Origin of the sequence: Psychrobacter piscatorii (genome assembly GCF_043641605.1) — a bacterium.
Taxonomy (GTDB): domain Bacteria; phylum Pseudomonadota; class Gammaproteobacteria; order Pseudomonadales; family Moraxellaceae; genus Psychrobacter; species Psychrobacter piscatorii_C.
The window spans coordinates 115,344-230,686 of sequence record NZ_JBHZRK010000005.1 but is presented as its reverse complement, the minus strand read 5'-3'; the positions used below and the strand labels follow the sequence as shown (position 1 = coordinate 230,686).

The 115,343-nt window shown below is 43.7% G+C and carries 88 protein-coding genes and 1 tRNA gene (2 of these 89 cut by a window edge); 46 read left to right on the top strand and 43 right to left on the bottom strand.

Going from position 1 to position 115,343, the window contains the following annotated elements; translation table 11 throughout:
• From ACHUET_RS06985 to ACHUET_RS06975, 3 genes are all read right to left on the bottom strand, one after another.
• Positions 1–205 carry the start of a protein tyrosine phosphatase family protein gene (locus ACHUET_RS06985; RefSeq protein WP_394211704.1) on the bottom strand. It extends 368 nt beyond the left edge of the window, so the window shows 205 of its 573 coding nt (coding positions 1–205); it begins with the start codon at positions 203–205; the stop codon falls past the left edge of the window.
• Between the two features lie 102 nt (positions 206–307).
• Positions 308–1,219 carry a MaoC family dehydratase gene (locus tag ACHUET_RS06980; RefSeq protein WP_371531287.1) on the bottom strand — a complete coding sequence of 304 codons (912 nt, stop codon included), beginning with the start codon at positions 1,217–1,219 and terminating at the stop codon, positions 308–310.
• Between the two features lie 307 nt (positions 1,220–1,526).
• Positions 1,527–2,927 (bottom strand): 3-oxoacyl-ACP reductase, encoded by a 1,401-nt coding sequence (locus ACHUET_RS06975; RefSeq protein WP_394211702.1) that lies wholly within the window; start codon positions 2,925–2,927, stop codon positions 1,527–1,529.
• 567 nt (positions 2,928–3,494) lie between these two features.
• Between ACHUET_RS06975 and ACHUET_RS06970 the strand changes: the two genes are divergently transcribed.
• A complete protein-coding gene (locus tag ACHUET_RS06970; RefSeq protein ID WP_394211700.1) occupies positions 3,495–5,123 on the top strand; it encodes an acetyl-CoA C-acetyltransferase in 1,629 nt (542 codons plus the stop codon).
• A gap of 184 nt (positions 5,124–5,307) precedes the next feature.
• Positions 5,308–6,405 (top strand): polyphosphate kinase 2, encoded by a 1,098-nt coding sequence (gene ppk2 / locus ACHUET_RS06965; RefSeq protein WP_394211698.1) that lies wholly within the window; start codon positions 5,308–5,310, stop codon positions 6,403–6,405.
• Between the two features lie 129 nt (positions 6,406–6,534).
• Here ppk2 and ACHUET_RS06960 read toward each other — a convergent pair whose 3' ends face one another.
• The 10 genes from ACHUET_RS06960 to rsmG form a co-directional block, all read right to left on the bottom strand.
• Positions 6,535–6,882, bottom strand: a complete 348-nt coding sequence (locus tag ACHUET_RS06960) for a PilZ domain-containing protein (protein WP_394211696.1) — start codon at positions 6,880–6,882, stop codon at positions 6,535–6,537.
• Between the two features lie 112 nt (positions 6,883–6,994).
• Positions 6,995–8,125, bottom strand: a complete 1,131-nt coding sequence (locus ACHUET_RS06955; RefSeq protein WP_394211694.1) for a DNA polymerase III subunit delta' — start codon at positions 8,123–8,125, stop codon at positions 6,995–6,997.
• 95 nt (positions 8,126–8,220) lie between these two features.
• Positions 8,221–9,033: a 3-deoxy-manno-octulosonate cytidylyltransferase gene (kdsB, locus tag ACHUET_RS06950; protein WP_394211692.1), complete on the bottom strand. Its 813-nt coding sequence runs from the start codon at positions 9,031–9,033 to the stop codon at positions 8,221–8,223.
• A 46-nt stretch (positions 9,034–9,079) separates the two neighbouring features.
• Positions 9,080–10,201: a tetraacyldisaccharide 4'-kinase gene (lpxK, locus tag ACHUET_RS06945; protein ID WP_394211690.1), complete on the bottom strand. Its 1,122-nt coding sequence runs from the start codon at positions 10,199–10,201 to the stop codon at positions 9,080–9,082.
• Positions 10,202–10,267: 66 nt separating this feature from the next.
• Positions 10,268–12,055, bottom strand: coding sequence for a lipid A export permease/ATP-binding protein MsbA (gene msbA, locus ACHUET_RS06940; protein WP_394211688.1), 1,788 nt, complete (start codon positions 12,053–12,055; stop codon positions 10,268–10,270).
• A 76-nt stretch (positions 12,056–12,131) separates the two neighbouring features.
• A complete protein-coding gene (locus ACHUET_RS06935) occupies positions 12,132–12,563 on the bottom strand; it encodes an ExbD/TolR family protein (protein WP_058024949.1) in 432 nt (143 codons plus the stop codon).
• A gap of 70 nt (positions 12,564–12,633) precedes the next feature.
• Entirely contained in the window at positions 12,634–13,347 is a 714-nt protein-coding gene (locus ACHUET_RS06930) for a MotA/TolQ/ExbB proton channel family protein (protein ID WP_394211686.1), read from the bottom strand.
• Between the two features lie 101 nt (positions 13,348–13,448).
• Positions 13,449–14,582 (bottom strand): ParB/RepB/Spo0J family partition protein, encoded by a 1,134-nt coding sequence (locus ACHUET_RS06925; protein ID WP_394211684.1) that lies wholly within the window; start codon positions 14,580–14,582, stop codon positions 13,449–13,451.
• Positions 14,583–14,686: 104 nt separating this feature from the next.
• Positions 14,687–15,466 (bottom strand): ParA family protein, encoded by a 780-nt coding sequence (locus tag ACHUET_RS06920; protein WP_394211683.1) that lies wholly within the window; start codon positions 15,464–15,466, stop codon positions 14,687–14,689.
• Positions 15,467–15,737: 271 nt separating this feature from the next.
• Positions 15,738–16,454 carry a 16S rRNA (guanine(527)-N(7))-methyltransferase RsmG gene (rsmG, locus tag ACHUET_RS06915; RefSeq protein WP_394211681.1) on the bottom strand — a complete coding sequence of 239 codons (717 nt, stop codon included), beginning with the start codon at positions 16,452–16,454 and terminating at the stop codon, positions 15,738–15,740.
• Positions 16,455–16,864: 410 nt separating this feature from the next.
• Here rsmG and ACHUET_RS06910 point away from each other — a divergent pair, with 410 nt between their 5' ends.
• The 3 genes from ACHUET_RS06910 (at position 16,865) to ACHUET_RS06900 (ending at position 21,619) form a co-directional block, all read left to right on the top strand.
• Entirely contained in the window at positions 16,865–19,600 is a 2,736-nt protein-coding gene (locus tag ACHUET_RS06910; protein ID WP_394211679.1) for an AAA family ATPase, read from the top strand.
• 193 nt (positions 19,601–19,793) lie between these two features.
• Positions 19,794–20,921, top strand: coding sequence for a helix-turn-helix transcriptional regulator (locus tag ACHUET_RS06905; RefSeq protein WP_394211678.1), 1,128 nt, complete (start codon positions 19,794–19,796; stop codon positions 20,919–20,921).
• Positions 20,922–20,971: 50 nt separating this feature from the next.
• Positions 20,972–21,619, top strand: a complete 648-nt coding sequence (locus ACHUET_RS06900; protein WP_238037504.1) for a TerD family protein — start codon at positions 20,972–20,974, stop codon at positions 21,617–21,619.
• Between the two features lie 133 nt (positions 21,620–21,752).
• Here the strand turns inward: ACHUET_RS06900 and ACHUET_RS06895 are convergent, their stop codons facing one another.
• Positions 21,753–22,736, bottom strand: a complete 984-nt coding sequence (locus tag ACHUET_RS06895; protein ID WP_238037503.1) for an ion transporter — start codon at positions 22,734–22,736, stop codon at positions 21,753–21,755.
• 782 nt (positions 22,737–23,518) lie between these two features.
• Between ACHUET_RS06895 and ACHUET_RS06890 the strand changes: the two genes are divergently transcribed.
• Positions 23,519–24,145, top strand: a complete 627-nt coding sequence (locus tag ACHUET_RS06890) for an OmpW/AlkL family protein (protein WP_201599697.1) — start codon at positions 23,519–23,521, stop codon at positions 24,143–24,145.
• A gap of 162 nt (positions 24,146–24,307) precedes the next feature.
• Here the strand turns inward: ACHUET_RS06890 and ACHUET_RS06885 are convergent, their stop codons facing one another.
• Positions 24,308–26,005, bottom strand: coding sequence for a 2-oxo acid dehydrogenase subunit E2 (locus ACHUET_RS06885; RefSeq protein WP_394211675.1), 1,698 nt, complete (start codon positions 26,003–26,005; stop codon positions 24,308–24,310).
• Positions 26,006–26,030: 25 nt separating this feature from the next.
• Positions 26,031–28,844, bottom strand: coding sequence for a pyruvate dehydrogenase (acetyl-transferring), homodimeric type (aceE, locus tag ACHUET_RS06880; protein WP_371531271.1), 2,814 nt, complete (start codon positions 28,842–28,844; stop codon positions 26,031–26,033).
• 590 nt (positions 28,845–29,434) lie between these two features.
• On the opposite strand from aceE, the gene ACHUET_RS06875 reads away from it, so the two are divergent.
• The 5 genes from ACHUET_RS06875 to ACHUET_RS06855 all read left to right on the top strand — a co-directional run bounded on the left by ACHUET_RS06875 (position 29,435) and on the right by ACHUET_RS06855 (position 40,741).
• Positions 29,435–31,489: a hypothetical protein gene (locus tag ACHUET_RS06875; protein WP_394211674.1), complete on the top strand. Its 2,055-nt coding sequence runs from the start codon at positions 29,435–29,437 to the stop codon at positions 31,487–31,489.
• Positions 31,490–31,738: 249 nt separating this feature from the next.
• Positions 31,739–32,206 (top strand): hypothetical protein, encoded by a 468-nt coding sequence (locus ACHUET_RS06870; RefSeq protein ID WP_394211672.1) that lies wholly within the window; start codon positions 31,739–31,741, stop codon positions 32,204–32,206.
• A gap of 41 nt (positions 32,207–32,247) precedes the next feature.
• Complete coding sequence (locus tag ACHUET_RS06865; RefSeq protein ID WP_394211671.1) at positions 32,248–34,356, top strand: beta strand repeat-containing protein; 2,109 nt, start codon at positions 32,248–32,250, stop codon at positions 34,354–34,356.
• 139 nt (positions 34,357–34,495) lie between these two features.
• Positions 34,496–39,832 (top strand): hypothetical protein, encoded by a 5,337-nt coding sequence (locus tag ACHUET_RS06860; RefSeq protein ID WP_394211669.1) that lies wholly within the window; start codon positions 34,496–34,498, stop codon positions 39,830–39,832.
• Positions 39,833–39,955: 123 nt separating this feature from the next.
• The gene (locus ACHUET_RS06855; protein WP_394211668.1) at positions 39,956–40,741 is read left to right on the top strand and encodes a hypothetical protein; all 786 of its coding nucleotides are present in this window, start codon (positions 39,956–39,958) and stop codon (positions 40,739–40,741) included.
• Between the two features lie 73 nt (positions 40,742–40,814).
• On the opposite strand, the gene ACHUET_RS06850 is transcribed toward ACHUET_RS06855, so the two are convergent.
• From ACHUET_RS06850 to glpK, 4 genes are all read right to left on the bottom strand, one after another.
• On the bottom strand, positions 40,815–41,507 hold the full coding sequence (locus tag ACHUET_RS06850; protein ID WP_058025302.1) for a TetR/AcrR family transcriptional regulator: 693 nt from the start codon (positions 41,505–41,507) through the stop codon (positions 40,815–40,817).
• A 237-nt stretch (positions 41,508–41,744) separates the two neighbouring features.
• Positions 41,745–42,764, bottom strand: coding sequence for an endonuclease/exonuclease/phosphatase family protein (locus ACHUET_RS06845; protein ID WP_394211666.1), 1,020 nt, complete (start codon positions 42,762–42,764; stop codon positions 41,745–41,747).
• A 313-nt stretch (positions 42,765–43,077) separates the two neighbouring features.
• On the bottom strand, positions 43,078–43,590 hold the full coding sequence (locus ACHUET_RS06840; RefSeq protein ID WP_201599679.1) for a hypothetical protein: 513 nt from the start codon (positions 43,588–43,590) through the stop codon (positions 43,078–43,080).
• Positions 43,591–43,838: 248 nt separating this feature from the next.
• Positions 43,839–45,461, bottom strand: a complete 1,623-nt coding sequence (gene glpK, locus ACHUET_RS06835; protein ID WP_394211665.1) for a glycerol kinase GlpK — start codon at positions 45,459–45,461, stop codon at positions 43,839–43,841.
• Between the two features lie 498 nt (positions 45,462–45,959).
• On the opposite strand from glpK, the gene ACHUET_RS06830 reads away from it, so the two are divergent.
• The 5 genes from ACHUET_RS06830 to ACHUET_RS06810 all read left to right on the top strand — a co-directional run bounded on the left by ACHUET_RS06830 (position 45,960) and on the right by ACHUET_RS06810 (position 52,412).
• On the top strand, positions 45,960–47,627 hold the full coding sequence (locus tag ACHUET_RS06830; RefSeq protein ID WP_394211663.1) for a TolC family protein: 1,668 nt from the start codon (positions 45,960–45,962) through the stop codon (positions 47,625–47,627).
• A gap of 166 nt (positions 47,628–47,793) precedes the next feature.
• Complete coding sequence (locus ACHUET_RS06825) at positions 47,794–48,660, top strand: YihY/virulence factor BrkB family protein (RefSeq protein WP_238037472.1); 867 nt, start codon at positions 47,794–47,796, stop codon at positions 48,658–48,660.
• 48 nt (positions 48,661–48,708) lie between these two features.
• On the top strand, positions 48,709–49,908 hold the full coding sequence (locus ACHUET_RS06820) for an HlyD family secretion protein (protein WP_394211661.1): 1,200 nt from the start codon (positions 48,709–48,711) through the stop codon (positions 49,906–49,908).
• A 3-nt stretch (positions 49,909–49,911) separates the two neighbouring features.
• Positions 49,912–51,222, top strand: a complete 1,311-nt coding sequence (locus ACHUET_RS06815; protein WP_394211660.1) for an ABC transporter permease — start codon at positions 49,912–49,914, stop codon at positions 51,220–51,222.
• Positions 51,222–52,412 (top strand): ABC transporter permease, encoded by a 1,191-nt coding sequence (locus ACHUET_RS06810; protein WP_394211658.1) that lies wholly within the window; start codon positions 51,222–51,224, stop codon positions 52,410–52,412. Before ACHUET_RS06815 ends, ACHUET_RS06810 begins: the two co-directional genes overlap by 1 nt.
• A gap of 91 nt (positions 52,413–52,503) precedes the next feature.
• Here ACHUET_RS06810 and sthA read toward each other — a convergent pair whose 3' ends face one another.
• From sthA to ppsR, 3 genes are all read right to left on the bottom strand, one after another.
• Positions 52,504–54,153, bottom strand: coding sequence for a Si-specific NAD(P)(+) transhydrogenase (gene sthA, locus ACHUET_RS06805; protein ID WP_394211725.1), 1,650 nt, complete (start codon positions 54,151–54,153; stop codon positions 52,504–52,506).
• A 79-nt stretch (positions 54,154–54,232) separates the two neighbouring features.
• Positions 54,233–54,634 (bottom strand): DUF4377 domain-containing protein, encoded by a 402-nt coding sequence (locus tag ACHUET_RS06800; protein ID WP_394211657.1) that lies wholly within the window; start codon positions 54,632–54,634, stop codon positions 54,233–54,235.
• A 108-nt stretch (positions 54,635–54,742) separates the two neighbouring features.
• Positions 54,743–55,639, bottom strand: coding sequence for a posphoenolpyruvate synthetase regulatory kinase/phosphorylase PpsR (ppsR, locus tag ACHUET_RS06795; protein WP_071001320.1), 897 nt, complete (start codon positions 55,637–55,639; stop codon positions 54,743–54,745).
• A gap of 585 nt (positions 55,640–56,224) precedes the next feature.
• Between ppsR and ppsA the strand changes: the two genes are divergently transcribed.
• From ppsA to ACHUET_RS06755, 8 genes are all read left to right on the top strand, one after another.
• Entirely contained in the window at positions 56,225–58,609 is a 2,385-nt protein-coding gene (ppsA, locus tag ACHUET_RS06790) for a phosphoenolpyruvate synthase (protein ID WP_394211655.1), read from the top strand.
• A gap of 114 nt (positions 58,610–58,723) precedes the next feature.
• Entirely contained in the window at positions 58,724–59,707 is a 984-nt protein-coding gene (locus ACHUET_RS06785) for an RDD family protein (protein ID WP_394211653.1), read from the top strand.
• Between the two features lie 273 nt (positions 59,708–59,980).
• Entirely contained in the window at positions 59,981–60,385 is a 405-nt protein-coding gene (gene rpsF / locus ACHUET_RS06780; protein ID WP_101205443.1) for a 30S ribosomal protein S6, read from the top strand.
• Positions 60,386–60,401: 16 nt separating this feature from the next.
• Entirely contained in the window at positions 60,402–60,632 is a 231-nt protein-coding gene (gene rpsR / locus ACHUET_RS06775; protein ID WP_010198808.1) for a 30S ribosomal protein S18, read from the top strand.
• A 20-nt stretch (positions 60,633–60,652) separates the two neighbouring features.
• Positions 60,653–61,159 carry a 50S ribosomal protein L9 gene (gene rplI / locus ACHUET_RS06770; RefSeq protein WP_201599665.1) on the top strand — a complete coding sequence of 169 codons (507 nt, stop codon included), beginning with the start codon at positions 60,653–60,655 and terminating at the stop codon, positions 61,157–61,159.
• 321 nt (positions 61,160–61,480) lie between these two features.
• Positions 61,481–61,720 (top strand): hypothetical protein, encoded by a 240-nt coding sequence (locus ACHUET_RS06765; RefSeq protein WP_394211651.1) that lies wholly within the window; start codon positions 61,481–61,483, stop codon positions 61,718–61,720.
• 333 nt (positions 61,721–62,053) lie between these two features.
• Complete coding sequence (locus ACHUET_RS06760) at positions 62,054–63,409, top strand: GntP family permease (RefSeq protein WP_394211649.1); 1,356 nt, start codon at positions 62,054–62,056, stop codon at positions 63,407–63,409.
• Between the two features lie 112 nt (positions 63,410–63,521).
• Positions 63,522–64,658 (top strand): glycerate kinase, encoded by a 1,137-nt coding sequence (locus tag ACHUET_RS06755; protein ID WP_394211647.1) that lies wholly within the window; start codon positions 63,522–63,524, stop codon positions 64,656–64,658.
• A 111-nt stretch (positions 64,659–64,769) separates the two neighbouring features.
• Here the strand turns inward: ACHUET_RS06755 and ACHUET_RS06750 are convergent, their stop codons facing one another.
• Positions 64,770–65,639, bottom strand: coding sequence for a LysR family transcriptional regulator (locus ACHUET_RS06750; protein WP_394211646.1), 870 nt, complete (start codon positions 65,637–65,639; stop codon positions 64,770–64,772).
• 107 nt (positions 65,640–65,746) lie between these two features.
• On the opposite strand from ACHUET_RS06750, the gene ACHUET_RS06745 reads away from it, so the two are divergent.
• Together ACHUET_RS06745 and ACHUET_RS06740 are read left to right on the top strand one after the other, a co-directional pair.
• Complete coding sequence (locus ACHUET_RS06745; protein WP_101205448.1) at positions 65,747–66,247, top strand: lactoylglutathione lyase family protein; 501 nt, start codon at positions 65,747–65,749, stop codon at positions 66,245–66,247.
• A gap of 217 nt (positions 66,248–66,464) precedes the next feature.
• Positions 66,465–67,277: an enoyl-CoA hydratase gene (locus ACHUET_RS06740; protein WP_394211645.1), complete on the top strand. Its 813-nt coding sequence runs from the start codon at positions 66,465–66,467 to the stop codon at positions 67,275–67,277.
• A gap of 184 nt (positions 67,278–67,461) precedes the next feature.
• Here ACHUET_RS06740 and ACHUET_RS06735 read toward each other — a convergent pair whose 3' ends face one another.
• The 3 genes from ACHUET_RS06735 to ACHUET_RS06725 form a co-directional block, all read right to left on the bottom strand.
• The gene (locus ACHUET_RS06735) at positions 67,462–67,800 is read right to left on the bottom strand and encodes a RidA family protein (protein ID WP_055124581.1); all 339 of its coding nucleotides are present in this window, start codon (positions 67,798–67,800) and stop codon (positions 67,462–67,464) included.
• A gap of 58 nt (positions 67,801–67,858) precedes the next feature.
• Positions 67,859–69,106, bottom strand: coding sequence for an NAD(P)/FAD-dependent oxidoreductase (locus ACHUET_RS06730; RefSeq protein ID WP_394211643.1), 1,248 nt, complete (start codon positions 69,104–69,106; stop codon positions 67,859–67,861).
• A 263-nt stretch (positions 69,107–69,369) separates the two neighbouring features.
• Positions 69,370–71,568, bottom strand: a complete 2,199-nt coding sequence (locus ACHUET_RS06725) for an ATP-dependent helicase (RefSeq protein ID WP_394211642.1) — start codon at positions 71,566–71,568, stop codon at positions 69,370–69,372.
• A gap of 455 nt (positions 71,569–72,023) precedes the next feature.
• On the opposite strand from ACHUET_RS06725, the gene ychF reads away from it, so the two are divergent.
• From ychF to ACHUET_RS06705, 4 genes are all read left to right on the top strand, one after another.
• Positions 72,024–73,115, top strand: coding sequence for a redox-regulated ATPase YchF (gene ychF, locus ACHUET_RS06720; protein ID WP_057759361.1), 1,092 nt, complete (start codon positions 72,024–72,026; stop codon positions 73,113–73,115).
• Positions 73,116–73,301: 186 nt separating this feature from the next.
• Positions 73,302–73,838 (top strand): hypothetical protein, encoded by a 537-nt coding sequence (locus tag ACHUET_RS06715; protein ID WP_394211640.1) that lies wholly within the window; start codon positions 73,302–73,304, stop codon positions 73,836–73,838.
• A gap of 62 nt (positions 73,839–73,900) precedes the next feature.
• Positions 73,901–75,319 carry a deoxyguanosinetriphosphate triphosphohydrolase gene (locus ACHUET_RS06710; RefSeq protein WP_394211638.1) on the top strand — a complete coding sequence of 473 codons (1,419 nt, stop codon included), beginning with the start codon at positions 73,901–73,903 and terminating at the stop codon, positions 75,317–75,319.
• Positions 75,320–75,423: 104 nt separating this feature from the next.
• A complete protein-coding gene (locus tag ACHUET_RS06705) occupies positions 75,424–76,104 on the top strand; it encodes a TetR family transcriptional regulator (protein WP_058023818.1) in 681 nt (226 codons plus the stop codon).
• Between the two features lie 21 nt (positions 76,105–76,125).
• Here ACHUET_RS06705 and gspK read toward each other — a convergent pair whose 3' ends face one another.
• From gspK to tsaA, 8 genes are all read right to left on the bottom strand, one after another.
• Positions 76,126–77,172, bottom strand: coding sequence for a type II secretion system minor pseudopilin GspK (gene gspK, locus ACHUET_RS06700; RefSeq protein ID WP_394211635.1), 1,047 nt, complete (start codon positions 77,170–77,172; stop codon positions 76,126–76,128).
• A gap of 48 nt (positions 77,173–77,220) precedes the next feature.
• Positions 77,221–78,042: a type II secretion system minor pseudopilin GspJ gene (gspJ, locus tag ACHUET_RS06695; protein ID WP_394211633.1), complete on the bottom strand. Its 822-nt coding sequence runs from the start codon at positions 78,040–78,042 to the stop codon at positions 77,221–77,223.
• On the bottom strand, positions 78,039–78,542 hold the full coding sequence (gene gspI, locus ACHUET_RS06690) for a type II secretion system minor pseudopilin GspI (RefSeq protein ID WP_394211631.1): 504 nt from the start codon (positions 78,540–78,542) through the stop codon (positions 78,039–78,041). Before gspI ends, gspJ begins: the two co-directional genes overlap by 4 nt.
• Positions 78,542–79,366 carry a prepilin-type N-terminal cleavage/methylation domain-containing protein gene (locus ACHUET_RS06685; RefSeq protein ID WP_394211629.1) on the bottom strand — a complete coding sequence of 275 codons (825 nt, stop codon included), beginning with the start codon at positions 79,364–79,366 and terminating at the stop codon, positions 78,542–78,544. The genes gspI and ACHUET_RS06685 overlap by 1 nt, the downstream gene beginning before the upstream one ends.
• Positions 79,367–79,520: 154 nt before the next feature.
• Positions 79,521–80,204: a TetR/AcrR family transcriptional regulator gene (locus ACHUET_RS06680; RefSeq protein WP_201599651.1), complete on the bottom strand. Its 684-nt coding sequence runs from the start codon at positions 80,202–80,204 to the stop codon at positions 79,521–79,523.
• Positions 80,205–80,438: 234 nt separating this feature from the next.
• Positions 80,439–81,227 (bottom strand): TatD family hydrolase, encoded by a 789-nt coding sequence (locus ACHUET_RS06675; protein WP_394211627.1) that lies wholly within the window; start codon positions 81,225–81,227, stop codon positions 80,439–80,441.
• A gap of 161 nt (positions 81,228–81,388) precedes the next feature.
• Positions 81,389–83,176 carry a type IV pilus assembly ATPase TfpB gene (gene tfpB, locus ACHUET_RS06670; RefSeq protein ID WP_394211625.1) on the bottom strand — a complete coding sequence of 596 codons (1,788 nt, stop codon included), beginning with the start codon at positions 83,174–83,176 and terminating at the stop codon, positions 81,389–81,391.
• A 58-nt stretch (positions 83,177–83,234) separates the two neighbouring features.
• On the bottom strand, positions 83,235–84,092 hold the full coding sequence (gene tsaA / locus ACHUET_RS06665) for a tRNA (N6-threonylcarbamoyladenosine(37)-N6)-methyltransferase TrmO (protein ID WP_394211623.1): 858 nt from the start codon (positions 84,090–84,092) through the stop codon (positions 83,235–83,237).
• Between the two features lie 427 nt (positions 84,093–84,519).
• Here tsaA and ACHUET_RS06660 point away from each other — a divergent pair, with 427 nt between their 5' ends.
• Positions 84,520–85,293, top strand: coding sequence for a ferredoxin--NADP reductase (locus ACHUET_RS06660; RefSeq protein ID WP_371531240.1), 774 nt, complete (start codon positions 84,520–84,522; stop codon positions 85,291–85,293).
• A 132-nt stretch (positions 85,294–85,425) separates the two neighbouring features.
• Positions 85,426–85,512: transfer RNA gene (locus ACHUET_RS06655), tRNA-Leu, on the top strand.
• A 77-nt stretch (positions 85,513–85,589) separates the two neighbouring features.
• On the opposite strand, the gene ACHUET_RS06650 is transcribed toward ACHUET_RS06655, so the two are convergent.
• Positions 85,590–85,835: a hypothetical protein gene (locus ACHUET_RS06650; RefSeq protein WP_238037420.1), complete on the bottom strand. Its 246-nt coding sequence runs from the start codon at positions 85,833–85,835 to the stop codon at positions 85,590–85,592.
• Between the two features lie 508 nt (positions 85,836–86,343).
• Here ACHUET_RS06650 and dinB point away from each other — a divergent pair.
• From dinB to infA, 7 genes are all read left to right on the top strand, one after another.
• A complete protein-coding gene (dinB, locus tag ACHUET_RS06645; protein WP_394211620.1) occupies positions 86,344–87,429 on the top strand; it encodes a DNA polymerase IV in 1,086 nt (361 codons plus the stop codon).
• A gap of 177 nt (positions 87,430–87,606) precedes the next feature.
• A complete protein-coding gene (gene queA, locus ACHUET_RS06640; protein ID WP_394211618.1) occupies positions 87,607–88,809 on the top strand; it encodes a tRNA preQ1(34) S-adenosylmethionine ribosyltransferase-isomerase QueA in 1,203 nt (400 codons plus the stop codon).
• 113 nt (positions 88,810–88,922) lie between these two features.
• On the top strand, positions 88,923–90,713 hold the full coding sequence (locus ACHUET_RS06635) for a FimV/HubP-related protein (RefSeq protein WP_394211616.1): 1,791 nt from the start codon (positions 88,923–88,925) through the stop codon (positions 90,711–90,713).
• Between the two features lie 51 nt (positions 90,714–90,764).
• Positions 90,765–92,417 (top strand): FimV/HubP family polar landmark protein, encoded by a 1,653-nt coding sequence (locus tag ACHUET_RS06630; protein WP_394211615.1) that lies wholly within the window; start codon positions 90,765–90,767, stop codon positions 92,415–92,417.
• A 186-nt stretch (positions 92,418–92,603) separates the two neighbouring features.
• Entirely contained in the window at positions 92,604–93,677 is a 1,074-nt protein-coding gene (locus tag ACHUET_RS06625) for an asparaginase (RefSeq protein WP_394211613.1), read from the top strand.
• Between the two features lie 43 nt (positions 93,678–93,720).
• Positions 93,721–94,560: a tRNA pseudouridine(38-40) synthase TruA gene (gene truA, locus ACHUET_RS06620; RefSeq protein WP_394211611.1), complete on the top strand. Its 840-nt coding sequence runs from the start codon at positions 93,721–93,723 to the stop codon at positions 94,558–94,560.
• Positions 94,561–94,681: 121 nt separating this feature from the next.
• Entirely contained in the window at positions 94,682–94,903 is a 222-nt protein-coding gene (gene infA / locus ACHUET_RS06615) for a translation initiation factor IF-1 (protein ID WP_021814850.1), read from the top strand.
• A gap of 256 nt (positions 94,904–95,159) precedes the next feature.
• On the opposite strand, the gene ACHUET_RS06610 is transcribed toward infA, so the two are convergent.
• The 5 genes from ACHUET_RS06610 to leuC form a co-directional block, all read right to left on the bottom strand.
• The gene (locus ACHUET_RS06610; protein ID WP_394211609.1) at positions 95,160–96,434 is read right to left on the bottom strand and encodes a L,D-transpeptidase family protein; all 1,275 of its coding nucleotides are present in this window, start codon (positions 96,432–96,434) and stop codon (positions 95,160–95,162) included.
• Positions 96,435–96,728: 294 nt separating this feature from the next.
• A complete protein-coding gene (leuB, locus tag ACHUET_RS06605) occupies positions 96,729–97,832 on the bottom strand; it encodes a 3-isopropylmalate dehydrogenase (protein WP_394211608.1) in 1,104 nt (367 codons plus the stop codon).
• A 39-nt stretch (positions 97,833–97,871) separates the two neighbouring features.
• Positions 97,872–98,591 carry a hypothetical protein gene (locus ACHUET_RS06600; RefSeq protein ID WP_394211606.1) on the bottom strand — a complete coding sequence of 240 codons (720 nt, stop codon included), beginning with the start codon at positions 98,589–98,591 and terminating at the stop codon, positions 97,872–97,874.
• 139 nt (positions 98,592–98,730) lie between these two features.
• On the bottom strand, positions 98,731–99,381 hold the full coding sequence (gene leuD / locus ACHUET_RS06595) for a 3-isopropylmalate dehydratase small subunit (protein WP_201599633.1): 651 nt from the start codon (positions 99,379–99,381) through the stop codon (positions 98,731–98,733).
• Positions 99,382–99,522: 141 nt separating this feature from the next.
• Positions 99,523–100,941: a 3-isopropylmalate dehydratase large subunit gene (gene leuC, locus ACHUET_RS06590; RefSeq protein ID WP_186474764.1), complete on the bottom strand. Its 1,419-nt coding sequence runs from the start codon at positions 100,939–100,941 to the stop codon at positions 99,523–99,525.
• 473 nt (positions 100,942–101,414) lie between these two features.
• Between leuC and ACHUET_RS06585 the strand changes: the two genes are divergently transcribed.
• From ACHUET_RS06585 to ACHUET_RS06555, 7 genes are all read left to right on the top strand, one after another.
• Positions 101,415–102,287, top strand: a complete 873-nt coding sequence (locus ACHUET_RS06585; RefSeq protein ID WP_058023799.1) for a LysR family transcriptional regulator — start codon at positions 101,415–101,417, stop codon at positions 102,285–102,287.
• Positions 102,288–102,762: 475 nt separating this feature from the next.
• Positions 102,763–104,262 carry a sodium/proline symporter PutP gene (gene putP, locus ACHUET_RS06580; protein ID WP_394211603.1) on the top strand — a complete coding sequence of 500 codons (1,500 nt, stop codon included), beginning with the start codon at positions 102,763–102,765 and terminating at the stop codon, positions 104,260–104,262.
• A gap of 187 nt (positions 104,263–104,449) precedes the next feature.
• Positions 104,450–105,922, top strand: coding sequence for a gamma-mobile-trio recombinase GmtY (gene gmtY / locus ACHUET_RS06575; RefSeq protein WP_192992284.1), 1,473 nt, complete (start codon positions 104,450–104,452; stop codon positions 105,920–105,922).
• Positions 105,919–108,546, top strand: a complete 2,628-nt coding sequence (gene gmtZ / locus ACHUET_RS06570) for a gamma-mobile-trio integrase GmtZ (RefSeq protein ID WP_394211602.1) — start codon at positions 105,919–105,921, stop codon at positions 108,544–108,546. Before gmtY ends, gmtZ begins: the two co-directional genes overlap by 4 nt.
• Complete coding sequence (gene gmtX / locus ACHUET_RS06565) at positions 108,536–109,204, top strand: gamma-mobile-trio protein GmtX (RefSeq protein ID WP_394211600.1); 669 nt, start codon at positions 108,536–108,538, stop codon at positions 109,202–109,204. Before gmtZ ends, gmtX begins: the two co-directional genes overlap by 11 nt.
• Positions 109,197–109,613 carry a DUF6262 family protein gene (locus ACHUET_RS06560; RefSeq protein ID WP_192992287.1) on the top strand — a complete coding sequence of 139 codons (417 nt, stop codon included), beginning with the start codon at positions 109,197–109,199 and terminating at the stop codon, positions 109,611–109,613. The genes gmtX and ACHUET_RS06560 overlap by 8 nt, the downstream gene beginning before the upstream one ends.
• Positions 109,610–111,799 (top strand): ATP-dependent DNA helicase, encoded by a 2,190-nt coding sequence (locus tag ACHUET_RS06555; RefSeq protein ID WP_192992288.1) that lies wholly within the window; start codon positions 109,610–109,612, stop codon positions 111,797–111,799. Before ACHUET_RS06560 ends, ACHUET_RS06555 begins: the two co-directional genes overlap by 4 nt.
• A gap of 725 nt (positions 111,800–112,524) precedes the next feature.
• Here ACHUET_RS06555 and ACHUET_RS06550 read toward each other — a convergent pair.
• Together ACHUET_RS06550 and ACHUET_RS06545 are read right to left on the bottom strand one after the other, a co-directional pair.
• Entirely contained in the window at positions 112,525–113,961 is a 1,437-nt protein-coding gene (locus ACHUET_RS06550) for an OmpP1/FadL family transporter (RefSeq protein ID WP_394211597.1), read from the bottom strand.
• Positions 113,962–114,335: 374 nt separating this feature from the next.
• Positions 114,336–115,343, bottom strand: partial view of an OmpP1/FadL family transporter gene (locus tag ACHUET_RS06545; protein WP_394211596.1) — the 3' portion only. 492 nt of this gene lie beyond the right edge of the window; 1,008 of the gene's 1,500 nt are visible here — the last part of the coding sequence; its start codon lies beyond the right edge, outside the window; the stop codon is at positions 114,336–114,338.

The window sequence follows — 115,343 nt, the reverse complement described above, 5'->3', positions numbered from 1 at the left end:
CTTCATTTAACGCGCCGCACACAATGGTATTGGCATCCGGACGAAAATAAGGATCAAAGACAGCGGACAAATCAACGCCATTGTCAGAAGCGCTATGGTCATCACTTGAGATATCAGTGACAACGTTGTCATTAGCAGCTGCTGTCTCAATAGTCATTGATCTGTCAGCTTGATCCGTACTTGTCGCGCTATTTTGTGAATTCATGTTTTGTGCAGTCATAATGATAAATGTGTTGGTTAAATATGGCTATTAAGATATAGGTTCTGATACATCCTACAATACTTGCTACTTGCTACTTGCTACTTGCTACTTGCTATTTAATGTCACGACACCTGCCAAATGTGGCTTACTATTTTTAGAGCTATATAGTCCGAAATCACAGGTATCTCCTGCGTTCTCAAGCTTCGCTACTGGTTGAGCGATAAGCTCTACTTCAGCTGGCAAAAAAATAGGCAGTTTAAATGAGACGTCGACTGTATAAGCATCAGGCAGCTCATCCATTAGAGCAAGACATTTAGCTTTTGACCACATACCGTGTGCAATCGCTTTAGGGAAGCCAAACGCACGCGCTGATAGTGGGTGCAAATGAATCAGGTTAAAGTCACCTGAAACAAAAGCATAACGGCGACCAATATCTTCTGGCACTTCAAAAATACTATGTACGTCTTTTTTACCTACTTCTGGCTTCACAGCAACTGGACGCGGCGTGCTTTTTTTATCTTTGCTGCTGGCCGTTTTTTTGCTGCGTGATAGGTAAGTTGACGTCCCTTCCCAAATCACTTTGTCCTCTGCTTTAACCGTGGTGACAAAGTCAAATTGCTGACCTTGAGCATGGTCACGTAAGTTATCAAAAGTGACTGACATAGACACCGTTTCGCGCTCACCGATAGGACGATGCTGCGTGACGCTATTGTCTACATGTACCAGACCCAACATCGCAAATGGAAACGGCTCTTTGACCATCATATTCATCTGTAGAGTCTGTGATAGCACTGAAAAGTACGTCGCTGGAACTTTACCATTATCAGCAAAGCCACAAATTTTACGATAGTCATTTAGATTATCATGATCGATATGCAAATCATCGACGTAATAGGTGGCCTGCGGCAATTGATCTTTACTGACTTTGCCACTGTTACCAATAGGTAGTAAGCTTTTGACGATATTGGCATAGGTAGTGTGCGCTTTTGGCAACGCGTCATAATGGGTGTCTGACATAAGTAAATCCTAAATGTGGCTTGAACAAGATTTTTAACGTATCTAGAGATATTAAGCAGTCATTGACTAGTACCTATTATCTAATAAGCACTATATTCAATCAATTTTACAAGTATCTTTAATAGCAAAAAATAGTTTGGCTGATGGCTCTTGTGTTTTTATCATAAAAAAGCCACCCGTGGGCAGCTTTATTACAATTTATCAGCAAATATTTCGTAAGCATATGTGAGGCAAATCGAAAAAAAGGGATAATACCATCACGCTACCCTCTCCTCATTTGCCACATAGTCTCACTAATAAATCAGTATTATGCGCCAAGTAAGCTTTGACCACAAACACGAACGGTGTTGCCATTTAGGCCACCCGAAGCAGGTGAAGCCAACCATGCGATGGTCTCAGCCACGTCAACTGGTAAGCCGCCTTGGCTCATTGAGTTCATACGACGACCAGCTTCGCGAATAGCAAACGGAATTGCTTCCGTCATTTGTGTTTCGATAAATCCTGGTGCTACTGCATTGATGGTCATGCCTTTGGCATTGTCTTCCAACTGTTTGGCAGTCGCATCAACCAAACCAATAACGCCCGCTTTAGAAGTGGCATAATTGGTCTGACCCATGTTACCAGCGATACCTGAAATAGATGACACACATACGATACGGGCATTTTCTTTTAGCACATCATTATCGAGCAAGTAGCGATTCAGTTTAGCAATGCTGCCCAAGTTGATATCGATGACCATGTCCCACTTTTTCTCATCCATTCTCGCCAATGTCTTATCACGAGTCACGCCAGCATTATGAATGACTGAATCCAGACCACCACGCTTTTGCGCCGCATCTGCAATTTCTGCGCCAGCGTCATCGCTAGTGATGTCTACTGTCAATGCAGAGCCACTGATTTCACTGGCAACTTTTTGTAGGTCAGCTTGCTGCTGTGGTACATCAAGACAGATCACATGTGCGCCCTCGCGAGCCAGAACGCGAGCAATTGCTTCGCCAATACCGCGACTTGCGCCCGTCACTAGCATCGTTTTACCGCCTAAAGGCTGATTCCAATCGACATCAACTGAATCGCCCTTGCTCACGCGTACCACTTGTCCTGAGACATAAGCTGAACGTGCTGAAGTGAAAAAGCGCAAGGTCGAGTCTAGGTTTTGCTCAGCACCTGTTTCTACATAGATAAGCTGGGCTGTAATGCCGCGCTTGAACTCTTTACCTACTGATTTTACAAAGCCCTCAAGTGCACGTTGTGCCATGGCAGTTTCGATATCAGTGATGTCCTCTGGTGTACGACCAATAACGATCACTCGGCCTGATTTTTCTACGCGGCGCGCAACGCTATGAAAAAACTCGTACACTTCTTTTAGCTGATCCGCGTTGCTGATATTACTTGCATCAAAAAGCAACACTTTGAACTGATCGTCACCACCTGTATTGGCTTTTGCTTCAACGCCTGCATCAGCAAGGGCGTCTTTAACATCATCACGGCTGTTTACATATACATCAGCATGCACATCTAACAAAATACGTGCAACAGATTCACTAATGCTTTTGTCCTCACCATTAGCACGGCCAACTAATACACTGCCACGAACCAAACGCTCGCCGCTTTCAAAACGATCAAGCGTCGCTGGCATTGGCAAACCTAAGTTCTTTGCGACTTTTTTACCAATAGAAGATTGAACAAAATCACCATAACGGTCTGACATAATATATTCCCTATAAATAATGAATGGTTGAAATAATAGTAAACACTAAATGTAATACGCCTATTATATAGGCTCATCAACATTGTAATTATTGATATTTGGTAAATCATCTTAAAACTAGCCTAACTATACACTGCCATTAGAAACATGTCCAAAAACAGACAATGTCTACAACAATCTGTAAACAAGTCAGTATACAAGCTGGCGACTTTTTACCGCCTTACTGACCATCATAACATGTTAAAATCCGACCTATAAGTTATGGCAAATATAATTATTGATAACAATATATTATCAAACGTATGGTTATGCAATGCTACTATCTGATACTCGTTGGTACTCGCCAGTCTATTAGCGCCTTAATCAGTACGCTTAAAGCTGTCATTGAACTTATATAAGCGACACATCGTTTGCTAAAGATATACATTAAACGAGCACAAAACGACTTATCATACACAGCGATACTAGGTGATAAATGATAATATTTGATTTTTGCTTAACATGACTTTGCCACTTTTTTATGTTTACCCTTTAATTTTTCTGCCCATACTTTTTAAGGATAATATTATGAGTAATAAAAACAACCACCCTGATAGTCCAGTTGTCGAAAGTACTGTTGTTAAAGCCAGCGATGCAAAACCACAAGAAATCGCTGAAAATCATGAACCTGCTAAAACTGCTGACGTTAAAGCTGATACTAAGGCTAACGATACCAAGGCTGATAGCGCACAAGCTGACAACACAAAAAAAGAAGCGCCAGCTACTAAAAAATCTGATGCTAAAGAAACTGATACCAAAAGCTCAGAGACTAAAGACACCACTAGCAAAAAATCAGATGATGAAAAAGCAGAAACCACAGCAGCTAAAAAACCAGCGACTGCTGCTAAAAAAGCGAGTAAAACCAAACCTGCCTCAAACCAGAATCGTGTGGCAATCCTAGGTGGTAACCGTATTCCATTCGCGCGCTCGAACGGTTCATACGCTGACGTTAGCAATACAGATATGCTGACAGCTGCCCTAGACGGCTTGGTTGAGCGCTATAACTTGCAAGACGAAGTCATCGGTGAAGTAGTTGCTGGTGCCGTTATGAAGCTAAGCCGCGATATCAACCTGACTCGCGAAGCAACATTGAACACCGCACTGAACCCACACACGCCAACTTATGATATCTCACAAGCTTGCGGTACTGGCTTGCAAGCGACCTTTGCTTCTGCCAACAAGATCGCACTTGGACTTATTGATTCAGCCATCACTGGCGGCGTAGATACTACCTCTGACGCGCCTATCGCTATTGGTGACGGCTTGCGTAAAGTATTGATCAAACTTGGTGCTGCAAAAGACAACAAGCAACGTCTAAAAGCATTAATGGGTCTAAATCCAAAAGATTTGATTGATTCACCGCAGAATGGCGAGCCGCGTACAGGTTTATCAATGGGTGAGCATCAAGCCATCACCGCGCTTGAGTGGAACATCACTCGCGAAGCTCAAGATGAGCTTGCCTTTAACAGTCACAAAAACCTAGCACGTGCTTATGATGAAGGTTTCTTTGATGACTTGATTACGCCATACAAAGGCCTGACTCGTGATAACAACTTACGCCCAGATACCACGCTAGAGAAGCTGGGCAAATTAAAGCCAGTGTTTGGCAAAAAGAACGCCAACCCAACCATGACTGCCGCCAACTCGACGCCACTGACTGACGGTGCATCTTGCGTCCTATTGGGTACTGATGAGTGGGCCAAAGAGCATGGCTTAAAACCACTGGCTTATATCGTGCATCAAGAAACAGCAGCGGTAGACTTTATCGGTAAGTCTGGCACGACAGAAGGCCTACTCATGGCACCAGCTTACGCTGTACCACGTATGCTTGAGCGGGCTGGCCTCACGTTACAAGACTTTGACTTCTATGAGATTCATGAAGCGTTTGCCTCACAAGTATTGTCGACACTGGCTGCTTGGGAAGATGAGACATTCTGTGAAGAGCGCCTAGGTCTTGATGCGCCACTAGGATCGATTGATCATAGCAAGTTAAACGTAAATGGTTCATCACTAGCAGCAGGTCATCCATTTGCCGCGACCGGTGGTCGTATCCTAGCCACCGCTGCGAAACTACTGGATCAAAAAGGCTCAGGCCGTGCGCTAATCTCTATTTGCGCCGCTGGTGGTCAAGGCGTAACGTGCATCTTAGAAAAATAAGTTCCATAAATTGTGAATTTAAAATATATGCTGACTAATCATTTTAATTAGCGTATATCTATCCATAAAAAATGCCCTTTAACTATTTAAAGGGCATTTTTTATTGTCTGTACTTTGCTATGATAGAACCGACCTAGATAGTAGCCTCTTAAAAAAGCCGATACGCCAAACAAAGGTAATATTTATGGGTAAGACAGAATTTCTACTTAAAAAAAAGCTTCTATTAAGAAAAATGAGGCAAGTCATTTTTGGCTCTGAAAAATTGGTAATGACAAAACCGCTGACAACCAGTGATTTTCAGTCTCTAACCACTAAGGAGGATTTAGATCGGTACAATCAGGAGCAAGCCATCCTTTCTGAACGTATCGAAAAAGACATTCTTGATGATGAACTGCGTCGAAAAATGCATCAAGATTTAATTGATACCTATGATGAAGAGCTCGAAAATGAAATAGATGATTATGCGCGTGACTTTCGTTTTAACGGACGTGAGATGAGCGAGCAAGAAAAACTGGATAGGCGCACCTACTTCCATGAGTTAGTACGATTGCAGCGAGAACTTATCAAGTTGCAAGACTGGGTGGTTGATCGCGGTGAGCGTATCGTCGTTATCTTTGAAGGGCGAGACTCTGCTGGTAAAGGTGGGGCCATTAAACGTATCACTCAGCGGCTCAATCCGCGAGTTTGCCGTGTTGCCGCCTTACCTGCTCCAACGGAACGCGAGCAGACACAGTGGTATTTTCAGCGCTATGTTGCGCACTTACCAGCCGCAGGTGAGATTGTGTTGTTTGATCGCAGCTGGTACAACCGCGGCGGCGTTGAGCACGTCATGGGTTTTTGTACCGATGCGCAGTATGAGGAGTTTTTTCAATCGGTACCAGAGTTTGAGCGCATGCTCGTGCGATCAGGCATTCGCTTAGTCAAATACTGGTTTTCTATTACCGATGATGAGCAGCATGCACGTTTTATGAGTCGGATATATGATCCGCTAAAACAGTGGAAGCTCTCACCAATGGACTTACAGTCACGCAGGCGCTGGGAAGACTACACCAAAGCAAAAGAGACCATGTTTGAGCGTACTCATATCCCTGAAGCGCCATGGTGGGTCGTTGAAGGTAATAACAAAAAGCGCGCTAGGCTCAACTGTATTGCGCACTTACTCGAGCAAATCCCTTATAAAGAAATACCTCGTGACGAGATTGAATTGCCCAGTCGTAAACGCGATGATGAATACTACCGAGAGCCTATTCCTGATGATATGTATGTACCGCCGCGCTACTAGCACTAACTGATACAAACATATGTCCCAAAAAAAGCCTTATAGAGTTATAAGGCTTTTTTATTGATCACAAAGTATCACCATGATGGCTATCGATAGAGACGCCTAGGTTTTTGAATGAAGTGGTATGAGCTACATGGTATAAGTCGATTGTAAACTGTCAATTTTTCCCGCTAATAATCGCTCGACTTCGTTTTTAATTCTTTGTCCAGCGATATCACTACCAATTTGCACCGCAAAGCCTGCTGGTCGACCACCTTGGGTTTTGGAGTTGATCCAAACAACCTTACCATTCATTGGCAAGCGCTCGCTAGAGTTGGGTAATGTGATAGCGATAAACACCTCGTTACCCAGCTGCTGCGACTGATCAGAAGGCACAAACAATGCGCCGTTATTCACAAAAGATAAATAGCTGGCATACAGCGTGTCGATACTTTCAATGTGACAGGTTAAGATCCCGCCGCGTCCTGGCATTGCCATAGTCAGCTTCCTTTATCAACTGGGTCTAATATATTTTTATGAATTATTGAGAGGTTATAAATAAAAGCGATTGTGAGTTATTAGGCACTGATGAAGCGCTATATCACGACTTTTACAAGTCAGCTAACTCTTGCATTAGCTTATCATAGGCAAATTTTTCTTGCACATTTTGTTGCAAAGCAACTTTGGTCTGCTGCAAGCTGGTCGCGAATGTCTCTAATCCGCTATCGGTAGGTTGATAAGATTCTAGTGCAGCCGATAGTTTGATATCTTTTTGTAGTTCACCAAGCCCCAAACAAACACGGCGCATATCAAGCAGCATCAGCTCAGACAGTTGAATAAACTCTTTTATACTTAACTGACCTTGCCAATAGTCACTTGCTGCCACACTACTACGCTTACCACTACGTAGCGCTTGCCATGTGGTCAGCCATAAGGATCGCTTGCTATACCACGGTGCCTGTGCCAGTGCTATCGCAGCGAGTGGCGCTCCGTTTGCTAGCTGTATCAGCTGCTCAATCGCCGTTTTACCAACGGCTTCACGATTGATGGTGTGACCGAGCGCATGGGTCACATAATCGATAGCAGCAGCAGGCTCAATAGTCTGTAATGCCAACTGTTGTACACGGCTCTTAATCGTTGGAAGTAGCTGAGCAGGCGTATCACTGATTAAAAATAGATGAACTTGTGCTTGCGGCTCTTCTAATGTTTTGAGTAACGCATTGGCAGCGGCGACGGTCATTTGCTCTGCGTGGTCCAACACACAGATGCGCATTCCCTGCCCGCCTTGATAAATAAAAGGCTGCAGGGCACGAATGTCATCCACTTTGATTTTAAGCGCACTGCTGCTTGTGGTCTTGGCACTTTTTTTATCTTTTGCGCTGCTTGGTTTTTCTTGAAGGGTGTCGCTATCCGCATTGATTGGCATACTCACGATTGGCAGTACTTGCAAGCTTGGATGAGTCCCTGACTTAAGCCATTGACAACTTTCGCACGCGCCGCACGCGCCTAGTGGATTCGTATCACGCTCGCGGCATAATAGCCAAGCCACCAGCCGCCATACAAAGGCGCGTTTACCCATACCTTGCATACCAGCAGCAAGCAATGCATGCGGCAAGGACTGCTGCGCCGATACTCGCTGCGTCAATTGTGACCACAACGTCTGCTGCCACGGCAGCAAGGGCGCAAAATAGATACCGTCTGAACGCTCTTGCGCACCTACATTTGCTGTCAGATCATTCATAGTTATAGCTCTATTGGCTCTATCACGTTTTTAGATATTTAGGATGCGGCACGCTAACGATACTCTGGATAATGTGCAAGCGCTTGCTCAAACGATTATTTAGCGGGGTTTTGAAAATCAGCTAAGCTCATGGCATTTAAACGGTCTAGATCTTCTTGTGTATCAACACCAGCCGGCAGTTGACAAGCTGCTTCTGCAATGGCGATATGCTCGCCATTTTCCAGCACACGTAGCTGCTCTAGACTCTCGAGTAACTCAAGCGGAGTCTGTGGCCAATGTACAAACTGCTGTAATAAACTGACGCGATAAGCATATAGACCCAAATGGCGATACGCATTCTTTGGCGGCTGTCTTTGATTGTCACCCGCCAATACGATATCACGATCACAAGGGATGGGCGCGCGACTAAAATAAAGTGCGCGCTGTAGGTTGTTTGCCTGTTGACTGACGACTTTTACCACAGATGGTCGCTGGAACGTATCGTAATCACCGATAGGCTCACAGAGTGTCGCCATGACGCTAGCCTCATCCGCGACCAAAAGCGCCTGTACCTGTTCGAGCAGTAATGGCGGTACAAGTGGCTCATCGCCTTGCATATTGACCACAATATCATGATCAGTCCAGCCTTTGATAGCAGCCACTTCTGCCAAACGGTCAGTGCCTGAAGCATGCTCGCTACTTGTCATCACCACATCAAAACCGGCATCAATACAGACCTTTGCAATTTGCTCATCATCAGTCGCAATACACATATCGTCAGCAAAGGTTGCTGTTTTTGCCTTTTCAGCCACCCAAAGTATCATCGGTTTGCCATGAATGCTCAATAATGGCTTACCAGGTAATCGTGTGCTCTTAAAGCGTGCAGGAATCACAATATGGGTTTTGGCAGGTGTAGTGACAAGCGACATGGTTTATTCCTAAAAAATTGTGTCAGTTTGATGTATTGAATATTATCTATGATGTCGTTTTTGTACCAACATCAGGATCAGCCTCAATACCCAAAGCTTTTAATTGCTGGTTTAGATTATCATAACAGTTATCGGATAATACGGCTGTCACGGGCAAAACCCACAACCTGCTAACGAGCTGTGCATACTCATCACTTGATGCTTGCTCCGCCGTATAGTCTGACAATAATGCTTTTATTTTTACCGCATCTTTACTAGTAACGACGATAGGATAATCGCTGTATTGTAAAAGCTCAGCCAAATTAAAGTCATAGTGATCAGGATAAGGATGCCCTATCACCTCAAAACCAAGAGATTCTAACGTATTAAAAAAACGCTGTGGATAGCCGATACCACTGACTGCATGTACTATACTATTACTGGTAGGTACGACATTATCTATTTGCTTAATAGATGATTGAGGACTCCATATACGTTGCAATTCATCAGCTTGCAGACGCATAGTCAAGCGCTCAGAGCTCTGTGGCTGATTACTACTTTTAGTCGAGTCTGTATTTGGTTTTTCATGATAAATAACATGAGCACCTTCTAATCGTGACATTGGCTCACGCAAAAATCCGGTTGGCAATAATTGCTCATTACCAAACCCTCGCTCGGCATCTACCACAATCCACTCTATATCCCGCTTGAGCGCATAATGTTGCAAACCATCGTCAGCGATAACTAATTGCAAATCAGGTTCAGCATCCAACAAGGTAGTAATCGCTTGCTGACGATTAGGAGATACTGCCATGGCAACGCCTGTCATATGAACAATTAAGCATGGCTCGTCGCCTACCACGTTAGGCGAACTGGTCGTGGTGACCAATGCTGGCATTTGGCTCGTATCACCACCATAGCCGCGGCTGATGACACCGACTTTTATGCCTCGTTTTTGCAAGTAATTGACCAAGGCGATAATTAACGGTGTTTTGCCGCTACCACCCACACTAATATTACCAATGACCATGACGGGTATAGGTGCGCGATAACTTGATAGCAGCCCAACTTTATAAGCGTGACGACGAAGTAATGTGATCAGTCCATAAAGCCAGCTAATAGGTAGCAAAAGCCATAACCAAGCAGCCTTACGTTGCCATGCATTAGTAACTGTCGTTTCAATACTCATGAATAATTGCCATGTATCCTATTGATTCGCTGCCTGGGCGTTGACGCTTTATCAAATAAATCTATTCTACTCAAAGTCTCGAGCATACATTTGCGCGTAATGACCTTGCAGCTGCATCAGCTCATTATGGGTACCAAGCTCAACTATCTGACCACCATCCATCACAGCAATACGATCTGCAGATTCAATAGTCGTTAAGCGGTGCGCAATCACTAGCGTCGTACGGTTTTTCATGACGTTATCGAGCGCTTGCTGAATATAATACTCTGACTCATTATCAAGCGCACTGGTGGCTTCATCCAAAATCAGAATCGGAGCGTCTTTTAACAGCGCACGAGCAATAGATAGTCGTTGACGCTGTCCGCCAGATAGCTGAAGCCCTTCGGCCCCGATTTCGCTTTGGTAGCCGTTTGGCATTTTCATGATAAAGTCATGCGCGAAAGCCGCTTTTGCGGCCTCCTCGACCTCAGCTTGGCTCTTATTAGCCAAGCCGCCATAAGCAATGTTATTAAATACTGTCGTATTAAATAGTACGACTTGCTGATTCACCATCGCAATTTGCGCACGCAGACTTTCTAATTTGATATCTTCAATTGGTATATTGTCTAAAGTAATTTGCCCAGAAGATGTCTCCAGGGTACGCGTTAAAAGATTCACTAAGGAGGACTTGCCCGCTCCGCTTCGTCCCACTAATGCAACTGTCTCGCCTGCTTTTATATTTAACGTAAAATCACGCAGAGCAACCGTCGAGTCTGGATATACCAAACTGATATTATCCAACGACATTTGACCAGATAACGCCTTGCTAATAGTGCCTGTGTCTTCCTCTTCTGGCTCGTCAAGTAATGCAAAAATCGACTCACCAGCAGCAATGCCTTTTTGCAATTTTTGATTGATATCAGTCAATGATCGGACGGGCTTACTGAGCAGACCAGCCGCTGCAATATAAGAGATAAACTCACCTGCTGAGATATTACTAATGACTGAAGGTCTCAATGCAAGCCATACCACCACCGACATGGCTATCGCCATCAGCAGCTGTACTGCTGGGGTATTGATACTATTGGTGACGACCACCTTCATGCCTTGGCGTAAGTTCTTTTTTGAAGTCTTATCAAAGCGCTCGGCTTCATATGCTTGTCCGCCATAATTTTTTACCACCTGATAGCCACCGATGACCTCATTGGTAATATGACTGACACTACCCATCGTTTTTTGAATACCTTTAGAGAGCTTAAGATAGCGCTTGGAGGCGATGCGAATGAGCCACAATATAGGCGGCAATACGACAAACAAAATGAGCGTCAAGCGCCAGTTGCTATAAAGCAAAAAGCCTATCAATGCCACAACCGTCAAACCATCACGCAACAAGGTCTTCATTGAGTCTGTACTGGCAGCGGTGACTTGTTCAACATCAAATATCAACTTGGATGAGATCGTACCAGCAGGATTGGCCAAATAGAATGAACTTGGCAAGCGCAGTAGTTTATTAAAAACCTCAACCCGCAGCTCATAAACCAAGTTACGTGAGACCAAAGCCGAGTAATAGTTACCCAAAAAACTGCCCAAACCGCGTACGAAAAATAGCGCAATGATGAGTAATGGAAATAATGCTTGTTTGCTTCTATCACTTTGATTGATGGCATCAGTAATGTATTGCAACAGCTTGGCAATCCAAATCTCAGTTCCTGCGTTGATAGCAAAGCCCAAAACCGTCAGTAGCAAAGCCCACCAATACGGCTTTAGATATCTTAATAGACGCAGTAAAGTCTTACTTTTTGGCGGACTAGACGGGGCTGCTGAAGGTTTTTTAGCAGAAGGTTTTGTAGAGTCAGGTGTATAAGCTTGGCTCATAAAAGCCTCAATGTAGGTGTCATGACATGAATGGGCTGTGCTTGATACACAGTTTATAGTAATGATGCGGCAAATGTTATTGCGGCAAAGTTTGACCAAGTGGGACAACGGTGCTGATATTTAAGTTCAAAAACCCGAGTTTACCAGCAACATCCATCACCCGTACGACAGATTGATGGGTAGCGTTGGCATCCGCTGCGATGACAAATAGCATATCGCGATTGCTTCCTGCTTCTTGCTGCAACATACTGGTCAGTTCAGCCTCATTGCTACTGGCGAGCGTAATACCATTGACCAAGTAACTGCCATCTTCTTGTACAGCTACTTCTATACTATTTTTTTGCTCTGTCTGCGCCACACCTTCTGCTTCAGGAAGGATAATATTTAAACGACTAAAATGATTAAAGGAGGTAGCCAGTAGCAGAAAGACGATTAAAAACAATAAACAATCAATCATCGGCGTCAGATTAATTTCAAGCGGCTCGACAGTCGGTTTTCTAAAACGCATATGAATCTCTTCTATTTACCTGCTGTTACGAACGTACTTTGAGCATCAAACTTGGTAGCAAATATGACAATTATATTGTTGCCATATTGGTTTTATCTATATTTAACTGGTCAGGAGCACGCTCATCAATAGTAGTCATATTACTAGTAGATACCGCTGCGTGAGCATTGTCGAGCAATTGGTAGTCGTATAGTTCTTGAATCATCAGCCCTGCTTGAGTCTCGAACTGTGCATTGATGTCGATGATACGGCGCTGAAAGTATCGATACGCGACAAGCGCTGGGATAGCGACGATCATACCAGCAGCTGTGGTAATTAGCGCTTGTGACACACCAGCAGCAAGCATCGTTGGATCTTGCATCGCACCATCAGTAATCGCTAAGAATGAAGAAATAATACCTAATACAGTACCCAACAATCCAAGCAATGGCGCAATGGCACCAATTGTTCCCAGCATATTGATATTTTTTTCTAACTGGTGAACTTGTACGCTGGCACGGTTTTGCATGTGCATGGTCATAGATTCTAGACCATACTGACGATAGAGCAAACCTGTCGCCAAGATATCACCAAGCGCCGTCTTATCTTTGACATTCATCAATTGCGTACGGCCGATATCTCCATTTTCGCGTAAACGAGTGATGAGCTGTTCACGCAATCTGCTAGGCACAATCTTGCTAAACTGTAGTGTATGACTACGCTCAATAATGATAACCAACGCCAATATAGAACAGACGACAATAGGTGTCATTAGCCAGCCACCTGCCTTTACTAACTCCCACATATTTGCTCTCTTCCATATTTTAAAAAACAGTTGTTACGTAGATGGATTTATACGTAAATAGTCGTTACTAATAAATCAGTCCTACTAGCTTGCGTATTGTCTTAAGCCTGTGCTTCTATGTGCTTAATCAAAGCAGCTAACTGGTCTTGACTGTGAAAAAAGATCTCAACACTACCCTGCCCGTCTTTTTTGTGCTTAAGTTTTACCTCAGCACCCAGCATATCTGTCAGTCTTTGCGTGAGACGTTCTTCATCACGCGACTGTGCTTGTTCGACACGGTTGGCTTTGGGTGCAGGGTTCAAAATGGATTTGACCAGCTTTTCAGCTTCTCGCACCGTCATACCGCCATCAATGATTTTTTGTGCAATGATCGGCTGCTGCTCAGAAGACAATGCTAAAAGCGTTCGGGCGTGACCCATATCTAGCGCGCTATTTGCCAAATGATCTTTTACCGTATCATGTAATTGATTTAGGCGTAGTAAATTCGACACCGTTGTACGCGCCTTGCCAACTACTTCAGCAATCATCGCATGGCTCATACCAAACTCAGTATGAAAGCGCTGCAACGCCGCTGCTTGCTCGATCACAGATAAGTCTTCACGCTGGATATTTTCAATTAATGCCAGTGCAATGGCAAGCTCATCAGATAGCGCACGCTCAATCGCCGGAATAACCGACTTTCCTGCCATTTTTGCCGCGCGCCAGCGACGTTCGCCAGCGATAATTTCATGAGTGACAAAGGCTTCACTCTTATCTTCATTTGCCAGTAATGGGCGGATAACGATAGGCTGCATCACGCCATGCTGCTCAATAGAAGACGCCAATTCCGCAAGCGCCGTTTCACTCATATCACGGCGCGGTTGATATTTACCTGCTTGTAGACGCGTGACATCAATCTGCACGAGGCTGATTTGATCCTCTGAAGCGTTTACGTCTGTGCTATTACCACGCGTTTTGTTGATAGCTGTCTTGCTCGTCACACGTGATGAACGAGTACTATTACTGACATTGTCAGCGGATTTCGCAGCCGATTTTTTGCTAGCTTTGGACGCAGCCGCATCGACGGGTGCAGTTTTCACAGACATATTGGTATCTAGCGTTTCAGCTGGCACGGCCATATCGCGTGCAGCCATATCATCTTGCAAGGCAGAGGCGGTGATTTGCTTTTCTTTCTTGATTGACCCTAATAAGGCATCTAAGCCTCGATTGGCAGCCAACCCTCTTTTCTTCGCCATGATTACCTATCCTCTAACGCTAAAATAAAAGCCTATTGATTACTGCTGCGGCTTACTAAATACAATGTTAAGTGCTTTATCGTTCGAAAGTTTTTATAGAAAAACTAGCTGCTTTGCTTCATCACTTCAGCGGCCAGTTTTTGATAGGCGCGCGCGCCTTTCGACCATCTCTCATACGCAATAACTGGCAGACCATGGGCAGGTGCTTCTGCTAAGCGAATATTTCTTGGGATATGAGTCTTATACATAATATCGCCAAAATGCGCTTCTAATTCAGCAGACACATCACGGGCAAGCGTGTTACGCGCATCAAACAGCGTTCTCACAACACCGCGAATGTATAATTTAGGGTTTAATTCAGTGAGACGCTCAATCGTCTGCGACAAATCTGCTAGCCCTTCTAGTGCATAATATTCACACTGCATCGGAATAATCACACTATCAGTTGCGACCAACGCATTAATCGTCAGTAGATTCAAACTCGGCGCACAGTCTATAATGACATAATCGTATGACGGCTGTTTTGTATTCGCTTGATCGCTAACCAAATCTGCCATGGCCGTTTTGAACAACTCATGACTGTCCGTTTTACCCATCAACGTGATATCCATGCCAGCCAAGTCACGATTGGCACCGATCACATCAAACCCTGCCGGACTGGTCACAATGGCTTCAGACAACGCTACACCATCCAGTAAAACATCGGCTATAGTAAGCGTCAGATCGTTTTTGTCGACACCAGTACCACTGGTTGCATTGCCCTGTGGGTCTAAGTCAATCAGTAGTACGTGCTTGCGCTTAGCAGCTAAACTGGCGGTCAAGTTTACCGCCGTCGTGGTTTTGCCCACGCCGCCTTTTTGATTCGCAATTGCTATGATTTCCATACACTCACTCAATTTTATTAAGGTCTGTTACTGACTTTTTCTTTTAATTTATTTGACTCAGAATTTGCCGCTCAATCTTATATGCTTATGCAGTGCTACTAACTCAGCGCTTCATGAAGGGCAGCCATTTATAAAAAAACTTCTTTTATAAATTACCCAATTTTCGTTTGTATATTTTTAGTGCTTTTAAATACTATGCCATTTAGGTACAAACGTAAACTGCGTTTCACAAAAAACGACTGCTGTTTCATGACTGAGAAGTATCTACCATTCAGGCATTTTTAGCAGACATTTCAATCAAATGACGACTATCATGCAGACGTGGCACTGTCAGCTTAATCGTCTTAATGTGCCAATCACTATCGAGCGCTTGTAGCTCTTCATCGCTCGGTGCCTTGCCTTTCATAGCACACAAATAACCGCCATCTGCCAATCTCGGCTGCGCTACTTCCACAAAATCTATCAAACTGGCAAACGCTCTAGAAGTCACCACATCATAGCTGGCTTCGTGCGCTTCAATACGCGAAGCGATCGGTTGCATATTACGTAAGCCAAGCTCACTGCTGATCTGCTTAATAAAGCGAATCTTTTTTTGATTACTATCAAGGGCTGTACACGGGCGCTCAGGCTGACAAATCGCAATAATCACTGCAGGCAACCCTGCACCTGTACCGATATCAAGCAGCGACCCTGTCGGCAAATGCGTTATAATAGACAAGCAATCAATCACATGTTTGATCAGCGCTTCTTGTGGATCGGTGATGGCGGTCAGATTATACGCCTTATTCCACAACAAAAGCTGGTCTAAGTACAATAATAACGTGCGCTGCTGTTTCTCACTTAGTGATAGACTTAGCTCACTTACGGCTTGTGCTAAGATACTGGCCAGCTTTGGCAATTGTGAGCCAAGCTTCACAAAGCCAGTCGGATCAATATTGATATTACCCGTGCTAGTAGACGACGAAGAGGTTTTAGCGGAAGCTGACATACAACGAGTTATCCAGTTTTGACATGTGAACCGCCTATTTTATCATGCAGTCTGCTCATTGAATAGTTGCAGATTGCGCCAATGTGGGACATCTTATACTATCTGCACCGTTCATGACGCGTTATTCTGCGTTAATAGCATAAAACGCCTTGCCTAGTTTCTTCATTTTTCGTTTATCATGATCAAAGATTTCTCTAAATATGATACAAAACTGCGTTTAATGACTTCGCTAAAATGTGACTATATCTTGTAAGATGTCACTATCAATTATAAAAAGTTCAATGCGCGCATGACCAGAATAAATATATTATCCCTCACACTCTTTCAATACCTTTAAAACGATTTCTCAAAAACCTATGACCGAACAACCTTATACCCCTATATCTCAAATATCAAAAGATGCTAATAATATGGTACCACCTACCGCTGACTCACAAGACGATGAACAAACAATATCTAACGCCCCAAATCCTATTTTTACTGAGGTTCAAAAAAGTTGCCGTATTTCGGCTGAGCAATTAAAACGCTATAGCGACCCTGATGAGTTGCCTACAGACACACGTACTGCGCCTGACTTAGATGTTGGTTTTGGTCAACAGCGTGCGCTCAAAGCCTTACATACTGCGTTAGACATCAAAGCAAGTGGCTATCATGTGTTTGCTGCTGGCGAGAACGGCTTGGGTAAGCGTACTGTCATCAGTCGTCTGTTGGCCCGTATTGCCGCCGATGCACCAACGCCTGATGATTGGGTCTATGTGCACAATTTTACTGATCCACGTACGCCACTGGCTCTACGTCTACCTGCGGGGCAAGCCGCTTTGCTACAACAGCAGGTCAATAACTTGTGGCAACAAGCGAAAAAGCGACTAAGCCAACGCTTTCGTAGTGACCAATACCAAAGTAAAATCGAAGCAATCAAAAACAGCACGCATCAAAAAGAGAGTCATGCTTACGACGCGCTAAACGCTGAAGGCAAACAGTATGATCTAGCCTTGACGTTTCGCTCATTTGATAATAAGGCAGTTTTTGTCCATCCCAGTCAGCTGACGACAGACAGTAGCAGCAACCCTATAAAGGCTTCTGAATCATCTAACAATAATGAAGACTTATTATTGCTAGATGATAACGAAAAAGCCAACATACTGAGCAACGATAAGACTAACCCTGATGAAGATCAAAACAACGCTCAAAATTCTGAGTATGGTAACAGTGAGTACGAGGCTGAGTTAAATAACTTTGTACAGAAAAACCATATGCAAAAGCGCCTCAGTCAACTAACCATTGCGTTAGAGCAATTAGAAGACGAAGCCAACGATGCGATAGAATCACTGCATCGCAGTATCGCGCGCCGTGCATTACAGCCTTTGTTTGCGCCTGTTTATGAGCAGTTTGCCACGCACCCGCTTGTGGTTGATTATCTCAAAGCGGTATTCGCCGATATGGTTACTCATGTAGAGCGTATCGTTAACGGCGATGATGAAGAGTTTGTGACGGCTGTATTGACCACAACCCCCAGCCGTTACGCGGTCAATGTCATTGTCAGTCACGCACCAGACAGTGGCGCGCCTGTTGTCTTTGAATACTTGCCAACCCATCTAAACTTACTAGGTCACGTCGAGCAAATCACCCAATTAGGGACAGTAACGACTGACGTCAGTATGATTCGCGCAGGTGCCCTACACCGTGCCAATGGCGGCTACCTGCTGCTAGAAGCCAGCCATTTACTTGAGCATCCTTATGCATGGCAAGGTCTAAAGCGCGCGCTACAGTCACGCAAAATTAAGCTCTCAAGCCTTGAGCAAATGCTAACGCTAACAGGTAGCTTGTCATTATCACCAGCGCCCATTGATCTTGATATCAAAGTGATCTTATTAGGCGAAGCTGACTTATATTATGAGCTGCTAGAGCTTGAACCTGAGTTTGATGCAGTGTTTAAAGTTCGCGCGGACTTTCATGATGATGTGACGCGCACCAGTGAGCATGAATTGGCACTGGTAGCGAAAATGGCAGATATCATCGATTATGCTGATCTCTATCCATTCGATAGTAGCGCGCAAGCCACGTTACTTGAGCATTTAAGCTTGCAAGCTGAAGAGCAGGACCGTTTAAGCCTACACAGTGATTTGTTGATTAAACTGTTGCATGAATCAAACCGTCACGCTCGTTTAAATGATGAGATGATGGTGACAGCAGATCATGTCATTCAGGCAATTGAAGACATGGATGAGCGCTCAGGATATTTGCGCGATCTATACTGGGACGAGCTCAAAAACGGCCAGCAGCTGATTCAAACCCAAGGCAGTGCGGTTGGGCAAGTCAACGCCCTGACCGTCGTCAGCTATGCTGATAGTGAGTTTGGCATGCCAGCGCGCCTCACCGCGGTCATTCAACCCAATATTGGCGCAGGTGAAATCCTTGATATCGAGCGTGATGTAGACTTGGGTGGTAGCTTGCACGCCAAGGGTATGTTAATCATGACCAGTTATTTGCGTGCGTTATTTAGCCAACACCACGCCCTAAATTTTAGTGCTTCGCTCGCGTTTGAACAAAGCTACGCCCATATCGATGGTGATAGTGCCACCGTTAGCGAAGGTTGTGCACTACTATCCGCCTTAGCAAATGTCCCCATTGATCAATCCTTTGCCATTACTGGTTCTATGAATCAGCTGGGCGAAGTGCAAGCAGTTGGTGGTATCAATGCCAAAATTGCTGGCTTTTTTGATGCGTGCCGTGAGCAAGAGTTGACGGGCGCTCAAGGCGTGGTCATTCCAATGGCCAATGTCAAACAACTCATGCTACGTGACGATATCATTGCGGCGGTAAAAGACGGTGACTTCCATATTTATGGCGTTTATACCTTGAGTGAAGCATTGACCTTAATGACAGGCCTACCCATCGATACCATGAATAAAAAAGGTCGCTACCGCAAAGACACCCTATTTGGCAAAGTCCTAAATCGTCTGATGCTATGGGATGAGAACCAAGACGGCGACGATGAGGTAGATGATAAAAAGTCGAAAAAGAAAGAGAAGAAAAAACGCAAAGCTAAGCGCCAAAAAAAAGAGGACAAAATAAAAAAAGAAAAACGTAAAGGCGAAAATAACGATAGTGACGTCACTGATAACCATGGGCACAGTGAAGCTTAAAGTGTCAATGACAACACACCAAAAAATAACTAGGACGCGTCTAGACTATGCTTAGACGGCGCCTAGACAGCGCCTAGACGATGTCTAAATGTATACGAACGTCCCTAGACGCTTTGATGCTTTTCTGAGATGATAAACAACTAGCCAAAATCTGTAGAACAATAACCTGTGACTTTATAAAGGGTGTTTTTTGATGACTGTATATTCTACTAATGCCGAGAACATCCAAGCTCAGTCAGATTCTGATGAGCAAGCGATTGCAATAGAGGCGGCAGAAAATGATGTGTTAAAAGAGACCCAAGACAATCGTCACGGGGCAGCGACAACGGCTCGTCAATGGCAAGTGCTGTCACAGCTACAGCGTAATCGCTGGGTAGGTACGACACATATTTATGAACAGCTCATGATGGCCGGTTTTGACATCAGTCTGCGCACCGTACAGCGTGATTTGAACGCATTGGCCAAACGCTTTCCTATCGAAAAAAACAATGCCAATCCGCAAGGTTGGCGCTGGAAAGAAGATGCGCCGCTGCAAAGTTTGCCGCATATGAATCTATCGCAAGCAGTTGCTTTTAACATGGTCGAGGCCAATCTCACTCAGCTATTGCCACCTGTGATTTTAGACGAGCTATTTCCGTGGTTTGATCTAGCAAGAAGACAGCTCAAAAACAGTAAAGTCACGCATTCATGGATAGACCGCGTGCGTATCGAACCTGCTACCCAGCCACTTATTGCCCCAGATATAGATTTAGATAGCAAAGACAACATTTACCATGCATTGTTTTATCAGCTACAAATTAATGCCTGCTACACTCGCAGCAATAAGTCAGAGGCCAGCGAATACACGCTAAATCCTATTGCCATTATCCAGCGTGGCGTGATTATTTACCTACTGGCGACTCGTACCGATGACCCAAAATCCACCATCCGCACTTTTGCGCTGCATCGATTTGATAGAGTCGAGATTTTAGAGAGCGCAGCACAGACACCAGATAACTTTCAGCTCGATACTTATTTGGATGAAGGCAGCATGGGCTTTAGCCATCCGTTGTTTGGTGAACTCGCTGAGCGTGGTAAAAATACAGCCGTTGAGCTACAATTTACGCAACAAGCAGGCAGAAGCCTCACGGAAAGCAAACTGAGTGATGATCAAATCGTTATATCAAACGACGATGATACCCTGACGATAAAAGCGACCGTTAATTTGACCTCACAGCTGGTTTGGTGGTTACGCGGTTTTGGCAGTGGACTGTTAGACGCCAAGCCTGCACTCCTTTATCAAGCAGTATTGGACCAACCTGCAATGACAAATAACGAATAACACTCAAATGACAATAATCGTTAATCACTAAAAATTAAAAAAGGAATATTATGCCGACCACTGCCCCATCACCGCTGCTTTCCGACAGTTTAAGAGGACTGGGCTTGGATACGGGAACGTTATTTTTTGCGCTCAACTATGAATTTACTAAGATCGAGCCAAAAGGGTTGCTTAAGCGTTTTAAAAAGGACAAAAGCGCGGTAGATATCGACTTGGCTTGCGTATTGTATGATGACAATTGCATCATTAGTGATATTGTGTGGTTCAAACAATTACGTGACAAAGCTGAATCCGTCAAGCATCAAGGAGACAGTCTAAACGGTAAGGATCGCGGAGAGCAAGCCATGTATCTGGCTCCGCTTGATCAGGAACAAATTAGACTAGAGCTAGAAGAGATCCCCTTGCATATCACTCATATCGCTTTGATTGCCAATTCCTATCACGGGCATTCACTCTCTAGGGTTAAAAAAGGTGAGATTCATTTGAGTGATGATGAGGGTAACCGCTGTTTTGAAGTCAACCTAAAGCAGCTCCCACGTGATTGTAAGACGCTTTGGGTGGCTCATTTGCGCCGATCCGTTGATGACTGGCATTTAACCCTACAAAACTTACCATTAAGCGCTGAAGATCTATCGAATGCAGCACAAGAAGTCGCACATGAATTGGCACGGGCGCTACCGATTCCTCAAGGAATATAGTGTCAGTCGATCATAAAAGCTAAAAAGGGTACTGCGTCTCAATCACACAGTACCCTTTTATGTTTCCTGCCAAACATATTTATTTCTAGAAATCTTAAGCATAAATTTCTGTGATTGCCTGATAGATACTAAGCTATAAAACCTCACCGCAATGGGGGCAAAAATTCTTTTGACGCACTTCTACTTCTCTTTCTCGCCGCTCAAGTTCTTGTTCACGCAGTACTTGTAGTACGATATTTTGCGCTTGCTCTTTATCTAATCCTAGCTCTCGGCGAATCTTATCAATCATCATCTGATTTTGTACCAAATCAAAGTCGCTATCGATCAGTTGCTCACGAAAATGCTGCTCTAACTCTTCACGGCGCTGCGCCAACTCATTTGCAAGACCCGTTGCCAAAATACCCGCAGGCAATGCCGCTAGGCCCACACCCAATATCGTAATAATAGCACCCAAAATCTTGCCAGCATTAGTGATTGGTGTGACATCCCCATAACCCACGGTCGTGAGCGTGACCACAGCCCACCACATCGCCTTGGGTATTGACTCAAACTCTTCTGGCTGCGCATGGTTTTCGACCAAATAAATCCCACTTGAGGCGGTCACAATCATAATAATCAATATAAAAATAACCGCTTGGAACGAGCCGCGTTCTTTACTGATGACCACTAGCAGGATACGCATGGACGCAAAATAGCGGGTCAGTTTGAGAATACGGAACAAACGCAAAATACGTAAGAAACGCAGATCAATATTGACGAAGAAGTTTAAGAAGGCTGGAACAATGGCTACCAAATCAATGAGCGCGGAAGGACTTCTCACCCAATCCCAACGCTGCTTCCACGTTGTATTGTCCGGTTTGGCTTCAGCAACACTCCATAGCCGCAGCAAATATTCAATAGAAAAGATCACAATAGAGAAGTTTTCGAACCAAGTAAAATAATCTTGATAAGGGTAATACCAACTATCAACTGACTCGGCAATCACAGCTGCCACATTAGTCATAATCAGGAATATAAGAAAATAATCAATATAGCGGCTAAACAAAGTGTCATGTTCATCATTTTGCAAAGTATCATAAACAAAATGACGCAAGCGCCTTATAGATTTGAGTAGCATGCCATCCCTATTCGGTGAAATACCGGTGTTATATAAATAAAATAAAGCCACTATCGTAAGATATGCCTTGAACGTTCTATCGCAAAACAGCTTATCTTAATCAAGATAGAGGTAGTTTCAGATTGCCAATAGCAATACTGAATCATTGAGCACCAACCACAATCAACCCTCATGTGACATGCAAATAGTGAACATAGACTGCTATTAATAGCATCAATACTATTACTAAAACAGAAAATCGTAAAAACTGCTCATCAGCGAGCAATTGCTGGGTTATATCCTGAGCAGGTACCAAAAATAAATGACATTCAGGGCAACAAGAATCTACCTGATTCAATATCTTTGCAGAACGCGCATTCTCACAGCGTAGTGGAGAGTTGCTACAATAACCGAGCATAATATATTACGCCTCTTGTCATATTATGAATATCAATTCAGTAAGCCATCACCATCTGTTTCCAATTCTACCGTTTAGACATTAGCAATCATCAATATAATTCTTAGCTACCTATTTTCAGAATATCACAACACGCTTATACCCTACCTCACAATAATCAATTTTTTTAAATAATCAAAATAATTATACAGTTATCGCATTTACTATAAATAATTAAATAAAACTTAGTAAAGCACAATTAAAACCTTACAGTAATTGTGGTTTTATACTATAATAGAGTCATAATGTTACCGCTTTATCATCCATTATAACATTATGTATCAGTGTGCCAATGTCATCCCTCATTTAGCACTGATAACCTTTTAATATATTAAGGAACCAAATCATGAAACTACAATCCCTAGTTTTAGCCGCTGCTACTGCCCTTACCATGACTACTGCTTTTGCTGTACCTGCTGGCACTTGGTCTATTGCGGCTGGTGCACATTATGTTGACCCTAAAAGTGATAATGGCACTCTAGATAATGGTTTGTCTGTTGATGTTGACGGCGATATACAACCAACCATCAGTGGTGAGTATTTCATTGCCAACAATGTCGGTGTTGAGCTACTCGCAGCACTTCCATTTCATCATGATTTTGATCTAAATAGTGCTGATGGCACACAAGTTTTAACAGGTAAAACTCAACATTTGCCACCGACTCTTTCTGTGCAATATCACTTTGACTCTGACAACATGCCAATGAATATTAAGCCATTCGTTGGTGTTGGCGTGAACTATACGACCTTTTTTAAAGAAAGAATCTCTACCGGTGGTGATTTGGATCTTGACGACAGCGTTGGTGTGGCCGGTCATGTCGGTTTGGACATTCCTTTCGCTCCAACTGAAGCTTTCCGTATCGATGCGCGATATATGGACATCAAAACAGATGCTACTTTAGATGGCAGTGATATCGGCGAAATCGACATTAGCCCTTGGGTATATGGTGTTGCATTTGTCAAACAGTTTTAATCACAAACCGTATTAACCTCGATGATCTAAGTATAAAAAGCCAGCGCTGATGCTGGCTTTTTTGCGGCTAACATTTGCTTATTTTAAACACAGTACTGCTCAAAAAAAAGACCACCCTTAGGCAGTCTTTTTTTGATTTTAGCTTTTAGAGTAGCGTATCAGCTATAGCAAAATACGGCGTGGATCAGCGAGCAAGGTAGCAACATAGCGAGTGAATACTGCTGCATCTGCACCATTGATAACGCGGTGGTCATAAGACAATGACAATGGCAGCATCAAGCGCGGCTCAAAAGTCTGCTTAGCCGCATTCCAAACAGGCTGCATAGTCGCTTCTGAGGCGCCTAAGATACCCACTTGTGGCCAGTTGACCAGTGGCGTGAATGCTGTACCGCCCAAGATACCTTGGCTTGAGATGGTAAAGCTTGCACCTTGCATGTCTTTAGTAGTGAGCTTTTTGTCACGTGCTTTGCCTGCCAACTCACCAATTTCGATGGCGATCTGCTTGATGCCTTTGTCCTGTGCATTTTTAATCACAGGAACCACTAGGCCGTCATCAGTCGCAACCGCAATACCCATGTTAACGCTCTTACGCAAAATCACTTGCGTATTGTCATCACTCAAATGACTGTTAAAGCGAGGGTGCTGGGTCAAAGCGTAAGCAGTTGCTTTAACAATAAAGGCCAAAATAGTCAGACCAATACCTTGCGCCTTCATGTCACCTTTTAGCTCACCGCGTAGTTTTTCAGTTTCGGTGATATCAGACAAATCAAACTGTGTCACTTGCGGTAGATACGTATTGTAGTTCAACTGCGGGATTGACACTTTTTGCAAGCGGCTTAAATCTTGGGTTTCTGTTTCGCCCCAGATTTCAACGTTGCTCATATCAGGCAGCTTTGGCAGACCTGAGCTAACAGCACCCTGAGCAGCTGGTGCGGCTTGTTGGGTTGTCAAACGATTTTTGACATGCGCAAACAGATCTTCTTTTAGAATGCGATCGTTTAGTGCTGAGCCATTTACCTGTGTGATATCCACGCCAAGCTGACGAGCCAGTTTACGTACAGCAGGACCTGCATATACATCAACCAACTTTTCATTCACTTCCGCTTCGCTCAGTTTTTTGCCTGTAGGTGCAGCAGTTGAGGTCGGTGCAGACGCTTGCTTTGGCTCACCTGTTGGGGCTGGCTGTGGCTTGCTTTCAGCTTTCGGTGCAGGCTTGTCCGCTTTATCTTCAGCTTTAGCAGTATCCGCTTTCGGTTTTGCCTTAGGGGTACTTGCCGCTTTAATAACGATAAAGTCTTGACCGTTGGCAACAGTATCACCAGCATTAACCAAGATTTTTTCGACCACGCCTGCTTCTGGTGCAGGCACTTCGACTGAGGCTTTGTCTGACTCAATCAGTAGGATAGACTCATCGGCACTGACCGTGTCGCCTACACTTACCATAATCTCAGCTACTTGCGCTTCATCAACGCCTATATCTGGCAGTGCATGGGTAGTCGATGCGCCTTCGCCAGCATCATCAGTCGCTTCTTCTGCATCTGCGTCATCTTCAACGGGTGCATCTTCATTATTATCGTCTGCTTGTTCTGCCTCAGGAGCTTCTTCAGCAGTGCTGTCAGTGTCATCGCTTGCGTCAGCACTCTCTACTTCGATCAATACCATGCCTTCGCTGACTTGATCGCCAATGGCAACATTGATTTTGGTGACTTTACCAGCAGCAGAGCTTGGTACTTCAACTGAAGCTTTATCAGACTCTAGCAAAACAATGTTGTCATCTTTTGCGATGACATCACCCACTGCTACCATAATTTCGCTGACTTCAGCACTATCGACACCCAAATCGGGGGCTTTAATATCCATGTTTTATCTCCTAGTCTTATGATTATTATTCTTTGACATCACCATCATTGAGCAAGGTCGCATCTGCTTGATCTTCGGCGCGGCCTTCATTGCTGATTTCTTCATCGTCTTCAGCAACGAACTCAGGTACAGGACTTGGGTTGACTTTGCCTGGTGCAGGTGCATCTGGAGAATGATCATAATAAGACTGTTGGTGCCATGCAGGTGGTTGATCTGCATCGATGCCTAAGCTTGAAATCGCATCTTTAACCAAACGCATCTCGACTTCACCCTCATCCGCTAAGCGCTTAAGCGTAGCAACAACGATGTGAGCCGCATCAACGTTGAAGAAGCTGCGTAAGTTTTCACGAGTATCAGAGCGGCCATAGCCATCTGTACCAAGCGTGGTATAAGGACGGTTGTCTGGTAACCAAGCACGAATTTGCTCTGAGTAGTTACGCATGTAGTCAGTGGCTGCAACTACGATACCTTCGTGCGGTGCTAATTGCTCAGTAACCCATGGCACTTTTTCTTCATCCATTGGATGTAGACGGTTGTAGTCGTCACAAACCATACCATCACGAGTCAACTCGTTGAAGCTAGTGACACTCCAAACGTTTGATGTGATATTGAACTCATCTTTTAGGATCTGAGCCGCTTTTTGTACTTCACGTAAGATAACGCCTGAACCCAATAGCTGTACCTGAGTTGAGCCATTATCTTCAAGTAAATACATACCGCGCTTGATACCTTCCTCAGCGCCTTCTGGCATGGCAGGCTGGTCGTAGTTTTCGTTCATTAGCGTTAGGTAATAATAAACGCGCTCGCCTTCTCCATACATACGGCGTAGGCCATCATGTACGACAACAGCCAGCTCATAACCATAGCAAGGATCATAAGTCACGCAGTTTGGTACCACGTTAAATAAAATCTGTGAATGACCGTCTTGATGCTGCAAGCCTTCACCATTCAAAGTCGTACGACCCGCAGTAGCTCCTAATAAGAAGCCTTGCGCTTGACAGTCACCTGCCGCCCAAGCCAAATCACCGATGCGCTGGAAACCAAACATTGAGTAATAGATGTACATCGGAATCATTGGTAGCGCGTTCACAGAGTAACTGGTTGCTAAGGCAATCCATGTACTCATCGCACCCGCTTCGTTGATACCTTCTTCTAGCATGTGACCATCGATGGCTTCTTTGTAGCCCATCAATGCTTCGCTATCTTCTGGCGTATATTTTTGTCCGACCGCAGAGTAAATACCCAATTGACGGAACATGCCTTCCAAACCAAAGGTACGCGCTTCGTCTGGTACGATTGGCACAACACGATCTTGGATGTCTTTGTTTTTCAGCATGGCTGATAACAAACGCACGAATACCATCGTCGTTGATTGTTCTTTGCCATTACTGCCTTTTAAGACGCGATCAAATATCGACAGCTCAGGGATGTTCAGCGGAATATGTCCACTACGGCGGTTTGGCAGATGACCACCCAATGCTTCACGGCGACCTTTTAGATACTTCATCTCTGCCGAGCCTTCTTCAGGACGGTAGAATGGTAGGGTCTCTAATTGCTCATCGGTAAATGGCAAATCAAAGCGATCACGGAAATAAACAAGCGCCTCTTGATCAAGTTTCTTGATTTGATGCGATTTATTAACCGCTTGTGTTGTGCTGGACAAACCATAGCCTTTGACAGTTTTGACCAGTACAACCGTTGGCTGACCTTTGGTTTTCATCGCTTCACTAAACGCAGCGTACACTTTTTGTGGATCATGACCACCACGGTTTAGGCGTGCAATGTCTTCATCAGTCAAGGCATCTGCCATTTCTTTTAATTCAGGATATTTACCAAAGAATTCTTTGCGAGTAAATTCAGGCGTACGCGCTTCATATAGCTGGTACTCACCATCGACCACTTCTTCCATACGATGTTTGAGAACACCAGTATCATCATTGGCAAGCAGGCTATCCCATTTACCACCCCAAATGACTTTAATCACACGCCAGCCAGCACCGCGGAATACCGACTCTAGCTCTTGAATAATTTTGCCATTACCACGTACTGGGCCATCAAGACGCTGCAAATTACAGTTAACAACCCAAATCAGGTTGTCTAACTTCTCACGACCAGCAAGAGAGATTGCACCCAAGCTTTCTGGCTCATCCGTCTCACCATCACCCAAGAATGCCCAAATTTTACGGCCTTCTTTTTCTAACAGTTTGCGGTTTTCCATATAACGATGCACGTGAGCATGATAGATCGACATGATCGGACCTAGGCCCATTGATACCGTTGGGAACTGCCAATAGTCAGGCATCAAATATGGATGTGGATAGCTTGATAAGCCTTTACCACCCACTTCACGGCGGAAGTTATCGAGCTGATCTTCAGTTAGGCGACCTTCTAAATAAGAACGTGCATAGATACCTGGTGCTGAGTGACCTTGATAATAAATCATGTCACCACCGAAGTGATCGCTTGCCGCACGGAAAAAATGGTTGAATCCTGTTTCATAAAGCGTGGCACTAGAGGCAAATGATGCCAAGTGACCACCCAAATCATCATCATTTTTGTTGGCACGCATGACCATTGCCAAAGCGTTATAACGAATCAACGCACGAATCTTACGCTCCATACCAAGATCGCCTGGATACATTGGCTCGTCTTCAACAGCGATACTATTAATATACGCGGTATCCAATCTATTAAATGGTAGCCCTTCTTGAACAGCCATATTATACAAGGCTTTTAGAAGAAACTGAGCGCGATCCTTATCTGCATGTTTGAGAACAGACTCAAAGGCTTGTAACCACTCTTTGGTCTCGGTGCTATCAGCATCCTTGTAATAATTCATTGTTGTCGATCCTTTTATATCAGTCATACCTACCTATCTAGACGGTAGGGCTTTGTTAAATACTGGTGTGAAATGAGATATCGGTTTACTTATGACTTCCTTGCTATGTCCAAGCATTCCCTTGTTTCATACGGTGAGGTACAGCTAGATTATACAAAATAGTGCCACTGAGAATTGACATATGCGTCAAATGGACGAAACTACAAAACAGATCATACTGTTGTCCCTGTATATTCAGTCATGAATGATTTTGACACTCTATTATAAGCGTTTGCGAGGCAATTGTTTATGGCTGTAGAGAAATGGATAAATAACAAGTATTTTTTAAATAAATAATGATTAGTTTTTTTAAAAATGACTATTGATCACTTGATAAACTGTATCTATTCAACTTTGCTGAATATATAAAAATTAATATCACCTCTGTAATAGCATTTCGAGTTTCTAGATAGATATTATTTGAGTAAACTTTTATGCTATTCATACCCTATAAATAGACTTTCGTCTCATTTTTGTATATTAATTGTCACTTAGACATTATGCTTATCACAAAGCCATATCCAAATTCCATTCTTACTCTCGGAGCTATTATGAATTCGTCTATTGAACTGTCAGCTTTTAAGTCGAGAGTAACACGTTGGATAGCCTTACCGTCCTTGTTGGTACTACTGCCCAACTATTTGGCTTTTGCAGCAATTACAACTTGCCCTGCTAACTTTGTGTCTGATGAGTTTGCAAGCACTGATTACAGCAACTTAGGATCGACAGCATCACCACCTATTCTTGGTATAAACCAACTTTTAAACGGTCTCAAAAGTGAAAGTTACACTGTGGCTTCTAACAGTTTAATCACTACTGGCAGTCTAGATGCAGGTGGCTCAAACTTTTATAGACCTAAGACGCTAGCGGGCAACCTTCAATCATTTGAATTTTTTCAGGATTTTACTAACAAAGCATCATCTCGTACGGCCTCATATACTTTTAAAAACAGTTTCACCAACGAGTCTCAAGCCCTTACCAATGTCAGCTTAAGTATTTATGATATAGATGTGAACTATTTAGGTACAGGGACAGGAAACGGAGGAACAACACTAAATACTAGATATTTCGAGTTTTCTGACCAAGTGACCATCACTGGCTTTACTAGTGCGGGTGCTAGTGTGACGCCAACTTTGATATATAGAGGCACCGGAATAACAGCTACTGCACCCTATCGTCAAACCACTACTACCGGTAGCGTTTTGTGTAGTACAGATTCTGTAGACGAGAGCTGTAAAGTATCCGTTGCTTTTAATCAACCTATCGTTAGAGTGGATGTGTCTTATGGCAATAACCCTAACTTAGAATACTACGATGTTACTACTGGCACTGTTGGTAACCCTGGTGATCAGCTGATCAACATTGTATTTGATGGTTACTGCTACCTACCGCAGCCGCGCCTAACATATACTAAAGTACTCTCCTCTTCTCGCAAAACAAACACCGACCAATTCACAGTTCAAATCAAGGACAACGCAAATAACTCAGTCGTTACCAGTGGTATCAACTCAGTTACTACAACGGGTTCAGGTAATACTGTCACTACGGGTACAGGTACTACAGGAACCTTTAAGGTAAATCCTGCCAAGACCTATACGTTGACAGAAGCCGTCTCAGGAACAACCAACCTAGCAGATTATACTGCGTTATATGCATGTAGAAGATCTGATGGTACAACCGTCAATACTCTAGATCCAAAAAATCTAAAGCTTACGTATGGGGATAATTGGGCATGTACAATCACAAATGGTAGATCTAATTATGTCTTTTCAGGTATTGTATTTAACGATAACGGTCAAATTACCTCTCCAGCCAAAGACGATGTATCTGCTAAATATCTGAATAACAGCCTTTATTTTAATGGTAGATATGACTCGCCAACTGAATCTGGTATCCCTTTTACCACCGGTCACACCATTACTTTGAATAAATGTGCCGGTGATAGTGGGACGTTTTCGCCTCAAACAGTGAATATAAATAGTGACGGTACCTACAGCTTCAATTTGACATCTGCACAAGTTGGCAGTTACACAAGACTCTGTGTCACTCAGAATGAACCTAGCAATTATGCATATTCTGTAGACACGACAAGCGATGTGCGACAAATAAACATTATCAATAGTCAGTACAACTATCCTAGCAATGATTTCGGTGATGTTATCCAAGAAAATGCTGCATTGGTATTAATCAAAAGTCAGTATGTTCATGACTGTAGTCTAAATAACCTTGCCACAATTGGTGTTAATTATGACGGTAGTGCTAGCAGCGCGTATAGTACAAAACCAATATCTGGCATTGTGCCAGGACAATGTATCGCTTATAGAATTGAAGCTGTCAACCGGGGCAATGTTTCTTTGACAGATATTGTTATAAAGGATACGTTACAGAGTAAAAATGACTCCAATAATTCGCTGATTACCTCTACCTTAGTTAATCCAACACCTATTGGTGAAAATAGTGGTACTCCATCATTTGCAGCAAATTCGGTATCTATTGGTAACAACGGTACAGTGACCACCAATACTTTTTCTTTAGGTGCCACTACAGCCACTCGCCGTCAGGCCATTCGTTTTAATACTAAATATGGTACTACCAGTAGTAACTAAACACCTGTGTATTAAATTACCGAATACTCAATCAAGCCCTATCTTCCAAGATAGGGCTTTTACCGTTTGGTCATCTCGAAACACCATTTGTCGTCTTTATAATGAAAGTTTGTATTGGTTACGTGACAATAGCTTAAAGGGAGATGTGTGCTTTTTACAGACGAGCCTGATATCAAATTACAGACAGCTTCATTGTAGCCCAAAGCATCTATATCCCAATGATAGCAACGGTATAAGAAAGGATTTTATATGAAACGTTTCAAGATTCTACGCAATGTTCTGTTAGCAACGGTTGCTTCTACTAGCATGTTAGGCTTCGCGCATGCTGAAGATGCTCTAAAGATGGAACTGACTGCCAATCAAGTAATCAAAAATGCTGATGGTAAGACAGTCTATACGGCAATACGTACCGCACCAGCAGGTACTGTCATCCAATACAAGGCAACTTATACCAATACCATTAATAAAGATATTAATGATCTGATGGTGACTTTACCTATTCCTGCCAACATGACCTTTACTGGTGATGCGATGCCAGCCAGCGCACAAGCCAGCACTGATGGTAAGAACTACGCTGATATGCCGCTAATGCGCAAAGTCGATGGCAAGATGGTCAGAGTACCCTACTCTGAATACCGTACGCTACGCTGGAACATCAAATTACTACCCGCAAAAAAGGCAGCAGCTGTTGCCCTTAATACTGTCGTTAATAAATAACCCTTCATCCTTACTGATTTAATCTTTCGGAGATTTACTGCATGAAACCAAATTCTTTTAAATATTCAGTATTAGCCGTAGGTGTTGTGGCTGCAATGGGCATCTCTACTGCCGCTAATGCAGCTACTCCTAATACGACTGGTGGTATTAGTGCAGGAGCGGCACCGATCACCAACGTCGCAACCGCAAACTATAGCGTTGCTGGCATTGCTCAGCCAAACGTTACTTCTAACATTGTGACTGTCAGCGTTAGCGAAACAGCTAACTTTGCACTCGTATCGACTGTTGATGATGGTAGCATTGGTAACGATACTGCTGTTAATAGAACTGCTACGCCAGGTGGTACGACTACCTTTACTCATGCTTTAACCAATACGGGTAACGTGACGGATACCTATACCGTTAATACCACAGGTAATGACTCAGCCCTAGTAACAGCTGCTCCAGACTATGCTTTAGGTACTGCGCCTGTTACGTTTACTATTGTACAAGCAGATGGCACTGCTTTGACTCCTGCTCAGCGCACCGCTTTAGGAACTCAAGCGGAGACAGGTACCCTAGCCAATGGTGGTACTATTAGACTACAGCCAGGTACTAGAGCTAACTTAAGCTACGAAGCAGCTACGCCAGACGATCGTAACGGTAATGACAAAGGTGTAGGCACATTAACAGCGACCAGTACTTTCTTTACTGCTAATAATGCACCTGGTGCGACATTGGTGAATGAAAACCAAACTATCGTGAGATTGCCTACCTTCAAAATTACAAAAACAGCGACCAGTACTGTCGATTTGACAGTCGCTAACCCACAGATTGCTTATAGTATCGTAGTCACTAACGCGACTACTGACTATAGTACTGCTGCGACTGATTTTGTCATCCGAGATGTCCTTCCTGCAGGTTTGAGCTTGCCTAGTGGCACAGCATCAGACGTGACCGTAACTGGTGCTGGTACCGCTACGATTTCCACTATCGGTGGTCGACAAGCTATCAATGTTGCCGTAGCGAACTTAGCCGTTGGCGCAAGTCGCACGATTACTTTTACGGTTAACGTCGATAAAAATCAGTTTACAGCTGCTAATAGTTCGGTAACTAACAACGCAGAAGTCTACGATAAATTCATCGGCCCGGTTAGTCCGTTAATTGCTGCTCCTGTACTTGGTACTGACTATGATATTTTGGATAGTACAGATAGCACTATAGGTGTTACTAGAATACCTGATGATGCGGGTGAAGGTAACGGCGCTGGTATAGATAGTCCTGGTGTGACTAACTTTACCAGACGAGCGGTTGTAGTAAGCAATCCAACGACTAAAGAAGTTCCCCCTGCCTCAGGTACTGCTAGTCAGGCGACTCATTCAACTCTCATTACTAACAGTGGTCAAGATGCTGAAGGTACCAATGCTAACCCATTGACTTTCACTATTGCCGATGGTGGCAATAATTTGGCTGTCAGACCTGTTACTGGTCCTGTTAGTGCTACTTATACGCCGCCTGGTAATGGCGCTCCGGTTACTATAACGCTGCAACCTACCGTTGCTGGTGGTAATACATATACTCTTAATAGCACTACACTACCAACCGCTCAATTTCCAAATGGTATTGCACCTGGTGGCATACTAGCGATCAACTACAATGTGTCGTCTGGCAATGTAGCTGCTCCTGCAACTGTTGATGATGCTGCAGCTGTTGGTAGCACTGAAACTTCTGTTGTAACGTTAACGCCTGCTGGTATTAATCCACCTGCTGTTACTTCAGTGACTGATACGACTAACGTCAGAGGCTTAACTTTAGTGAAGTCTCAAGCATTAGATGAGACTTGTTCAGGTACGGTTGCTGCAAGTACCTTTGTTCAGACTGCGCTCGAGGCGAAACCTGATCAGTGTATTATCTATCGTATTCAGGCGACTAATACTTCTTCAGCAGCGTTAGGTTTTAATCTTAACGCTTTAACCATCTCGGATTTGTTGTCTAACTTTTCAGCTGGTGCAGCTTTAGTAGCTGGTTCACCTGCTACTTCTGCGACTGCTTCATCTACTGCAGGCATAGCTAGTACTTCTGCTACTGCGGTTCTTGGTAGTAACTACACTATAGCTCCTCAGGGCGTTGGCACCTTGACCTTTAAAATCAAGATCAAAAACGCTCGTTAATTTATATTTAATATTTCAAAGTCTATAAGCTTCAAAAGACGCTTATAGACTAACGCTCCAGCTTGACCTAATTGATTTTGACGAGCCAAGCTGGAGAATTACTACCCTACCCTTCTATGTTTTATTGGATAAGCGACACATGACTAAATCTTTAATGACACCGTCTAATCGTATTACGTTGCATACAGCGAAGATCTCTGCGCTGACTGCTGCAATGTTGCTTATGCAATCAAATATGGCGTTTGCTGCGCCGAGCACTCTCGTACAAACTATCAACAACGTTGCTAATGCTTCTTATGACATCAATTCTATCAAACAGAATAGCATTTCAAACCAAGTTCAAGTCAAAGCCTCGGCCTTACCTGAATACGGTATTAATTTAACTCAGCAACCTGTGCGTACTGTCGCACCCAACACACTGGTGAATTGGGTCAATGTTCTTAGTAATACTAGCTATAGTAGTCAGACTGTTGAGCTGACGCTTGATGTATCGCCAACTCTATCTAATTTAAAAGTTTATCAAGACCTGAATAGCAACGGTATTGTCGACGGTGGCGATAGACAACTTATTCTTGATAACATGAGTACTCAAATCAAGCTTGGTCAAAGTGAAAACATTCAGCTTATTGTACAAGCGTTATCAGATGCTGATGGTCAGGATGGGGATACTGCTGATATTAAGATTGGTGCAGTTGTGTTAGAAGATTCGTCAGTAGCCAGCGTGAGTGCGACCGATAGCTTGGTCATTATCGAATCTGGTATCAAATTCACCACTCCTAAATTTGATGAAAGTAAAACTGTTTCACAAATTAATGATGATGTTTATGTCAGTGCCAGCTATGCGCAATGTAACGTACAAACTGACAAGCCTGATCAAGTATGGGTAACCATCACGTCGCCGATAACTGGAGATAGCTATTCACTTAAAGCTATAGAAACTGGTAATAACACGGGTAAATATCAGCTATCAGCGGCCACTCAAAATAACGCCAATGCTATTAACGATAAGCTCATCCAGACGTTGAACAGCGACACATTGACTGTCAATTTAGACGCCTGTATCGCCCCTTCGGTTGGCATTGGTGCTGATGAATTGCCAAACGCGTCTGACTTCACCGTGCGTATCAGTGATCTGAGCTCACAAATCAATATTGTCGATGATAATCCAACTCTAGTTGTCACAAAGGAAAGTGACGTAAAAAGTGCTGAACTCGGCGATTATGTCAGCTACACCATCAATATCACAAACAATGGCAATGCTACTGCTTACGACGTACAGCTAAAAGATGCATTACCACGCGGTTTTGATTATGTCGATAGTAGTGTGCGTGTGAGCCCAGCGACTGATATCGATATCAATCAGACACAGACTACTGAGTTTAAGTCTGACGGTAAATATCAGGTATTGAACTTAGGCAATATGGCAAATGGCGAAAGTAAAAAAATTACTTATCGTGTGCTTGTTGGTGCTTCATCACTAGGTGGTGATGGTATCAACCGCGCAATCGCAGTTGCTAACAACGAGCAAGGCCAACGTTTAGTATCAAGAGAAGCACAGTGGAAAATCGACGTAGAACGCGGCGTCATGAATACTGACGGTATCATCGTTGGTAAAGTCTATCACGACATCAACCGTGATGGTATTCAGCAAAAAGAAGACGGCGAGCTTGGGGTTGCTGGTGTCCGTATATATATGGAGAACGGCAACTTCATCGTTACTGATCCTGAAGGTAAATACAACTTTTATGGGGTCAGTGCCAAAACACACGTACTAAAAGTAGATAGCACGACGATCCCTAGAGAAACAGAGCTGGTCACCCAAAGTAACCGTAATGCTGGTGATGCTGGCAGCCGTTTTGTCGACTTGAAATATGGCGAGCTACATCGTGCAGATTTTGCTATCGTTGGCGGCATGGGCGATAGTACTGAGCGTCTAAACGCTGAGCTAATCGCTCGTAGCAAATCAGTGAGTGCTAAGAATGATACGCTAGAGCAAGCGGTAAAAACAGCGCTAACATTAGAGCCAAACTACGATGCCGACACGACTGATAATGTCGATGCTAGCGGCTGTAATATCAATGGTGATCTAGACCTTGGTAACAACTGTGATTCTGCTATTGTCAACGATATGCTTGGGGATGCGACCAATCGTGTAGACATGGCCGTGACAACGGTTGCACCTCCAGTAGAAAAAGAGCTCGAAGAATATTTAAAAGAAGTTGTCAATAACGATGTCTCGTTTATCAACTTGAGCGAAGGTCAACAGCTCAGTACTTACAAGCAGATGGTACAGGTACAAGCACCACTTGGCTCAATATTTACTTTGTACGCCAATGGCAAAGCAGTATCAGAGCAAAATATAGGTAAAACTGCTAAGCAAGAAAAGCAGAATGTCACGGCTTTTGACTATTATGCGGTTGACCTAAAACGCGGAAGTAATACGTTACGCGGTGTGGCCACTGATATCAACGGCAAAGTCATCTCTGAGCAGACTATTAAAGTGTTGACACCTGATAGCTTGCAATCTATCGACTATCGTACTCAGGCACAGCTAGTAGCTGCAGACGGCATTAGCGAATACCAGATAGTCGTTAGTCTAAAAGATCGCGACAATCGCCCCTATATCGGTACAACTTCTCTTACACTTGATACTAATATCGGTCGTATCAATCTGAAAGACAGTAGCCTAGATCAAGCCGGCACCCAAGTTACTGTATCAGGTGGTGAGCTATTGATACCAGTCATCGCGCCAAGTGCACCAGGCAAAGGCGAGTTGGTGATTGATACGGGTAGCAGCAAACAAATCATTCCATTACAGTTTACGGCTAAGCTGCGTCCACTCATTGCTGTAGGTATCGTTGAAGGGGCTATTTCGCTCAAAGACTTTGACGGTAGCAGTATCACTGATGCTCAAGGCGCCTTTGAACAAGAGCTGAATGATTTTGCTGGTAACGACGACTATACCGCATCTGGTCGTGCGGCGATGTTCTTGAAAGGCAAAGTACGTGGCGACTATTTGCTGACGCTGGCTTATGACAGTGACAAAAAAGGTGAGCGATTATTCCGTGATATCGAGCCTGGCGAATACTATCCTGTCTATGGTGACTCATCGGCTAAGGGCTTTGATGCGCAATCAACCAGTAAGCTCTATGTGCGTCTAGACAAAGGCCGCTCATTCGCGATGTACGGCGATCTAAAGACACAAATTGACAATGATGACGGCATCAAACTGGGTCAATACAACCGTACATTGACTGGTCTAAAGGCGCAATTTGAAGATAATAATACTCGCGTGACTGCATTTCTAGCAGAGACCAGTACTAGCCAGCGCGTTAATGAGACTCGCGGATTAGGTATTTCAGGTCCATATCCATTGGCGGAGAACTTTGACGCGGTACTAGAAAACTCTGAAATCGTCGAAGTTATTACTCGTGATGCCAACAATCCCGGTCTTATCATCAGCCGTGAGACGCTAACTCGTTTTGCTGATTATGAGATAGACCCGATTAGCCGCAGCTTATTTTTAAAATCACCGATTGCGAGTCAAGATATCGAAGGCAATCCTATCTACATTCGTGTCACAGTAGAGGTCGACGAAGGTGGTGAGGACTATCTGGTTGGTGGTATCGCTGCCAAACAGCAACTGACTAATAAAGTCGCTATCGGTGGTAGCTATATCAATAGCGACGACCCATTGAACAAAGAAGAGCTTGCTAGTGTCAATAGCGTTATCAGATTCAACGACAAGCTAAAGCTGATCGCTGAATACGCGATGAACAAAGCTGAGAATCCTAATTTTCAGCCAAGTAACCAGATCAACACCACAGAATTAGACGATAGCAATGTTGAGGGCAATGCTTTACGTGTCGAGCTTGATTTTGATAATAAGAAAGACACGCGTGCCAAGGCTTATTACAATGATGCAGATGAAGGGTTTGTCACTGGTGCGTCACCACTTACTGCTGGACGTACGGAGTCTGGCGTAGAAGTCATCCATACATTCAACGACAAAAAAACAGCGCTAAAATTAGAAGGTGTACGTACCAAAGATCATACTACTGATGCGAGTCGTGAAGGCGTACAAGCCAGTATCGAGCAACGTTTGAGTGAAAACGTCGTTGGTGAAATCGGTGTGCGCTACTACAAACAAGATGCTACTGCTGCCTCACGCAATAACCAAGCAGCCACAGACGTGGTAGATGTTACCGATGACACGCTGTTCAATGATGACATTATCAACCAATCAGCGTTGAATGGCGTTAGTGATGCGGACAAAGATATCGAAGGCACAACGGTTCGTGCCCGTATTACCTCTCGCCTGCCAAAGCTAAATAATAGCTTGGTATTTGCAGAGTATGAGCAAGATATCGAAAATAGCTCGCGCAATGCCACGTCCATCGGTGGTGAAACCCCAATCGGTAGCTTGGGTCGTCTGTATGCACGTCATGATTTGATCAATAGCTTGTCTGGTAGCTATGGTCTTGATGATACTGATGAGCGTCAACGTACTGTTGTTGGCTTTGACGCCAGTTATATGAAAGACGGTAAAGTATATAGCGAATACCGCATGCGTGACGCGATCAGTGCGCGTGAAGCGGAAGCCGCTATCGGTCTAAAAAACAAGTGGTATGTACAAGAAGGTCTGACTCTAAATACGTTGCTTGAGCGCGTTGAGTCATTAGAAGGCGAAGAGAACAACACCGCCACTGCAGCAGGTTTTGGCGTTGAGTATCTTGCTAAAGAAAACTACAAAGCATCAGGACGTGTTGAGAAACGTTGGGGCGAGACAAGCGACACTTTACTGGGTAGCGCAGGTATTGCCTATCGTTATACCGATGAGATTACCTTATTGGCCAAAGATACCTATTCGCGCATCGACTATAATGATGGCGATCGCACGATTAATCGTTTCCAACTTGGCGCCGCTTATCGTGATTACGACAGCAATCAGCTAGACATGCTCGCAAAGCTTGAGTATCGTTTGGATGACAATAATACGGGTGATGATACTTATCAAAAAGACACGACCGTTTGGTCATGGAATGGTAACTACCATCCAACGCGTGCCTTAACCTTGTCTGGTCGCTATGCGGGTAAGTATACAGAATATGAAGCAGACAACATTACCAGTGACAACACTGCTCATGCCGTTTATGGTCGCGGTCTCTACGACATTAGCGAACGTTGGGATGTTGGTTTGCAAGCGGGTACTTACTGGAATAAGCAAGCAGATGATCTGTCTTATATGTTAGGTGCTGAAGTGGGCTATAGCCCACTGACCAACCTTTGGTTGTCACTTGGCTATAATTTTATGGGCTTTGAAGATGAAGACATCGCCTACGACGACAGTACTCAAGAAGGGGCTTACTTTAGATTGCGCTTCAAGTTTGATGAAAATCTATTCAAGCGTGAAGACCCACGTAAGAACAAGCGTTTAAATAGTGACTCTACGCAAGTTAACACGACTACCTTGTAAGACAATGATAGCATCTTGACTCCTGTCTAATGGCAATATAATAAGCGATTAGACAGGAGTCACAGAGTCAGTCCTAATAATGGTAAATACCCACACTCATTACCTTCAGATAAGGTTTGCATCATGTTTAAAGCTGCCATTAAAACCACTGCTTATAAACAACCAGTATATACTGCACTCTCGGCACTGTTACTTTTGAGTGTCGCATCCCTTGCTTCAGCACAAGATAGCATCGCTAACAACACGGCTCAAATCGTTGATACGAATAGTGTTGTAGATTGTCGTGATGATATTCAGGCTCAAGCGCCTTCTTATAAATATCAAAGCACACAGCAACGTGTACTCAACTGTATGGTAGAGCAACTACAGCCCTATCAGCAAAAAGACAAAACCGCTCGTCAGCAGTACCTCGCTTACAAAGCGCAAGCATGGCTTACTTATGCGATCCATCAAGACAGTATGAATAGCCGCTCAGCTGAGGGCCCATTAGCAGTAGAAATGGCTGAGAATATATTACAGTCACTAAAAAATAATACAGCACAAAACATCAAACTACAGCAAGATATCCCTACTACCTCTGCTCTAATGCGGCCTGATCTATGGGCAACGCTGAGTGCGCTAAAAGACAGCGACGGTATAGAGTCAGCGCCACGTGAGATGGCATTTAGTGAAGTGGCATTAATTTGGGCGGCGACCAATCAGTGTAAGCGAGGTTGGCGTGAATCAGGTATGCATTTTCGCATGGCGGATCGCTGGCTTGAGCAAGCACGCGAAGCTTACGTGAATGCTCATGATTCACAGACTAACGTGGCTTTAGAGCAATCTATCGTCAGCTACTACAAGCAGTATGCGCCTTTAGATGCCAGTGATGATATCTGCCGCGGACAAGATCTAACGCCAGATAATTAAAGCGCCTTACTAAATGACAGAGGTAAAAAAGCCGACAGATTTGTCGGCTTTTTTGTGTCTACTATAGATAAAATTAGCGGTTTTTACGTGGTAGTTTTTCTGGTAGATAGCAGCGTAAGTACGCGATAAATGCCGTATTTGCTTCTTGAATATAGTCTTCAGTGATATTCTGATGACGACGATAAGACAAGGTAAATATCGCATTAACAATGCTATAAGCAATCAATAACGTGTTTTGGATATCCTCAAAATTTGGCATCTCATAACGTTCTGATAAACGCTTATAGACCAAGTCAACAATTTGATGGTCCATATCTTCACCAAATTCATCACCTTCAAAATCAGGCGTATTGGTGTCATAGATGAGTTTGGCTTTGGTCTCATCGTTGTGGAATATCGTCACGCACTGATCAATCAGCGCGGTTAGATATCCTTGCCATCTATCGTAGTTACCGATATCAACGGTTTCTACCATCTCTAATATTTCAATCGCATTCAAAAAGCGCAATGCTAAAAATATTGCTTCAATGTTAGGAAAGAAATGATAAGCAGAAGCTCTTGGTATTCCTGCTTCTTCACACACAGCCGCCAAAGTAATATCATTGATGGCTTGTGTTTCGCTCAATTTTTTGGCACCAGCCAAAAGTTTTTGACGACGTGCGCGGCCCTGCTGACTGGTAAATTTAAACTTGTTTGGTACAAGTTTTTTTGCCAATTCCGAGTCTACCAACACATCTTCAATTTTTTCGTCTTTGTTATCACTCATTATAAGTCTCTTAATGTTACGCCCTATTTTATAAATATAATCTTCATCGAATAGTATTCATCCTAAATGACCGGATTACGAGTTATTGACTGCAATACAAAGCCAATATTATCGCTACTAACCTCAATGAGGAGGCATCATAAACGCTTGTACACTATCAAGCAAGGGACATGAATGGGTTAAAAGTTAATGTATCGATTAACACTCTACTAGAGTTAACTATCTAATTTTATGAAGTTAATCATTCAGTTTAATTTTCGCTCTTATAATACCATGATCAGTTACCCTATCTGAATAATCCCACTTAAGATGGTCATTGAAATAATCAACTCTTTCAACCTGACCGAGCGAAAACTTACTATCAGGTAAGAACTCTTCTGAGACAAACAACTGATCGATCACTTCTGGCATACCTTGATGAATATGGGTGTAAGCCACATCTTTCATCCAACCATAGCGAGCTTGAATACGAGCGGCGTCAAAAAGTGCGACATCACGCATACTTTTATCATAATTAACTTCGCCAGTCTCAGTCATCAGCTGGGTCGTTACGCTACCAGTCACATCATTCATGTCGCCAAGCAGTATCAATGGCTCACGCGTGTTATGCAAACGTTCCATAATCGACATACGAATAGATGCTGCCTCTGCAGCACGCATGCACAAACTGCGAAGCTTGGCACGAATACGGATATTTGGATCATCCATGTCTTCTAATAGGTGACCATTTTCGTCACGTAAGAAAAACGCACGTTTACTTTTTAGATGCGCCGTGATGATCGTTATTGGTTGACCATATGCGTCAACACGCAATATCAAAGGTGGACGATTAAAATGCTTATGAGGTCCGATATCAGGGATGTCAATCACAGCTTTTGGTGCAATCTCTTCTAATAAGGTCGTCTCTAACTGCTCAAATCGACTAATAATACCAACGGCTGGTGTATTCTGTGCGCCTCTACCTTGAGTATATGGGCTTGCAGTGTCATTGCTTGCAAGCGGAATGACCACCTGTTCTGGTTCAAATCCTAGTGAGACAGCTAGTGCTTCTAGTGCATTGCTATCCCATACTTCTTGTACGGCAATGATATCAGCGTGTGCTTTAGCCAGCAGATCTGTCAGACCACGTAGCTTATGCTCATAAGCTTTATTATCGTAAGCTGGGGCATTCTCATAATAAATGCGATTAGGGTTAGCAAAGTTCAATAAATTAGCTGTGGCAATATAAAACTGTTTACTACCGTCATTATTAGTCATAAGTCCCCTGTCATTCTTGTTTTTCTTATATTATATTATATTCATACATATAGATTCATAGCAAATTTTATGCCAAAAAAAACTTCCAAAGGTTGACTTTGGAAGTTTTAAAGTAACATAAATACTGCTGGTCAAAGTCATTAATAGAACCAATCGTACAATCAATCTATTTTCAGCAACGAAATAGTAATCTCTTGTCAGCTTTTTTAAGAGACCGCTCGCCTATCAAACTGGCTATCTATTAAAGTCATTGAGTAAACAGTAGTCATATTCTTAAATATTTTTAACATTTAACTTTTTTGTAAAACACGTACTACGATACACGATGCCATGCGTCACGTGATGCTAGACGCGCTTCATCCCATGCCAAACGAGAATCACCCTTCACTTCATGCCATGAACGCTCTAAGTCGGCTTCATGATCTTCAAAACGTGCATCTACTGGATAGCGAGCGCGGTTTGCATAGCCTACCGCATACGCTGGGTGCATATCGCGATCAAAGTCATAATCTTCTCTATGATAATCAGCGTTTGCATACTCTGCACGCCAGTAAGCTTCTTCATGTGTTGGATCAATGGCTTCGGCTGCTGCATGACCTGCGCCGCCACCAACGATAGCACCAATAGCACCACCAATTAGTGTGCCTAATGGACCTGCCATTGTACCAATGGCTGCACCTGCTGCTGCACCGCCTACACCGCCAATACCTGTACCTACTGGATGTGAGCCTGGCTCACCCGTGATAATGTCTGCATTCAAATCTTCTTTTGTCTCTTTAGACATGTTTTTTACTTCACTGCGATCGATAGCGTCATGGTTACTCATAGTATTATCCCTAAATTATTTATTATTTATTGAATTATTTATTTGCTAAAAGATTAGCAGTCTTGCTAAATCCAACTGAAGTATAGAAATTTATAGGTAGAGACAGATAGCCTGATTATGTAAACTGTGTCCGTATTGCGATTGCATTGCGTTACAGCCTGTATCTTTATGACGTCCATGTACGGTGCGCTCATACTTTGGGTAATTATAAGAGCTTAGTATCGATAAATTCACTATCAAAATCAACCCTATATCTGCATTAATGACCTTGCAATGGCACGTTGCCATTTATCAAGATGTTCCTCACGCGCATCAATCGACATGCTTGGCTCAAAAGTACGATCCACTTGCCATGATGCTTTCATAGTTGACTCATCGTATAACCCAGTTTTTAGACCTGCGAGTAACGCCGCACCCTTTGCTGTGATTTCTGTGTCTCTTGGACGCAGCACAGGAACATCTAACAGATCGGCCTGAAACTGCATCAGCAAATCGTTGTTTGCCGCGCCGCCATCTACTCTCAGCTCAGTCAGGGGATGAGGGCTGTCTTTTTGCATGGCGATGAGCACATCATACGTCTGATAGGCTACCGCTTCTAATGCTGCACGGGCAATATGGGCTTTGGTAGTACCGCGGCTCATACCAGTGATGCTGGCACTGATATCGGAACGCCAGTAAGGCGCACCTAATCCAGTAAAAGCAGGTAATAGCACCACATCTTCGCTACTGTCTACTTGGCGAGCTAAATCTTCAACATCGCTACTTTGTTGAATCATACCCAAATTGTCACGTAACCATTGGACGATAGCTCCTGCCATAAAAACGCTACCCTCCAAAGCATAGGTAACTTCCTTTTTGGGTGGCTGTAGCATTCGCTTGCCTGACTGTACGATTTGATCAAATGATAAATTGTCTGGACGAGTTGGCGATATTTTTCGCTGCCATGCGATGGTGGTTAGCAGCTTGTGCTCACTCAGTTTTGGCTGCTGACCAATGTTCATCAGCATAAAACAGCCCGTACCATAGGTATTTTTGGCCATACCAGCATCGAGACAACCTTGCCCAAAAAGCGCGGCTTGCTGATCGCCGAGCACCGCTTGAATGGGTATTTGCTTTGCGAATAGGCCTTTTTTGGTTTTGCCAAAATCACCGTCAGATGGTAGTACCTTAGGCAATATATTCATAGGAATGGCAAATCGATCGCAAAGCGTCTCTGACCAAGCCAATTTATGAATATCAAATAGCAAAGTACGAGAAGCATTGGTCACGTCGATGACGTGCTCGCCGCCGGTTAACTTATAAATCAGCCAGCTATCAATGGTGCCAACGGCAACCTCACCTTTACTGGCACGTACGCTGAGTTTGGGATTATTTTCGAGCAGCCAAGCAATTTTACTGGCACTGAAGTACGGATCTAAGCGCAGACCTGTGATGCGTTGTACTTCCTCTGCCATATCATATTGAAGGTCATTGTTGAGATCATTATGATTGGCACTTTTATTCATGCTGTTATCGGCGCTTTCAGCAGCGAGTGTCTTGCAATAGTTTGCTGTGCGTCTGTCTTGCCAAATAATAGCGGGTGCGAGCGGTTTGCCTGTTTGCTTGTCCCACATGACAATAGACTCGCGTTGATTGGTAATCGCGATACTAGTGACATCAGTCGCAAGCAATCCTGCCTGATTGATCACATCATGCGCACAGCTGATCTGAGTTTGCCAGATTTGCTGTGCGTCTTGCTCAACAAATCCCGCTTTTGGCGTTTGGAGCGTCGTTGGCTGTTGTGCCATCTTAATAGGGCGTGCATGATCATCGTATAATATCGCTCGACTCGATGTTGTCCCTTGATCTAACGCCAAAATATATCCTGCCATTACGCATACCCTCTACTGATATTGTTGGTTCTATTTGATGAAAACCAGTGGCTATTCATTGTTTGCTGTTAATCAATCACTGTATATTTTATAAATGATTGGCCAAATTATTTAATGATAAAAATAAAAGTACGGTGGTTTAAATTATTTAACTCTAAGCTATGATGTTACTTATAAACGAATATTTAAAAAACAGCTCAAACCTCTATCATACCGCTAGGGATGACACAATAGAGAATAGCAGAATACTGAGCATTGACCCGTCACCATTGTGGCTCTACAGTGTACGCCTTATTTTGAATGATACGTTTTTAGCGCTTTCGTATTAGCGAGCATTTTGATATTTCAGTACAAATATTTTATTTCAGCATCATTTATTCGCTTACTAGCAAATCGTTTATAATAGTATGACCGCTTTATATTCTGAGCGATAAAATCTATTGATGCTGTCCGTTATTTTATAATACCTTACATTCTAATTAATGGCTTATGTGACTTATGAAATTCACTTTATCAGCGCTACCGACTGCTATGATGACAGTTGCACTCATGAGCGGCCCTATAGTGACTTATGCGAGCACGGGCTCAGATAATATAGAATCACCAAATGACATGACACCGGTGACTGTGACAAAAATTGTAGATGCCGATGGTCAAATTAATAATCAGACAGCTCAGACAGCAATAGTACCTAGTCATACATTAGCAGAGACTCATGCTGAGCACAGCGCATTAAACACCCTTATCGATCCAATCACACACAAAGCCGTGGATAATAGCTATCCATTAGAAGTCTCTAGCTTCTTAAGCCTAGAACAAGCGCAAAAGCTTTTGGTTCAAGTCTCGCCCAAAATGGCGGCCAATCAAGCAGCCATCGCTGCTAGCGAATACCAAACTGACGCCCTCAGAACCATTGACAATCCTCTCGTATTTGCGCGCGTCTCTGCCAGTGCTTACCATCTTGATGAGGATATAGATCTATCGTCTCTTAGAAACGGTATCGTCAACGAAGTAAATAATACTGTCGATAACGCGGTTCCTCCGATTGCAGATCTGCCAGATTTACCAAACTTTGGGGAGTTGGTCGGTGAGCGAATTCCAGACTCTTATAATGTTAAGCGCTCAGGCTCTACATCAGGCGCAGGTCTTGGTGTGGTCTGGCCTATTTATACCGCTGGGCGTACGGATGCATTGACTGGCGCCTCAGATGCACGCACCCAAGAAACGGTCGCTGATAGCATCCTTGATAAAAACGAGCTCTATAATACGTTAATTGAACGGTATTTTAAGGCCCAATTGGCGATCATTGCTGCTTACTTACGTGAGGATGCTTACGATACCTTGCAGCAAACGGATCATATGGCAGAACGCTTGTTTGAAGAAGGCTTTATTTCGCGCGTCGATAGACTAGAAGCACAGTCTGCGCTTGCCGATGCCAAAAGCGAATCCGTCAATGCCAATAATGACGCTCGCTTAGCTATGATTGCGCTACAGCGATTGCTACGTACTGATTATCGTATTAAACCGACGACGCCATTATTTGTCTCTAGCCGACCCCTACCGGATGTCAGCTATTTTCAGGATTTGGCACTGAATAATCATCCAGGATTACAAAAGGTCGCCGCCAAACGCGCGCAGGCTCAGCAGTTGCATGCATTATCAGATACTGGCTACAAGCCGACCGTCTTGCTATATGGTTATGGTCAGCTCGAAAAAGACCCAAGCTGGGTCGCTGGTATCTCTGCCAGTTGGAAGCTATGGGGCGGACTTGATAAAACCGCATCATTGGCATCAAGCAATGCTCAAATACGTCAGGCAGATCTTTCTGAAATTGAAGTCAGCGACAACCTGCTACTGCTGGTAGAAAAAAACTGGCACGATGTTAATAATGCTCAATCACGCTATCAAGCGCTACAAAGTAACGTTGATTTGGCTGCAGAAGTTTTAAGATTGCGCCGCTTAGGACTACAAGAAGGCGTGAATACCACAGTCGATGTGGTACAAGCACAAACGCAATCGCTTAAAGCACGTACTGAGCAAGCGCAAGCTGCCAACAGTTATGTACAGTCATTGGCCGCACTCATGCAAAGCTGCGGTACGCCGCTTGCTTTTAACGCTTATCTTAATGCCGCTGATATCCAACTGCCGACTTTGTACACTGAATGATGATTATATATGAAAGCTTATAAAGTATACGAATAAGCGCTATGTCGTCGTTTCAATTTTTAAGTGTTATAAGGCTAATGAGCGAAGATATATACCAAATCAGCATGACGCTATCAAAAAATAACGCTCAATAAACCATACTATTACTATAGTGAATCATTGTTTTATGAAAAAACCAACGTCCAAATCGATAAATAACTGGCTACAAACTTTGCTAAAAACGTGGCCTATTGCGAATACCACTAACGTTTGGGCACATTGCGCCAGTGTCGGATTTTTTGGTTTTTTATCCATCTTTCCAGCAATGGCGGTATTTGTGCTGATTTATGGTCTCGTATTTTCACCCGTTGAGATGCAGGAGCATATCTCCATTTTGCGTCCGTTTATACCTGACACAGTATATGAAGTCCTCAATTCGCGCCTAAGTGAGTTGGTCTCTAATACCAAATCCACACTGACGTTTAGTCTGATCATATCGACCTTACTTGCCCTTTATGCTGGCTCCAAAGGCATCAAATCTTTAATTGCCCTTGTCAATCTCGCTTTTCATATCACCCAAGAGCGCAGCTTTATACAAGGCACGATTCGAGCAGTGAGCCTAACCTTTGGTGCAGTAGTCGTCTTGATGATAGCGGTGTCTTCTATTGCTATCATCCCTGTAGCAGCGAATTATTTCCCTTTTCCTCAAGTGGCTGAAACGGTTGCACTGTGGGCCAGATGGCCTGTATTGGCGGGTATTATCTTTTTAAGCTTTTTAAGTCTCTATCGCCTAGCACCAAATCGCGATGCCGTTGCACTAAAAAAACTGGTTCCAGGAGCAACGCTCGCGACCATTCTTTGGATTATATTGTCCGTACTGTTTTCTATTTATGTGCAAAACTTCAACAACTATAGTGCTGAATTTGGGGCGCTGTCAGCGGCGGTGGTCATTATGCTTTGGCTGTATTATTCAGCCTTTATCGTCGCTTTTGGTGCGATTTTTAATTCTGAAGCCATAGACAATGCCAAACCTTATGCTGTTCGAGTGTACTAATCATAAATCCTTTGTTCTCAACTTTGCTGCTTTAGGAATCACACCGTCATGACTGAATTTCCAAACGAATCAGACAACTCAAATAAATCAGTTGATTCAACCGAGTCAGTGACCTCTCGAGATGCAAAAGCCTCCGTCGATCCAGTAGAAAATGTATCTAGTGGGTCTGACGTTCCAGAGCAATCTGTACCCGCTTATAGTCGTGGTAACGCAAAAGCTGATAAATCTGCTCGTATAAAAAAGATATTGCTCGTACTGTTTGTATTAGGTGTTCTTGGCGCAATTGCGTACGGTCTCTATAAAAGCAATCAGCATAATGAACCAGAAGTCATCACCCTCCAAGGTCAAATGCAGATGCAGCAAACCTCTATCGCTGCAAAGGTAGCAGGTCGCATTGCTAACATTATGGTGACAGAAGGTGATACGGTTACGGTGGGTCAACAACTCATCGAAATGGATTCGCCTGAGATTAATGCCAAGATCAACCAAGCACGTGCTGGCAAGCAAATCGCACAAAGCCAATTGGACAAAGCAGAAAACGGGGCACGCCCGCAAGAGATCGCTCAAGCCAAAGCCGCTTGGCAAGCCAATAAAGCCGCGTCTGATTTGGCAGAAAATACCTATCAGCGTGTCAATCGTCTGTATGAAGAAGGATTAATGGCACGGCAAAAACGCGACGAGGCTTACGCGCAATATCTTGCTACTCAAGATCAAACTGAAGCTGCACGCCTACAATACGATTTGGCATTAGAAGGCGCTCGTAGTGAAGACAAATCAGCGGCTACCGCTCAAGTCGCACAAGTCGATGCCCAGCTAGATGAGGCACTGGTAGCAAAAGAAGAGGCCAATCTAAAGAGCCCTATCGCTGGTATTGTGGACAATGTCATCGTTAGTGCTGGAGAAGTCATCGGTCAAGGCGTTCCTTTGCTCACGTTGGTAGATACCAATGACCAATGGGTAGTGCTCAATGTCACTGAGTCGTATTTAAACCAGTTCGCTATCGGTCAGACATTTACAGGTACTATTCCCGCATTATCATCAGCAGATAAGCCTTATAGCAAGCAGTTTACTGTTTATGCGACATCGACCTTATCTGATTTTGCCACTTGGCGACCGACCAACAATGATGATGGTTTTGATGTGCGTACCTTTGAGGTTAAAGCACGACCATCCACGCCCGATACTCGCATTCGCTCAGGAATGAGTGTAGTCGTGCATATTAATCCTATCAATCAGAACCAAGAGTAAGCCATGCACTTGACTAAGTTAAGTGAGGCTTTTTTACGTAGCGCCGCTTACGAGCGCCGTTTTTTAGCCAAAAACCATTGGGACTTAAGCATGGTGGTATGGATACCACTAGCCACAGTGCTACTGATTTGGTGGATATTTTCACAGACTCAGATTACCGATTTACCCATTGGGGTGATCGATCAGGACAATAGTGCTGTCGCCAATACTACCGTACGTTACTTAGAAGCCAGTCCTACGCTTACGGTTAGACAGCTTTATTATTCACCAGCGGATGCAGAGGCTGCGATCTTGCAACGCGATATTTACGCGGTTGTCATCATTCCTGAGGACTTTTCGCGTAATATTTTATCTAACAAGCCTGCCCCTTTAGTCCTACAAGTAAACGCCCAGTACGGTACACACTCTGGCATCATTCAAACGGCTGTCCAAGCAGTCGCTAGCACATTGTCCGCAGGCGTAGAGATCAAAAGATTGATAAAGCAAGGCGTAGGGCCGTCGCAAGCCATGACTGCTTACTCGCCTATCAGTATCCAGCGTATTAGTTTGTTCAATGCTGCAACCAATTATCAGCAGTTTTTGGCATCGACCGTCATACCTGCACTGCTACATATATTAGCGATGGTCGTCGGGGCAACTACCATTGGTCGCGAGCTGCGCGATAAAAATATTGGTCGCTGGTATCACTTTATCAGTACAGGTACGCCTGACTTAACCTTGCTTAAATCTTCTAAAAAAGCAGCTGCGTTAAAGACCACACAAAATAGTAATAATAACACTGCACTATCATCAGACCCAAAAATGCCCAATTCGGTCAGCATATCAGTGTTGTTATCTGGCCTATTAGGCAAGTATTTTTGGCCGATATTGGCCTATAGCTTATGGTCGGCTTTGGTGTTGTGGCTTGTAACGTCGAACCAAGATATAAGCATTGGGTCAATCATCGCAGTATATATCGGCCTGTTATGTTTGATGATCCTGTCATTCTGGCTTGGTGCTATCTTTACTTTGAACTCCTTTTCACTGCGTATGGGTTTATCAACCACTGGTTTTATTTCAGCGCCTTCTTATGCCTTCGCTGGTGTGACCTTTCCTTATATTGCGATTAGTGATAGCGCGCAATACTGGTCGAATGCATTGCCGCTGACACATTACCTCAAGCTGCATATTGCCCAGTTACAAATGCAAGCGCCGCTTGCTATATCTCTACCCATTGTCTATGGTTTAGCGGTTGCTACCATGATAGCCATGCTACTTGCAGCCTTATTAACCAAACGCGCATTGGCGCATCCTGAACGTTGGGGAGCACGCTAATGTCCGCACAATCAAAGCTCAAGCGCAAAGAGCCTCAATCAGCCATCGCTCCAGCATCTCAAACATTTTGGACAAGCTTTATTCAAACTTTCAAAGACGTTTTTGGGGATAAAGGCGTACTTTTGATGTTGATTATTGCCCCGATTATCTATGGGTTCTTTTATCCTTGGCCCTACTCAACTGAAGTGGTCAACCATGTACCAGTGGGTATTGTTGATTATGACAATAGTAACTTGTCACGCACGCTCGCCCGTTATGCAAGTGCCAGTCCATATATAGATACTGAGCACTTTATCAATGAACAAGCGGCCAAAGAAGCCATATGGTCCGATCAAATTGCAGGTTATATGGTGATTCCAAGTGGCCTTGAAGAACAAGTCATGTCAGGGCAGCAAGCGTATGTCAGTGTCCTCGGCAATGGCGGCTACTTTATTTTAAATAAGAACGTCCAACTGGGATTCTCTAAAGCAGTTGGTACCGTATCAGCGGGAATCAAGGTAAAGAAGAATATCGCGAAAGGCGCTTATGCACCCACCGCAGCACAGAGCGCTCAAGCGGTACCGCTACAAATCATGCCACTTTATAATCAAACTGAGGGCTACGGTGCCTACGTCGTGCCAGCCGTCTCAGTCATTATCTTACAACAGACACTGTTGATGGCGACCGCCATGCTGATTGGCACATGGTATGAACAGCGCCGTCATACTGCAAGTGTACGCGGTTGGCTCGGACGTATCACAGCGCTGAGCACGCTAAGCTTTATCATTGGCTGTTTTTATTATGGCTGGACTTTTGAGCTGCATCATTATCCACGTGGGCAAAATATGCTCGGAACGCTATTGTTTTTAGCACTGTTTTGTCCGACAGTCGCAACGCTCGGCTGCGTACTTGGGCTATGGTTCCGGCAGCGTGAGCGCAGTATGCAGATCTTAATCTTTATTTCACTACCGATATTTTTCTTAAGTGGCTATCCATGGCCAGCCGACCAGTTGCCTCAAATATTACAAATAATACGCTGGCTCGTACCAACTACGCCTGCGATCAACACCTCTGTGCAGCTTAACCAAATGGGTGCAAGCCTCTCTCAAGTCGCTATAGGGTTTTATGCATTGGCAGGATTGTGGTTGCTCTATTTTGTTTTATTGCTATTTTTACGCAAGCGTATTCCGCAAAAAAGAGCCTACTTATAAATCTTCAAATGAATTAAATCTATGAGCATAAAAAAGCGCCTGCTAATGTTAGTAGGCGCTTTTTTATTTATACGATATAAGTAGCGGTGGTTTAAAACACTCGGTTCAAACCATTCAATGCTGCCACACGGTATGCTTCTGCCATCGTTGGATAGTTAAAAGTCGTATTTACAAAATACTCAAGCGTATTGTTGCTTTTACACTTCATCACTGCTTGACCAATATGAATAATCTCTGATGCATGGTTCCCGTAGCAATGAATACCTAAAATCTCCAGCGTATCACGATGGAACAATATTTTTAATACGCCCGAGCGTTCACCAATGATCTGTGCACGTGCCAGATGTTTAAAGAACGCTTGACCCACTTCATATGGGACTTTTTCATCTGTTAGCTCCTGCTCTGTTTTACCGATACAAGAGATTTCAGGAATGGTATAGATACCAGTCGGTACACTAGATACTGGCTCGGCATCACTATCACCAACCATAAAGGCAGCAGCACAGCGACCTTGATCGTAAGCAGCTGAGGCTAAAGACGGCCAACCGATGACATCACCAGCAGCATAAATATTTTCGACGTCCGTACAGTAAGTGTCATCTACTTTTAACTGACCACGGCCGTTTGCTTTTAGCCCAATGGCTTCTAAGTTTAAGCCTTCGGTGTTACCTGAGCGACCATTTGACCAAAGAATGGCATCAGATTTGATGCGCTTGCCACTCTTTAGGTGGAGCACCACATAGTCATCATGGGTCTCAAGATGATCAATCTCTTCATTACTACGGATAAGCACACCGAACTGTCTAAAGTCATGCGCGATAGCATCACTGATTTCGCTGTCTAAATAGTTGAGCAACTGGTCTTGGTTGTTGATTAGATCGACCTTGTAGCCAAGACCAGTAAAGATAGACGCATACTCACACCCAATCACCCCTGCACCATAAATGATGATTTTTTTGACCACATAATCCATTTGCAAGATTTTGTCAGAGTCAAAAACGCGTGGATGATCGAAGTCTAGAATATCCGGACGGTAAGGACGACTACCAACAGTGATGATCGCTTTATTAAAGGTAATCGTTTCGTAGACATTGTCGTCGACTTCAATGCGCAGCGTATGAGCGTCAATGAAACTTGCCCAACCTTGAATCACTTCGATACGGTTGCGCTCATAAAAGCGGGTATGCGTACTGACTTGACGACGGATAACTTGACGCGCCTTAGCCAATACTTCATTTAGCGGAACTTGCTTATACTCCATCGCTTTGGTAAACATCGGGTCGCGACGAAAGTTAATCAAGTTAAATACAGATTGGCGCAATGCTTTACTTGGAATGGTACCTACGTGAGTAGAGTTACCACCTACCTGATCTCGCGGATCAACGACCACCACTCTTTTACCAGATTTGGTCAGCTTCATGGCAGCGGCTTCACCAGCAGGGCCCGCCCCTAAAACAACCGCATCATACTCATACTCGTGATCGTCACTTTTTAGTCGACGAGAATCTTTGGTAAATCCAGATTTGATATCAATACGAGTGTCATCAAGCGGGTTGATGAGGTCAGGATGATGCATGATATCTTCAGTGACCTGCTCATGAGTCTGCTCGATTTTCTGTTTTGTGTCTTTACCTTCAGTATGTTCAGGATTGGGTGAACGGCCATTAGATTTATTCGATACTTCAGTATGGACGTCTTTACCAGTATCATTGGTTGCGTCACTTATATTCTTACTTACCATCATGTCCTCTTTATATATTTAAAGATCGGGTATTTAAAGTGTGAATGAACCACTACACAGATATGTCAAGGTCATAACACTAAGGCATGCCTACCATACGTTGTGACAATATTTTTTGCAATGTCCAATGTCCAGTAACACTCTGCTGTCCTTCATCAACTTGTGGACGAGCACTGATTACGTACTCTGTGCCAAGGCTTGGCGTAAAATCATCGATCCAATCGTAAGGAATTTGAAACACACTGCCGTCTTTAGCCTTAGCAAGTAAACACTGCATTGGCAAAGTCGAAGCACAGGCAACACGGTTCGGCATAATCGTTAATGTCTGCGCTTCTCCCAATACGATACTTGGAATATAACGTGGCTCAGGTACTGGATCCTTTGCAAATGGTGACGTTTGGCAAGCACTCAGTAAAGTCGCTGCACTGATTAAACCTGCCATTAACAACGATGGCTTTATAGATTGATAGGCTGAAATCATAGTACTCTCTATATGATAATTATCTAGGATGAAATGACATATGTTTATTAGTGTTTCTTGCGCACTTATTGATACTGATTGAACAGATACTGCTTAAGCTGACATTCATTACCCAATGCGGCGTTTAAGACCTGTCATTTGTAAGATACGCGTCGCAATCTCTTCAACAGACATCTCTGATACATCCAAACTTGGGATACCGTGAGTGATATAAATTCCCTGTATCGCACGCTGCTCTTGCTGACATTGCTGATAACTTGAGTAACGACTGCCTGCACGGCGCTCTTGACGGATTTTTACCAAGCGATCGGTATCAATGAGTAAACCAAACAGTTTGTCTTTATGGTCACGCAGCGCTTTTGGTAGTTGATTGTCATATAGATCATCTTCGGTCAAAGGGTAGTTAGCCGCTCGGATACCGAATTGTAATGCTAAGTATAGAGAAGTCGGCGTCTTACCAGAGCGTGACACACCCACTAAGATAATATCTGCTGCATTATAGTGACGAGTACGCGCGCCATCATCGTTGTCTAAGGCGAAATGGACTGCATCGATACGCTCTTTGTATGTCTCAGAATCAACATCATCATGCGCATGACCTGAATGACCATCTGGCTCCACGCCAGTCTCTTCTGCAACGCGGCCAATCAGCCCTTCGTACATATCCAAATTACAGCTGTGTGCTGAATTGATTTTTTCACGAATCTCTGGATTGACAATCGTATCAAATACCAATGGCAACGACCCATCACGTTGATACGCCATGTTGATTTGCTCCACGGCATCGTCAGCACGCTCTAGGCTATCGACGTATGGCAACACTCTTGTCTCAAAAGGGACCGAGGCAAACTGACTTAAAATAGCGCGTCCGAGAGTCTCAGCCGTAATCGCGGTACCATCTGAGATAAAAAATGCCGTTCTAATGGCTTGTGAGCTGTCCAAATTTAGCGCATGACGATTTTGGATAGTGGACTTAACTTGTTCAGATGGATTGCTTGAGTACATAACGTTGACACCTCGGTTGAAAACTCAATAATGATCTTCATTTCATTTTTAGTATTGATCTAATAGCATTTATCTAACTTTGGCTGCCTTATCTCTTTTAAAGATAGAACGATGGCAGCGCTGCTATTGCACATTTATATAGCCATATGCATCACTTATCTATCCGCTACATTATACGCATATTAGCACCCTAATAGAAATCAATGTTACAGGTGTACACTTAGAGACTCATGCTGTTTTAAGTTCACCCATTACCCCTAACTTGTGGCCAGTTATCTGCTTTTAATATCACATGTCGTATATAAAGGTAGAAGTTTTGCGAATAATTCAAATAAATCCGCTTTAGACATGTCTATTTTTAACCTCGTTAGCAGTTATTAATACATATCATCACCTCTACTATAGATATTTTTTCATCTTGCTAAAGGTAATATCTTTAGAAACTTGCCTTAATTTATATGGCAATTCCTACAATTTGTGTATTTTTAACAAGTTTTTTGGTAAAACCCCTCGAATTCCTCCTAATATGGCGGTATAATTCACCGTTATAATCTTTACTAAATAACCTTATTTTCTGGAGTTATCATGGCAGCGCAATCTACAGCACTTGTAATCAATCTTGATCAGCTAGGAAAAGACGACATCGAAATGGTTGGTGGCAAGAATGCCTCACTTGGCGAGATGATCAGCCATCTTTCTGATTTAGGCGTTAGTGTTCCAGGCGGCTTTGCCACCACTTCAAATGCATTCAATCGCTTTTTGACAGAAACAGGTTTACTAGAAAAAATCAACAGTGAGCTAAACACATTGGACGTCAATGATGTTAATAAGCTTGCGGCGACTGGTAAAAAAATCCGTACGTGGATTATCGAGCAAGAACTGCCGAAAGATCTTGAGCAAGAAGTACGTGAATCATTTGAAACCATGAGCGGCGGCGAAGACATCGCTGTTGCTGTACGTTCTTCTGCGACTGCCGAAGATTTGCCAGATGCGTCATTTGCTGGTCAACAAGAAACCTTCTTGAACATTCGCGGTATTGATAACGTCCTAATTGCTATTAAAGAAGTATTTGCCTCGCTATATAACGACCGTGCAATCTCTTACCGTGTACACAAAGGTTTTGAGCACGAAGGCGTTGCATTATCTGCTGCCGTACAGCGTATGGTACGTTCAGAGACTGGCGCGGCTGGTGTTATGTTCACGCTAGATACCGAAAGCGGTTTTGATCAAGTCGTGTTCATAACGTCAAGCTATGGCCTAGGTGAAATGGTTGTGCAGGGCGCGGTTAACCCAGATGAATTCTACATCTCAAAACGTCTGCTAGCCGATGGTAAGCCTTCTGTTATCCGTCGTAACCTAGGCAGCAAGCACAAGAAAATGGTTTATGGTGATGAAGGCAGCACCGCAAAATCAGTGAAAACGGTCGATGTTGAAAAACAAGATCGCATGCAATTCTCTTTATCTACTGAAGAGCTGACCTCTCTTGCCAAGCAAGCGGTCACGATCGAGCAGCATTATGGCCACGCGATGGATATCGAATGGGCAAAAGACGGTGACAGCGGTGAAATCTTTATCGTTCAGGCACGTCCTGAAACCGTTAAGAGTCGCCAAGACAGCAACGTGATGGAACGTTATGTCATCGACACCACTGGCGCAAAAGTATTGTGTGAAGGTCGTTCAATCGGTCAGCGCATCGGTTCAGGTAAAGTCCGTATCGTTACTCACCTAAACGAGATGGACAAAGTAGAAGAAGGCGACGTTCTTGTATCAGACATGACTGATCCAGATTGGGAACCAGTCATGAAGCGCGCTTCTGCCATCATCACCAACCGTGGTGGTCGTACGTGTCACGCAGCCATTATCGCTCGTGAGCTAGGTGTGCCAGCCATCGTTGGTTGTGGTAACGCCACTGAGCTATTGGTTGACGGTCAAGAAGTGACTGCGTCTTGTGCTGAAGGCGACACTGGTTTCATTTATGAAAGTCAGATTGATTTTGAAGTACAGACCAACTCAGTTGAGTCTATGCCAGAACTTGCATTTAAAGTCATGATGAACGTTGGTAACCCTGATCGCGCCTTCTCATTCACCCAAATGCCAAATGAAGGGATTGGTCTTGCGCGTTTAGAGTTCATTATCAACCGTATGATCGGTGTGCATCCAAAAGCGCTGCTAAACATGAACAGCTTGCCACGTGAGATAGCGCAAGCCATTCAAGAGCGTATCGCAGGCTATGCCTCACCTGTTGACTTTTATGTTGATAAATTGGTTGAAGGTATCTCAACCCTAGCCGTTGCATTTATGGATCAGCCAGTTATCGTTCGTATGTCAGATTTTAAATCAAACGAATATGCCAACTTGCTTGGTGGTAAGCTATACGAGCCATCAGAAGAGAACCCAATGCTTGGTTTCCGCGGTGCTAGCCGTTATGTGTCTGATAACTTCCGTGACTGTTTTGAGCTTGAATGTAAAGCGCTAAAACGTGTTCGTGATGAGATGGGCTTGACTAACGTCGAGATTATGATTCCATTCGTCCGTACCACTGGCGAAGCGGCACAAGTAATCGAGTTACTTGAGAAAAACGGTCTAAAACGCGGTGAAAATGGTCTACGCATCATCATGATGTGTGAGCTACCAACCAACGCGCTATTAGCAGAAGAGTTCCTAGAGTACTTCGATGGTTTCTCAATCGGCTCTAACGATTTGACTCAGTTGACGCTTGGTCTTGATCGTGACTCAGGTATCGTCTCACATCTATTTGATGAGCGTGACCCTGCTGTTAAGAAATTATTGACGATGGCTATCGACGCTTGCCGTAAGCAAAACAAATATGTTGGCATCTGTGGTCAGGGCCCATCAGACCATCCAGATCTAGCGTTCTGGCTAATGGAGCAAGGTATCAGCTCGGTATCATTGAACCCTGATTCTGTGCTAGATACTTGGTTCTTCCTAGCTGGTGAAGAAGCAAAGTAAACCGTTACGTTCAGTCGAAGCGGTAACTCACACAGTCATTAAAGATACGACTATTAGGGTCTATTTGATTTTTTCAAATAGACCCTAATATAATGTCTTAAGACATGACTAACTATGCAGGCAATTATGCAGATTTTCCTTGCTCGAAATAACGTACAAGCTGGTCCATACAATTTGGAACAGCTCAATATTATGCTGGCATCAGGCGAAGTATTGCTGGATGATTTAATCTGGCATGAAGGCTTAGATCAATGGCAGCGCGTAGGAAATGTGACCAATAATCAAACGGTTTATCGACCGACTGGTGCTACCACCCCTGATGTGAATGATTCTATTATCAATAATGTGACCGTCTTCCCTGAGGAGACGACCAGCAATGCTAAAGATAATAACTCAGTATCATTAGATAGACTATATGGCAAGCCTGAACGTTCTAAAAATGTGAAGGCCGATATGACAACCAACCGTCATCAGACGCCGCACAACAATGTATCATTAAGCAAGCCGACTATTAAGAAGGCTGCCACAGACAAAGATAAAACCGTCGGTAACGTAGTACTTGCCCCGATCATGTCGCGAGTATTGGCGACTGCATTGAATGGGCTGCTGTATGTATTGGCCATATTGCCATTAGTGATGGCATTGACCAAAATGGATGTGGACTATACCAAATTCCAAAACATTCAAGATATGGATGCTGCTTATCAATACTCAATGACATTGATGGAAAGCCTTCCTAGTAGCACGCTCATGATGTCACAAGTCATGGTTTTTGGCTTGTTTGCACTGCAGCTGGTATTTATCACCATGCGCGGTCAATCACTAGGCAAAGTAATCACTGGTATTCGGGTTGTGGATCAGACCACACATCGTCTACCCTCGTTCATTAAGCTTGTCGGCACACGTACATTACTGTTATTTATTATTTATAATCTACTGTTTTCGTTTACTAGCTTTTTAGGTTTTGTGATTATTGCCATTCATTATTACATGGCATCAAAAAGCCCTGAAAATATTGGTTGGCATGACAAGCTTGCTAAAACTTTAGTGGTCAAAGCTGACAGCAGTCAACTGGTAAAGAAATCAAAATCTGAGTAAATATTTTTTAACCATATAATCTATGATAGTCATAAAAAAGCTGCGTATGATCGCAGCTTTTTTATTGAGTAAACACAATAATTATATGATTTCTAAACTTTATCGACAGCCACTTGGTTATTAACCTTTGTGTTAATCGCCAAGTGCTGTTATAATACGGCGCTTTATAAACTAAGCTTATTTCTTACTATATTTTTAAGAACGTGGGCTTACCTTATAAATCTCCTTGCTATTAACATAGGGTTAATAGCTACTAATCCGTAAGGAGTCATAATGCGACATTACGAACTGGTGTTACTTGTACACCCAGACCAAAGCGACCAAGTGGTTGGCATGGTTGAGCGCTACATCAAGTTAGTTCAAGACAACAACGGTGTTATCCATCGTCTAGAAGATTGGGGCCGTCGTCAATTGGCTTACCCAATCAACAAGATTCACAAAGCTCATTACGTTCTTTTCAATATTGAAACTGACGGCGAGACTTTGGCTGAACTTGAAGAATTATTCCGCTATAACGACGCGATCATTCGTAGTCTAGTTATGCGCCGTGACGAAGCTGTCACTGAAGAGTCGCAGTTAGCCAAGAATGCCGATGAAAAACGCGCACGCAAAGCAACTACTCGTCGTCCAGACAATCGTGAAAACGATAATGACGACAACGACAACAGTGAAGACTAATTAAAGGAGAATACTCATGGCACGTTTCTATCGCCGTCGCAAATTCTGCCGTTTCACTGCTGAAGGCATCACTCACATCGACTATAAAGATGTTGAATTGCTAAAACAGTACATTAGTGATAATGGCAAAATCGTACCAAGCCGTATTACCGGTACGTCTACTAAATATCAGCGTCAACTAGCGACTGCTATCAAGCAAGCTCGTTATTTATCGCTACTTCCATACACTGATAACCATCAAGGTTAACCGCTAACTAGGAATGACTCATGCAAATTATTTTGTTACAGCGTATCGTCAACCTTGGTAAACTCGGTGAAACTGTCGATGTAAAACCAGGTTACGGTCGTAACTTTCTTATCCCTCAAGGCCGCGCTCTACCTGCGACTAAAGCTAACATTGAAAAGTTCGAAGCACGTCGTGCTGAGCTTGAAGCTGAAGAAGCAAAAGAGATTGCAGTTGCTCAAGAGCGTGCTGATGCACTAACTGACGTTAATGTTATCATGCGTGCTAAATCAGGTGACGAAGGTAAGCTATTCGGCTCTATCGGTACTCGCGATATCGCTGAAGCATTGACTAACTCAGGTCTAGAAGTAGACCGTGCTGAAATCAAGCTACCTGAAGGCACTCTACGTCAAGTTGGCGAATACAATGTTGATATTCAGCTACACCATGACGTTACTGCTAGCATCTTAGTCACTATTCTTTCTGAAGATGGTAACAACGAAGATTCGGCTGACGAAGAAGAAGCTGACGAAGATTATTCTGAAGAGTAATCTTCTAGATAATTAGACTCAGTCTATAAAAAAGCCAGTGACCTTGTGTTGCTGGCTTTTTTTATGTCGATATTTTATACATGTGATCATAATACTTTCCCATTACATCAGAGTTTTCTTTATACCTTGTAAGTATCAATCGATTACTAAAAGCTGTATTCAATACTATTTGTCAGCATGATATCTTGCGGTAACTAATTGCAACAACTCAATTAAAAACGCTATACCAACCAACAAGATACTATCTATATAATTGTATTCGCCATAACGAGTAGAGTTCATGCTCTATTTTTATATTTTTCGTTAATAGAGTACTTTAATATGACCAACACTGATGAAATAAACACTGACGATAAACTACTTTGTATCAAAGGTAACGATTTCTATTCAGAGGGTGAGATCTATACGGTAGGTAGAATCGTTAATGATAAATACTTTCAGATACTGACCAGCGGCGATAATGATCACTGGTATGCAACGCTAGATGATAAAGGTATTTACGTAAGCTTCGACTCTATGATAGCTACTGACAATAAAGCGTTCTTCGATAAGATTGCTTAGATTGGAATTTATATAAAAACTCATCTTGAACAAATAAAATAAGTGATACCTTATAAAAGACTGGCCATCTATAGTGGTCAGTCTTTTTTTTAGCGAAAAACCTTGATTAAAGGCGGTCTGAAATTTGAAAAAGCAATAACTTTGCAGGCATAAGAATGCCACTACTCTCATCAGAAAATGTTCATATCGCTATAACAAACAGCATCTCTTTGACAAATGTATTTCCTAGTGACCCCTATTTGCTATAAAATATGCCCCTTCAAAATTTCGTATCGTTATTGATGCATGTTTGCGTGAATAACTCATTAAGATATAAACCATATTGAGACAGTGATGATTGTATTTTGGCTTGTGCTGACCATTCTTTTTATTATTTTCGCTACCGCAAAATTGAAGTGGCATCCTTTTTTAGTGTTAATTTTGTCCGCTTTTTTGGTCGCGCTATTTTACCAAGTACCACTTAATACTGTCGCAAAAACGATCTCTGATGGTTTTGGTGGCATCTTAGGCTATATCGGTCTTGTTATCGTATTTGGTACGATTATTGGCTTAATCCTTGAAAAAACAGGTGCGGCTATCGTGATGGCAGAGTCAGTCATCAAAGTATTAGGGCCACGCTTCCCTACTTTGACCATGTCAATCGTCGGTGCGGTCGTTTCGATACCTGTATTTTGTGACTCTGGCTACATCATCTTGAACTCTCTAAAAGAGTCTTTGGCTGAGCGTCTAAACGTCTCTAGCGTGGCAATGAGTATTGCTTTGGCCACTGGTCTATATGCTACCCACACCTTTGTACCACCTACTCCCGGCCCAATCGCAGCGGCAGGTAACTTAGGTCTAGAGTCCAACTTGGGTCTGGTCATCATGGTCGGTGTGGTCGTGACAGCAGTTGCAGTACTGGCTGGCTGGTGGTGGTCTAATCGCTTTCTTAACGCTACTCCTGATAATATCAATGCGGTGGATGCTCCAGCAGCCATGCCTGAAGGAATGAAAACTCGTGACGATTATAGTCATCTGCCTTCGGCGACAATGGCGTTTTTACCTATCATTGTTCCTATCATCCTAATCTGCTTATCTTCGGTTGCTAATTTCCCAAGTGCACCATTTGGCAGTAGCATGGTAGCGGAGATTTTAATATTCATTGGTAACCCATTGACTGCATTACTTATCGGTTTGTTCTTATCGTTTTTCTTGATTAAATCAAGCCAAAAAACGCAAGAAATCAGCGATAGTATCTCGCAAGGTTTGGTAGTAGCAGCCCCTATCCTATTGATTACTGGTGCTGGTGGTGCATTTGGCGCCATGCTAAAAGTGACACCGATTGGCGACTACCTAGGTTCAACGCTATCAGCTTTGGGTTTAGGTATCTTCATGCCATTTATCGTCTCTGCTGCACTAAAAACAGCACAAGGCTCAACCACGGTCGCATTGGTTACGACCTCTGCTATGGTTGCTCCACTATTGAGCCAGATTGGCCTAGACAGTGAACTTGGACGCGTGTTTTGCGTGATGGCAATTGGTGCCGGTGCCATGACCATCTCACATGCCAATGACAGCTTCTTTTGGATTGTTAGCCAGTTTAGTCGTATGAGCGTGGCACAAGCGTACAAAGCCCATTCAATGGCCACTGGTATCCAAGGTGTGACTAGCATCGTATTTATCTGGTTGTTGACCCTAGTATTTATCTAGTTCATGAAATTGGGTATTTATACACACGTTTATTTGATGATTGTTAAATAAATGTTTTAAAACATGACACTATCGCAATGATAGTGTCATTAAGATATTCAAAGAGAGCCGTATGAAAATTTTGATCGCCCCTGACTCGTTTAAAGAAAGTTTAGAGGCACTGGACGTGTGCCACGCCATTCAATCTGGCTTTAGCCAAGTGTTTCCAGATGCAGACTATAAGCTATTACCAATGGCCGATGGCGGTGAAGGCACCTCAGCGGTATTGTCTTATGTATTGGGTGGGCGCTGGAAAGAAGTCAGAGTACATGACCCACTGATGAGACCGATTACCGCAAAGTATCTGTTATTACCTGACACAACCGCTGTTATCGAAGTGGCTCAAGCGTGCGGATTGCATCTACTGACATCTGATGAGCGTAATCCTGTTATTGCGAGCAGTTATGGTGTTGGGGAGCTGATCGAAGACGCGTTAGCAGAAGGTGCTAAGCGTATCGTCATTGGTCTAGGTGGTAGCGCCACCAATGATGCAGGCCTTGGTATGCTAATGGCATTAGGCATAAAATTTCATGACATCAATGATAGCCTACTGACTCATGGTGGTGGCGCACTTTCCAGCCTACATAAGCTCGATAATACTAGCCTGCATGCACAGATATCAGACACGGTATTTGAAGTTGCTTGTGATGTGACCAATCCATTATGCGGTCTGCTGGGTGCAAGCGCAGTATTTGGCCCACAAAAAGGCGCTTGTCCAGAGCAAGTCAATACCTTGGACAAGGCACTCAGTCACTTCGCTACCATATGTGGAGAGCACGGCTATGAAGACTACCAACACGTTGAAGGCGCTGGCGCTGCTGGCGGTCTCGGCTATGCGATGATGACGTTCTTTGAAGCTCAGCTAAAATCAGGCTTTGATACGGTTGCCGAAGTGGCTCACCTGTCACAGCACATCGCAGAGGCGGATCTTGTCATCACTGGCGAAGGTAAGCTTGATGCACAAACAGCCATGGGGAAAGTGGCAGGCGGTATCAGCCAAATCGCTAAGGCTAGCCGTACTCCTGTCATCGCAATCTGTGGCAGTGTTGATGGACTAAAACCTGCCCAGACCAGTCAGTTCGATGTGGTCATGCCAAGTATCCAAAAAGTAGACACGATTGATAATGTGTTGGGTTCTGCTTATAACAACATTGAAACGACTGCTGCTAATATTGCTGCAAGTATCAAACTTGGGCAGACTTTAAAATAGACGCAATCTGTCATAGTCGCAATCTATCAATAAGCTTCCTCCACTAAATGCACAGTTATTAAACCCTTTATTAATCCTTTGTTAGCTGTGCATTTATCACTCTCAAAATACCTATAGCCATTTTTTTACTTCATCAATGACCGTATGCATTCTATTAGAGAGTGCCTGCTGTCGTCTGACTGCCAGATATAGCGTTTCGCTAACAGCAACTGGTAAATGATGACTGTTAATCAGCTCAGGCTTTGGATAGGCAGCCACTGCATGTGCTGGCAAGACAGTAAAACCTATTCCCCTACTGACTGGCTCTAAAATCAGGCCAATCTGATTCGAAAATCCTTTTTTCTCAAAGTCATTGATATGCTGGAATTGCTCATAATTGGCAGTCAGCAGCATGCCTGCATGATGGGCGCCATCTGGATGATCGATAAATCCAAGCTCTATAAGCTGCTCCCAGCTCGGCTCCATTGTAGTCGCAGGGGTTACTAGTATCAATGCTTCTTGAGCCATAGGCTTACAGCTAACCGTTTCATCATCTGAGATATCCGTCATAAAGCCGATATCAATCTCGTGATTAGCCAGTGCTCGCTCTATATCAGAATTGGGTGCAAAGCGGTAATCAATGACTAGTTTTGGATGCTGCTGCTGTAGTGTCAAAAGCTGCGGATACAGCTTAAGTCCCACACTCCCCGGTGACATCAACCGCACCAATCCTTCATAAGGCGGATCTTCACCGATTCGCTGCTCTAAATTAGATAGACGCTGCAATATCTCGCCTGCCTCCCTATAAAGCTGCTCACCTGCATTGGTCAATGAAAATTGCTTTCCTTGTCGAATCAACAAGTCCGTATCTAGTTGCTCCTCTAACTTACTTATGTGTTGGCTCACACCAGACTGCGTCATATATAGACGTTCAGCCGTACGAGTAAAGTGCCCCACTTCTGCAAGCGTACAAAAGGTGCGTAGCCATGTGATATTTATCATTACGTTTTATACTTATTTATATAATATTTGATAATTTTACATAATGAATGTGCGTTTGTATACTGGCCTCACGTTAAACAAGAGTACAGCAAACAGGAGCACAAGCTATGAACAACGTTTATCCAAGAAGCTTTTCACACATCGGTCTGTCAGTCCCTGACTTAGATGCCGCCGTAAAATTTTATACTGAAGTGATGGGTTGGTACACCATCATGGAACCAACTGAGATTGTTGAAGATGACAGCCCGATTGGTGAGATGTGTACCGAAGTATTTGGTGCAGGTTGGGGCAGTTTCCGCATCGCTCACTTATCTACTGGTGACCGTATTGGTGTTGAGATTTTTGAATTTAAAAACCAAGAAAACCCTGAAAACAACTTTGAATACTGGAAAACAGGTATCTTTCACTTCTGCGTTCAAGATCCAAATGTTGAAGAGCTGGCTGAGCGTATGGTTGCAGCAGGCGGTAAAAAGCGTATGGAAAAACCGCGCTACTACTACCCTGGTGAAAAACCTTACCGCATGATTTATATGGAAGACCCGTTCGGTAATATCGTTGAGATATATAGCCATAGCTACGAGCTTATCTATAGCGAAGGCGCATACTAGGTTTAGTATAAATACAGCTTAGTATGAATTTAGCTTATATTTAACTGAAAAACCAATAGCGTACTCATCACCTGAGTGCGCTATTTTTTTGTGAGCTTTCTATGTCAGTCATCTATTGTATAGAATATGAGCCATGCTACTATTTATATAGCTTTTTATATAGCTTTATAAATAGTAACATTAGCCAAATCAAACAACCCATTATCAAGGATGATACATGACTCAATTAGGCAGCACTCTAGATAAAGACGAACTTCTGGTTATCAGAGAAGACCATAAAGAAAGTGGCATAGTCACGCTTATCTTAAACCAACCCAAACAATTCAATGCATTATCCGTCGAGGTACTATCTGCCATGCAAGCAGAGCTGGACAATATTGCTCAAGACAATACGATCAGAGTGGTGGTTATTCAAGCGACGGGCAAGGCGTTCTGTGCGGGTCACAATTTAAAACAAATGCGCGCACACGACGATGAAGCGTTTCATCGTGCCCTATTCCAACAATGCAGCCAGATGATGCTTACCATCAACCGTATGCCGCAAGTTGTTATCGCAAAAGTACAAGGTATTGCCACAGCCGCAGGATGTCAGCTAGTCGCAGCTTGTGACTTAGCCGTTGCCGCTGATGATGCGAAGTTTGCCACCTCTGGGATAAACGTTGGACTTTTTTGCTCTACGCCTGCCGTTGCCGTCAGTCGTAATTTGCCCCGCAAGCAAGCATTTGAGATGCTGATTACAGGTGAATTTATCGATGCGCATACCGCTTTGCAATATGGATTGATCAATCGAGTTGCACCAGCAGAGCAACTCGATCAAACACTACAATCACTGATAGCAGCAATCACTGCCAAGTCTCCAGTAGCAGTAAGAACTGGCAAAGATATGTTTTATAAGCAGCTAGATATGAACATCGAAGATGCTTATGACTATGCCAGTGAGGTAATGACTTGCAATATGATGGCAGACGATGTGAGCGAAGGTATTGATGCTTTTATTGAGAAACGCCAAGCAGTATGGAAAGGATGCTAATTCCTATAATAATCATTGTATTGCTTCGCTGACGTTATACGGCGTGTGCTTGGATTAAAAAGCTAGCATATTCCTTTTCAATAATCGAGTTGGCTTATTGCCAAATATAAAGAAGGCCATGATATTGCTATCACGGCCTTCATTTCTAGTTAATACCGATACTACAAGTACTGTGAGCCGTTTATTACTCAGCAGCAATAGCAATCATCTCAACCAATAGCTCAGGGCGTGCAAGCGCTGATTCGCCACATGCGCGCGCTGGTGGCTGAATACCTTCAAACCACTGGTCGTAGACTTCATTCATAGCAGCGAAGTCTGCCATGTCTTTGATCCAAACTGTGACTGATAGTAGCTTTGATTTGTCACTACCCACTTCTTCTAATAGCGTTTGGATTTTTTCTAGACAAGTCAACGTTTGCGCTTTGATATCGTCTTCTGCATTACCGACCTGACCACACAAATAGATCGTCTGGTTATGGATTACGGTTTTGCTCATACGTTGATTGCTATGTAGCTTCTTAATCATATCTATACCTTTCATTTATTAATTTAAGTCTGTACTAAAACTGCTGAACGCGCGCTTAGTTAGAAAAACGCTGAGCGCTAAATGGTGCAAGATCGACCAATGCAGGCTTATCGTGAATCATCTCTTCAACCAGACGGCCTGTCATTGGCCCTAAGGTAAAGCCTTGATGGCTGTGACCAAATGCAAACCAGAGGTTGTCGTGCTTGTCAGCAGGACCGATAACTGGCTTCATGTCAGGCATACAAGGACGTGAGCCTGCCCATGCCTCGCTCTCGACTGCATCTTCTAATGGCAAGATTTTTTTAGCAAGCTTCAATACGGTTTGCAATTGACCAAAATTCTTTGGCGCATTCATGGTGGTCATCTCAGCACCCGTGGTGATACGGATACCCTGCTGCATTGGCCCCATGACAAAACCTTTGTCCATATCAAACATACTATGATGGATTGTGTTTTTTTCTGTCACTTTGAAATGCTGATGATAACCACGCATTGGGAATAGTGGCAAGTTATAACCAAGTGGTTTGATCAAATCATTTGACCAAGGGCCTGCTGCAATGACCAATTTATCACTATAATACGTATCTTTATCAGTGATAACTTTCCAGCCGTCCGCCTCTTGGACGATTTCTTTTACATCATTTTCTTTGATCGTACCCTGCATGTCTTGGAAGTTTTTTGCGTAAGCTTTTACAAGCGAGCTTGGGTTTGATACTTGCCATGAATTCAACCAATGAATCGCACCAACGAAACCTTCGAAATTGGCACGAGGCTCCATTGCTTTTAGCTCTTCAAGGTTCAGTACGTTATGCTCAACACCTTGGTTACGCGCATCAATGGCGGATGCTTGTGCTTCTTTGAATGTCTCTTCTGAGCGATGTAGTTGTAACCAACCATCACGAGTAATGAGCTCATCAGCACCAGAAGCGCTAATCATGGTTTGGTGCTCACTAGTACAATGCTCAATCAACGTCTGCCACTCTGACTCGATTTTTTTAACAGACGCAGGCGTAGAGTATTTCCAGTATTGCAGCAGCGCTTGATGATAACGCAGGATCGCTGGAATACGGTAGCGAATATCAGTACCTTGGTTCGGCAATACTCGGATCATCTCTGTCAACTGACGCGGAAAAGGATGCGTATGAATCGCTTCGCGCTGAATCAATCCTGCATTGCCATATGAGGTCTCTGACCCTGGCAATTTCTTGTCTAAGAGTAATACATTTGAGTTATTTTTTTGTAGATGCCACGCGATTGACGTGCCAACCATACCTGCACCGATAACGATAACTTCATAGCGCATAACCTATCCTTTTCTTAGGGTGTTAATACAGAGTATCAAATATAAAGGTCTAACCAAATTAGGTGGTAATAGTAACGCATTGTGCTCAATATTAAACCCTTATCTGAAAAATATTTTTACTATTAAATACTTTTAGCTATACCTTTATTTGCAGGTCATTTTTAAAAGGAATAGTTGGCGTATGAAGCCATGATTTGGCGATAAATACAAAGCAACATGATCTGACATTTAAAGCAAAGATATTCGTTAATGACAATTAGAAATCACCACCACATTGGATCATCGTTATCTATGACAGGCAGCTTCATTGTTTCGACTGTTACCTCGTCAGCAGATAGTTCCGCGATAAAGCGTGAGGCCATATCAAAGTATCCAGAATAACTAGAAAAATAATTCGGCGCAGTCAGATACAGCTTGGTTTTTACACGACTACAAGCCACATAAAACAGCTTGCGCTCTTCTTCTAATGCTTCAAAGTCGTCCAGTGAGCGGTGATGCGGCGTGATGCCATCGACCAACGAGTTAACGAATACCACTGGCCACTCAAGTCCCTTAGCACTATGAATGGTTGAGATCGTGACTTTATCATTACTTTGTCCATCGTCAGATCTTCCCATGACCGCGACAGAATCATTAGGTGGGTCTAAAGCGAGATTTTCCAAAAAGCTATCAAGGCTAGCGTGTTCTGTCGCTAAGTTTTTTAGCACCCGAAAGTCTTCGGTACGCTCACGCCAATTGTCTTCAATCAGCTTTAACACTGGAATATAAAACTCAAGAATATGCTCAATGGCTGTCTCGACCGTCTCTGCTTGCTGTGCATTGGTGAGCGTGTGGTAAAGCGGTTTCAGCTGATCGCTTTTTTTGGCAAACGGTGCTGCTAGTAACGGCTCAAACGCGTTATTGTCAGCAGTAATGGCTTGGGTCAATCGTGTCGCCGTAACTGCGCCTACTCCTTTGAACAAGGTCAAGATGCGGTGCCAAGCAATCGTATCATTTGGGTTATAGAGGATTTTGACAAAGGCCAACACGTCTTTGATATGGCGTCTTTCAATGAACTTAATACCGCCTACGACGATAAAGGGAATGTTGCGCGCCATAAAGTCTAGCTGCACATAGTTGGACTGAAAAGACGTGCGGCACAATACAGCAAAGTCGTTGTAGTCATACTCTGGCTTTAGCGCGATGATCTTGTCAGTTATATAGCTGGCTTCTTTTGTCTCGTCGCTGAGTCGTCGGAATATTGGTTTCTCCCCTGCTATTGGCGCATCAGAATACAGCTGCTTTTGATAGCCTAGCGTGATTTGTGCTGACAATGCATTGATATATGTTAAAACTGACGGCGAGCTACGATAATTTTGTTCAAGCTTGATAAGTTTGGCATTGGAATAAGTCTCACCAAAGAGCAAAATATTTTCATAATTGGCGCCGCGAAAGGCGTAGATGCTTTGATTGTCATCGCCAACGACCATCAGTGATACAGAGTCAGCCTCGCATATCAAATCGATCAGCTGCTTTTGCGGAATATTGGTGTCTTGATATTCATCAACCATGACATAACGATAGGTGCTTTGGAGTCGCTGTCTAAAGGTGTCATTGGTTTTTAGATGACGTACCACTTGACTGATAATGTCGTCAAAATCGTATAAATGATTGGCGCGCTTATACTCATGAAAATCGATTGCCAATTGCTCGATGATAGGAATGTGCACCGCGATATCAGGATAATTAGTCTCGATTAAGTCGCGAATATGTATACGTCTATTTCGAGACGTCGATATGATATTTTGCAGCGTTTTTTTGCGCGGAAAGGCCTGTGACTTGGTTTGAGCAGGGTACTTTTTTTCTTTGTGTACCAAGTCGATAGCATCCTCACTATCGCCAGTATCTAAAATCGTAAATTGTGGATTGATACCGAGCAGGCCCGAGTATTGACGCAGCAGCATATTGCAAAATGAGTGAAAGGTGCCACTGGTGATACTGTCTAAGGCCTTGTCTGTTGGCAGCTTATCTTCAGCCAATGCATCATCAGATAGCTCTTGATTTGAAAGACTACTTGCCAGCAAAGACTTAGCGCGATCTTTGATTTCGTTTGCCGCTTTGCGCGTAAAAGTCAGCAGTAATATCTCTTTAGGCGACACGCCGTTTTCGAGCAAATAACTGGTGCGGTAGGTTAAGGTTTTGGTTTTGCCCGATCCTGCACCCGCAATCACCAACACTTTACCTTCGATAGTAGTGGCAGCCATGAGCTGATCGGTATTTAGCTCGCTGGCATAGTCTACTTTCAACCCTAAATGATTATCCAACCTTTGCGTCAACAACTTCATGTTTGCTTGATCATTAGCATCAATGAGGTTTGCTTCTAGCTTTTTGATGGCCTGCTCAAGTCGAGCAAGTTTAGGCTTCATCTCAAGGAAGTTTTGTGGATACTTATAGCGGCGTGTGTCAAAAATCGAGGTTGTCATTATTGGATATTGCCTTACATTTTGTTTTGGAGCGAGCTGATTGTTTGAAAAAAATTAGTCCAGCCAGCAGATTGCACTTACTGTTTGTGAGCCTGATGCCACTATTTATCTATGATAACTTACTATAGCAAAAAAATACTGAATACCAAATCGAACACCGCTTATCTAAATAAGAAGCAACCCATTGTATTCACTTTTCAGCTTTTAACATATCTGACATATCCTAACCTTAGTAGAAACACACCTGCCACCGCTGAGTAAAAACCTAAGCATATACCGTAACAACCTCACCCCTATTCCGGTAAATTTGCTACAATGTGCCCAATTTTGATTTACTATTTGACTAATATTTCAAACAAGCTGAGTTTTAGATGAACTCAGTTTTATCCTGACTAAATATCAAGTCTTATATTAGCTCAGCACCAACTATTTTATTAATACATTGAGAGACTGTTATGGGTTTTAATTGCGGCATCGTCGGCCTACCAAACGTGGGTAAATCCACCTTGTTTAATGCGTTGACCAAAGCGGGTATCGCCGCTGAAAACTTTCCGTTTTGTACCAAAGATCCCAACACCGGTATCGTACCAGTACCTGATCCACGCCTAAAGAAACTGGCTGATATCGTTAATCCTGAACGCGTATTACCAACGACGATGGAGTTTGTAGACATCGCAGGTTTGGTGGCAGGCGCGTCAAAAGGCGAAGGCATGGGCAACCAGTTCCTAGCCAATATTCGTGAGACCGATGCGATTGCTCACGTCGTTCGCTGTTTTGATGATGACAACGTGGTACACGTTGATGGCCGCGTTAGCCCGATTGATGATATCGAAACCATCAATACTGAACTGGCATTGGCAGATTTGGAAGCGGTTGAGCGCGCCATTCTTAACTTGACCAAAAAAGCCAAAGGCGGTGACAAAGACGCGAGCGCCATGCTGGATGTGTTCAAAAAGATTGAGCCATTATTAGCAGAAGGCAAAGCGGCGCGCGCGGCCAACCTAGATGCTGATGAGAAAAAGCTTATCCGTAGCTACGGCCTCATCACCCTAAAGCCAACCATGTATATCGCCAACGTTGCTGAAGATGGTTTTGAAAACAATCCATATCTCGACGCGGTTCGTGACTATGCGACGGGGGAAGAGTCTATCGTTATTGCCCTATGCAACCAAATCGAAGCTGAAATTGCCCAGCTAGATGAAGAGGACAAAAAAGACTTCTTGGCTGAAATGGACATGGAAGAGGCGGGTCTTGATCAAGTGATTCGCGGTGGTTATGACTTACTTGATATGCAGACTTACTTCACCGCTGGTGTCAAAGAAGTACGTGCTTGGACCGTCGCTATTGGCGCTACTGCCCCGCAAGCAGCTGGCGTGATTCACACGGATTTTGAGCGCGGTTTTATTCGTGCCGAAGTCATCGCTTATGATGATTTCATCGAATACAACGGTGAAAAAGGCGCTGCTGCCGCTGGTAAGTCACGCCTAGAAGGCAAAACCTATATCGTTCAAGATGGTGATGTCATGCACTTTAGATTTAACGTGTAGCTTTAGCTAGTAAATACTGCCTGATAGCTAATCAGCCGATGTTGGATATTTTCCAGCATCGGCTTTATTTTATCGACTTATTGTTATAATATAACATATCTTTATTTTACTTATTTGAGGGCTTATATTTTGACTGACTTTTTCTCTTTTTCCAAATTTGCAAGCGCTGCTATAATAGGCAGTGTTATGACAGTTTCGTTGTTAGGCTGCCAGCCAAAAACAGACGGTGAGCCAGCAGCATCTGAAGACGTGACAACCGTAAACAGTCACGAAGCGCACGATGAACATGCTCATGAGGAACATGACCACGAAGCCCATGATGATATGGAATATGATCATGAAGGACATGACCATGAAAGTCATAATGACATGGACGTTCACGAAGGACATGATCATGAGGGTCATGACCATTCTGAGCACGCTAGCAACAGCACACCATTTTCTTGTGAGCCTACTGCTACTATCGGCGTATACTATCATACCGATGCCACACCGCAGACCGCGCACCTACTTATTGACGGTATCGAATACGATTTGACAGCTGCCTCTGGTAGCGACGCTATTACTGACAAAACCATCTATACGAGTGATATTGGATTAGATGACACTCATGGCATTATATGGAAAGTGGATGGTGACAACGCAATCTTGCTAAACAAAACACTAAATAGTGATGTGTCTATCGAAGAGGAAGACGTTCTTTTTGATTGTCAGAAGTCTTAGTAGCTGTACCAAGGGCGCTATTTTGTTATGCTAGAGGCTCCCTTGGTTTCGGATGTTCCAATATGCTAAGTACCCCAACCTCTTTGTCGTCTTCTACTGCGCAATGGTCTCATCTTCTCAACTCACAGCGTCTTGGCGCTGCCAAAAAACTCAACGCTAATACGAGTACTCGCTCTCAGTTTCACAAAGACTATGACAGACTGGTGTTCTCTCACTCGTTTAGGCAGTTGAATCAAAAAACCCAAGTTCATCCATTGACCAATCAGCTGGGCATCCATACTCGCCTGACCCATTCGCTTGAGGTCTCCTCTATTGGACGCTCTTTAGGGATGATGACCGCAGAAAAGCTCCATGATAAGCTAGGCAATGGTCTATTAGCAGGAGTCTCGCCATCTGATATTGGCGTAATTGTACAAGCAGCCTGCCTCGCTCACGATATTGGTAATCCGCCGTTTGGTCATGCTGGAGAGTACGCCATTCGTGACTGGTTTCGGCAGCCTAATCCTCAAGCGATTTTGCAAAAATTAAGCAGCAACGAGCGATTAGACTTACTGGCTTACGAAGGCAATGCACAAGGGTTTCGGTTACTAGTACGCAATGAGCACCATCCTGATAAAGGTGGCATGCGTCTTACCTGCGCAACGCTAGGCGCGTTCATGAAATATCCTTGGCTTGCTACTCACAGCAATGATGCAAATGACAACGCCCATAATGTACAGAAATTCGGCTGCTTTTATAGCGAGGCCTCTCAGTTAGAGGAGCTGGCAGCATGTTTGCACCTGCCGCGCTCAACACATCACGATGGTTTTGCACGCCATCCGTTGGCGTACCTGTTAGAAGCTGCAGATGATATCTGCTATGCGCTGATAGATTTAGAAGATGGTATTAATCTGAATATGCTAACCTATAGTGAGGTTGCCACGATATTTTACGAGCTGATTGGCGAGCGTCCTGATAGCGTGAGCCTGCCTGAGCATATGTCAGTCAGGCAGAGTCTGGCCTCTTTGCGATCACGCGCTATGATGCGCTTGGTCAATACGATCACCGATGCTTTTGTGGCCAATAGTGAAGACTTACTGGCAGGTACACTCCAAGGCAGCTTGTTTGCGCATTGCGACACCAGTGTGCAAAACGGTATCTTGCAGGCCAAGCAATTGGCCCGCGAGAAAATATTTAATCATCCGAACAAGGTAAGAATGGAGTTAATGGCCAATCAATGCTTGCATCGCCTAATGGATGCCTTTGTACCACTGGCTTGGACGGGCACTGAGGCAGTAGAAGCTGCTGCATCATGTATGTCGTTTGAACAGCAGAGTCTACTAAGATTACTACAGCCACACTTAGATGAGCATCGCCGCGTATTATCAGACAATATTTATCACAATATATTGAATATTTTAGATTTTATAACAGGTATGAATGACCACGAAGCCTATCGATTGGCGCAAGAATTGCAAGGTCACTGGGGCACGGTGGTTTAAAAGATTAGTGCAGGTTCAGTAAATTAGCACGAATTATGCATTTCAGTCGTATTTGTGCGCTGAAATGAGTATGATAAACCTCTATCGGACAATTTTGAAACATTATGAGCAGTCGCGAACAAAAAAAACTTCAAACTCGGCATGCCTTTTTTAATGCCGTACTCGATCTATGTATGACAGGGCAATCTTTTAGCTCTATTAGTCTCAGACAAGTCACGCGTGAGGTTGGCGTTGTGCCGACTGCGTTTTATCGCCATTTTGACGATATGGAGTCGCTCGGTCGCGCCTTGGTCATCGAAGAGTTGGGTGGTACGCTCGCCACACTCAGCGATAGCCTGCAAATTGGACGCAAGCGTAGCTTTGATCGTCAGATAGCGAAGAGTATTCAGCTGTTCTTGTATATGGTCAGCGATCAGCCTTACTACTGGCAATTTTTGGTCAGTGAGCGTTACGGTGGCTCAGAATCTGTGCGAAAAGCCATCAATGAGCTGGTTAAAAAGCACGCCCAAAGCTTGGCAGATGACCTAGCATTACAGCCAGCATTTACCCATATCAATGATTACGACCGTCGTCTATTGGCTGAGGCTGGCGTAAATATGTTCTTTTCTTGGATTATCGACTGGTTAGAATTGACCTACACTGAAGATCACGATGACGAAATCGATCTAAACGTCATCGAAGAGAATAAACAGTTGATGCTACATAACTGTACTCGTCAAGCGCAGATGTTGTTTTATGGGGCATATAACTGGAAATCTAGTGAAGAGACCCGCTTGAGAGATTAATAAAAAGCGCACTACCACTCATCAAAAGCTAGGACGAAACGCCCATAGTCGCTGCGTGACCACTTTGACTTCCTTGGGCTTTTTGCTAGTGATATCGCTGCTGTTACTAATAGTGTCGTTTGAGGTTTGACTATCATTCGCTGCGTTTTTACTAATCAAGACAGTGGCAAAACGCTGTCTTGCCTGACCGACAGTTGCATTATCACTCGCGGTAATAAGCGCCATAAAGGCTTGACTATCAACTGCCAACAAAGGCGTTAATGCTGCACGCTGCTTTTCATCTAAGCCACTCAAGCTTGGCAGTTGCCATAGCTCATCGATAGACGTGAGCGCTTGCTTACTGCGTGCATCAACGAGACCTTGAATCTGCTGACTGGTTGCATCATCGATCAGAGCGGCAAGCAATGCAGGGCTCGCAGTATTAACATTGATAGGCAAATAATAAGGAACAGCCGTCAGATAAGGTCGTAGTGTCGCTAGCACTTCTGCACTCACTCCTCGAACCTCTTGTAGCTGATCAACGCTAACAAAGGGCTGGTTTGGTAGTGAGCCACCTACCGAACTGTTTCGCTGCTGAGTATATACCGCACTTTCATCACCGCCATCTAGATAAACTTCACTGTCCGTATCTTGCCAATCGAGGACGGCAACAGCAATGTCAGTTTCTAAATTCAATTGCGTCAGCAGTCGTTGGAACACTTCTAAAGCAGCGGTATCAACCGTGCCACCTTGATATAAATTATTGATATTAAAGCGGCTGGCCTCATCACGCAGCTCGATGCTGACACTGTGGTTTGCTAATGTGTATGGCGGTATCGGCTGTGCCCAGATATCTTGCTCGCTATCGGTGTCGTTGAGCTTGTTGTCCGCACGAATCATCGTCATTGCCAACTGCTGACCGGCATCAATATCTTGCAATAGTTGATTTTGATCAAATAATAATCCGCTACGCCTAATCGCAACTTTTTGGCTAGCAAGCATCGCACCTGCAACCACAGTTATGCTCACCACCAATAGTAAGATAGTGAGCAGCGCAACACCGCGCTGAGAGTTTGCTGTTATTGACATAGAGAGCTTATGTTGCTGAGCAAGTGATGCATGTTAAGTACTACCTTCTCAATTACTATTTCCCACACTGCTATTATCTGTATTACTACCGCTATTACTGTTGTTATTGTTACTACTATCGTTGCTATTGGCAGCCTTTGCGCTACTATGAGGTATTGGTTGTGGCGCTAGTGCCCACTGCCAAGTGATAGGCATGTCTTGATAAATAAAGTTAACGACAATTCCTTTCGGTAGCAAAACAACATCGGGCTTAGCACCCGCTGCTTGCCCCAATGCTATATTTGTATTGCTACTATTATTGACGTCATCGCTTGGAAATTTGGTGCTCAGCTCTGGCAAATAGGCTTGCCAACGCCCAGCAGTAACACCTTCTAATAATACACTGTCTAAACTGACGCTATCGCGCCCATCTCCAAGACTGGTATATTGACGACGTATTAAACGCTCATCTGCAAAAATATATTCAATATGCTGGATGCTAGTGCTGCTTTGATAACGTGGATCAGGATCAGCAAAGCGTACAAAGCTGACACGCTCACCCTCTACCCTCATAAAAGGCTCAGGTACTATTTCATTTTTTTGCTCGCCTGCTTGATTATTGTTGTCTGTGCTGTCGTTTGTAATGTTAGTTGGCGTACTATTATTTTGAGTACTAGGCGCTTGATAAGGAATCACTTGTGCCATGTCTTGCTGCAGTTGTAGATAGGCGTATTGTAATACGGCCAAATTATCAGCGTGGAACTGTGCTCGCTCACGGGCGCGGTTGACACTGTCAAATACTTGCCAGCCTGCTACTGCCAACATGGCAAATATCGCCATAGCTACCATCAGCTCAAGCAGCGTAAACCCGCGCTGTAGTCTCACACTCACAAGCCGCCCCCTGCTTGCCCGATACTACTTTCACTACCTAAATCTAAACTGCCTGTATCTTGGTCGGCATTGCTTAGCATGACACTAATATCAGTGACCGACGTGCCTGTCTGTCCGTCTATGATAGGCGCCACTGCGATATTTACTTGTTTTAGTGCAGGTGTGATGGCATCACCGACAGTCATGACTATTTGCCAGTCACGCCCTTGAGCATTAATCGTTTGAGTACGGTTGGCGGTCAACCATGTGTCTTGAATACGTAAATCAGCAGCGGCATTTTGTGCGACAAAATGAGCAAGCGTGCGGGTGCGCAATATATCAACCGATTTCAAATACGCACTGCTAGCACGGCTCGCCGCGACGGCCACTACTGCCAAAATGGCTAAGGCAACCATTACCTCAATTAAGGTAAATCCTCTCTCGCGCCCAGACTTGAGTGATATAGATTTGAGAGACGTAGGCTGAGCCTTCGTCGCAGAATATTTGGACAACTTATGCACTATAATCCCTGCCCTATCATCATACTACCATCGGGCATTATCGTAATCACCTCACCCACCAGACGCGAATCGTGAATCACTTCGATGGTGACAGGCGTCGCTTGGCCCGTACCAAACCATAATACCTGCGGCACGCTTTTATCACTAAACCAAGGCTGTAGCGTTTGCGTCTGTCCTGTACTCGCTGAATTACTAGCATCCAAGCTTTGAATTCTGATACTAACGCCAGCGGGCAGTTCAGGCAAGGTCACCTCTGGCTCAGCTTCCCAGCTCGGTGTTGGCTGCGTCTCTCCAGTAGAGTCTGACAGACTGCTCAAATCAGCAGACAGCTCCATTGAGTTCTTTGGCTGGCTGTCCCTGCTGCCTACTGCAGTATCAGCCGTTTGATAGGCAATATAAGGATTCGATAAGGTAACGATTACAGGCGCTACCTGTCCCTGCTTATCTGCCTGCAAACGCAAGCCCATCGGCTGCATACGCTCAGCTGATAGCAAACGGACGTAGCTCAGTGAATCAGTGAGGTGTTCATAAAAGGCACGGTTTTTGCGAGACTCACTACTGCCGACAGACAGACTCATCATGCCAGCAAATATAGATAGAATCACCACCACTACCACGATTTCAACGAGCGTAAAACCACTTTGCTTATGACTGCTTATTGATGAGGTATGTTGTGAGGGACATGCATTACTTGATAGAGAGAGACAACTACAATCAGACGATGTAGCTAAAATACCAAAGCGATTTGGACAAGGCGTTTGACCGACTATGGCTAAAGGGCAATTGGCCGCTGAGCTGGACTGAGTCTTGACAGTGACCGGCATATTGCACCTATAAGCCTGTAATTCAGTTTTGTATATAGGACGATAGCGTTCACTTTTATGAACGCTCAGAAAGATACATTTTGACGTGCTGCCATATCAGGTATGACAACACGTAATACTAAATAATCAATGACATCGAAAATCAGTCGACAGTCTAATAATTGGTATTGCGATGCTCTTCTGATTCAGTATCGATCTGCTCTACTAATTCTTGCATATCTTCATCCATGACTTCATCTTCTTCAGCAGGATAGTGACTGGGCAATTCTAGCATTTGCTGAACAAAGGCGTAGCGCAAGGTATCACGTCGACCCAAATAACGCTGATAAAAGCTTGAGTTTAGTAGACCCGCACCGCCTTGACCCATCGCCCAAATAGAAGATAAATAATCGCGAGTACTCAGACTACTATGCTCGTCTTTCAGATAGGCACTGATAATATCAATCAAGCGCTTCATACGCTGGCGACGAATATCATACAACTCGCCAAATAAGCGATTCAGACCAGTGACCGATGCTGCCAGACGCTCTTCGATTTGATTCAATAGCATGGCTTTTTGCGGATTAAATAGCTGCTGAAAAATCATGCGAGCAACGCCTGCCGATGGGCAGTCATCAATACGATTGATATCAAATAGCTGCTCTTCGTAACGAATAATAATACGCAGATAAAGCTCATCTTTACTAGAAAAATGCTTATATAGCGTGCCTTTAGCCAAGTCGAGCTGATCTGCCAAACTGTCCAAAGTAATATCACCATCGCCTGACTCAAGTAGCAATTGCTCTGCCATCGCTAAGATATTTTCTTCTCGTGCCTTAAACTGATGCTGACGACTCATAATCTCTCCTAAAACATGACAAGATTAAGCATACAACCATCATTTACGGCAGTACATCGGCAATGAAAGTATGGGACTGTACCAAGACTGCTCGAGGACCACAAAAGGGAATATGCTTATGTTTGCTAAATAGTCATTGATAATCAGGTGGCTATATTTAGTGTGATAAATACCTAAGGGGATTGAACCACAAGACTATCGAATAAATGACTGAGTGGTCATAGCATAACCATTTTAATGATACTGTGCCAGTAAATTTTCAAAGTTTTTTGCCGTCAGTGCACCGACTTCCTCGCTACTACATCCATACATGTCTGCGATACAGCTTGCCACGTAGGGAACATATGCAGGCTCGTTTGGTCTGCCGCGTTTGGGGACTGGCGCCAAGTATGGACTGTCGGTTTCAATGAGTATTCTGTCTCTAGGCATTTTTTGGGCTGCATCTTTGATATCTTGCGCACTCTTAAAACTCACGATACCTGAGAATGAGATATAAAACCCTAGATCTAGCGCGCGCTTCGCCGTCTCCCAATCTTCAGTAAAGCAGTGAATGATGCCATGTTCAGCACCTTCACTTTTTAGAATATCAATCGTATCTTCTTTGGCATCACGCATATGGATGACGAGTGGTTTTTTTAAATGTTGGCTGGCATGTATATGACGTGCAAGGCTGGCTTGCTGCTCTTTTTTATTTTCTGTTGACCAGTAATAATCGAGACCCGTCTCCCCTATCGCCCATACATGATCAGAGCTAGCGGTCTCTATCAGACGCTCTACGGTCGCTGACTGTAATATACCCATGTCCTCACAAGGATGGATACCGACGCTCATCCCTAGATTTAGCGTTTCATCGTTATAGGTGCTGACAATATTAGCAATCTCATCATATTCAGCAAAATCGCACATAATTGCCATCGCACGCGTGACGTTAGCCGCTTTCATAGCGTCAATCGCACCGGACAATTGGCCATCATATTTGGTCAAATCTAAACGGTTGAGGTGGCAATGCGTATCTGTAAACATAAATAATCTCGTTATTGGAACAATATCAGTAAAAGTTATTGAAATTTAAAATTGGTTGATAAGTTGATTGCTCTAAAGGTTGCTGTTTTCAAGTAGCGCAAATGTGAGCGCTTTTGAAGTCTGGCGCATAAATGCCTAAAATCAATGCAGCGGCACAATACTCAGTGCAGTGGCACGACGCGCATCACCTCTTCTATCGTCGTCACCCCTTCACTAATGCGTTTTGCACCTGATAGACGTAGAGGCTGCACCCCTTCTCGGTACGCTTGCTGCTTGAGCACATCCAAGTTAGCATCGGCGGCGACCAATTTTTTTAACTCATTAGAGAGCGGCATAATCTCGTAGAGTCCGACTCGACCTTGATAGCCAGTATGTCGACAGTGCTCGCAGCCTTGCGCGGTATAAATCTGTGTGGGTACTGGCGCGCGCCAAGGTTGTACCAACTCTTGCCATTGAATGGCTATTTCGCTGTCCGGCGTCACCTCTACTGCTTTTTTACAATGCGGACATAGCGTCCGTAACAAGCGCTGTGCCATAACCCCTAATATAGTCGCTGACGTCAAAAAAGGCTGGATACCCAAATCATGCAAACGAGTGATGGAACTTGGTGCATCGTTAGTATGCAAGGTCGAGAGCACCAAATGCCCCGTCAGTGAGGCTTGTACTGCCATATTTGCTGTTTCTGCATCTCGAATCTCTCCAACCATAATGATGTCGGGATCTTGACGCATCAGGGAGCGAATACCATCCGCAAAGTACAAATCGACACCTGGATTGACCTGCATTTGGTTAAAGGCAGGTTCAATCATCTCAATGGGGTCCTCAATTGTACAGACATTCACTTGCTCAGTGGCTAGCTGCTTGAGCGTGCTATAAAGGGTGGTGGTTTTACCTGATCCGGTTGGACCCGTGACCAGAATAATGCCGTTGGGATTTGCGGTCAGCTCATGCCACGTTTCAAGCTGCTTACCCGATAGACCAAGCTGAGCGAACGAGCGAACGAGCACTTCAGGGTCAAAGACTCGCATGACCAGCTTTTCACCAAAAGCGGTGGGCATAGTCGACAAACGAAGTTCTGTCTCTAGTCCCTTTGGCGTACGCGTTTTTAGGCGACCATCTTGCGGCTTACGTTTTTCTGCAACGTTCAGACGCCCTAAGATTTTGATACGTGCCGTCACTGCCACGATAATCGCGAGTGGCATCTCGTACACAGTATGCAGCACACCATCAATACGAAAACGCACTTTGCCCGTCTCACGGCGCGGCTCCAAATGGATATCACTGGCACGCTGCTCAAAAGCATATTGTAGCAACCAATCAACGACTCTAACGATATGCTGGTCATTGGCATCAGGGTTGGTATTGTCGCCTAATTGCAGCAATGCTTCGACATTAGTAACATCAGCCGCGGCACGTTTGTGAACACTATTTGCCCCAGCTATGGCTTGCGTGACTTGATAGAACTCTTGGCGGTAGCGATTGATTTGCTCAGGATTAATATAAACCGTGCGATAGCTTTTTGACTTGATTAGCTTTTCGATATTTGAGTGCCAATCGGTATAAAAAGGCTGATCTGTCCCGATAACCACTTCATCTAAAGTGACCTCAATGGGCAAAATATACTGTGAGCGTGCATATTCAAAAGACATCAGCTGCGTCACTGCCGGGACGTCAACTTTTAATGGATCAATACGAACGAGTGGCATGTCTGCTTTAGCCGCTAGCCACTGATTTAGCCATGCCAGCGTCAACTTATTGTCAGAGTTATTATCCAGAGCATGCCCATTGGGTAAGCCAAACTCACTAATCGTCAGCAATGGATGCTGTGTTTTGTTTCGGCGGCTGGTAATTACTAAATTATAGCCACGTTGATCGATGACTTTATCTGCCAATAACTCATCTAGGCACCAGCGTAAATCAATCACTATCGAATAATTCTGAGCAGCCATATTTTTCTTCTTTTATTGTTTGGTGTACGTTGACAAACATGCTATCGATTCATATCACTTATATTGCCACTACTGCTGTTATTTGCAACTGTCCTGAGTCTATTAGCCAAAAGCTCACATCAACAGACTTATAGCGCATAATAAATGAGGTTTCTTTCTCTTTACGGCGATAGGCTGGACGCGGATCTTGCGCAATTAACGCTTTGATAGCATCGATATCAGAGATTAGCAATTGACTTTGTATGTGCTCGACCATCGAAGCAACTGTAGCACTTTTCGATACATTCTTTATAGGGCTATGGCTTGCATCATTATTAATGATTTCAGCAGGCTCTCCTACGCTTGCTAGCAGCATAAATTGTTCGTAAGCCGCCTCTGTCATCACCACATCCAACAATGCTGGCGCTATTGGCGCAAATCCACTTTTTGCATCCGAAAGTGCGTCGCTATAAGCCACATACGGCTTTATATCGATAATTGGCGTGCCATCTATCATATCAGCACCCTTGATGATAAGTAGTACGCGCCCTTGTACTATCTCAATACGCTTAAGTTTGACGACGGACAGTCCCAGCGCTGATGGACGATACATACTGCGACTGGCAAATACGCCTATCTTTTGATTACCGCCCAATCTTGGTGGCCGCACTTGCGCTCGAAAGCTACTATTAGCTTGATTATCATTTTTATGTCGGTAGTTATGATGAAACTGCCAACTGATCCATATATGGCTAAAGGCCTCTAAGCCCTCAAACGCGACTGGCGTATCGTAGGGCGCTAGCATTTCAATGGCGCTGGTCAGCGCAACCAAATTCGGCTGTCTCGGCGCACCAAATTTTTGTGAAAGCGGCGTACGATGGTAGCCAATGATGGGGGCTTGATGAGAGTTATCTAAAGACATATTGTCATCAGACATAGAGCAGCTCCAGTAATAAAAAACGGTCCTTTTTAGACAATTCGGCCAAATGATACAAAATTACTCACTAACGATATTCCATTTTATCATGCTGGTGGGTAGCAGCTAGACGGATTTTTACTTTAAAGTTTGGTATCATGTGCAAGAAATTTTTTGATGAGAGTCTTTTACATTTGGCTTATTTGTAACTCCTCTTATCAATACTGATGATTTAACATGCACAAAAAATAGTCTACAGCCCTATCGGCTGATAGATAAACCTTATTATTGAATTTTACGGTAGGTACGTTTTAACATTCAGCTTTTTCGATAACTATTAGAATACTGATAGGTTTTTATATTTTTTAATCTATCATTGAAAATTTTGATTTAATACGTATCTAAACCTAACGACACCGATAGCAACCTATTAATTAACGAGGACTTTATGTCAAAACTTCGCACCGAAACGGTCACAGAGGTTCATCATTGGAATGATTCTCTATTTAGTATCAAAACCACTCGTGACGATGGCTTACGCTTTCGTAATGGCGAATTTGCGATGATTGGTCTTGTTGTCGACGGTAGACCACTGTTGCGTGCTTATTCGATTGCCAGCCCTAATTACGAAGACCAGTTAGAGTTCTTTTCTATCAAAGTGCAAGACGGTCCGCTCACCTCACGCTTACAGCACATCAAAGTAGGCGATGAGCTATTGGTCAGCAAAAAACCGACAGGTACATTGGTATTAGACGATCTACTGCCGGGCAAGCATCTATATATGCTGTCAACAGGTACCGGACTTGCCCCTTTCTTGGCATTGGCACGTGACCCTGAAGTATATGAGCGCTTTGATAAAGTCATCCTAGTACATGGTGTCCGTCACGTCCATGATTTGGCTTATCGCGACATGTTTGAAAATGAGCTGCCGAATGATGAAATCTTTGGTGAATGGTTCCGAGAAAAGTTCATCTACTATCCCACTGTCACTCGTGAAGAGTTTAGAAACCAAGGCCGAGTCACAGACTTAATGAAGTCTGGTAAATTATTCGAAGATATCGGTTTACCACCGATGAATAAAGACGACGATCGTGTCATGATCTGCGGTAGCATGCCGTTCAATGCTGAAATTTCAGCTATTTTGGATGACTTTGGTCTAACCGTTTCACCGCGTATGGGTGTACAAGCAGACTACGCGGTTGAGCGTGCTTTTGTAGGATAGAATATTTTTTTGAATTAATATTAAATAATTCTTGACGAAGAAAAATAGGCTGCTATAATACGCAGCCTATACAGAGTTAACCCTGTAGCCCAATTCGATAATATTTATTTAATAGACATTATCTTCTAACATGCCAGTGTGATGGAATTGGTAGACATGACGGATTCAAAATCCGTTGCCTTTAAAAGCGTGTCGGTTCGAGTCCGACCACTGGTACCATATAGCAATACAATCTAACCTCCCTTTTCGGAGGTTTTTTTGTGTCTGTTAATTTTATACCTGTGGTATTTGTTTGTTTACATCGCTACTTCAGATTCTCTAACAACACTTATCTTAATCGGTACGGCATAGCTCCATGGCATGCCAGCACTGCAATAAAAAGACCCATCACGAAACGACACAATATATGCGGTAAAGTCATTACCACAATGATCCATCATGGCTTGCTCGTCGCTGTCATCGCAAACTGCACACCATATTCGTTTTTCGCCACGTGCTAGCATGGCCCGTGTTAAATCGCTCCCTTTCAATTCGTTATTCATTTTCTGCTCCTTGGTCGTTCTGAACTCTCTAGCAACGATATGTTTTTAAAGAGTTAATCTACCAGTACTCAGTTCACAAGTTTGGTATGAGCGCTACAAATAACGTCTTTCTACAGTACTAAAAATATATGAGGCGTTATCTACTCTTGTTACCGTGCCTATTGCTGTGAATACTTATAGTTTAAAACTTTAATCTGCCAACTGTAATAGATGTCCATCAAATTTACGATGAGTGGCAGCTCTATTAAGACAGACGGTTTATTAAAATAAAATAACTTGACAAACCTCTTAATAAAAGGTGCTGATAGAAAACAACTGTTCGCTAATGTCAGCATAAGAGTTATAAAGCTGTTTTATTTACTGTACATAATCTTACACTATATTTAATTACTGATATATATCAATAATTAAATATTATCGTTATTTAGTCAAAAATTTATGGAAAAACCACTTTGGTCTCTAACAATTGATAATAGAAAAAGCCATTAATTCAGGTAAAATACTGAGTATGACAGACTCTAATCAATCGAATCCTCGTAAAATCATTCATATCGATATGGATGCTTTTTATGCCAGTGTGGAGCAGCGTGACTTTCCTGAATTACGTGGTAAACCATTGGTGGTTGGCGGTGATCCTAATGGTCGCGGTGTGGTTGCTGCTGCCAGTTATGAGGTGCGTCAATTTGGCGTACGCTCTGCGATGTCATGCTATGAAGCACGCAAACGTTGCCCAGAAGTGATATTTGTAAGACCGCGTTTCGAGGTTTATCGAGCGGTCAGTAGTGATATTCGCCGCATTATGCATAGTTTAACGCCCCATGTGGAGCCGCTATCATTAGATGAAGCGTATCTTGATGTCACAGGATTATCTGTACACAAAGGCTCAGCGACATTGATGGCCAATTGGTTACGCACGCAGATATTAGAACATACAGGATTGACTGCTTCTGCTGGTGTGTCATTTAATAAAATGCTCGCCAAGATTGCCTCTGACATCAATAAGCCTAATGGTACAGCCATCATTACGCCAAAAGAGGCAGATCACTTCATCAGTACGTTACCTATCGAGCGGTTTCATGGTATCGGTAAAGCAACGGCAAAGCGCTTACATGCGATGGGTGTGAGTAATGGCGCTGACCTTCGGCGTACATCAGCTGCCGTGTTGGTACAAGAATTTGGCAAACGTGGTCAGTTTTATCATGATATCGCTCATGGCCGCGATGAACGCCCTGTCAAATCTGAACGCACGCACAAGTCTGTTGGTTCAGAGACCACATTTAGAGACAATCTGAATGATGATGACGCGCTACTCACACAAATATATGAGCAAAACGCTGATGCCTTTAATCAAATGCACCAAAAGCAGCTAGTCGCTCATACCATTACTCTAAAAATTAAATATTCAGACTTTACTCAAATCACCCGCTCACATACTCTTTCGACGACGTTTGATAGCGCCGAGTCTGCACATTATTGGTTAGACAAGCTATTCTCGGAGATTCCGCGCCAGCTGCCTATTCGGCTAGTTGGTGTGACTTTTTCTTCATTAGCGCCTGCTGCTCAGTTACTGCCTCAACTAAATCTATTTGAGTAAATTAATCTACAACTGACAAAAACTTCATTGTAAATTGACATAGTCTATAATATTTACTTAGGCTATTTATAGGTTTAAAGCATATCTTATACATGATTACTGCTGAGCAAAGTATCCTCTCACTAAGGTATTTCTGCTACAATTATGCCAAAATTCCTATCCATTTAAAGACTGATTATGACCGACTCTCACATTGACTCTGCTGATACTAACGCGCCAACTGATACCAACAAAAACAACGACGTCTTGGATTATCTGAGCGTTGAAGATTATGACTATGAGCTGCCAGATAGCCTGATTGCACGCTACCCATTAGCGCAGCGCTCTGCCTCAAAACTTTTGTACTTGCCAGCTCATACTCAAATAAATGACACTCGTGTAGAAGATCGTTTGTTTTCTGAGTTGCCTGATTTATTAGAGGCTGGAGATCTCATTGTCTTTAATGATACCAAAGTGATGAAAGCACGCTTATTTGGTCAAAAGGATACTGGCGGTAAACTTGAAGTACTGATTGAACGCCTAGTTGATATCTTGGACTTGGATGAAGTAACACTGCATCTAAACGACAGCAATGATGAAGCAGTCAATCAAGAGCATATTGCCCTTTGCCATGTAAAAGCCAGCAAAGCGCTCAAGCTTGGTCAACGCTTACAACTTGCCGATGGTCATATGAGTGCTACGATGATTGGTCGTCAAGACAACTTATTCATTTTGGCGTTTGATGCGCCGATCTTGCCGCATCTAGAGCTTTATGGTGAATTGCCTATCCCGCCCTATTTTGAGCGTCATGCTGATGATACTGATAACACTCGCTATCAAACCGTTTTTCATGACCCAGCCAAGCTCGCAAGCGTGGCTGCACCGACAGCAAGCTTACACTTCGATGAAGCGGTACTAAGCAAGCTTGACGAGAAAGGTATCAACACCGCTTTTGTCACACTACATGTTGGGGCGGGTACTTTTGCTCCTGTCAAAACAGATAACCTACTCAATCATACTATGCATAGTGAATACGCGCATTTGCCACAAACGACTGCAGACCTCATCAATCAAACGCACGCGAATGGTAAAAAGGTTATCGCGATTGGCACAACAGTGACGCGTGTTCTTGAAACGGCTTATCAAAAAACTGCCGTTGATGGCCAAGCGCTCTCTAGTTGGTCAGGGGATACCGATATATTTATTTATCCTGGGTTCAAATTCGGCGTTATTGATCGATTGCTAACCAACTTCCACTTACCTAAATCGACACTACTGATGCTAGTATCGGCATTTTCAGGTAAGTCATCTATTGAACACGCCTATCAACATGCTATCGAAAAACAGTATCGATTCTTTAGTTATGGCGATGCCATGCTATTAGATAGAAAAGCTGACTGAACATTACAAAGACATTTTGTGCATTGGACACAACAGTTGTGAAATAAACTGGTAAACTAAACGGTATTTTGTTATAACAGCAAAGACAACTTATTTATACTAAAGGGCTGCTCATGTCTTGTCATCTATCTCGTCGCTTGACTACTGTACATCGCGCGGTATCGATGGCACTATTTTGTTCTGTAGGGTGCGTCGTCTTAGTGCCGAGCGTACAAGCAGCAACCATTGGTAAAACGGTAGTCACTTCAACCCAGCATGAGCCTTTAGTAGCGAGCATCGTCGTCAGTAATATTCGAGCAGCTGACTTTTCTGCCAGTTTGGCAAACTCGACCATTTACCAGCAAATGGGTTTGACCCCGACTGACTCTATGACGGTACGCTTTCAGCCCACCTCAGCGACCAGCGGTCAGGTTTTTATTACCACATCACAGCCGGTATCTAAGCCTTTTGCTGATGTCGTGTTAGCGATAAACGATAATGGCCAGCGTAACATGGTGCCCAAAACGCTACTGATGCCATTAAAAAACACTTTACCTATCAATACTGGTAAAAATATCGCCACAGGTGCCAAGAAGCCAAATTTGCCTAGCGTTTCTGCAAGTAATGCCATGCCTTTGACGGTCAGAAAAGGCGCGCCGCCGCCATTGATGTCTGCCCCTGCTATATCCTCGCCCAAGTTATCAAAGCCAAGCAAACCAGCGACTGAATTGTTGGCTTCTAAATTGCCAGCACCTACTATTCAGGCGCCAACAGTGACGGCTACCTCACAAGTCAACAGTCTTACTTATACACCTAGCCGACTCAATAATGGTCGCTTAAACAGCAATGCTGACATAAACAATAATACCAGTCATTCAGCTGCTATTGGTAACAGCCAAAGCTCGGTGAAGACTTTGGATAACAGTGCACTAAGTGTAGCAAGTAGTAATAGCGGTACAATGACACCTGATAACAAAGGCGGTACTGACGCGCGCGCTCATAACAACGTAGTTGCGGCGGATAAGCAAAGTACTGACAAGCAGCTTGATATCCTAAACATACAAGTGACGCGCCAAATACAGCCAAGCAGTAAAGCAGACTCTGACCTCATGGCGAGCTCACCTGTCAAAGCAACAACCACTAAAGCGATAGATAAATCAAAAAGTGCAATCGACTCAAACAATAGTGTTATCGCCGCAGCTCAAGGCAGCAATATACCTGCTAATACAGCATCATCTGTGCCATCCAAAACGACGACTAATCCAAGTGCAGCTAGCAATAAAGTAACGAGTAATGCGACCACTCAATATCAGGTGCAACGCAATGATAGCTTGTGGATGATCGCGGAGCAGATCGCGCGCGAGAACAATCTAGATACGCCAACAGTGATGAAGCAGATTCAGTCACAGAATCCTGATGCTTTTATCAACAAAGATGCTGATCAGTTAAAAGCCGATGCTAAGCTTAGCCTACCCAGCTACGATGTCATCCCTTCACAGCAACATTTAGAAGCTGCTATTGACGCACAAAGACAATACAGTCGTAGAGCGAATACGCCTGTGGTAAAAAAGTCAGCGCAAACAGCACCCAAAAAGTTGTCTGAGACAGCACAAGCGGCCAGTGTACCTAAAAAGCCGACCACCACTAAAACACAGAAACTGCCACAAGCACAGTTTTCTGTCCTTGCCCCTGGTCATGATGGTAATGCAGATGGCACTCAGGCAAAATCAGCTGCAGATAAAGGCAACGGTCTAAGCACTGATATATTAGCAACGCTAAAAGCCTCAAGACAAGAGACTGCCTCACAAGCTCAGCGCCTGTCAAAAACCAGCAGCGCGCTGGACAACTATACGAAAAAGATCCAATTACAAAACCAAAAACTGGCTGAGCTACAAGCTCGTCTCAAAAAACTAAGCAATCAATAATTGCCTAACGGATCAACGCACGATGCTGTGATCTTAGGAGTAGGAATAACTATGGACAATATGCTATATATCATCGCCGGATTGGTGCTTATCCTGTTAGTCGCTGGTTTTTTATTGCGCAAAAATAAAGCACAAAAACAAAGTGCACAACCCCCTGTAAGCTCAGTAAGAAATGCCGCTGCACCAGCACCAAAAACGGATTATGGCACTGCTGCCCAAAACAATCAAAATGATAGCAATAAGTTCGATCATATTACGATTGCCCAGCGTTTCATGGATCAACAGCGCTACGACAAAGCCATTGAAACAATCAATCGTGGACTAAACGAAAAGCCTAATGACAGTCAGTTATCTATCAAGCTACTGAGTATATACGCTACGCTAGATCAGCCAGAAAACTTTCATGATGTCTATAACCGCATTAAAATTCATAATGATGCCAAAACCATTACACTTGCTGATGAATTAAAAGATTTATACATTGGAGAGCAAAGTCCAGTAGCCACGCCAGAAGTAGCAATAGAAGATAATAATGATCGTTTTGATAGTCTAGATTTTGACTTAGCTACTACTGACCAAACCGATGACACAGCTGCAATATCTGATCGTCCTGTTATTGAAGATAGTAACGACTTAGTAATAGACAAACCTATCGATAGCCCAGTGTTTTCAAGTGAGCCTACTAAAAACGTAGACGATAGCTTTGATCTGACGCTCAGTGATTTAGAAGATGATTTCAATGAGTCAAATGCTACTGATGAGACTCCTGTTACATCATTGGCCACAGATGATGATAGCCTTCATATTTCTACAAGTGACCGTACTGATACCATCAAAAATGATGAGGTCATAGAAGACAACGATCTTAGTGACTTTGAGTTCGATTTTGACTCACCTGCAGAAAACATTTTAATTGAAAATTCTGACGTATCAGATGTTCAAGACAGTGAGAGCGAAGCATTGGTGTTAGAAGACGACTTCATCTTAGATTTTGATGATTTAGCAGCCGATGCAGATAAAGATACTTCTGTTGATAAAAATGAAGAAGAAGCTTCTAGCAATGCTGTTCAAAACAATGAAGATGACTTTACTTTATCTTTAGACGATCTGAATGAATCAGACGACATTGATACAGCTAATACTTTCGCGATTAATGAACCATCTACTACTGAAGAAAGTAGTGATATCGATGCCTTTGTTTTGGAAGATATTGACTTTGAAAACGCTGATACTGACAGTAGTACTCTCGAAGATGATGGCGTTGCAGACTTAAGTTTTGAAGAACAACTAATCAACGATGACACCGACATTGATGCCTTTGAAGCGTCAGATACTACGCCAGTTACGTCGTTGAGATTTGATGATGACACGCCTATAGCTGATGACTTCGATATCATAGACACTGATTCTTTATTAGACCCTTCTGTAGCGACTCCCCCAGCCTCTACCGTTGCACCAGTGGAACCTGAAACAGATATCAGTCATGAAGCTGTTGAATCAGCAGAAGATTTTTCATCGCGCTTTGCAGCAGATTTTGACTTTGTAAAATCATTAGATAGCAATCAAGTGACGCTAGATTTAGCCAATCAGTATTTACAATTAGGCGAATATGACAGTGCCAAACGTTTGCTTAATGAAGTGATCGCTCAGGGTAATAGTGAGCAGAAACAACAAGCACAACTATTACTTGAGCGCACAGCATAATCAGTCGTCCAGATGCATATCAGCAAGTACTCTCTTATTATCGGAGGCTTGCTGATTTTTTGCATTTAATTCTGATACTATCTATTACTGACCTCTCAACCTGTCACCCATAAACGCTCTGGCGCTTCTTTTTTCATAATTATTTACTGTGTTGATACTATGCCATCTTCTTTTATGACCAAAACTATGTCTGCCCCCGTTCAATTAATCTATGCTGGTGGTACCTTTGGTAGCTACGGTAAGCCGCTGGCGCCTTTATCGGCAGACGTTTTTTTACCTACGCTACAAAAACTACTGACTGAGCAAAGCAATACGACTGGTTCACCAGCAATTTCATGGCTAGACAATACGCTGATCAAAGACAGCAGCCAGCTTACGCCAGTTGATTTTGTACATTTTTATCAGCTATTATTGAATGCTTATGGTCAAGGTGATAAACGCTTTGTCCTGATTAGTGGCACTGATACGTTGAGTTATTTAGGTGCATTTTTAGCAGAAGCTTTTGCCGGTAGCGATATTTGTATTGTGGTTACTGGAAGTATGCGGCCGTTATTAGATAGTGAAGTGATTCACTCCTACGATATCGATGCTCATAGCGACGCTTGGGGCAACCTTAACGACTCATTGAAGCTAGCTGCGGCTGGTGAATCAGGTGTTAAGATTAGTTTTGGCGGCGAGTCATGGCCTGCACAAACCGTGCAAAAAATTCACAGTCATGACCTTATGGCATTTACTGGGCATTCTCGAGCAGCATATCCAGCCAATAGTTATATAAAAAATCTATCAGATACTCGTAGACAGCATTGGCTAAATGATCAACAAGACTTACTACCCAACATCAAAGCAAGTGCTGAGCAGGCCAAGATCCATGCTTTATACTGCTTACCTAATGATGTTCAGGTGCTCAATGATCAATTACAAGCATTATTATCACAACCGCCTTGTGGCATTATTCTATTAGGGTTTGGCGCGGGAAATATTTCCTATTCAGCTGCACTAGCAAAGACTCTTGATTTGGTTCACGAGCATGGCCACATGGTGATATCTGCCAGTCAATGTCCGTTTGGCGGTGTGAGCGACAGCTACGCAGCGGGCAGTTGGCAATATGACTATCACGTTATTGCTGGTGGACGCTTAACCATCCCTGCTATTTATGCACGGTTGTTATGGTTGCTACTGCGCTATGATAGTCCAGCAAGACGTCGACAGCGCTGGTTGAATAATGTCAGTCAGCCTGGCACAAGCATCAAAAAGCGATAAATGCTCCTTAATTAACTCCAACTTTATAAGCTTAGAAACCAAAATGTCTAAGATTGAAACTATCGAACCTGAACGTTCACCAACCTATACTTTGGCGATTGCGATTGAGTTTTTGGGTACGCACTATCATGGTTGGCAGCGGCAACGAGAAGTGCTGGGTGTACAAGAAGCACTAGAAACCGCTATCGGCAAGGTCGCCAATGAATCCGTCGAAGTCATCGCCGCTGGGCGTACTGATGCCAGTGTCCATGCCAGCAATATGATTGCTCATTTTACCACTCATGCGTATCGTCCTACTCATAACTGGTTACGCGGTGTCAATAGCCTATTGCCTGACGATATTGCTTTGCGCTGGATTCAGCCGATGCCAGCTGATTTCCATGCGCGTTTTGGTGCGATTGCTCGTCGTTATCGTTATATCACCCTTAATCAAGCGCAGCGTCCTGCGATACTCAATCATCAGGTTACCCATATCTATGAGCCTTTAGACCTAGCAGCGATGCAAAAGGCAGCTGCCGATATCGTTGGTACTCACAACTTTAACAGCTACCGTGCGGCAGCCTGTCAGTCCAATCAGCCAGTACGTACCGTCAGCCATGCCGACCTTTTCGCTCATGGTCAGTTTATTGTGTTCGATATACAAGCAGATGGATTTTTACATCACATGGTTCGTAACTTGATGGGTACGCTATACGCGATTGGCAGACATGAGCTAGAACCAGCAGACTTTTTAAATATTTTGAGCAAAGAGGATCGGACAATTGCGCCGCCTACTGCCTCAGGGGATGGCTTATACTTCATTAATGCCTATTATCCTGAGCATTTCCAGCGTCTATTGCCGCAGGCACCCCTCACACCGATTTGGTTAAACTTACCTGACTAAATCAGTGTAAATTAACATACATATCACTTACATGCTGTCAAGTCAAAACCAGGTTCTGTATTGCTTTAATCTGCTAACTTACGTATAATATGGGCTTATTTTTAATTGATTGATACAAATTATGGCAAAAGACGATATTATCGAATTTGAAGGCGAAGTCATTGATACCCTTCCTAACACTTTGTTCAAAGTTCGTTTAGAAAACGGACACGAAATCATTGCACACATCTCAGGTAAGATGCGTAAGCATTATATTCGTATCTTGACAGGTGATAAAGTTAAAGTTGAAATGACCCCTTATGACCTATCTAAAGGTCGTATTACTTACCGTGGTAAAAACTAAATACTCGACAACTCATATGGTTATGAAAGTATTTATAAAAATACAGCCAATAGCCGAATAGCTACTTTATCGCTGATAGCTGATATAGACGCTTGAGTGGTTTGACTGATAATAATAATGAAAACGCTAACCTGCTCATTATTGCCTATCACTGTTTTAGTTATTTAGTATTCGCTGTTTGTTTTACCATAAAAAATACCGCTCAATATCAGCGGTATTTTTTTGTCTGCGTTTTATGAAATAATTAAACGATGAGTTATTTGAACTCGACAGTGGCATCTTTCTTGATAACACCTAATAGGCTTAGTGCGTCCCAGTTAGTAAGGCGAACGCAACCTGCTGATGCTTGACGACTGATACGTTCAGGATCGGGTGAGCCATGAATGCCATACGATGGTTTGCTCAGGCCAATCCATACCACGCCAACAGGATTGTTAGGGCCTGGCGGGATAATAGATTTTTTGCCATCATCACTAGTATAAGTATAGTTTGGCTCGTGAATTTTAACTTTGACCTTATGCGTACCTGTTGGTGAAGGTGTTGCTGTGCTCCCTACTGTGGTTGGATAGCTGGCAACCAGATTGTCACTGTCATCGTATGCATATAAGGTTTGCGTGTCTTTATCAGCGACCACTCGGCTCACTGGCGTTGTATTAGGGTTACCTGGGTTATAGACAATGATGGTTTCGCCACTTTTAAAGCTGGCATTTGGGTTAAGCGATTTGAGATAATCACGACTGATATGAAATTTTTCGCCCAAGGCTTCAAGGACGCTTTCATAATACATACCATCTAGCTTGGCTTTGGCTTCAGCACTAGCAGGAATTTGGGTAGTTTTGACATTCACATCAGCATCTGTCAGCTGATAACTGACTAATACAGGCTGTGAAGTAAGCGTAGAATTTTTAGTCAACGCCTGCCACGTCTCTTCATTGACCGCTTCGGTTACTGGTAATCCTTGAGCCTTTTGAAAAGCCTGCATGGCTTTGCGCGTGTTCTTGCCCCAGTAGCCATCAACCGCACCCACACCACTATGATTCCAGTTCAGTAGCGCTTGTAATTTGGTACCAACATTACGATCAATTTTGGTATCAGCTTTCCATGTTGCTTCATTTACCTTTTTAGCAGTTTCTGATAAATTTTCTGTATTATATTCAATTTTGGTTAATAATTTATTTAGCGAATTTGCAGCTTTGCTATTACCATCTATTTGCTGACTAACACCATTGGTGACTGGACTGATGTCGTTACTATCAGTCGCCGTGCTGTTCATCGTATCAGCATCCATATTTTGACCACTAGTTTGGTTACTAGTAGATTGATTGCTACTAGTACTCATCTCTGCTTCGGTGCCTGCATTGTTATTATTATCTGTTGTAGTGTCTGTCATACCACTATTAGACGACTTGCTCTCATTAGCCGTTTGTGCGCTATTTTCAGTACTATTAGCATTGCTGCTGCAACCCACTAATAATGCGGATGCTGCTCCCATCGCTATAGCAAGGCTGCCAACCTTAAGTAGTTGAGACATAAAAAAACTCCCTAAATAATTACCATGTATCAAAAAATATCGAAAAACTTATTATAGAGATATATTGCCATAGCCCTACCACTATTCCCTAACAGCTTTATGTTAATAACTGACTCTTCCTACTGTGCATTTGTTAATAGGGTGAACAAACACACTGATCCGTTTACAATAAGGCATGATTCAATACCATATAACAGAAAAAACCCATAAATTGCTCAGCAACTTATGGGTATAAAATGAACGAGATTAGACTGTAAAAATTACATAAAAATGGTCTGCACTAGATTAGCTGACTTATACCAGTTTAGCCAATACCGCTTGCCCCATCTCTTGGCAACCCACTTGCTTGAGTCCAGCTTCACTGCTGTCTAAAATATCAAGCGTACGCAAGCCATCATCAAGCACATCACTCACTGCTTGCTCGATCGCTTGTGCGGCTTCTTCTTGCTTAAAGGTATAACGCAGCATCATAGCGACAGACAAAATAGTCGCCAATGGATTGGCTTTATCTTGCCCAGCGATATCAGGCGCAGAACCATGACATGGCTCATACATACCTTTGCCAGACTCATCCAAGCTCGCTGATGGCAACATACCAATAGAACCGGTCAACATTGCCGCTTCATCAGATAAGATGTCACCAAACATATTGCCTGTTACCATGACATCAAACTGCTTAGGATCTTTGATCAACTGCATACAAGCATTATCAGCATACATGTGCGATAACGCCACATCGCTATACTCTGCTTGCTGCATCTGAATCATTGTTTGCTTCCACAGCTCAGTCACCTCTAAGACATTGGCTTTGTCTACTGAACATACTTTGGCCACTGTACCTGCGGCTTGGGCGCGGGTTTTTGCTAATTCAAAAGCAACTTTACCGATGCGCTGAATCTCACTGGTGCTATACACCATCGTGTTATAGCCTTGCTGCTCACCATTTTCTAGTGTACGAATACCACGTGGCTCACCAAAATAAATGCCACCCGTCAGTTCGCGAACAATCAGCAAATCTAAACCAGATATAATTTCAGGCTTGATACTTGACGCATTGGCTAGCTGCGGATAAAGCTTTGCCACACGTAAATTGGCAAACAAACCCAGCTCACCACGGATTTTAAGCAGACCGCGCTCAGGGCGCTTACTACGCTCAATCGCATCCCATTTAGGGCCGCCGACAGCGCCTAATAATACAGCATCTGCTGCACGTGCACGCGCTAACGTTTCATCAGGTAAAGGCTCACCTGTGGCATCAATAGCCACACCACCAATCAATCCAGACTCTAATGTCAAATCAAGTGAAAACTTCTCATTGACCGCCTTGAGTACATCAATGGCTTGAGTCATGATTTCAGGGCCAATACCATCGCCCGCTAATGTTAAAATCGTTGCCATACTAATCCTTTTAGATATATTTTTATCAATTAATTTTTATTACGCTGTTGTCTTTTTAGGTTTAGATGCTGACGTTACTGCTTTGACCATGCCTGTCTCTACAAACTCACCTTGGTGCTCAGACCCTAACTGTTTACAGAATCGGCGCTGCACCTTATTACCTTGTAATAGATCAATACATAGAGGCTCAGGCGACGCTGTATCCAATAAACTGCCAGATTTTTCACTGCTTTTCTTTTGATAAGCACGTAACTGATAAGTACCCACGTCCGCAAAATCATGAATCATCGCAAAACGCTCAACATATCCCATGTTATTCTCTGGATAAAAACTGACATGAATTTCACGTTTTGCAGGCATCATCCGTGCATAATAGTTGGTCAACCCTGGCATACCAGATGCGGCTAATGGCACTATCTTTATAGAGTTTTTACTCATGAGCGGTGTCATCTCTATGCCCATTTGGGGCGTTGCAGTGCCTTTATAGCTTGATAAAGACGCTACAATCTGAGGATTAACTGGCTCATGATTGTCAGGAGAAATAACTAGTGTTTTATCTATTTGCACGATTTCACAGTGGTAAGTACCCACGCACGCGATGTTTACTTCGCCAGCAACGGGTTGGATCTTACCTACCCACGCTTTAGCACTTTCTGCCTCATCTATTTTTTGATAGCCCGTCAATAGCTGGCAGCCTGACAAAAATAAGCTTGCAGCAACAATCGTACTTGTCGATAGAGCATAACGTTTTTTATTCATAATGGCGGCTACTATTCATAAGAGAGATAATAAAGTATGGTAAAAACTACCCTTCATTTTAGCCAGTTCACCGCCATAACTCAACGCTGCGTTGCGACTGGCCAGCAGTTTTATGAGCAAGGGATCATAAAATCCTTACCTAAGCGCGTACATCGTTAAAGATCCACGGTGTTTTTTGCATCATTTTATGCTCATAGTCTTTGATAGCATCGCTTTGCTGCAAGGTTAAACCGATATCATCTAGCCCATTTAACAAGCAATGTTTGCGAAAAGCATCCACTTCAAAAGCATACTCTTCACCTGTTGGCGTGATAACTACCTGACGCTCAAGATCTGCCGTCAGCTCATAGCCTTCATTGGCAACAGTCGCCTTCATTAAGGTATCCACAATCGCTTCATCTAGTACAATCGGTAACATGCCATTTTTAAAGCAGTTATTGTAAAAGATATCCGCAAAACTTGGTGCGATAACCGTACGAAAGCCATACTCAGAAAGCGCCCAAGGTGCATGCTCACGACTAGAACCGCAGCCAAAGTTTCTACGTGCCAGCAATATAGTAGCACCTTGATAACGGGGTTTATTCAATACAAAGTCTGGATTAATAACGCGTGTGCTGTTGTCTTGGCCCGGATATCCTTCATCAAGATAGCGCCAATCATCAAATAAATTCACGCCAAAGCCTGTACGTTTAATAGACTTCAAAAACTGCTTTGCGATAATTTGATCGGTATCGACGTTTGCACGATCAAGTGGGCAAACGATACCCGTTTGAGTGTTATAAGCTTGCATAAAATTTCCTATCAATTATATTTTTGCTGGCTGATGATCTTGATAAGCGTATTAAACAGTAAATAAATTTTTACCATTTTGACACCATGCTCATATATTTATCGTTGATATAAGCATGATGTCAGCTACTTATTATCAGTCTTAAAACGTACGAACGTCTACAAAATGACCTGCCAACGCTGCTGCAGCTGCCATCGCTGGACTGACCAAATGCGTACGACCACCATTACCCTGACGACCTTCAAAGTTACGGTTAGAGGTCGATGCACAATGCTCTTGCGGCTCAAGTTTGTCAGCATTCATGGCAAGACACATAGAACAACCCGGCTCGCGCCATTCAAAACCCGCTTCGGTAAACAAAGCATCTAAGCCTTCAGCCTCTGCTTGTAGTTTTACTTGTCCAGAACCTGCAACAACGATGGCTTCTTTGATATTATCAGCCACTTTGCGACCTTTGATAACTGCTGCAGCGTCCCGCAAATCTTCGATGCGTGAGTTGGTACATGAACCAATGAATATACGATCAAGCTGAATGTCCGTGATTTTCTGACCAGCTTCTAAGCCCATATAGGTATAAGCGCGTAACCAACCCTCTTCTTGCGCTTCATCAATGGCTTGGTCAGGTGTTGGTACCGATTGCGTGATATCAACGACCATCTCAGGCGAGGTGCCCCAAGATACTTGCGGTGCTATTTGGCTACCATCGATCTCAACCACTGTATCAAATACTGCGTCATCATCTGAATACAATGTACGCCAGTAGGCTTCAGCTTGTGGCCACTGTGACTCGTTTGGCGCGTACGGACGACCTTTGACATAATCTATCGTCGTATCATCAACAGCCACCATACCTACGCGAGCACCAGCCTCAATTGCCATGTTACAGACGGTCATACGACCTTCCATACTCATGTCTTCAAACACTTGACCTGCAAACTCAATCGCATGTCCTGTGCCACCTGCCGTACCAATTTTTGCAATAATAGCCAGCACGACGTCTTTTGAGGTCACGCCCGCACCAAGTTGACCAGTGACGCGGATTTGCATGTTTTTTGATTTCTTTTGAATCAAGCACTGCGTTGCCAATACATGCTCAACTTCAGAAGTGCCGATACCATGTGCTAAGCAACCAAGTGCACCATGTGTCGCTGTGTGCGAATCACCGCAAACAACGGTCATGCCTGGCAATACAAGACCTTGCTCAGGACCAACGACATGCAAAATGCCTTGACGCGCATCGTTGATTGTAAATTCTGCGATATCAAATTTGGTGCAGTTCTCGTCCAAAGTGACAACCTGAAGACGTGATACTTTGTCTTTAATACCAGGGACACCTGCTGAGCGCTCTTTGGTGACTGTTGGCACATTATGGTCAGGACTGGCGATATTAGCAGACAGACGCCATGGTGCTCTATTGGCAAGCTCCAATCCTTCAAACGCTTGTGGGCTCGTCACTTCATGCAATAGATGGCGATCGATGTAAATTAAGCTCGAACCGTCGTCACGCTTAGTGACTTCGTGAGCATTCCAAAGTTTGTCATATAAAGTTTGACCGGCCATGATGCTATCCTTTATTAATTACTACTGACTTGATTTTCGCTTGCTCACCTGTTGGTAAGCTAAGGTTCTGTTTGTTCAATTAACGATTAGATTTATCTGTAATGTTGTATTCAACTGCATGATAGCTCTTTATTATTTGTGTAAGAGCATCACTTTGCAATAATTTCTACCTAATCAATGATATTGAAATATATATTCTGTAATTGCTATATTTTGTGTAGTATAAATATTATTCATTAATAATTTTAGATTTGTGACTGTAATTAGTGCCTAAAACACGCTTTAGGCTGCAAATAATGAACTTAAAAGAATAAATATGTGACAATACGCCTTGATGTCTTGTGATTATAGCAGGCAAATCCTATAATAATAATTGATGATTTTTAACCAGATGCAAACTTTTATTTCTAATACGTTATAATTGGCTCAGCCCACTTTTATTTATAGCTCACAAAGTAGCTAAGGAAATCCGTTTGAACACCACAAACTTGACGACATTCGTTACCGTTATGCACACTGGCAGTATTTCAGGTGCCGCAGAAAAGCTGTTCATCACTCAGCCTGCCGTCAGTAAGCGCATCAAAAACTTAGAAGATGAGTTTAACATTACTTTATTTGATACTGTAGGCCGCGGGATTGTACCCACGCAGGCGGCCAGTGAGATGCTGCCACATGCAAAACGTTGGTTGGAAGATTATGAGAACTTCAAGATTAACTTGCAGCATTCTCAGCATATCGTCTCTGGCAAGCTCGTGATTGGCACAAGCCATCATATCGGTTTGCATCATCTAGCACCCGTGCTTAAGCATTTTATTCAGACTTATCCCGCTGTTCAGTTAGAAGTGCATTTTGTCGATTCAGAAAAAGCACATAAAGCCGTATTAGATGGTGATTTATCGTTAGCATTTGTCACGCTACCTCCTGTATACGATAAACGCCTGACCTATCACACGCTTTGGTCAGATCCACTTTATTTTATGACGGGTACTTTGTCACCTTTGGCAACCAAATCTAATGTCACTTTAGAGCAGTTAGCACGCTATCCTGCTATTTTACCTTCTGCTAATACCTTTACCAGTCAGATTACTTTGGCTGAGTTTGCCAAACATAACCTAAAACCTTATGCCACGATGAGTACCAATCCGCTTGAATCCATTAGGATGCTGGTTTCTGTTGGACTGGGTTGGTCAGTACTTCCGCAAACTATGGTCAGTCAAGACTTGGAACGTATCGATATGGCCGACAACATTGAATTACAACGTTATTTAGGTGTGGTTATCAATCCAAAGCTAACACAATCTAGTAGCGTAACTGCACTACTAGATTTACTGGCGCCTATTGAATAAAAACATCCTAATATAACAATTTAGGTATTTAAGCTATTCGCATTTGTGACTCTCATACGTTATAATATGCTTGACGTTGTTTTAATAACAAAAATTTACCACAAGGACACTGATAGTCATATATTGAATACTTCTAGTAAGATATGATGGTTAACAGTAGGTTTAATGGTTTCACTGATTGGTTATGTAGGTTGCTAATACTCATATATAAATAGCAGATGCGAGCAATAACAGTATATAAGTGGAATGCGAGGTTCCCATTGTTCTCTATCTCTATATGAGTGCTAGCCATATAACGACATCAATCATATAAAACTACAGAAGATACTGAAAAAAGCCATTATGTCTTAATTAATGGCTTTTTTTGTCTTTAAATATTTTTTGAGACATCTTGTTTGAGGCATCGTCTTGTAGAACAGAACTTTTATAGTTAAAAAATAATTAAAGCCAACGATGTTGGTTAAGGATAACTTATATGAACGGAGTTTCTAGTGGCGTGCTTATATCACTTGGCGCCTATTTTTTAGTGATGATTGGGATTGGTGTTTACGCTTATTTTAAGCAAGCCAATGATACCGAGGGTTATCTTTTAGGAGGACGTAATCTAGGTCCAGCAGTTACTGCACTTTCAGCAGGCGCATCGGACATGTCAGGTTGGTTGCTACTCGGACTACCAGGCTATATGTATGCAGATGGTGTGGTGAGTATTTGGATCGCACTTGGTTTGACCCTTGGTGCCTTCTTAAACTATATCATCGTAGCACCGCGTCTTCGTGTTTATACTGAAGTCGCTGATAACGCTATTACTTTACCTGACTATTTTGCCAACCGCTTTGAAGATAAATCGCATATGCTGCGTGTAATCTCTGCTTTGGTTATCATTTTATTCTTTACTGTCTACACAGCAGCAAGTCTCGTAGGCGGTGGTAAGCTTTTTGAAAGCTCACTTAATCTATCTTACACCACGGGGCTTTGGGTGACTGCTGGCGTCGTTGTCGGTTACACACTATTCGGTGGTTTCTTAGCAGTATCGATGACTGACTTTGTTCAGGGTATCATCATGCTGTTTGCGATGGTCATTGTACCTGTCGTTGCCTTTACGGATCTTGGCGGTGTTTCAGCCACGACTGAAGCTGTTAGAAACATTGATCCAAGCCTATTAAATATTACTAGTGGTATGAGTGTCATCGGTATCATTTCGCTTATGGCATGGGGTTTAGGATATTTTGGTCAGCCACATATTATTGTACGTTTTATGGCAATCCGCTCAGTCAAAGATGTGCCTACTGCACGTAATATCGGTATGAGTTGGATGATTGTCAGTCTTATTGGTGCGCTAATGACTGGTTTTGCTGGTCGTGCTTATGTACAAAAGACGGCTATGACGTTAGACGATCCTGAGACTATCTTCTTAGTATTCACTCAGTTCTTATTCCACCCGTTGGTTTCAGGTTTCCTATTAGCGGCGATTTTAGCAGCCATCATGAGTACCATCTCATCGCAGCTATTGGTAGTATCAAGCTCACTAACCAAAGACGTTTACAAACTATTCTTTGACAGAGATGCACCAGAAGCTCGTCAAGTATTGGTTGGTCGTATTTCGGTTGTGGCTGTTGCTCTCGCTGCTATTATGCTAGCTGCTAATCCAGACAGCTCAGTTCTAGACTTGGTTTCTAACGCTTGGGCAGGATTCGGTGCAGCATTTGGTCCGTTGGTCATTTTCAGTCTCACATGGCGCGGCATGAACCGTAATGGTGCTGTAGCTGGTATGGTTGTTGGTGCATTGACCGTGATCTTATGGATTTATGGTCCATTCCAGATGAATGGTATGGCACTTAACAGCTGGTTGTTTGCTATCGTTCCAGGCTTTATCTTAAGTACTATCGCTATCTTTGCAGTAAGTATCATGACTGGTGGCCCAAGAGAATCAGTATCTGCTAAGTATAGAGAGATGGAATTGAATCTAAACAAATAAGTTTAGACAGTAACTTTACCTTATCACTATAAAAAAACCTCGCCACTAATGTTCGTATAGTACCTAAAAGTGTGTAATTCTGATAATAACCTCCTTTACGGGGGTTATTTTTTGCTTGATTTTTATAAAGGTAAATACTATAATTTATGTAATTTATGTAATTTATGTAATTTATGTAGGAATGGAAATGATAGCAACGAAAGTTATTGCAAAGATTGTGCAGGACAATAGCGGTGTAGCAACCGAGATTCCTGTCATCCTGACTGATGAAGGCGTTCTCGAATCAGTGACTGACTACGTACTGAGTTTACACCTGAGCGGCACATCAATTTCTACAATCGATAAACACATCCAATCGATTATCCTGCTGATCGAATTCTTGGAGGCGAATAAGTCGATGTTCGCTGATCCAGAGGAAACGTTTTCTGTGTTCGTTAGGCGGCTGTATAGCGGGACTGTGAATGAAAACGGGCTTGATCCCTCAGGCTTGTATTGGATTCCTGCTTCCATAGGTACCGTGTCTCGGCATATCGGCCACTTAACAAATTTCACAAACTGGATGGCTGATAAAGGCCAAGGGCAGCAGGTTAATTCGCTTCGTACTGCCTCTCGCCATGAGGAGAGAATCCAGTACGCCGCTTGGTTTAGACGGAATCAAGACGACTTTCTAGGCCACATCAAAGACAAATCGATCAACACAACGGTTAAACGCGCTCGAAGCATCAAGGGTCGCACACCTCTCGCCAAAACTGAGGATGATGCCATTGCATTTCCAGCAGCAAAGTGGGAAGCGTTATTCCTGCAAGGGTTCGGTGGAGCGAAAGATATTCGTGTAGCACTGCGAGATAAATTGATAGCGTTGCTTATGCATGGAGCAGGTTTCAGGCGCAGCGAGGCATTGTTGCTTTGGGTGACAGACGTATTTGAAGACCCTAATGATCCCGATAAAGCTATCGTCCGAATTTATAATGAGACTGAGGGTAAAGCCCCTAATGAATGGAAGCCTCGTAAGGGGTCTGCAACTCGCAAAGCCTACCTAAAAGAGCGTTACGCACGCGCACCTCGCGAAAATCTGCAAGGCACTCAGCATTTAGGTTGGAAGTCGAGGGTGGTTGATCATAAAGATGGCTATCTAGAGGCGTATTTTTTTCCACAAGATTACGCCAAGGTATTCATGGCCTTGTGGCAGCAGTACCTTGTCTACAGGGCCGCTATTCCCTGTCACCATGACTATGCATTTATCAGTTTCGATTCGCGTTACTTGGGCAACCCCTACACTTTCAACGCTTTTAATAGAAGCTATGCTGCCGCACTTAAACGGATAGATCTTGAGCCAAACAAAGCCGAGGGGCTAGCTCCCCATGGGCATCGTCACAATTACGGACGCAGACTTCAGACAGCAGGTATCGATCCGCTCTTTATGAAGAAATGCATGCACCATAAAAGTCTTGAATCACAGGTTGTTTATACACTGCCCTCAAGCACTCAGGTATCGCAAGCGCTCTCTAAGGCATCACAGCAATTACAAATCGGCTCCGATGCTTCGACATCAAGCGCCGCGTTTGACTGGAAGACCCTCGCAGAACACGGGTTCGAGGATATCGATCCTGATGGTTATTTCACAGGTAAGAACCCGAAATTAAGTAAGCACTGGTCATGACTAAGAAGTTCAACGGTAAAGGCTACACAAACGACATGACGCTGAGCTGGATCATCAGAGAGCTAGGAGATGACTGGCTTCAGTGGCAGCAGTATGCGGCTGAATGGCTCGCTGCTGAAAACTCTGGTATTGGTAAAAAATTAGAGGGAATTAGGCATTTCATAGTCTATCTTAGTGAGAAAGTGACGTATGCCAAAGACGTCGTACTCCTGTTTGAAGGTCACTCTAGTGGCCACATCGTTTCAAGTGAGGAGTTTAATGCCTACCTCATTGAAAAAGGCAGCAGCGCGAACAACTCTAAGTACACTGCCTATGTAGTTAATCTGTGCGACTTCATTCTCACTCACCACCTTTGGGAGGAGGATGATAATGGCAAAAAGGTCGCTCTGTTCAGCAATCCCTTTGAAAAGATTAAGACTGTAACGTCAAACACCGAAACGGTTCATAGTCCCTTGCCTTACCGCTACATCCAACAACTACGGCAGATACTTTGCCCTTATCCAGCCAATATTTCATACGACAAAAAGCCGTGGAAAGGCCAGAACTTCTCTGACTGGCACTGGGCAATTGACCACCTTCAGAGTGGTGATTTGGCATGGATGGAAGTCGATCCAGCCGTCATTGATACAGCCGATCCAGACTGTATTTCGCGTACCCGCGAGGTGAGTCGAAACAAAAAACAAGTGACCATTCACGAGATCTGGTCGCCTGTGATGGTGATGTTTCTGTTCACCAAACTTCACTTGCCGTTGCGTTCATTCCAAGTACGATTCTTGGACTCTGGCGAGGGGGATACGTGGCGATATGAGCAGGGTCAGTGGATTGAAAACACCAAACACGCGTTCAAATATGGTTCGACCAAGCGCCCCTATCAAAAGGGTGTGTTTAAGCGCATTTTCGACTCGATGAGTGAGTCCTATTCAACAGGTTTATATATCTCAACCAACAAAACCGCCGATCAAAACAAAGATGAGGTACAACGCGGCTATACCATTCCTTGGGAGCATGAAGAGCTGCTCTACTGGTTAGAGAAACTGCGCAATTGGCAAGAGAAGTACAACCCTATTGACTGCCTGACGGAGGGAACAGAGCTGAAAACTGTCCACACAGGTGCTACAAAATCCCAAAAGCAGCTTCAGGATATAGGTGAGTTCGCCTTTCTGTTCAGGGCACGTAATTCGCGCTACTGCATAAGTAAAAGGGATATATCAAATCCATGGTATCGACTCCTCTCTCAGCTAGAAGAATATGTTTTTGCTAGCGGTCAAACGCTATCAAACGGTGACCGTCTTCGCTTTGTTCAAGACTATGGCGATGATTATAAGAGACATGAAGCCACTAAAGCTGCGACAGAATACCCATTACACAGCCTGCGTGTGTCCTTGATTACCTGCTACACCATGGATACCAATCTGCCACTACCTGTCATCTCTAAATTGCTCGCAGGCCATACGCGCTTGTTGATGACTATCTACTACAACAAGATAACACCCTCTGTAATGGCTCAGAAGATGAAAGAGGCCGACACGTCCTTGGTGGAGAAAGAACCCGATGGGTTGCGCAATTTTCTAGCTGATGCCGAGATGAATCAAATCAAGCTCCGAACGGCTTTCCATTCCGATCAGCACAATTCGGTTGAAGCAGCATTGGCGAATCGCAACCCCATCGGCTGGGAAGAGAGAGCAACAGGCTTGTGCCTTGTGGGCGGCAATTCTGTTCGCTCCGACGAGGTATCTACAGTGGGTGGGTGCTGGAATGGTGGGCCAATGATTAAGGGTTCCAACAACGGGGAACAGAGAGTTTATGGCGCGGTTCCAAACGGCCCTGAAAACTGTATCCGCTGTCGCTGGCATATTACGGATGCGAGTTACTTACCTGCACTCAATTCACGCTTTAATCAGTTAAGTTACAAGGCGCACCAAGCCGCAGAATTGGCCGTTGAGATAGAGTGTCAATTAGAAGCGCTAAAGGATGAGTTGTATCTCACAGAAGAGGCAGACCAGCCATTTCTAGAGCATAGCGAGTTGCAAGCGTTAGAGCGCCGTTATGAGAAACAACGCGTCTTAGCCGATGAGTTTGCCAAGGATTATATCGCTACATTCAACCTCATCAATCGCATCATAGAGATCGAGAAACAACGTGAAGATGACGATGATTGTCAGAAGATCATTGCCGTTGGGAGTGCCGATGATCTAAACGTCAGCATGAAGTTCATCGAAACGGAATCCGAGCTGCTTCACCTGTCATTACTCTGCGAGGATGCAGAGTTCCATCCTGACATACACGATGACTTAAGAAAGACTCCAGCGATTGCCAAGCGCACCAATGCGTTAAGCCGCATGATGGCTCGCCAAGGTTATAAACCTGTTTTCCTAGAGATGGACGAAAACGCACAGCTTATCGCGGGTAACGCGCTGATGCGAAAGATGGCGCAGATCGCTAATCCAGATGACAAGTTAGAGGGCTACCGAATAGCTGCAAACTACATCGAAGCCCAAGAATATTTAATGGATGCTCGCCTTATCGAGGCCGGGTTTGATGAGCTGCAAAAGATCACACCGCTAACCCTCGCGGCAGGTGTATCAAAACGAATTTCGCTTGCAGAGGTGACTGATGACGATTGATATTGAGAGCGTTTTAGACACGTTAAAGGATGGACGAACGCCGAAAACTCAGCGGTCACTTGAGGGGCTGAACACGGTCTTAAAGGACTATTTTGATTCAGGAAGACGTGACTTCTCAATCACCACAATAGGCCGCATCTCTGAAGAGAAAGGGGGAGTCGGATACCAATCGATACGTGCTACCGCGAATAGGCATTACCGTGACTTGATTGAAGCTTGGGCAGCTAAAGCCCAAACAACAACCAAGAAGCCACCTTCTATTCCCGCTAAGAAATCTGGGCAAGATTATCAGCTATTGGAGCGCATTGATGATACAGCGGTACGCGCTTTGTTCGGTCAGATTATCCGTGAGCGTGATCGCTACAAAAGCGAGGCGAACATGCTGAAGAACCAAACCCAGATCATTATTGATAAGCGCCCTACGACCTTCACAGAATCGAATAGCGAAGCACGTGTAGAGCTACTGCCTTCCTTAAAAGGGGTCTGCTCTGACAATGAGATTAAAGCTCTGCGAACTGTCTGCTCTGATGAATGGCTAGAAAAATTCGACTTTAATGCTAACGATCTAGGGCAAGTAAAGGATGAATACGGCAACGAAATACTGCCACGCGGTTTCCTAACGGGCCTTAGAAAATTGCTCGGTGAAGTGGATGAGTAACGGCAAAGATAAAGGTCAAGAGAACCTCCTCGCTGTGAAGCAGTGGATTGCCGATCGAGATGCTTCGGGCGATTACGGTGAGTATGAGCGTCGAGGGATTGTGAATCGGTCAGCCCTGTTTGCTGAACTGAATATTTCACGCTCAAGCTTCGGGTCAAATGGTCAGATTCGCACCTTGATTGAAGAGGCAGACAAGCGATGGTTTGGTGAGAAAGAAGCTGACACGAAAGCGCATAAAGCAGCCCGTGAACGCTCCGAGAAAAAGGTGGCTAACACCAACGCAGAGATCAGTAAGCTTATGGATCAGATCGCTAAGCTCAAGGCAGAAAACGCTCAGCTCAAACGAGAGAATGAGAGGTACGCAGCCATGAGAGACGTATTGCTAGAAACGGGGTATCAGCCTCGATGATGCGGGTTCAGATCGCCAAGATTCGCAGATCGGGCGTTCGGACTGCTTGGGAGATCGCTGATGATGGATCGATTATCAGGCGCTTGCACACGCTCTGCCTAACGTTCCCTAAACGTTTTATTGATACAGCCGAAATTGGCACGGTCTGGAAGGTTGATGGTCAAATCAAAACGAGCACGTTTAAGGCAGGCGACCATGAGATTACCGAACGCTACCTGAAGGTTAAAAAAGCTGAGTTTCTTCGTCCCTCAGGTGAGCTGTTGGTGCGCTGGATCGCATCAAATATTGAAGGCGTTGGTGATGTTAAAGCCAGCAGGTTAGTACGTCAGTTTCCCGATCTGAATGAAAAAGTACGTAGCAAGGACGTAGAGGCGCTTTCAAGCGTTGCTGGCATATCAACCGACTCAGTACAGCTAATCATCAAAAAGTGGCCCTCAGAGGGCTTCTATGCGGCTTTAGAGTGGTTGCAGGAATCAAAGCTGCCACTTTCACTCGCGCAAAGTTTAGCTAGGGTCTACGAGAACCCTGTTAAAACCTTATCAGAAGACCCTCTCATTCTGACTGCATTTGGCGTGTCACTCAAAGACACTCTTAAACTGATTAAACGCACAAAGCTTAATGTCCCCACGAGTCGTATTCTGGCAGCTGTCGCTGAACAGGTTGCGGTTAAATACTGTTTTGAGACAGGTTCAACCGTGATTCCTGAACAGGAATTGCTGACCCTAGCGGATAGGATCTGTAGCACGAACAATTTTGAGTCTCAGGACACCGTTGAGGCAGCATTAAAGCATGGCTCTCTACTACCAGTTGATGGAGGTTTTCAGAGCCTTGGCGCTGCCATCCAAGAGCGCACTGTCGGGCGGTTTTTAACCAAGTGCAATGAGCGCTCGAAAGGTTCAGGGTCGCTACTCGCTGAATGGGAAAACGATCTGACAGATGAGCGCATTGAGGCGGCGCTTCAGTCGTTTGAAGGCTCGCTGCCTTTTCGTATGACTGCCGAACAACGTGAGGCTGTCATGGGGGCTGTTAAATCGCCAGTGGCGATCATTTCAGGAGGCGCAGGAACAGGCAAGACTACAATCCTCCTCGCCTTGCTTTCGATCTATGACCAGCTCTCCACTGGGATTGCTCAATACCAACTTGCTTTATCGGGTCGAGCCGCGCAACGCATGGCTGAAAGTACAGGTCGCGAGGCTCAAACCATTGCTAAATTCATTTCAGATCATCTCAGAGAGAAAAAGCCTCAAGTTGAAGATCATGTCTTGTTGGTCATTGATGAGGCATCAATGGTTGACCTTACATCAGCATACAAGATTGTTGGCCTGCTTCCGTACGCTACCAGAATCATAATGGTGGGTGATGTTTCACAGCTTCCACCTGTCGGTGGTGGCCTGATATTTCACGCGGCAATGGACAGTACCTTACCCGTATTTGAGCTAACACAGGTAAAGCGCCAAGGTGACCAGAGTGGTATTCATCAACTAGCGACCGCGATACGAAGTGGCCGCATAGACCGCAAGCTATTGAACAGTGCGTCGGGAGACACTAGGTACACACCTGAGTCCAGCTACGATGCGATATTGGATGAGTTCAAAAAGACGAGCAATCCTGCTGACTGCATCGTGCTAACGCCGACCCGCAAAGGGCCACTTGGCGTTAACGAGATCAACAAGCTCATCCAAGCTCAATTTGATGAATTTGAGCCACAAGAACTCCACTACAAAGACCCATTCATGGATTGGATTCCGTGGATCACGAGTAGCGGTACAAAGCTTAGGCTGGGCGACCGAATTATGGTGACTCGCAATGATTATGATGCCGATATTCGCAACGGTGATTTAGGCGAGATAACGGAGGTGTACGATAGCCCAAAGGATGGTGCCTACGGAGTCATGCAGATCGATGGTAAATTGGTCGATATTACTGATGATACTATCGACAGTATCGACCTCGGATATGCCATCACAATCCATAAGTCCCAAGGATCACAGTGGCCCAAATGCATTCTGATGCTGCCGAACTATGCGGGTAGAATGACCGACCAATCACTGCTCTACACGGCAGTTACACGGCCATCCGAAGAGCTTGTACTCATGGGTGACTCTAACCTCATTCGATCAGCCATCACCATCGGCAATTCTGCCTCCACGCGGATGAATAACCTTCTATCCTCGCTGCCACGCTGAAGCAGAGAAGGCGAAGCCTATTAGCGTACCCTCCAACTTTGCTATTGCAGCGGGGTTTCTTGCGCGATACCTCGACCACAGTCATCTATCGAAGTGATTGACCCAATCCCACTCAACCTTAAACTAGCACTGTGGAGATTCGCGCCCTCAGCGTTGGGGGCATGATGTTCTGCCCTCGCGCCCTGATTAACCGCTTTTATTTTTACACACAAAATTACATAGTGTGTAAAAATAAAAACACCCCAAAAACATAGTTTTTATGGGGTGTTCAGTCAGTCAGTCATAGAATTACACAGTTTTTACTATATTCTCCGATATGGGCGAGGTTTTTTATTGACAGCTATTAATTATGATCTAATTAGCTCCTATTGTAAGTAGGAAGGATGCTCTAACTTTCTATTATGAGTATTTACTCTTAATAGAATATCTATGTACTATTGCTAAATGCATCTGTCTAAACATGCCCCTACCTATATAGAAGCTAACTATCATATAGGTAGCGACAATGGATACATTGTTTACCATTTGATAAACTTGGAGATGGCTATCACACGTACAACAACGTAGAAGTAGTAAGTAAGTTATAGCTATTAGTTTACTCTCTATAAAACACTCTAAATATCTATTTATATCTAAGAGTTTCTATTTTATTCAGAATATTGGAACCAATAAAAAAGCGACCTGTCATAGGTCGCTTTTTATTATCTAACAGTTGTATAAGGATACTATTTCGCTTGATAAGAAAGTTTCAAACCAGCGATATAGCCATCATTGTCTTGGAAATCGCCCACAAGTTTGCCTGTTGGCAGCTGACCTTTAGCATCACCGAACCATAGGTATTTACCACCAGCAGATACAGCCCAATTTTCTGTAACGTTGTACTTAGCACCAAGACCGACACTGTAGTAGCCCTCGACAGGACCTAGTGACGTTGTTGGATCACCAGCACCACTATCCCAACCAACCGTACCACTGATCGCAAGTGCTGGCGCAACACGCTTAGCCAGACCTAGCTCTACTTGCCATTGGTCATCATCATACTCAACCAAATTTAATCCATCGTCACCATAGCGACCACTGCTCTTACTGACTGCGTTATACAATGGTGGCGTCAGTACGAAATCACTCCAAGGCACCCAACGTACTTTTGCCGTTGCTAGAGTTGTCGGATTGATACCTGTTTGGAAATCAAAATTGACAGATTTAGGGGTAGTAACTTCAATAGTACCACTTTGATTCGCTGGCAGAGCACCAGCACTCAGAATTGGTGCGGCAGGATACGACTCGAATGTTTTTGCATCATGGTCAATCTCAGAGCGATATGTTAGTGCAGCCTTAAGCGCAATTTCAGGCTTACTATAGGCAATACCGGCGATATAACCATAATCCGTATCAGGACCCATATGCGAGGTATAACCTGTAGCAGGTCCATATGCTGTACCACGCAATGCTGTATCAGCTTGAATACGCTGAGCGACTGGACCGCCGTAAACTTGAAAGTTTTTATTCTGACCAAACTTCATACCTAGAAGAGCAGTTACGCTTTCACTGCGCAATTCAACTTTAGTATTGTCACCAGCAGTATCAAACTCTGCTTGTGTAATTGCAACTGCTGGTGCTAGCGCTGTTAGAGCACCTTGTTGTTGCGGTGTTAATGTACCACCGTTTGCAAGTATGCCCTGAAGAGCATTAACTGTGCCTTGTGCTTGCGCAAAGCTATTGACACCAAGTGGTGAGTTTGGACCAATTGCCCCTCCAGAAATAGCAGTAATCGTAGCATCGCGATCATTTTGTGCTACAAAATTACTATCGCCAGTATATTCAGCAGAAGCACCAAAAGGCTCATCGTATAAAATACCGACACTAAAGGTATCGTTAATATCAGCTTTTACGCCATAGCGGAAAAAGTCATAAGACTCAGCAATATCACCTGTTTTTTCGCCACGTACATAGGTATTATTAGTCGGAACATCATTAGCACTATCATAGCCACTGACATCAGCGTCGATATAGGTATAAACGGCTTCTGCATATGTGCCATCTTGGAAAAAGGCCGTGACATCCTGACCTGAGCGATCAAGACCAGCAGCATTAGTCATGCTAGCAACAGAGAGAGTAGCAATTGCTACTGCAAGGGTTTTCAAGTGAAAGGTAGTGCGCATTGTATATCTCCAACGGTCCTTGTTGTATTATTACTTTAATAATCAATGAATAATATTGCTGCGCTTAACATTGAAGTTATCAAAGTCGTGTCCTAAGTTGAATACTAATGCCTTTTTGACACTAAAACAACATTTAAAGTGCTTTATTTCTCAATTATGACTGAACAGTACATATAAGATATAAATAAAACACTTTGGTTTACTTTTTATCTTTAGTGTGGTTTTACAATGGTGCTTATAGTTAGAAAGTAAATATTTTTTCACTTATGTTCTACTAAATATAATTTTTAGAAATACATCATAAAAAAAAGCGACCCTTAAAGGATCGCTTTTTAATATTAATGACAAATAGCGTCACATAATTGTTTTGTGATTTACTGAGCTTGGTAAGATAGCTTTACACCAAGTACAAAGCCATCGTTACTTTCGAAGTCACTAACAATCGTCTTAGTTGGGATTTGGCCTTCAGCATCACCGAACCATAAATATTTACCACCAGCAGACACTGCCCAGTTTTCGGTCACATTATATTTCGCACCAAGACCCAAGCTATAATAGCCTTCGATAGGGCCTAATGATGTCACTGGGTTACCAGCACCACTATCCCAACCGACAGTACCACTGACAGCAAGTGCTGGTGCTAGGCGCTTGGCCAGACCTAACTCTACTTGCCATTGGTCATCATCATAGCTGACTAAAGATAAACCTTTATCATCATTAGTTGCTTGCTTGCTCACTTCATTATAAAGTGGTGGAACGATTGCAAAATCACTCCATGGTACCCAGCGTACTTTTGCAGTGGCTAGGGTTGTAGGGTTAATACCAGTTTGGAAATCGAAGTTAACTGATTTAGGTGTCGTGATATCTAATGTATTACCTTGATTCGCTTTGCCACCTAGAGCTGCTACTACTGGATATGTTTCATCGATATTCGAGCTGTGATCAATCTCTGAGCGATAGGTTAAAGCAGCCTTCAAAGCGATTTCTGGTTTGCTATAAGATACACCAGCAATATAGCCGTAGTCTGTATCAGGACTAATGTGAGCTGTATAACCTGTAGCAGCACTATAAGCGCTACCACGAAGCTTTACATCAGCTTTGATACGCTGCGCGACAGGACCGCCATAAACTTGAAATTCTTTATTTTGTCCGAATTTAGCACCAAGAATACCTGTAACGCTCTCAGTACGGACTTCAACCTTGGTACCTTCATTGTTCGCAAGGCGACCATCTGCAAAGCTTTCTAATTGCTCAAGTTGATTTAACTGTGCCTGACCTGCTGCTAATTGCGTTTCACCAGCTGCGATACCTGCTAAACCAGCATCAATCTGTGGGCGCAATGCAGGCTCAAGTGCTGGGTTTTGGTTGACAGCTGCTTGGGC

Bases quoted from the DNA above. Each gene is read 5' to 3' on its own strand.
- rpsR (WP_010198808.1), top strand. From the start codon at position 60,402: ATGGCACGTTTCTATCGCCGTCGCAAATTCTGCCGTTTCACTGCTGAA.
- ACHUET_RS06895 (WP_238037503.1), bottom strand. From the start codon at position 22,736: ATGCTACTCAAATCTATAAGGCGCTTGCGTCATTTTGTTTATGATACT.
- ACHUET_RS06840 (WP_201599679.1), bottom strand. From the start codon at position 43,590: ATGAGTAACCATGACGCTATCGATCGCAGTGAAGTAAAAAACATGTCT.
- ACHUET_RS06910 (WP_394211679.1), top strand. From the start codon at position 16,865: ATGGTACCACCTACCGCTGACTCACAAGACGATGAACAAACAATATCT.
- ACHUET_RS06715 (WP_394211640.1), top strand. From the start codon at position 73,302: ATGACAGTTTCGTTGTTAGGCTGCCAGCCAAAAACAGACGGTGAGCCA.
- ACHUET_RS06845 (WP_394211666.1), bottom strand. From the start codon at position 42,764: ATGACTAATAATGACGGTAGTAAACAGTTTTATATTGCCACAGCTAAT.
- dinB (WP_394211620.1), top strand. From the start codon at position 86,344: ATGACAGACTCTAATCAATCGAATCCTCGTAAAATCATTCATATCGAT.
- gspK (WP_394211635.1), bottom strand. From the start codon at position 77,172: ATGTCAATAACAGCAAACTCTCAGCGCGGTGTTGCGCTGCTCACTATC.
- ACHUET_RS06560 (WP_192992287.1), top strand. From the start codon at position 109,197: ATGAGTAACGGCAAAGATAAAGGTCAAGAGAACCTCCTCGCTGTGAAG.
- msbA (WP_394211688.1), bottom strand. From the start codon at position 12,055: ATGAGCCAAGCTTATACACCTGACTCTACAAAACCTTCTGCTAAAAAA.
- sthA (WP_394211725.1), bottom strand. From the start codon at position 54,153: ATGGTAAGTAAGAATATAAGTGACGCAACCAATGATACTGGTAAAGAC.
- lpxK (WP_394211690.1), bottom strand. From the start codon at position 10,201: ATGAGTATTGAAACGACAGTTACTAATGCATGGCAACGTAAGGCTGCT.
- ppsR (WP_071001320.1), bottom strand. From the start codon at position 55,639: ATGTACTCAAGCAATCCATCTGAACAAGTTAAGTCCACTATCCAAAAT.
- ACHUET_RS06740 (WP_394211645.1), top strand. From the start codon at position 66,465: ATGACTCAATTAGGCAGCACTCTAGATAAAGACGAACTTCTGGTTATC.
- ACHUET_RS06630 (WP_394211615.1), top strand. From the start codon at position 90,765: ATGGACAATATGCTATATATCATCGCCGGATTGGTGCTTATCCTGTTA.
- ACHUET_RS06725 (WP_394211642.1), bottom strand. From the start codon at position 71,568: ATGACAACCTCGATTTTTGACACACGCCGCTATAAGTATCCACAAAAC.
- ACHUET_RS06955 (WP_394211694.1), bottom strand. From the start codon at position 8,125: ATGAATGATCTGACAGCAAATGTAGGTGCGCAAGAGCGTTCAGACGGT.
- ACHUET_RS06680 (WP_201599651.1), bottom strand. From the start codon at position 80,204: ATGAGTCGTCAGCATCAGTTTAAGGCACGAGAAGAAAATATCTTAGCG.
- gmtY (WP_192992284.1), top strand. From the start codon at position 104,450: ATGATAGCAACGAAAGTTATTGCAAAGATTGTGCAGGACAATAGCGGT.
- ACHUET_RS06730 (WP_394211643.1), bottom strand. From the start codon at position 69,106: ATGCGCTATGAAGTTATCGTTATCGGTGCAGGTATGGTTGGCACGTCA.
- ACHUET_RS06635 (WP_394211616.1), top strand. From the start codon at position 88,923: ATGTCTTGTCATCTATCTCGTCGCTTGACTACTGTACATCGCGCGGTA.
- ACHUET_RS06870 (WP_394211672.1), top strand. From the start codon at position 31,739: ATGAAACGTTTCAAGATTCTACGCAATGTTCTGTTAGCAACGGTTGCT.
- ACHUET_RS06860 (WP_394211669.1), top strand. From the start codon at position 34,496: ATGACTAAATCTTTAATGACACCGTCTAATCGTATTACGTTGCATACA.
- ACHUET_RS06925 (WP_394211684.1), bottom strand. From the start codon at position 14,582: ATGGCGAAGAAAAGAGGGTTGGCTGCCAATCGAGGCTTAGATGCCTTA.
- ACHUET_RS06980 (WP_371531287.1), bottom strand. From the start codon at position 1,219: ATGTCAGACACCCATTATGACGCGTTGCCAAAAGCGCACACTACCTAT.
- ppk2 (WP_394211698.1), top strand. From the start codon at position 5,308: ATGGGTAAGACAGAATTTCTACTTAAAAAAAAGCTTCTATTAAGAAAA.
- tsaA (WP_394211623.1), bottom strand. From the start codon at position 84,092: ATGTCTGATGACAATATGTCTTTAGATAACTCTCATCAAGCCCCCATC.
- ACHUET_RS06850 (WP_058025302.1), bottom strand. From the start codon at position 41,507: ATGAGTGATAACAAAGACGAAAAAATTGAAGATGTGTTGGTAGACTCG.
- ACHUET_RS06820 (WP_394211661.1), top strand. From the start codon at position 48,709: ATGACTGAATTTCCAAACGAATCAGACAACTCAAATAAATCAGTTGAT.
- ACHUET_RS06935 (WP_058024949.1), bottom strand. From the start codon at position 12,563: ATGCGTTTTAGAAAACCGACTGTCGAGCCGCTTGAAATTAATCTGACG.
- infA (WP_021814850.1), top strand. From the start codon at position 94,682: ATGGCAAAAGACGATATTATCGAATTTGAAGGCGAAGTCATTGATACC.
- ACHUET_RS06920 (WP_394211683.1), bottom strand. From the start codon at position 15,466: ATGGAAATCATAGCAATTGCGAATCAAAAAGGCGGCGTGGGCAAAACC.
- ychF (WP_057759361.1), top strand. From the start codon at position 72,024: ATGGGTTTTAATTGCGGCATCGTCGGCCTACCAAACGTGGGTAAATCC.
- tfpB (WP_394211625.1), bottom strand. From the start codon at position 83,176: ATGGCTGCTCAGAATTATTCGATAGTGATTGATTTACGCTGGTGCCTA.
- ACHUET_RS06975 (WP_394211702.1), bottom strand. From the start codon at position 2,927: ATGTCAGACCGTTATGGTGATTTTGTTCAATCTTCTATTGGTAAAAAA.
- ACHUET_RS06610 (WP_394211609.1), bottom strand. From the start codon at position 96,434: ATGTCTCAACTACTTAAGGTTGGCAGCCTTGCTATAGCGATGGGAGCA.
- ACHUET_RS06760 (WP_394211649.1), top strand. From the start codon at position 62,054: ATGATTGTATTTTGGCTTGTGCTGACCATTCTTTTTATTATTTTCGCT.
- ACHUET_RS06750 (WP_394211646.1), bottom strand. From the start codon at position 65,639: ATGATAAATATCACATGGCTACGCACCTTTTGTACGCTTGCAGAAGTG.
- ACHUET_RS06745 (WP_101205448.1), top strand. From the start codon at position 65,747: ATGAACAACGTTTATCCAAGAAGCTTTTCACACATCGGTCTGTCAGTC.
- ACHUET_RS06875 (WP_394211674.1), top strand. From the start codon at position 29,435: ATGAATTCGTCTATTGAACTGTCAGCTTTTAAGTCGAGAGTAACACGT.
- ppsA (WP_394211655.1), top strand. From the start codon at position 56,225: ATGGCAGCGCAATCTACAGCACTTGTAATCAATCTTGATCAGCTAGGA.
- kdsB (WP_394211692.1), bottom strand. From the start codon at position 9,033: ATGTCGCTTGTCACTACACCTGCCAAAACCCATATTGTGATTCCTGCA.
- ACHUET_RS06705 (WP_058023818.1), top strand. From the start codon at position 75,424: ATGAGCAGTCGCGAACAAAAAAAACTTCAAACTCGGCATGCCTTTTTT.
- ACHUET_RS06890 (WP_201599697.1), top strand. From the start codon at position 23,519: ATGAAACTACAATCCCTAGTTTTAGCCGCTGCTACTGCCCTTACCATG.
- rpsF (WP_101205443.1), top strand. From the start codon at position 59,981: ATGCGACATTACGAACTGGTGTTACTTGTACACCCAGACCAAAGCGAC.
- ACHUET_RS06900 (WP_238037504.1), top strand. From the start codon at position 20,972: ATGCCGACCACTGCCCCATCACCGCTGCTTTCCGACAGTTTAAGAGGA.
- ACHUET_RS06685 (WP_394211629.1), bottom strand. From the start codon at position 79,366: ATGCCGGTCACTGTCAAGACTCAGTCCAGCTCAGCGGCCAATTGCCCT.
- ACHUET_RS06765 (WP_394211651.1), top strand. From the start codon at position 61,481: ATGACCAACACTGATGAAATAAACACTGACGATAAACTACTTTGTATC.
- ACHUET_RS06650 (WP_238037420.1), bottom strand. From the start codon at position 85,835: ATGAATAACGAATTGAAAGGGAGCGATTTAACACGGGCCATGCTAGCA.
- ACHUET_RS06855 (WP_394211668.1), top strand. From the start codon at position 39,956: ATGTTTAAAGCTGCCATTAAAACCACTGCTTATAAACAACCAGTATAT.
- ACHUET_RS06785 (WP_394211653.1), top strand. From the start codon at position 58,724: ATGCAGGCAATTATGCAGATTTTCCTTGCTCGAAATAACGTACAAGCT.
- ACHUET_RS06930 (WP_394211686.1), bottom strand. From the start codon at position 13,347: ATGTGGGAGTTAGTAAAGGCAGGTGGCTGGCTAATGACACCTATTGTC.
- truA (WP_394211611.1), top strand. From the start codon at position 93,721: ATGTCTAAGATTGAAACTATCGAACCTGAACGTTCACCAACCTATACT.
- queA (WP_394211618.1), top strand. From the start codon at position 87,607: ATGACCGACTCTCACATTGACTCTGCTGATACTAACGCGCCAACTGAT.
- leuB (WP_394211608.1), bottom strand. From the start codon at position 97,832: ATGGCAACGATTTTAACATTAGCGGGCGATGGTATTGGCCCTGAAATC.
- glpK (WP_394211665.1), bottom strand. From the start codon at position 45,461: ATGGCAGGATATATTTTGGCGTTAGATCAAGGGACAACATCGAGTCGA.
- ACHUET_RS06825 (WP_238037472.1), top strand. From the start codon at position 47,794: ATGAAAAAACCAACGTCCAAATCGATAAATAACTGGCTACAAACTTTG.
- ACHUET_RS06600 (WP_394211606.1), bottom strand. From the start codon at position 98,591: ATGAATAAAAAACGTTATGCTCTATCGACAAGTACGATTGTTGCTGCA.
- ACHUET_RS06810 (WP_394211658.1), top strand. From the start codon at position 51,222: ATGTCCGCACAATCAAAGCTCAAGCGCAAAGAGCCTCAATCAGCCATC.
- ACHUET_RS06625 (WP_394211613.1), top strand. From the start codon at position 92,604: ATGTCTGCCCCCGTTCAATTAATCTATGCTGGTGGTACCTTTGGTAGC.
- ACHUET_RS06755 (WP_394211647.1), top strand. From the start codon at position 63,522: ATGAAAATTTTGATCGCCCCTGACTCGTTTAAAGAAAGTTTAGAGGCA.
- ACHUET_RS06675 (WP_394211627.1), bottom strand. From the start codon at position 81,227: ATGTTTACAGATACGCATTGCCACCTCAACCGTTTAGATTTGACCAAA.
- ACHUET_RS06865 (WP_394211671.1), top strand. From the start codon at position 32,248: ATGAAACCAAATTCTTTTAAATATTCAGTATTAGCCGTAGGTGTTGTG.
- ACHUET_RS06970 (WP_394211700.1), top strand. From the start codon at position 3,495: ATGAGTAATAAAAACAACCACCCTGATAGTCCAGTTGTCGAAAGTACT.
- aceE (WP_371531271.1), bottom strand. From the start codon at position 28,844: ATGAATTATTACAAGGATGCTGATAGCACCGAGACCAAAGAGTGGTTA.
- ACHUET_RS06660 (WP_371531240.1), top strand. From the start codon at position 84,520: ATGTCAAAACTTCGCACCGAAACGGTCACAGAGGTTCATCATTGGAAT.
- ACHUET_RS06885 (WP_394211675.1), bottom strand. From the start codon at position 26,005: ATGGATATTAAAGCCCCCGATTTGGGTGTCGATAGTGCTGAAGTCAGC.
- ACHUET_RS06905 (WP_394211678.1), top strand. From the start codon at position 19,794: ATGACTGTATATTCTACTAATGCCGAGAACATCCAAGCTCAGTCAGAT.
- leuC (WP_186474764.1), bottom strand. From the start codon at position 100,941: ATGGCCGGTCAAACTTTATATGACAAACTTTGGAATGCTCACGAAGTC.
- leuD (WP_201599633.1), bottom strand. From the start codon at position 99,381: ATGCAAGCTTATAACACTCAAACGGGTATCGTTTGCCCACTTGATCGT.
- ACHUET_RS06710 (WP_394211638.1), top strand. From the start codon at position 73,901: ATGCTAAGTACCCCAACCTCTTTGTCGTCTTCTACTGCGCAATGGTCT.
- gmtX (WP_394211600.1), top strand. From the start codon at position 108,536: ATGACGATTGATATTGAGAGCGTTTTAGACACGTTAAAGGATGGACGA.
- ACHUET_RS06960 (WP_394211696.1), bottom strand. From the start codon at position 6,882: ATGGCAATGCCAGGACGCGGCGGGATCTTAACCTGTCACATTGAAAGT.
- ACHUET_RS06815 (WP_394211660.1), top strand. From the start codon at position 49,912: ATGCACTTGACTAAGTTAAGTGAGGCTTTTTTACGTAGCGCCGCTTAC.
- rplI (WP_201599665.1), top strand. From the start codon at position 60,653: ATGCAAATTATTTTGTTACAGCGTATCGTCAACCTTGGTAAACTCGGT.
- ACHUET_RS06555 (WP_192992288.1), top strand. From the start codon at position 109,610: ATGATGCGGGTTCAGATCGCCAAGATTCGCAGATCGGGCGTTCGGACT.
- gmtZ (WP_394211602.1), top strand. From the start codon at position 105,919: ATGACTAAGAAGTTCAACGGTAAAGGCTACACAAACGACATGACGCTG.
- ACHUET_RS06830 (WP_394211663.1), top strand. From the start codon at position 45,960: ATGAAATTCACTTTATCAGCGCTACCGACTGCTATGATGACAGTTGCA.
- ACHUET_RS06800 (WP_394211657.1), bottom strand. From the start codon at position 54,634: ATGATTTCAGCCTATCAATCTATAAAGCCATCGTTGTTAATGGCAGGT.
- ACHUET_RS06550 (WP_394211597.1), bottom strand. From the start codon at position 113,961: ATGCGCACTACCTTTCACTTGAAAACCCTTGCAGTAGCAATTGCTACT.
- putP (WP_394211603.1), top strand. From the start codon at position 102,763: ATGAACGGAGTTTCTAGTGGCGTGCTTATATCACTTGGCGCCTATTTT.
- rsmG (WP_394211681.1), bottom strand. From the start codon at position 16,454: ATGTCAGCTTCCGCTAAAACCTCTTCGTCGTCTACTAGCACGGGTAAT.